This is a genomic window from Streptomyces sp. NPDC002795, assembly GCF_042888725.1.
GTDB lineage: Bacteria > Actinomycetota > Actinomycetes > Streptomycetales > Streptomycetaceae > Streptomyces.
Genome location: NZ_JBIAQB010000016.1, coordinates 69,347 through 169,754, shown reverse-complemented (window position 1 = coordinate 169,754; position 100,408 = coordinate 69,347). Strand labels below are relative to the sequence as shown.

The following is a 100,408-nucleotide window of genomic DNA, read 5'->3' as shown; positions in this document are numbered from 1 at the left end:
GACGTGGCCCCTGGTGTCCAGGTCGTTCGTACAGTGGCGCGCTCCACCTGGACACCAGGGGCCACGCCCGCTCCACTGCGTGTGGGTCGACGGTGGACGGGATGGGAGCTGAGGTTGCGTGGGGTCTTGCTTCGCAGCGCAAGCACCCGGTCCAAAGGTGGACGCCTAGTCGCAGAACCCGCAAAGCTGCGGCGAGTAGCGGCGACGCGCTTCGTTCACTGGGGCGATGCTGCTGGAACATCCGCATGCAGAGAGACACGTGCTTTGAGCGGCGCTGACCCGCGAACCGCATCTATGCTATCGACAACACAGGAACGCACCGATCCTGCCTAGCCATTCTCTAGGGGGCGGCATGTATGTAGAACGAGTGGCCTTGAGGAATATCAAGGGGTTTTCCGAGGCGGAGCTAGATTTCTCAGGTGATGACGGGGGGCACGCAGGATGGTCCGTAATAACGGGTGATAACGGTTCAGGGAAAACCGCCTTCCTGAAGTCTCTTTGCATGGCACTCATTGGCCCCGACGACTCTCGCGTTCTCCTCCCCGATTTGCGCGGATGGGTAACGGAGGGAGAAGAGAATGGCACGATCTCTGTCGAAGTGAAGCCGCATCACGACTTTGATCGGACGGCGAAGGGAGGGTTCCGGGTTCAGAATACATTTTGGGCGGAGATCGAATTCAAGCGAGAGGGTGGAGCGTGGGCGATTTCCTCTGCCGATGTTTATAGGAATAAAAAGAAGGGTGCGTTCAATGGACCCTGGTCCGTTGGAACTCCTGGATGGTTCTCGCTGGGATACGGGCCGTTTCGCCGACTGTACGGCAGCTCGCCTGACGCTCAACGCCTTATGGTGATCCCTGGCCGTGTGCCAAGGTTTGCAACCCTATTCAAGGAAGACGCCACGCTCGGAGAATGCGAGCAATGGGTAAAGCAGCTCAATTATAAGAAGCTCGAACAGCAGGAGTCAGAAAAGGTCGCACTCGATAGCCTCCTTGAAATCCTGAATGATGACTTCTTGCGGCAGGGGGTATCCGTTCGTGGAGTCAACTCCGAAGGTATTTGGCTGACGGACTCGGCAGGTCGGGACATGCCTTTGGCTGACATGAGCGAGGGGTACAGGTCAGCTCTCGCCATGCTAATCGACATCTTCCGGCACATGGTCGATGTTTATGGATCCGTCGATCTGACGGCAAAGAACGATGATGGTTCTTCTTACGTAAACCGTCCTGGCGTCGTGGTCATTGACGAAGTCGACTCTCATCTCCATCCGGCCTGGCAGAGGGAGATTGGCTTCTGGCTTAAGAAGCACTTCCCGCTGGTTCAGTTCATCGTCACTACGCATAGTCCGTTGGTTTGTCAGGCCGCAGACCGTGGTCGTATTTACCACATGTCTCAGCCCGGATCCGGCGAGGTTCCCTTCCGGCTCGACGAGCATGACTTCAAGCGAGTCATCGCAGGCAAACCAGATCAGATCTTGATTTCCCCGGCTTTCGGCATGCCTCATACCCGGTCACCTAAGGCCGTGATGGCAAATCGGCAGCACTCTCGCCTCCGTGCCAAGCAGCTCTCAGGGAAGCTCAGTAAGAATGAGGAGAAAGAGCTGGACCAGCTGTCGCTCTTTGCCGATTAACGGGGGTGGGGGAGAATTGAGAAAGATTGATAGGGGGGAGATTCCTTTGCTGGCACGCCAAGAGCTATACAGGCGTCAGCGGGTGGCAACCTCTCAGCAAAAGGCTAGGGATGAGTGGAGCAGATATCGGCGCTCCGTGAAAAGTAAACCCGTAGTTGAGGCTCTGAGGGCCGCTGTCGGCGTACGCCAAAGGTGCCTTTATTGCTGTGACTCTCGTTCGGCTGATGTTGACCACTTCATTCCAATCGGTGTCGACTTCAGTAAAGCATTTAAGTGGTCCAACTTTATCTGGGTGTGCCCGGAGTGCAACAGGAGAAAGGGTAAGCAATTCCCCCTTGACTCAACGGGGGTGCCCCTCATCATCGATCCCACTCGCATCGATCCATGGGATCATCTAATTCTGGATACGGCTAACGGGCTTTTGGCTCCACGCTTCCTGGACGACGATTTTGACGCCATGGGCGAGGCAACCCTCGACGTTTTGACCTGCATAAATTTCGAGTCGGTCACGGAAGGGCGGAAGCGCGTAATTCGCCGTTACTACGAAGGAGTTGAACGGGTCTTGGAGGGCGGTGGTTCTCCCGGCCGGTTCGCCGCACTCGCGCGCGAAGTGCGAGAAGATGAGTACGGTGTATCAGCTTGGTTTGCGCTCCGAGAAGGGGCTACCGAGGAGCGCTTTCGAGTTCTGAAGGAAAACTTCCCGCATTGCTGGCGTACCTTTGTGAGGCTTGCCCTACAAAGTTAGAAAACTGGGAATTCGCTGGCGACTACGGGGCAGCGTGCAGTTGCGTACGATTCCATTGCGTGGCAATCACGACTCGCGGCCGTGATCAATTGCGCACGTCAGTGGATCACCTGCACAGGTGAGAGGCCTTGCAGGCCAGGTCAGTCAGCACCGCAAGGTGATCGGGGCTACGTCGTAGTGCAGCGGAGTCAGGCGAGGGAGTGGTCGAATCCGTCAGGCCAGTCCAGGGCGAACGGCGGGCCAGGACGTGTCGGCTGCCAGCCCTGGGTGAGGGCCCATGTGATGGCGGCACTCACATCCCGAGGGAGCACAGTGGCGCTCGGCGCCCCGAACCAGTTGCTGGCGTGAGGCTGGTTCGTGGTGACGACGAGGGTCGTGCCCGGTTCGTCTGCGTGCTGCACCGCGTACGTGCACGGCCGGGCGCAGAGGGCCTGGTCGTACGTCGGCCGGCCCCGCAGGCGCCAGCGGTAAGTCGTTCCGTCGACGACGATGCGCCGCGAGCCCTTGCGGTTGAGTGCCACAGCGTCCCCCATGCCCTGTGCTGGCCGTGATGCTAGCTGGTCAGAGCGTGGGGGAGTCGGCTCTCCTGGGCCGTCTCTGGGCCGTCCAAGGCCGCTCAACGGTGACCAACGGCGACCGCCAGTGACAGGTGTCCCACACGACGGCCCCAGGTCACCCCCATTCGTCTGCGACACTGGTAACGCTATGCCTAAGCCCGGAGAACTGACGTTCGTCGCCCCCCGCGGAGCCAAGAAGCCGCCGCGGCACCTTGCTGATCTTTCGCCTGCTGAGCGGAAGGAAGCTGTTGCCGCGATCGGTGAGAAGCCGTTTCGCGCCAAGCAGCTGTCGCAGCACTACTTCGCGCGGTACGCGCACGATCCCGCGGAGTGGACCGACATCCCCGCGGGGTCGCGCGAGAAGCTGCGGGAGGCGTTGCTGCCGGAGCTGATGACCGTCGTGCGGCATCTGTCGACCGACCAGGACACCACGCGCAAGACGCTGTGGAAGCTGTTCGACGGGACGCTCGTCGAGTCCGTGCTGATGCGGTATCCCGACCGCGTGACGATGTGTATCTCGTCGCAGGCGGGCTGTGGCATGAACTGTCCGTTCTGTGCCACCGGGCAGGCCGGGCTCGACCGGAATCTGTCGACCGGTGAGATCGTGCATCAGATCGTTGATGGGATGCGCGCCCTGAGGGACGGGGAGATTCCCGGCGGGCCCGCGCGGCTCAGCAACATCGTGTTCATGGGCATGGGCGAGCCGCTCGCCAACTACAAGCGGGTCATCCAGGCTATCCGCGCGCTCACCGACCCGGAGCCGGACGGGCTCGGGCTCAGCCAGCGCGGGATCACCGTGTCGACGGTCGGGCTCGTGCCCGCCATCAACCGGTTCACCGATGAGGGGCTGAAGTGCCGGCTCGCGATTTCGTTGCACGCTCCTGACGACGAGCTGCGCGACACCCTCGTACCCGTCAACACGCGGTGGAACGTGCGGGAGGTGCTCGACTCCGGGTTCGAGTACGCCGCGAAGTCCGGGCGCCGGCTGTCGATCGAGTACGCGCTCATCCGGGACATCAACGACCAGGCGTGGCGTGGCGACCGGCTCGGGCGGATGCTCAAGGGCAAGCCGGTCCATGTGAATCTGATTCCCCTCAACCCGACGCCCGGGTCGAAGTGGACCGCTTCACGGCCCGAGGACGAGAAGGCCTTCATGGACGCCATCGCCGCGCACGGCGTCCCGGTGACCATCCGGGACACCCGTGGTCAGGAGATCGACGGAGCCTGTGGACAGCTGGCGGCCACCGAGCGGTAGCCTGGCCACTGTAAGTACGACAACTACATCTGCATTTCCGACAGGGGAGCGCCACAGCGCTGAGAGTGCGGCAACCGACGGCAGGCATCGCGTCGACAGGCCGCAGACCCTCTGAACCTTGCCCGGGTCATTCCGGGTAGGAAGTTCGGACGCCACTCAAGCTGTTGCGCCCTGCCCGGAGCCCTGGCCGTATGTGCCGGAAGGCTCCGGGCAGGGCCGCGTCTTCTCCTGGTCACCTCCAGGAGGAATGAAGTAGTGAGTAAGAAGAAGTCGTCCCTCACCGTGTGCGCGGTCGTGGGGCTCGGGCTCGTCACGTTGTCCGCGTGCGGGTCCTCCGGTGGTGGCTCCGGTGCCGCGGGCGGTGACTCCAAGACCGTGACCCTCGTGAGTCACGATTCGTGGGCCGTTTCGAAGGACGTACTGAAGGACTTCGAGAAGAGCTCCGGTTACAAGGTCAGGGTCCTCAAGGACGGGGACGCGGGCGAGGCCGTCAACAAGGCGATCCTGTCCAAGGGCAATCCGCAGGGCGACGTGTTCTTCGGCGTCGACAACACCCTGCTGTCGCGGGCGCTCGACAACGGGATCTTCTCCTCGTACAAGGCCAAGGGGCTTGAGGAGAACGTGAAGAGCGAGTATCGGCTCGACAAGGGGAAGGACCGGGTCACCCCCGTCGACACCGGCTCGCTCTGCGTCAACTACGACAAGGCGTACTTCAAGAAGCACGACCTCGCGCCGCCTGCGTCCTTCGCCGATCTCACCAAGCCGGCCTACAAGAACCTGCTGGTCACGGAGAACGCGTCCACGTCCTCGCCCGGTCTCGGCTTCCTGCTCGGGTCCGCAGCGAAGTACGGCGACGACGGCTGGCAGCCGTACTGGAAGAAGCTGAAGGCCAACGGGCTCAAGGTCGTGGACGGCTGGGATCAGGCGTACAACGAGGAGTTCAGCGGGAGCGCTGGTGGCAAGAAGGCCGGCGGGGAGCGGCCGCTCGTCGTGTCGTACGCGTCCTCGCCGCCCGCCGAGGCCGTGTTCGCCGATCCGCAGCCGAAGACCTCGCCGGTCGGCGTCGCGAAGGGGACCTGCTTCCAGCAGGTCGAGTTCGCGGGGCTGCTCGACGGGGCGAAGAACGAGAAGGGCGGCAAGGCGCTGCTCGACTTCCTGGTCTCCAAGAAGTTCCAGGAGGACATGCCGCTCAACATGTTCGTCGACCCTGTGACGAAGGACGCCACGGCGCCCGCCGACTACACCAAGTACGCGGTGAAGATCGACGATCCCGAGACCATGAGCCCGCGCCGAATCGCGGACAACCGGGACGACTGGGTGAAGTCGTGGACGTCGCTCGTACTGAAGTAGCCCCAACCGTCGGCGGGAAGACGCGTGGGAACGCGGCGCGGCTCGGGCTCATGGCCCTGCCCGTCGTGTTCTTCGGGCTGTTCTTCGCCTACCCGGTCGTCGCGATCGTCGAGCGCGGGCTGCACGCCGACGGCGGCTGGCGGTTCGGGCGGATCCTGGATGTGCTCGGGCAGTCCGACATCCGGCACGTCCTGTGGTTCACGGTGTGGCAGGCGGTCGCGTCCACCGTGCTGACGCTGCTGATCGCGCTGCCGGGCGCGTATGTGTTCGCGCGGTTCGAGTTTCCCGGGAAGCAGGTGCTGCGGGCCGTCGTCACCGTGCCGTTCGTGCTGCCGACCGTCGTCGTGGGCACCGCGTTCCTCGCGCTCGTCGGGAACGGCGGGCTGCTCGACGAGCTGTGGGGCGTGCGGCTGGACACGACGGTGTGGGCGATTCTGCTCGCGCATGTCTTCTTCAATTACGCCGTTGTCGTACGGACCGTTGGTGGGTTGTGGGCGCAGCTCGATCCCCGGCAGGAGGAGGCCGCGCGGATGCTCGGCGCCTCGCGGTTCGCGGCGTGGCGGAAGGTGACGCTGTCGGCGCTCGCGCCTGCCGTCGCCGCGGCGGCGCTCATGGTGTTTCTGTTTACGTTCACGTCTTTCGGCGTCGTGCAGATTCTGGGCGGGCCGGGGTTCTCGACTCTTGAGGTCGAGATCTATCGGCAGACCGCGCAGATCTTCGACCTGTCGACCGCCGCTGTTCTGACCATCGTGCAGTTCCTCGCCGTCGGGCTGATTCTTGGTGTGCACGCGTGGACCGTGCGGCGGCGGGAGAGCGCGCTGCGGCTCGTCGACGCCGCGCACACGACGCGCAGGCCGCGCGGGGCCGGGCAATGGGCTCTCCTCGCGGGCGTGTTGGTGTCCGTCGCCCTGCTGATCGTGCTGCCGCTCGGGGTGCTGGTCGAGCGGTCGCTCGATGCTCCGGGCGGGTACGGGTTCGGGTACTACCGGGCGCTCACGGACGCCGACGGCGGGATCTTCCTCGTACCGCCGATCGACGCGATCTGGAATTCGCTCCAGTACGCGCTCGCCGCCACGGCCATCGCCGTGGTGATCGGCGGGCTCGCCGCCGCGGCGCTCACACGTCGTGCCGGGCGGCTCGTGCGCGGGTTCGACGCGTTGCTGATGCTGCCGCTGGGGGTGTCGGCGGTGACCGTCGGGTTCGGGTTCCTGATCACGCTCGACGAGCCGCCGCTCGATCTGCGCTCCACGTGGATCCTGGTGCCGCTCGCGCAGGCGTTGGTCGGGGTGCCGTTCGTGGTGCGGACGATGCTGCCGGTGCTGCGGGCCGTCGACGGGCGGCTCCGGGAGGCCGCCGCCGTGCTCGGGGCCTCGCCGCTGCAAGCCTGGCGGGAGGTCGACCTGCCGATGGTGCGGCGGGCGCTGCTGGTCGCGGCCGGGTTCGCGTTCGCCGTGTCGCTCGGTGAGTTCGGGGCGACCGTGTTCATCGCGCGGCCCGACAACCCGACGCTGCCGGTCGCCGTGGCCCGTCTGCTCGGGCGGGCCGGCGACCTCAACTACGGGCAGGCGATGGCGCTTTCGACCGTACTGATGGTCGTCTGCGCGGCCTCGCTGCTCGCCCTTGAACGGATTCGGCCCGCCAAGGCCTCGACCGGGGAGTTCTGATGTCGCTGCTGGAGTTGGACGACGCGACCGTACGGTTCGGTGGGCGCGCCGTGCTCGACGACGTGGACCTGGAGATCGCCGAGCACGAGATCGTGTGCGTGCTCGGGCCGAGCGGCAGCGGCAAGTCGACGCTGCTGCGGGCCGTCGCGGGGCTGCAACCCCTGGACGGCGGGCGGGTGTTGCTCGGCGGCGCCGACCAGGCGGGGGTGCCCGCGCACAAGCGGGGCGTCGGCCTGATGTTCCAGGACCACCAGCTGTTCCCGCAGCGCGACGTGGGGCGCAATGTCGCCTTCGGGCTGCGGATGCACGGGGCGGACAAGAGCGAACAGGCGGACCGCGTACGGGAGTTGCTGGGGCTTGTCGGGCTGCCCGGCGCCGAGCGGCGTGCGGTCGGCGCGCTGTCCGGCGGGGAGCAGCAGCGGGTCGCGCTCGCGCGGGCGCTCGCGCCGCGGCCTCGGCTGCTGATGCTGGACGAGCCGCTCGGACAGCTGGACCGAACGCTCCGTGAGCGGCTCGTCGTCGAACTGCGAGAACTGTTCGGCGAGTTGGGGACGACCGTGCTCGCCGTCACGCACGACCAGGGCGAGGCCTTCGCGCTCGCCGACCGGGTCGTGGTGATGCGGGACGGGCGGATCGCCCAGACCGGAACGCCTCTTGAGGTGTGGCGGCATCCGGCGGACGAGTTCGTGGCGCGGTTCCTCGGCTTCGACAACGTGGTGGAGGCGACGGTCACCGGGGCGGTCGCGGACACGCCGTGGGGCAAGGTTCCGGTGCCCGAGGGGTCGGAGCAGGGGGACCGCCGGCTCCTCGTGCGGCCCGCGGGCGTACGCCTCGTCCCCGCCGCCGAAGCCCAGCTGACCTGCACCGTCACCGCGCGTACCTTCCGTGGTACGCACGTCGCGGTGCACCTGCAACCGACGGACGCGCCCCGCCTGGAAGCGGCCTGCGCGCTGCGCGAGGCACCGGAACCGGGGGACGAGGTCGGGGTCGCCTTCGACGCGGCGGACATCGTGGTGCTGGGAGCGGGCGTCGCTCGGGTGGCCGGCTGAGCCGCCGAACGACGCCCGTGCCACGCCTACTTCTGCGCCGAGCCCTTGCGGCGGAGCGCGAAGGTCACGCCGCCGCCCGCGACGACCAGGAGGGCCGCGATGCCGGCGATCACCGGGGTGTTGCTGCTCGCGCCGGTCTCGGCGAGGTCCGAACTGCCCGCGGGCGAAGCCGAGTTGCTCGGCGCCGGGGCCGCCGCGGGGGCGCTCTCGGAGGGCGTCGGCTTCGCGGCCGGGGTCGAGGTGCTGGGCGCGGCGGACGTCGGAGGCGTCGACGGCTTCTCGGTGGCGCACGCCGTGGCCGGAGCGGTGACGCCGTCCTTGATGTCGTCGTCGACGTTGAAGCGGTCGGTCTTCACGTGGACGCGGTACGTCGCGCCCGGCTTCCAGTCCTCCTTGAAGGTGATCGTGGCGCCCTCCTTGGTGCCCTTCACGACCTGGGAGCCGACCTGCTCCTCGGAGCCGCCGGACGTACGGAAGACCGTGACGGTCGCCGGGGTGCCGGAGGCGTCCACGTCGGTGACGGAGATGACGCCCTGCTGGCCTTCGCAGCCGGCCTTGGCGGTGAACTCGCTGATGTCGCACGCCGAGGCGGAGCCTGCGACGCCGAGCGTCAGGGCCGTCGCGGCGGCGGCCACGCCGGCGAAGCGGACCGCTCTGGAGGAGATGCGCTGAGATATGCGGGGGGCTACGGACACAGCTGTCCTTCACGTGTGCTGGGAAGAGGAGGGGTGTGGCGCGGTGCGAACGCACCTCGAAGCTCAACACCCCCACGGTCACCGCTGGTTTATCGGTGACCGTGACGCACGGTCAATACGCGGAGCGCCTCACCGGCCACTCTTGACCCTCGCTTGACCCAACGTGCTAGCCGCGCCGCCCGAGTCGTTCGATCGCCTCGCCCGCCTCCTCGACCGTGTCCACCAGTGCGATCCGGTCCTCCATGGACCGCTCGCGGGCGAGCGCCTGGAGCAGTGGCCAGGTGGGGAGGCGTTCGGTCCAGTGGGTGCGGTCGACCAGGACCATCGGGGTGGGTTCGCCGCGCGACTCGTAGTAGTTGGGCGTCGCGTTGTCGAAGATCTCCTGGACCGTGCCCGCCGCGCCCGGCAGGAAGATCACGCCCGCGTTGGAGCGGGCCAGCAGGCCGTCCTCGCGGGTGGCGTTGGCGAAGTACTTGGCGATGTGCTCGGCGAACGCGTTCGGCGGCTCGTGCCCGTAGAACCAGGTGGGGATGCCCACGGAAGGGCCGCCGCCCGGCCAGCGTTCCCGCACCGCGAAGGCCGCGTCCGCCCAGTCGGTGATCGACGGGGTGAACGACGGTGATTTGGCGAGGAGTTGGAGCGCCTCGTCGAGCATCTGGTCGGCGAACGGCGCCGCGTACGCGCCCAGGTTCGCGGCCTCCATCGCGCCGGGACCGCCGCCCGTCGCCACCGTGAGGCCCGCGCGGGCCAGCGTCCGGCCGAGCCGGGCGGCGCCCGCGTACGCGTCCGTGCCGCGCGCCATCGCGTGACCGCCCATGACGCCCACCACCCGGGCCCCGACGAGGAGTTCGTCGAGCGCGTCGGACACGGAGTCGTCGTGCACGGCGCGCAGCATCGACGCGAACACGTCGCCGTCGGTCTTGGTCCGCTGGAACCATTCGTACGCGCGGGCGTCGGGAGTGGCCGCGTAGCCGCCCTCGCGGGACAGGCCCTCGAAGAGCTCGGCGGGGGCGTAGAGACGGCCGCGGTACGGGTCGAAGGGGAGGCCGGGGACCGGCGGGAAGACCAGCGCGCCGCGCGCCCTGACGTCGGCCGCCGCCTGCGGATCCATGGGGCAGCCGAGGAATATGGCGCCCTCGACCTCGGCGCGGCGCAGGTGCCCGGTGCGGGTGGTCAGGTCGACGGCCTGCACCCGGTGTCCGGCCAGTGTGGCGCGCGCGGCCACCACCTCGTCGAACTCCGCGAGTGTCTCGATCTCGCGGTCCGAGGTGGTGGCAGGCACGGACGGTTCAAAGGAATGCTCTGGAATCGGCACCCGCCCATGCTAAGCACGGGCGGGCACGCGGCCGTTGGCCAGGCCTCTACCGGTCAGCCCTCGACGACCGACGGGTCCATCCACATGACCTCGAAGGTGTGCCCGTCGATGTCGTCGAAGGCCCGCCCGTACATGAAGCCGTGGTCCTGCTTCTCGCCGGTCTCGGTGCCGCCCGCGGCGATCGCCCGGTCCACGAGCTCGTCGACCTTCTCCCGGCTCTCGGCGCTCAGGGCCAGCAACGTCTCGCTGTTCTTCGTGGAGTCGATGATCGTCTTCTTCGTGAACTCCGCGTACTTCGGCTTCGCGAGGAGCATCACCACGATGTGCTCACTGATCACCATGGAGCTGGTGGAGTCGTCCGAGAACTGGGCGTTGCGCTCGTACCCCAGCTCCGTGAAGAACTTGGTGGACGCCGCCACGTCGTTCACGGCCAGGTTCACGAAGATCATCTGCTGGTACTCGCTCATGATGTGTCCGTCGCCTTCTCGCTGAAGTGAAGTGATGTGGTGCGTACGAACATGTAGACGGCCAGTGTCGCCAAAACTCATCGCGCCGTCAGGGGGGCTGCCGAAAGTTCCGCGACGAGCCAGGTCAGCGGCCCGAACACGGCCAGCAGGGCACCGGCCCTGAGCGCCACGGCCCCGCGCAGCGCCGTGGCGGGCGCGCCGATCCGCAGCAGCGCCTCCGTCGTGTGCCGCCGCGCCTGGCGCGCCTCGAAGGACGCGGTCACCAGCGTCGCCACGGCGCAGCCGACGACAAGCACCGCGCCGAGCGTCGCCAGCGGCCCGACACCGGCCGCCGCCCCCTCGCGCTCCCCGTACACCGTGGCCGCCGCGTACGCCCCGGACGCCACCGCGCAGACCACGCCGAGCGGGCGGCCGACGCGCCGCGCCTCCTCCTGGAGCACCCGGCCCGCGAGCAGCCGCACCGCCGAGGGGCGTACGGACTGCAGTGCGCGCCCGCACAGATACGTGAGCCCGGGGCCCGCGAGCGCCAGACCGATCGCGGTCAGCGTCCATCCGGCGAGCACGCCCGTGGGGCTGCCGGTGAGGCCGCCGGGCAGCCGGGAGCCCGCGGCGCCGCGCGCGCTCGCCGCGTACGTCTCCACGGCGAGGCCCGCGGCGAGCATCGCGAAGCCCCACGGCAGCCCGGTCGGAGCGGCCGCCGGTTCCTGCGGTTCCGCGGTGTCCTTGGCCGGGCGCGCGAGCCGCGGGCGCAGGGCGAGGGCGCTCGCCGTGGACGCCGCGAGCGGCACCCAGGTCAGCAGGGTGAGCGTGGCGGCGAGCGGGAGGGGCCGGTCGGCGGCGAGCAGTCCGCGGGCCGCGCCGTCGAACGGGAGGCCCGTCAGGTCGCCCCGCAGATGCAGGAAGAACAGCAGCGCCAGCATCGAGCCGAGCGTGCAGGCGATCGCCGTGGAGATCGCGGCGAGCAGGGTGAGACGGGCCGGGCCGAGGCCCACGGCGGACAGGCCCGAGCGCGGCTGCGTGCCGGGGTCGGAGCGGGCCACGGCGACCGCGAAGTACACGGTCGCGGCGATCGGCAGCGCGCACCAGGCGAGGCGCAACAGTGAGTCGGCCGCGGTCTTGGGGTGTCCGAGCGCGTGGCCGAGCGTGCTCAGGAGCAGAAAGCCGGTGCCGGCCGACGCGGCGGCGACCAGGAGTCTGCGCAACTGGACCAGCGGGTGCGCGCCGCGCGCTAGACGGAGAGCGAGCACGCGGCCCGGCCTTCCGCCTCGGGGGCCTTCTCTGGCAGCGGCACGGTGTGCACGCGGCGCCCGTCGAGCAGTGACTCCGTGCGGTCGGCGAGCGCGCCCACCGCGGAGTCGTGGGTGGCGAGGACGACCGTGATGGCGTGCGAGCGGGCGGCGGCGGTGAGGGTGCGCAGGATGTGGGCGCTGTCGGCGCGGTGCAGGGTCGCGGTCGGCTCGTCGGCGAACACCACGTGCGGGGCGTGCGCGAGGGCGCGGGCGATGGCGACGCGCTGGCGCTCGGCTACGGACAGGGCGTGCGGGCGCTTGCGGGCGAGGCGGCCCACGTCGAGCCGGTCGAGCCACTCGTGGGCGGCGGCCTTGGCGGGGCGGCGGGCGGTGCCGCGCAGCATCAGGGGGAGGGCCGCGTTCTCCCACACGTTCAGCTCGGGCACGAGGACCGGCTCGGGGTCGATCCAGCCGAAGCGGTCGCGGCGCAGCCGTTCGCGTACCAGCGGGCCCATCGTGTGCACGGGGGTGCTGTTGAACCACACCTCGCCCTGCTGCGGCAGGAGTTGACCGGAGAGGCAGCGCAGCAGCGTCGTCTTCCCGCTTCCGCGCGGCCCGGTGACGGCGAGGATCTCGCCCTCGCGGACACCGAGCGAGACACCGGTGAGGGCGGGGGAGCCCTTGTCCGATCCGCTGTGCGAGTAGTGCAGGGCACGCGCCCACAGCACGTCGTTGTCCGGCGGGGCCACCATGACGTACACCTCGGTTCTGATCAGTTGCCTTCCCCACAGGACCCGTCAGGAGGGCCCTACCGGGGGAACGAAGGCGGGGCCGATCGGTCACTGGGCACCGTATGGACGCGCGGGCGCGGGCCGGAGAAGGGCACGGCCCGGTCGCGTCCCATCTCACTCGGATGGGTGCAACCGGGCCGTTGGCCGTACGTAACGGGATCAGATCTTCGACCAGGCCTCCGTCAGGACCTGGCGGACGATGCCCTCGATCTCGTCGAAGGTGGACTGGTCGGAGACCAGCGGCGGGGAGAGCTGGATGACCGGGTCGCCACGGTCGTCGGCGCGGCAGTACAGGCCGTACTCGAAGAGCTTCTTGGAGACGAAGCCGTAGAGCACGCGCTCCGACTCCTCGTCCGTGAAGGTCTCCTTGGTGGCCTTGTCCTTCACGAGCTCGATGCCGTAGAAGAAGCCGTTGCCGCGGACGTCGCCGACGATCGGCAGGTCGTTCAGCTTCTGCAGCGTGTTGAGGAAGTTCGCCTCGTTGTCAAGGACGTGCTGGTTGAGGCCCTCGCGCTCGAAGATGTCCAGGTTCGCCAGGCCGACGGCGGCGGAGACCGGGTGGCCACCGAACGTGTAGCCGTGCAGGAACGTGTTGTCGCCCTTGTAGAACGGCTCGGCGATCCGGTCGGAGACGATGGCCGCACCGATCGGGGAGTAGCCGGACGTCATGCCCTTGGCGCAGGTGATGATGTCCGGGACGTAGCCGAACTTGTCACAGGCGAACATCGTGCCGAGGCGGCCGAAGGCGCAGATGACCTCGTCGGAGACGAGCAGCACGTCGTACTTGTCGCAGATCTCGCGCACGCGCTGGAAGTAGCCGGGCGGCGGCGGGAAGCAGCCACCGGCGTTCTGCACCGGCTCCAGGAAGACGGCCGCGACCGTCTCCGGGCCCTCGAACTGGATCTCCTGCTCGATCTGGTCGGCGGCCCAGCGGCCGAAGGCCTCCGGGTCGTCGCCGTGGATCGGGGCGCGGTAGATGTTCGTGTTCGGCACCTTGTGCGCGCCCGGGACGAGCGGCTCGAAGGGGGCCTTGAGCGCGGGCAGGCCGGTGATGGACAGGGCGCCCTGCGGGGTGCCGTGGTAGGCGACCGCGCGCGAGATGACCTTGTACTTCGTGTGGTTGCCGTTGAGCTTGTGGTACTGCTTCGCCAGCTTCCACGCGGTCTCGACGGCCTCGCCGCCACCGGTGGTGAAGAAGACCTTGTTGAGGTCCCCCGGCGCGTAGTGGGCCAGGCGCTCGGCCAGCTCCACGGCCTTGGGGTGGGCGTACGACCAGATCGGGAAGAACGCCAGCTCGGCCGCCTGCTTGGCGGCGACCTCGGCGAGCTCCTGTCGTCCGTGGCCTGCCTGCACCACGAACAGGCCGGAGAGGCCGTCCAGGTACTTCTGGCCCTTGTCGTCGTAGATGTAGGTGCCCTCGCCACGCACGATGGTGGGAACGGGCGCGTTCTCGTACGACGACATGCGGGTGAAGTGCATCCACAGGTGGTCGTACGCGGTTCGGCTGAGGTCCTTGCTCACGGCTATCGGGTTCCCCACATGTAGGTCTGCTTCTTGAGCTTCAGGTAGACGAAGCTCTCGGTGGAGCGCACGCCGGGGAGGGCCCGGATGCGTCGGTTGATGACCTCCAGAAGGTGGTCGTCGTCCTCGCAGACGATCTCCACCATCAGGTCGAACGAGCCCGCGGTCATCACGACGTACTCGCACTCCGGCATGTCGGTGAGCGCATCCGCCACGGGATTCAGGTCGCCCTCGACGTTGATGCCGACCATCGCCTGCCGTCTGAAGCCCACGGTGAGCGGGTCGGTGACGGCGACGATCTGCATCACGCCCTGATCGAGCAGCTTCTGGACGCGCTGGCGCACGGCCGCCTCGGAGAGGCCGACGGCCTTGCCGATGGCGGCGTACGGACGCCTGCCGTCTTCTTGAAGCTGCTCGATGATGGCGAGGGAGACGGAGTCGAGCGGCGGATTGCTGCCGTTCCTCGAACTCGGTCCCTTGGGGTCTGCGCTGCGACTGGCCACGGCCTCACTCTGCACGAGGACTCATCTGTTTCGCAAGCCCGGATCGATGAAATTCGTTGTCTACGAGGTCTCGCCTCACGAATTCCGTAGTTCAACAGGGGTGGGGGGTGTCGAAAAGGCCCGTCCACGGTCTAGGGTGGGCGTCTCAATCTTTGGACAGCGAACAGTCAGGAGGCCGGCAGTGAGCACCAGTGAGCTGCGTCGTCTGCGTAACTACATCGACGGTGAGTTCAAGGACGCCGCCGACGGACGGACCACCGAGGTGGTCGACCCCGCCACGGGCGAGGCGTACGCGACCGCGCCGCTGTCCGGGCAGGCCGACGTCGACGCCGCGATGGCCGCCGCCGAGGCCGCGTTCCCGGCCTGGCGCGACCTGGTCCCGGGTGAGCGCCAGAAGTACCTCCTGAAGATCGCGGACGCGTTCGAGGAGCGCGCCGAGGAGCTCATCGCCGTCGAGTCGGAGAACTGCGGCAAGCCGCTCGGTCTGACCCGCAGCGAAGAGATCCCGATGATGCTCGACCAGATCCGCTTCTTCGCGGGCGCGGCGCGCATGCTGGAGGGCCGCTCCGGCGGCGAGTACATGGAGGGCCTGACCTCCTTCGTGCGCCGCGAGCCGATCGGCGTCTGCGCGCAGGTCGCGCCGTGGAACTACCCGATGATGATGGGTGTTTGGAAGTTCGCGCCCGCGCTCGCCGCCGGTAACACGGTGGTGCTGAAGCCGTCGGACACGACCCCCGCCTCCACGGTACTGATGGCCGAGATCATCGGCGCGATCGTGCCCAAGGGCGTCTTCAACGTGGTGTGCGGCGACCGCGACACCGGCCGCGCGATGGTCGAGCACAAGACCCCCGCGATGGCCTCCATCACCGGCTCCGTGCGCGCCGGCATGCAGGTCGCCGAGTCCGCCGCCAAGGACCTCAAGCGGGTCCACCTGGAGCTGGGCGGCAAGGCCCCGGTCGTCGTCTTCGACGACGCCGACATCGCGAAGGCCGCCGAGGGCATCGCCGAGGCCGGGTACTTCAACGCGGGCCAGGACTGCACCGCCGCCACCCGCGTCCTCGTCCACGAGTCGGTGCACGACGAGTTCGTCACCGCGCTCGCCAAGATCGCCGCCGAGACGAAGACCGGCGCGGCCGACGACGAGGACGTCCTCTACGGCCCGCTGAACAACGCCAACCAGCTGAAGCAGGTCACCGGCTTCATCGAGCGGCTCCCGGCGCACGCCAAGGTCGAGGCCGGCGGCCACCGGGTCGGCGAGCGGGGCTACTTCTACGCGCCGACCGTCGTCTCGGGCCTCAAGCAGGACGACGAGATCATCCAGAACGAGGTCTTCGGCCCGGTCATCACCGTCCAGTCCTTCACGGACGAGGACCAGGCGGTGTCCTACGCCAACGGCGTCGAGTACGCGCTCGCCTCCTCGGTCTGGACGAAGGACCACGGCCGCGCGATGCGCATGTCCAAGGTCCTCGACTTCGGCTGCGTGTGGATCAACACCCACATCCCGCTCGTCGCCGAGATGCCGCACGGCGGCTTCAAGAAGTCGGGCTACGGCAAGGACCTGTCGGCGTACGGCTTCGACGACTACACGCGCATCAAGCACGTGATGACGTCGCTGGACGCGTGACCCGCGGGTGAACCTCACGTACAGCGAGGTCGGCGCGACCCTGGCGGCGGGTGAACTGCCGCCGGGGTACGCCCACATGGACCGCCGTGTCCGGATCGGCTCGGGGCAGGAGTGCTTCGAGCGGGCCGGCGCGGCGGTCCTCGCGTGGGGCGCGCAGCGCGGGGCCGGGCTCCGGGTGACACCGAGTGACGATGTCCGGGAGGGCGCGGACGTGGAGCTGCGGGCGCTGTTCCTGCGGATTCCCTGCCGGGTGGTACGGGTCGTGCGCGAACCGTCGCGCGTCGGATTCGCCTACGGGACGCTGCCGGGGCATCCGGAGTGCGGCGAGGAGGCGTTCCTCGTCGAGCGGGCGGCGGACGGGGCCGTGTGGTTCCGGATCCGGGCGTTCTCGCGGCCGGGGCGGTGGTACGCGCGGCTCGGAGGGCCGGTCGCGCGGGGTGTGCAGAAGTGGGTGACCGGGCGGTATCTGCGCGCGGTCGTGGAAGCGCTCGCCGCAGCGTAGATCGACAAGGTGTCGGCCCCGGACCGTGGCGCTCGACGCAGCGTCCATTGTGGGGTCAAGTCCCCGGGCGGGAAGCTGAGTTCGTGCGAGCGAACCCGATACCACACCAGGTCACCCGTCGTTCCCTGCTGCGCGCCCTGGGCGGTGGTGCCGCGGCCGCGACGGTCGGCGGCCTCGCCACCGGCTGCGGGGTGCCCGCCGCGTATGTCGCGCCGGGCGATCGGGCAGGCCACGATCTGTCCGCCGGCGAGAAGCGGCTCACCTGGGCCAACTGGCCGCTCTACATCGACGTCGACGACGACAACCCGTCGAAGCGGCCCACCCTCGACGCGTTCGAGAAGCGGACCGGGATCCAGGTCAAGTACACCGAAGAGATCAACGACAACGACGAGTTCTTCGGCAAGATCAGCCCGTCGCTGATGAACCACCAGAAGACCGACCGCGACCTCATCGTCATCTCCGACTGGATGTGCTCGCGCTTCGTACGTCTCGGCTGGGTCCAGGAGATGGACCGGGCCCACCAGCCGAACGTCACCAAGTACCTCGACCCGCTGCTCCGCTCGCCCGCCTTCGACCCGGGCCGCAAGTACACCGTGCCGTGGCAGTCCGGCATCACTGGCATCGCGTACAACAGGCGCAGGCTGGGCCGCGAGATCAAGCACGTGTCGGATCTGTGGGCGGACGACCTCAAGGGGCGCGTCACGCTCCTCTCCGGCCTGGACGAGTCCTTCGCCCTCCTCATGCAGGGCAACGGAGTCGACATCACCAAGTGGAAGGCCGCCGACTTCGACAAGATCTGCGACCAGGTCGAGAAGCTCGTGAAGACGAAGCACATCCGCCGCTTCACCGGCAACGACTACATCAAGGACCTGTCCAGCGGCGACGTCCTCGCCTGCCAGGCGTACAGCGGCGACATCATCCAGCTCCAGGCCGACAACCCCGACATCGAGTTCGTCGTGCCCGAGGAGGGCGCCGAGCTCTGGGCCGAGTCCCTCATGATCCCCAACCTCGCCGAGCACAAGGCCAACGCCGAGCGCCTCATCGACTACTACTACCAGCCGGAGGTCGCGGCGGACCTGGCCGCGTGGGTCAACTACGTCTGCCCGGTGCCCGCGGCGCGCGACGTGCTCGCCTCCTCCAAAGACAAGGAGACCGCCGAGCTCGCCGAGGACCCCCTGATCTTCCCCGACGACCGGATGCGCTCGCGGCTCGCCATCGCCCGCGACATCAGGCCGGCGGAGCGGACCGAGTACTCGAAGCGGTGGAACAGGATCGCGGGATTGTGAGACGCGACGCGCATCACAACGAGGCTTCCAGGGCGGCGAGTTGAGGGCGTCATAGGCTGTGGCCATGACCGCTGATGACCAGTCGTCCGTCGGGGTCGCGGTGACCCTGGGGCTCCTCGCCGCCTGGGCGCTGCACGACACCGAAGAGGTGCTCACCGCTCCGCGCTGGATCCGGAAGAACGTGCCGCGGCTGCGCGAGCGGTGGCCGGGTGTGCCCGAGCGGGTGTGGCGGGGCATGGAGGGTGTCGACGAGCGGGAGTTCACCGCCGCCGTCGGTGTCATGGCCGGGATCGTCGGCGCGGGGGCCGTCGCTGGCTGGGTGAGCGGCGGCCGCAGCGCCACGTACCAGGCGATGCTCAACGGGTTCGGGGCGCACGGGCTGCTGCACATCGGGCAGGCCGTCGCCGTGCGTGGTTACACCCCGGGCGTCGCGACCTCGCCGGTGCTCGTCGTGCCGTTCGCCCTGTGGGCGCGGGGGCGGCTGAAGAAGGCCGGGGTGCTGCGGCCGGGCCGGGCCCGTGACGTCGTCGCCGGGGTCGCCTGGGCGGCCGTGGCGACGGCTGTGTCGCACGGGGTGGCGCATCGGCTGGTCAGGTCGCGTCCCGGGTCGACGCCATGATGATGCGCTGGGCGACGGGGTTCATCTCCTCGCCCTTCGCGTCCGTGGCGTTGACCGAGTAGACGACCGTGCGGGACAGGTCGCGGGCGGCGGCGATTCCGGTGGTGTAGCCGTACCGTGCGCCGGACTTGCCCCAGTACACCTGGCCGCCGATCTCGATCTTCTGAAGACCCGCGCTCATCGTGGCGCCGTCGATGTCGGCCGGGACCGTGAACATCTCGTCGAGCTGCGGGGCGGGCACGAGTCGGCCGCGGAAGAGGGCGGTGAGCAGCCGCTCCAGGTCGGCGGTCGTGGAGATCATGTCGCCCGCCGCCGTCCGGTCGGCCTGGACCCACCGCGTCACGTCGACGAACTCCCCGTCCACGAGCTGGTATCCGCGGTTGTGCGGGCCGTGGATCCGCGGGTCGGTGCCGGGGAAGTATGTGTGCCGCATCCCGGCCGGGCGCAGCACGAGCCGGGTCGCCGCCTCCGCGTAGGAGTCGCCGGTCACCTTCTCCACGAGCAGCCCGAGCAGCGTGTAGTTGATGTTGAGGTACTGCTGCTTCGTGCCCGGTGCGAACGCGGGGCCCTCGGTGAGCGCCGAAGCGGCGACCTGTGTGGGCGTGACGACGTCGAAGCGGTGTGCGTACTGGTCCGCGAACGCGTCGCCCCAGCCGTCACCGGCCGGTATTCCGCTGGTGTGGTTGAGCAACTGCCGTATGGATATGGGGTGTTGGAAGTCGGTGCCGCGGAAGAGCGCGGGGAGGTAGCGCTGCACCGGTGCGTCCAGGTCCACCTGTCCGTCGGCGGCGAGCCGCAGCACCGTGGCCGCCGTCACGACCTTCGTCGTGGAGCCCGCCCGGAACCGTGCGTGTTCCAGGGCCCTCGCACCGCTGCGCAGGTCCCGTACGCCCGCGGACCCGTGCCAGGAACCGCCGGTGCCGCCGACCCGGACGAGGGCGGCGGTGGCGTCGTCGTCCGGCAGGCCCGTGAGTGCCTTGGCCAGCGCATTCGCGTCGGGGGCACCCGGGGTGGGCGCCACCACGGCCCGCGCCGGGGCGGCCGCGGCGAGCGGCGCGGCGACGGCACCGAGCGCGAGGGCAGTGGACAGGGCGAGGGCGAGTCGACGCTTCAAGGGGGCCTCCAGGAGCGGGAGTTGGCCCGGTCGGGCCGACACGGACCATCCTCGGCTCCGGCCGGCCGCGGCAGCTCGTCGCACGGGATGATCTCGACCCCGGCCCGCGCCCCGGCCATCCCCTAGGGGGCCCTCAGGCGTCGACCCGCAGCGACGTCAGGGTGTCGATCCGGTTCGTCGTGATCGAGTCCACGCCGATGTCGAGCAGCCTGCGCATCGAGCGCCTGGTGTCCGGGGTCCACGCCGACAGCAGGTAGCCGTCACGGTGGACGCGGGCCGCCAGGGCCCGGGTCACCAGCGGGAAGCGGTAGTTGAGCCAGCGGGGCGTGAGGGCCGCGAGGACCGCCGGGCGGGGCGGGGCCAGCGACGTCCAGGTGAGCGCGATCTCGGCGGCGGGCGACGCGGCGCGCACCTTGAGCATCGTCTCGGCGCCCGCGCAGTAGTAGACCCGCTCCTCGGCGCCGCAGTCGCGGACGGCGCCGACGACCGTACGTACCGAACGCGCGTCCGCGCCCGGCAGGTCGATCATGACGCGGACGTCACGGCACACCTCCAGGGCGTCCGCGAGCGTGGGCACACCGCCCTCGGTCAGCCCGCGCACCTCGTCGCCGGAGAGCACGGACAGCGGACGCTCGTGCTCCCACAGGCGCTCAAGCGTGGAGTCGTGGAGCAGTACCGGGACTGCGTCCCGCGTCAGTCGTACGTCGATCTCCACCGCGTCCGCGCCCCGTTCCAGCGCGGAGCGCAGGGACGGGAGGGTGTTCTCGCGGACGCGGTAGGGGTCGCCTCGGTGGGCCACGGCAGTCACGGTGCGCATGGCCCCATTGTGGCCTCCCGATCTCAGCTCGTGGCCTTCCAGTTCTCCGTGTACGTGTCGATCTCCGTGACGATGCGCGCCTTGCCCGCCTCGTCGAGGAAGGACTCCCGCACCGCGTTCTTCGCCAGCTCCGCCACGCCCCGCTCGTCGAGGTCGAGGAGGCGGGCCGCCACCGCGTACTCCGTGTTGAGGTCCGTGGAGAACATCGGCGGGTCGTCCGAGTTGATGGTGACCGTCACGCCCGCGTCCACGAACTGCTTGAGCGGGTGCTCTTCGAGGGTGCGGACCGCGCGCGTCGCGATGTTCGACGTCGGGCACACCTCCAGCGGGATGCCGTGCTCGGCGAGGTGGGCGAGCAGCCTCGGGTCCTGGACCGACGACGTGCCGTGGCCGATGCGCTCGGCGCCCAGGTGGTTCAGCGCGTCCCACACCGTCTCGGGACCGGTCGTCTCGCCCGCGTGCGGCACCGAGTGCAGGCCCGCCGCGCGCGCCCGGTCGAAGTACGGCTTGAACTGCGGCCGCGGCACGCCCACTTCGGGCCCGCCGAGCCCGAACGAGACCAGCCCCTCCGGGCGCAGCGCGTCGTCCGTGGCGAGCCGCGCCGTCTCCTCGGCCGACTCCAGACCCGCCTCGCCGGGGATGTCGAAGCACCAGCGCAGCACCGTGCCGAACTCGGACTCCGCCGACTTGCGCGCGTCCTCGATCGCCTCCATGAAGCCGCGGGCGTCGATGCCGCGGCGCGTGGAGGAGAAGGGGGTGAGGGTGAGCTCCGCGTACCGCACGTTCTGCCGGGCCATGTCGCGGGCGATCTCGAACGTGAGGAGGCGGACGTCCTCCGGCGTGCGGATCAGGTCGACCACCGACAGGTACACCTGGATGAAGTGCGCGAAGTCCGTGAACGTGAAGAACTCGGCCAGCGCCTCGGGGTCGGCGGGGACCTTCGAGTCGGGGTGCCGGGCGGCGAGCGCCGAGACGATCCTGGGGGAGGCGGAGCCCACGTGGTGGACGTGCAGTTCCGCCTTCGGCAGGCCGGTGATGAAGGCCGGCAGGCCCTGGCTCTGGCTCTGGCTGTGACTCGGGCTCTGGCTCACGGTTTCCTCCCCAGGAACTTGGGTGATCGGCTGATCGGGGTCCTCGTCATCGTATGCGGGGAGATCCACGGCCCGGCGGGGGTACCTACCATGACCGGATGAGCGAGGACGACCCGTGGCGTACGCCCCCGGCGCCCTCGGCGTACGGGTACGTCAACCCGTACGTGGCGCCGGACGAGCCCGTGCCGCCGCCGCCCGTCGGTCCCGACGGGTCGACGCCGTTCCCGTACGCGGGCTACTGGTACGGCTGCGGCGCGCCGGTCGTCGCGCCCCGCAACGGCCTGGGCGTCGCGGCCCTGGTGCTCGGCATCCTCACCGCCGTCGGCTTCGTGCTGTGGCCGGTCGCGATCGTGACGGGTGGCTCATCTGCGCGGTGGGCGGTTTGCTGTCGGCGGTAGGGGTCGGGATCGCCGTCCTTTTGGGGTGAGCCGCCCTCTTGCCGCCATCAGGGCTGCCACCAGCGATTCCCTGCTGTCGATCTCCATACACGCGACTTTGACACGCACCACTGACAATCCGTCCTGCGTTTTCCAGGCGGACTCGACACCTGGTCGACAGATTCCGTCGCGTAACCAAAAGGCAACAACGGAATCACTTGTTGGCGTGATGCTCCTCTGTCAGGATCGGCACTCAAATCGAGCTGGAGCTACGGCTGGAGCTACGTCGGCCCCCGGGACGGTGCCGACGCAGGAGAAGCGAGAGCGAGCACTCATGCACCACCCCACCTCGGATCACCCCGCCTCGGCCAAGAACGTGGCCGCACTGGCACAGGAACTCTTCGCGGACGGCGCGAACTTCATCGCGGGCCGCCTCGTCAAGGGCACATCCGGCCGCACCCACGCCGTCGTCGACCCGGCCACGGGCGAGGCGGTCCACACGTACGAACTGGCGGGCACCGCCGACGTGGACGCCGCCGTCGCCGCCGCCCGCGCCGCCTTCCCCGGCTGGGCGGGGGCCACCCCCGGCGAGCGGTCCGACGCCATGCACCGGTTCGCGGCCGTGCTCGACGAGAAGGCCGAGGAGTTCGCGCGCCTCGAATCGCTTCAGTGCGGCAAGCCGCTCAAGCTGAGCCGCGAGTTCGACGTGCCCGGATCGGTCGACAACGCCGCCTTCTTCGCCGGCGCCGCCCGGCATCTTCAGGGGCAGTCCGCGGGCGAGTACAGCGCCGACCACACCTCGTACGTACGCCGCGAGCCCATCGGTGTCGTCGGCTCCATCGCGCCGTGGAACTACCCGCTGCAGATGGCCGCCTGGAAGGTTCTTCCGGCGATCGCGGCGGGCAACACGATCGTCCTCAAGCCCGCCGAGCTGACCCCGTTCACCTCGCTCCTCTTCGCGCAGGCCGCCACCGAGGCGGGCCTCCCGGACGGCGTCGTCAACGTCATCAGCGGCGCGGGCCGCGACGCCGGTGAGCACCTCGTCGGTCACCCGGACGTCGCCATGACCTCCTTCACCGGCTCCACGGGCGTCGGCAAGCGGGTCGCCGAGATCGCCACGGCCACCGTGAAGCGGATCCACCTGGAGCTCGGCGGCAAGGCGCCGTTCCTCGTGTTCGACGACGCCGACCTCGACGCCGCCGTGCACGGCGCGGTCGCCGGCGCGCTCATCAACACCGGCCAGGACTGCACCGCCGCCACGCGCGCGTACGTGCAACGCCCGCTCTACGAAGCCTTCGTGGAGCGGACGGCCGCCCTGATGGAGACCGTCAGGCTCGGCGACCCGTTCGCCGCCGACACCGACCTCGGGCCGCTCATCTCGCACGCCCAGCGGGACCGCGTCGCCGCCATCGTCGACCGGGCACGCGGCTACGCGCGCGTGGTGACCGGTGGCGAGGCCCCCGGCGGCGACCTCGCGGACGGCGCCTACTACAGGCCCACCCTCATCGCCGACGCCGCGCAGGACAGCGAGGTCGTGCAGTCCGAGATCTTCGGCCCTGTGCTGGTGGTGCTGCCCTTCGACAGCGACGACGAGGGCATCCGGCTCGCCAACGACACCCCCTACGGGCTCGCCGCCTCCGCCTGGTCCACCAATGTGTTCCGCGCGAACCGTGCCACGCGCGAGATCAAGGCGGGCTGCGTGTGGGTCAACGACCACATCCCGATCCTCAGCGAGATGCCGCACGGCGGCTACAAGGCGTCCGGCTTCGGCAAGGACATGTCCGCGTACTCCTTCGACGAGTACACGCAGATCAAGCACGTCATGTTCGACAACACCGCGGTGGTGCGCAAGGACTGGCACCGCACGATCTTCGGGGACCGATAGTTGTTTTCAGGCCGCTGTGACCGGCGGCCGCCAACCCTCCCGAAAGGGCAACCACGCGCATGGAGCAGTACGAGCCCGACAGCCAGTCCCCGGCCCAACTGGCCGCCATGCACCGCAGCTTCAGGAACGGCAGGGCAGCGATGTCCCGCCGCTCCCTGATGCGGGCCTCCGCGGGCGGCGCCCTCGCCGTCGGCGGACTCGGCGCCCTCAGCGGCTGCGGCATTCCCGCGGCGAGCAAGTCCTCGGGCGGAATCTCGTCCGAGGACCACTCGGCCAAGGAGAAGTCCATCAACTTCTCCAACTGGACCGAGTACATCGACATGAGCGACGACGAGAAGCACCGCCCGTCGCTGGAGGCGTTCACCAAACGCACCGGGATCAAGGTCAAGTACACCGAGGACATCAACGACAACGTCGAGTTCTTCGGGAAGATCAAGCCGCAGCTCGCGGCCGGCCAGGACACCGGCCGCGACATCATCGTGCTGACCGACTGGCTCGCCGCGCGGCTGATCCGCTACGGCTGGGTGCAGAAGCTCGACCCGGCCAACCTGCCGCACGCGTACACCAACCTGGCCACCCAGTTCCGCAACCCGGACTGGGACCCGGGCCGCGCCTACTCCTACCCCTGGCAGGGCATCGCGACGGTCATCGCGTACAACACCAAGGCCACCGGCGGCAAGGAGATCACCTCGGTCTCGCAGCTGCTCGACGACCCGGCGCTCAAGGGCAAGGTCGGCCTGCTCTCCGAAATGCGCGACACGGTCGGCATGACGCTGATCGACATGGGCAAGGACCCGCGCACCTTCAAGGCCGACGACTTCGACGCGGCGATCGCACGCCTCCAGAAGGCCGTCGACAGCAAGCAGGTGCGCCGCTTCACCGGCAACGACTACATATCCGACCTCAGCAAGGGCGACCTCGCGGCCTGCCTCGCCTGGGCAGGGGACGTCGTGCAGCTCCAGGCGGACAACCCGGACGTCAAGTTCGCCATCCCGGACGCCGGTTACATCTCGTCGACCGACAACATGCTGGTCCCCAACAAGGCGCGCCACAAGACGAACGCCGAGAAGCTCATGGACTACTACTACGAGCCGGCGGTCGGCGCGGAGCTGGCGGCGTGGATCAACTACGTATCGCCGCTGGAGACCGGCCTCGTCAAGCCGGAACTCGCCAAGATCGACAAGGACGTCGCGAACGACCCGCTGATCGTCCCCGACAAGGAGATGTCGGCGAAGGCGCACGGGTTCCGCTCCCTGACGGCAAAGGAAGACACGGCGTTCGAGCAGAAGTTCGCCCAGCTCACCGGCGGCTGAACCAGCACCGTCCGGCACCTTCGCACCGCCTCAGCCCTCACCGACTCCTTGGACTCACCATGACGACCCTTACGACGTCGGAGACCGGCGGCGACGTCCGTCTCTCCGGGATCAGCAAGACGTACGACAACGGCTTCACCGCCGTCCAGCCGCTCGACCTCACCGTGCCCCAGGGCTCGTTCTTCGCGCTGCTCGGCGCCTCCGGCTGCGGGAAGACCACGACGCTGCGCATGATCGCGGGCCTTGAGGACCCGACCACGGGAACCGTGCACCTCGGCGACCAGGACGTGACGTCCCTGCCCCCGTACAAGCGCCCGGTGAACACCGTCTTCCAGTCGTACGCGCTCTTCCCGCACCTCGACATCTACGAGAACGTCGCCTTCGGCCTGCGCCGGCGCGGCATCAAGTCCGTGAAGAAGCAGGTCGAGGAGATGCTCGACCTGGTGCAGCTCGGCGAGCACATCCGCAAGAAGCCGCAGCAGCTCTCCGGCGGCCAGCAGCAGCGCGTCGCCGTCGCCCGCGCGCTCATCAACCACCCCAAGGTGCTGCTGCTCGACGAGCCGCTCGGCGCCCTCGACCTCAAGCTGCGCCGCCAGATGCAGCTGGAGCTCAAGCGCATCCAGACCGAGGTCGGCATCACGTTCGTGCACGTCACGCACGACCAGGAGGAGGCCATGACGATGGCCGACACCGTGGCCGTGATGAACCGGGGCTCCGTCGAACAACTCGGCGCCCCCACCGACCTGTACGAGAACCCCGGCTCGACGTTCGTCGCGAACTTCCTCGGCACCTCGAACTTCATCGAGGCCGAGATCGCGGGCCGCTCCGGCGACGACCTCACCCTCAAGGCGGGCGGCGGCAAGCTCGTCCTGCCCACCTCCCGCAACTCCGCGCGCACCACCGAGACCGGTGACAAGCTGCTCCTCGGCGTGCGCCCCGAGAAGATCTCGCTCACGCACGCCGACGACGCGGGCGAGATACCCGGCGGCCGCAACCGCATCACCGGGAAGATCGCCGACTCCAGTTTCATCGGAGTCTCCACCCAGTACGTCATCGACAGCCCGCTGTGCGACTCCTTCGAGGTCTACGCGCAGAACATTGAGCGCGACAGCCGCCTCGCGCCCGGCGCCGAGGTCGTCCTGCACTGGAACCCGGCCCACACCTTCGGACTCGACGCCGCGCAGGACATCGAGGCGGGCGCGGCCAAGGTCTCGGAGGACGCCGCCGCATGAGCACGACACTCTCCGACGCGCCCCCGCCGGCGCCCACGACAACAGAAGCGCCGCGCAAGACCCGCAAGCGCGGCCGCCTCGTCCCGTACTGGCTGCTGCTGCCCGGCATCCTCTGGCTGGTCGTCTTCTTCGCCCTGCCGATGGTCTACCAGGCCTCAACATCCGTACAGCAAGGGTCACTTGAGGACGGCTTCAAGGTCACCTGGCACTTCGCGACGTACTGGGACGCGCTGTCCGAGTACTGGCCGCAGTTCCTGCGCTCCGTCCTGTACGCGGGGCTCGCCACGATCCTGTGCCTGCTGCTCGGCTACCCGCTCGCGTACCTCATCGCGTTCCGCGCGGGCCGCTGGCGCAACTTCATCATGATCCTGGTGATCGCCCCGTTCTTCACCAGCTTCCTGATCCGTACGCTCGCGTGGAAGACGATCCTCGCGGACGGCGGCCCCGTCGTGGGCGCGCTCAACTCGCTGCACGTCCTCGACGTCACGAGCTGGATCGGCATGACCGACGGCAGCCGGATCCTCGCCACACCGCTCGCGGTGGTGTGCGGACTCACGTACAACTTCCTGCCGTTCATGATCCTGCCGCTCTACACCTCGCTGGAACGGATCGACGGCCGGCTGCACGAGGCGGCGGGCGATCTGTACGCGCACCCGTTCACCACCTTCCGCAAGGTGACGTTCCCGCTGTCGATGCCGGGCGTCGTGTCCGGAACGCTGCTGACGTTCATCCCCGCGACCGGCGACTACGTCAACGCCGACCTGCTCGGCTCCACCGACACCCGCATGGTCGGAAACGTCATCCAGACGCAGTTCCTGCGCGTTCTCGACTATCCGACGGCGGCGGCGCTCTCCTTCATCCTCATGGCGGCCATTCTCTTCATGGTCACCTTCTACATCCGTCGTTCCGGGACGGAGGACCTCGTCTGATGCTGTTGCTGACACGCTGGCTGCGAAAGAATCTCGTGGTGATAGCGGGCCTGATCACGCTCGGCTATCTGCTGCTCCCGAACATCGTCGTGACGGTCTTCTCCTTCAACAAACCGAAGGGCCGCTTCAATTACGAGTGGCAGGAATTCTCGACGGACGCCTGGAAGAACCCGTGCGGCGTCGCCGACATGTGCGGATCGCTCTCGCTGAGCCTCCAGATCGCCTTTTGGGCCACGATCGGCGCGACGGCCCTCGGCACGATGATCGCCTTCGCGCTCGTCCGCTACCGGTTCAGGGCGCGCGGCGCCATCAACTCGCTGATCTTCCTGCCGATGGCGATGCCGGAGGTCGTGATGGCGGCCTCGCTGCTCACGCTCTTCCTCAACATGGGCGCCCAGCTGGGCTTCTGGACGATCCTCATCGCCCACATCATGTTCTGCCTCAGCTTCGTGGTGACGGCGGTCAAGGCGCGCGTGATGTCCATGGACCCGCGCCTTGAGCAGGCCGCGCAGGACCTGTACGCGGGCCCCGTGCAGACCTTCCTCCGCGTCACCCTGCCGATCGCCGCGCCGGGTATCGCCGCGGGCGCGCTGCTCGCCTTCGCGCTGTCCTTCGACGATTTCATCATCACCAATTTCAACGCGGGCTCGACCGTCACCTTCCCCATGTTCGTCTGGGGCTCGGCGCAGCGCGGAACGCCCGTTCAGATCAATGTCATCGGTACGGCCATGTTCCTGGTCGCCGTACTGTTTGTGCTGGCCGGAATGACCATCGGCAAGCGCAAGAACAAGGTTGCCTGAGTTACTCGAATTTCTGAGGGAGTTGGAATCATGGCCGCACGCGCCATGAATCGCTGGACGAATTCACTCGCCGACGCCAAGCCGGTCGCCTACTGGCTCGACGACCCCGGCAGGCCCGAGGCCCGCCCGGCCCTGACCGGCGACGAGCACTGCGACCTCCTGGTCGTCGGCGGCGGCTACAGCGGACTGTGGACCGCGCTGCTCGCCAAGGAGCGCGACCCGGGACGTGACGTCGTCCTCGTCGAGGGCCGCGAGATCGGCTGGGCCGCCTCCGGGCGCAACGGGGGATTCTGCGCCGCCTCCCTCACGCACGGCACGGCCAACGGGCTCGCCCGCTGGCCGAACGAGATCAAGAAGCTGGAGGAGCTCGGCGCCGCCAACCTCGACGCCATCGAGGCGGCGGTCGCCCGCTACTCCATCGACTGCGACTTCGAGCGCACCGGCGAGCTGGACGTGGCGACGCAGCCCCACCAGGTCGCCGAACTGCGCGAGTTCCACGCGGAGTTGACCGAGTCCGGTCTCGCCGACGGCATCGAGCTCCTCGACGCGGACCAGACCCGCGAACAGGTGGCGTCGCCCACCTTCCTCGGCTCGATGTACGACCGCCACGGCGTCGCCATGCTGCACCCGGCGAAGCTGGCGTGGGGCCTCAAGCGGGCCTGCCTCGACCTGGGCGTTCGCGTCCACGAGAACACGCCGGCCACGGAGCTTGCCTCGAACGGCGCGGGGGTCGCGGTCCGCACCCCGTACGGCCGGGTCCGCGCCCGGCACGTCGCGCTCGCCACGAACGTCTTCCCGTCCCTGGTCAAGCGCACGCGCGCGTACACCGTCCCGGTGTACGACTACGCGCTGATGACGGAGCCGCTGGGGCCGGACCAGCTGGCGGCGGTCGGCTGGAAGAACCGCCAGGGCCTCGGCGACTCGGCGAACCAGTTCCACTACTTCCGGCTCTCCGCCGACAACCGGATCCTGTGGGGCGGCTACGACGCGATCTACCCGTACGGCGGCCGGGTGCGGGCCGAGCACGACCACCGCCCGGAGACGTACGCGAAGCTCGCCGAGCACTTCTTCACGTGCTTCCCGCAGCTGGAGGGCCTGCGCTTCACGCACGCGTGGGGCGGCGCGATCGACACCTGCACCCGCTTCTCGGCGTTCTTCGGCACGGCGCACGCGGGGCGGGTGGCGTACGCCGCCGGGTACACGGGCCTCGGCGTGGGCGCGACGCGCTTCGGCGCGGACGTGATGCTGGACCTCCTCTCGGGCGAGCGCACGGACCGTACGGAGCTGGAAATGGTGCGCAAGAAGCCGCTCCCGTTCCCGCCGGAGCCGTTCGCGTCCACGGGCATCGCGCTCACCAAGTGGTCCCTCGCACGCGCCGACGAGAACGGCGGCCGCCGCAATCTGTGGCTCAAGGCGATGGACACGGTGGGCCTCGGCTTCGACAGTTAGAAAAACTTCCTACCTCAGGTAACCGAAGTCGCGTAATGCCCGGGCGACTTCCCCCTCTCGTTCGTGACCACCAGCGTCGAAGTGAACGAGGAGGGCCCCGTCATGACTGGCTCGGGGGACAAGGCCGCGGTCGAGTGGCTGGTGTCCGTGGCACCGGATCCGGACGCCTGCCGCTGGGAGTGGGAACGCAATCCGCACGGCGTGGCGCTGCTGCCCGCGGGCGAGCGGTGGGACGTGCTGATCCTGCCGGGCGAGCTGGGCTACCCGACGCTCGACGTGCTGCGCCGGGTGATCGACCGGCCGGGCCCCGTGCTGGCGGACTTCGGCGCCGCCCGCATGGGCTTCTTCGTCCCCGCGGGCACGGCCTCCCGGTGGCTCGGCACGGGGGTGCGCGCGGCGGGGCGCGGCACCTGGATCGTGGTGCCGTACCCCGGCCGCCTCGCGGGCGGAGTGCGCTGGCTGGTACGCCCGGACGGATCGGGCACCCTCACGGACCCGGCCCTCCTGGAACTCGCGATGCACGAGGCGGCGGCTCAGCTGGCCAGAGATACGGGGGAGTAGGAGCGACACAGGCGGGCGGCCGCGCACAGCAGCACGACCGCCAGACACCAGCTGCCGAGCACATCGGCCGGCCAGTGATACCCCTGCCGTACGAGTCCCAGGCCTACGGCCGCGTTCAACAGGACGCAGACGTAGGCCGGTTCACGTCGGCCGTGGACGGCGCGGAGCAGCAGCACGCACAGCCCGTACGCGACCGCCGCCGTCGCCGCGTGGCCCGACGGGTAGAAACCCGTGTCCGGTGCCATGGGCGGCGGCCCGGGGCGGTCGATGAGGGCCTGGAGCGGGGCCACCAGCGTGGGGACCAGGGCCATCGTCACGGCCGCGACGATCACGGCGACCCGCGACCGGATGCGCCAGGTGACGTACGCGAGGGTGCCGGCGAGGACGGGGAGTGCGACCGCCATGTTGCCGAGGTCGGCGAAGAACTCGGCGGGTCCGGAGGGGATCGCGCTGGTCCGGATCGCGTCGCCGAGGCGCTCGTCGTACACGAGGAGGGGGCCGTCGGAGGCGACCTGCCAGGTGAGGGCGGCGAAGAGAAGCGCTGCGAAGAGGATGAGAAAGATGGTCGGCCGGTTCGGAACAGGGGGGGTAGTTCCGAACCGGCCGAACTGGCCGGCGTATCGCGCGCCCCGGGGGGTTTGGGGCGGGCGACCGTCCGACCGGTGAGGAGTTCCGGAGCCGGAAGCTCCGGGTGTGTGCGCGAGGGCACGACCAGGGCGAAGCTGGGGAGGCCTCGACCCGGTACCGCTCGCAGTCACCTGCGAGCGGGGTGTTTCTCTCATCTGCAGAAACCGTACGGCAGGGGCTGAGGGTGCGACAGCCGGTTGGGCAACATCCCATCGGCCTCGCACACCTTCTTCACACGGCCCGACCGTCGTCGCAGGTCACGGAATCGTCGCGGTCCGCGTCGTCACGATCGGGCGGTGTGGCTCCTGTTACCGGAGCGGTGTCCCGGGTGTGCTGGGTGTGCTGTTCAGAGCGCGGCGAACGCGTTCTCGATGATGTCCAGGCCCTCGTTCAGGAGCTCCTGGCCGATGACGAGCGGCGGCAGGAAACGCAGCACGTTGCCGTACGTGCCACAGGTGAGGACGAGCAGGCCCTCGGCGTGGCAGGCCTTGGCGAGCGCGGCGGCGGCCTCCGGGTTCGGCTCCTTCGTCGCCGGGTCCTTGACGAGCTCGACGGCGATCATGCCGCCGCGGCCGCGGATGTCGCCGATGGCCGGGAACTTCTCCTGCATCGCCGACAGGCGCGACTTCATCGTCGTCTCGATCTCCTTCGCCTTGGCGTTGAGGTCGAGCTCCTTCATCGTCTCGATGGCGCCGAGCGCACCGGCGCAGGCCACCGGGTTGCCGCCGTAGGTGCCGCCGAGGCCGCCCGCGTGCGCGGCGTCCATGATCTCGGCCTTGCCGGTCACCGCGGCGAGCGGGAGGCCGCCCGCGATGCCCTTGGCGGTCGTGATCAGGTCCGGGACGATGCCCTCGTCCTCGCACGCGAACCACTGGCCGGTGCGGCAGAAGCCGGACTGGATCTCGTCCGCGACGAAGACGATGCCGTTGTCGGCGGCGAACTGGCGGATCGCCGGGAGGAAGCCCTTGGCCGGCTCGATGAAGCCGCCCTCGCCGAGCACCGGCTCGATGATGATCGCGGCGACGTTGTCCGCGCCGATCTGCTTGGTGATCTGGTCGATCGCCTGGGCGGAGGCCTCGGCGCCCGCGTTCTCCTGGCCGGTCGGCCAGCGGTAGCCGTAGGCCACCGGCACGCGGTAGACCTCGGGCGCGAACGGGCCGAAGCCGTTCTTGTACGGCATGTTCTTCGACGTGAGCGCCATCGTCAGGTTCGTACGGCCGTGGTAGCCGTGGTCGAAGACGACGACCGCCTGGCGCTTGGTGTAGGCGCGGGCGATCTTGACGGCGTTCTCGACGGCCTCGGCGCCCGAGTTGAACAGGGCCGACTTCTTGGCGTGGTCGCCAGGCGTCAGCTCGGCGAGCGCCTCGGCGACCGCTACGTAGCTCTCGTACGGCGTGACCATGAAGCAGGTGTGGGTGAAGTCCTGCAGCTGGGCGGAGGCGCGGCGGACCACGGCCTCGGCGGAGGCGCCGACGGAGGTCACGGCGATGCCGGAGCCGAAGTCGATGAGGCGGTTGCCGTCGACGTCCTCGATGATGCCGCGGTCCACCTTGGCGGTGAACACCGGCAGCGTGGAGCCCACGCCCGCGGCGACGACCGCGGTGCGGCGAGCCTGCAGCTCCTGCGACTTCGGGCCGGGGATGGCGGTGACGACGCGGCGCTCCTGCGGGATGTCGCTCATGCGTGGCTCCTGGTTCTGGAATCCGGTCCCGGTTTCGCCGGGGCTGCTTTCGGGGGGTTTCTCGCAGGTTAGGGGCGGGGGAGCGGGGCGGTCATGCTCCATCAGGGCGGGGTCGGTGGCGCGTGTTGTCCGTCTTGGACAGGTGTACGTGTCGGTGCCGGTGCCGCCCCATGGGCGGACATGGGGCGCGTACGCGGTGAACTCCCCAGGTACGGGCATTAGATTGAGGCGCGATCGACGCACACGGCACGAACGGACCGGCAGGTCAGGGGGCTACGCCATGGACAGCGACAGCGGGATGCGGGAGACGCACGGGGCAGGAGGCGATCGGCGGGCCGCCGCGCCCGTGCCGCGTCCCGCGCGGCCGCCCCGCCCCGTCGCCCCGCCGATGCCCCGGCAGGCGCCGAGCGCGTCCCGCGGTTCGGTGGCCGAGTGGCTCGCCGCGCGTCGCCCCAAGGCGCAGCCGGGGGTGTGGCGGTACGGATTCGTGCCGAGGCCTCCGGAACGGGACACGTCGGCGCTCGGCCGCAGGCTGCTGGTGTGGATGGCGCTGTCGTTCCTGGTCGGCGTCCTGCTGTGGAGCCTGTGGCGGCGCGGCACGCTGCCGTACCAGTGGGCCCCGCTCAAGATCTTCACGCCGGACAGCTGGTGGTGGCCGGGCACGACCTCGCCCCGCGACTCGAAGGCGTACGACGCACTCGTCGTCTACGAAGGCGTGGCCTTCGCTCTGCTCGTCTTCTTGGTGGGGCGTTTCGGGGCCTGGGGGGAGGGCATCCGGCACTTCGTCGTCCGCAGGCCCCAGCCCGCCCGCGCCGTCGTGGCCTCGGTCGCCGCCGTGGGCGTGCTGGTCTTCGTATGGCCGGACGCGCTCGGCCTCTCCTGGCGGCCGCTGCCGATCGCCGACCCGGTCCTCTCCCTCGTCGTCCTCGTCACCGGCGGCTACGGCTTCTTCAAGGTCCCGGTCCTCGCCTACCTCCTGTACGCGCTGATCACGGCGGCGATCCTGTGGCCGTTCGCCCGGATCGGCGGCTGGCTCGACGTCTGGTCCGCGCGCCGCAAGAAGGAGGCGCCGCCCCGTCCCGCCGCACCGCCCGCGCGCGCGGGCTGGGCGCAACTGCGCGAGGCCGGCCAGGGCCAAGCCGCCGACGTGCTCACCGCCGAGGTGGCCGGTGGGCGTATGAACGACGTCGACTGCGCCCGCGTCACCCACGCCTGGCGGCACACCGCCGACCCCGCCGCCTTCGCCAAGACCGTGCTCAAGCAGGGCGCGGGCGCCTGGGCGCACCCCTCGGGGCAGCGCGATCTGCCGGCCCGCGCGGCGGCGCACGACCTGCTCGTCGGACAGGTGCGGATCGGCTCCTACGCGCGCGACGAGCGCAATCCGTACGCGCTGCGGGGCGCCGGCGTGGCCCTCGACCCGAGCCTGCTGGGCACCTCGCTCCTCGCCGTCGGCCCGCCGGGCGCGGGAAAGACGGCGGGAGTCGTACGCCCCGTGGTCGAGTCCCTGGCGCTCCAGGCGCTCACCGGGCAGTGCGCCGTGCTCGCGGTCTGCGCGCAGGGCACCCCGCTCGGCCCCGACGACGCGTACGACGTCGTGGTCAGGCCGGGCGACCGGGCGTCGGTGCACGACCTCGACCTGTACGCGGCCGCCACCGACGCGGACGAGGCCGCGGGCTTCCTCGCCGAGGGCCTGGTCGGCGACCTGGACACGGTGGACACCCGGCGCGCCGCCACCGCGCTCGCCCAGCTCCTCGGCCCCTACCGCGAGGCGCACGGGACGTTCCCCGCGGTGCCGGTGCTGCGCGAACTCCTGGAGGGAGAGCCGGAGGCGTTCGCCGACCTCAAGGGGCGGCTGATGGCGGACTCCGCGATGCGCCGCGAACTCGACGCCCGGCAGCGCCAGTTCGCCGCCGCGAACGACCCGGGCCCGATGCTCGCCGACCGCCTCGCCCTCCTTGACCGCCCGATCTTCTCCGGCTTCTTCGACCCGGCCGCCAGCCGCCCGTTCTCCGTACGGGCCCTCGCGCACCACCCGCTGCGGGTCCGTGTCGACCTGCCCGAACAGGGCCACGAAGAGGCGTCCCGGCTGCTCGCCCGGCTGCTGCTCGCCCAGTTCACCTCCGTCGTACGAGCACAGGGACAGCGGTCCCACTTCGCCTGCCTGGTCCTCGACGACGCGGCACGCACCGTCACCGCCGAGACGGTCCGCGGCATCCAGCGGCTGCGCTCGGCCCACGCCGGAGTGGTGCTCGGCCTGCGCACCATCGGCGAGGTCGCCGAGCCCCTGCAGGGCCCGCTCTACGCGGCCGTCGGCTGCCGTATGGCGTTCTCCGGGGTCACGACGTGGGACGGCAGGCGCTTCGCGGAGGCCTGGGGCACGGAGTGGGTGGAGACCGAGGAGGTCGCGCAGCACGCGGTGTTCGCGCAGCAGCCGCTGACCCGCGCACTGCACAAAGCGCGCCAGATGGTGACCGGGAAGGCCGTCACCACGGACGCCGTCACCGTCCGCAAGGTGGAGCGCGAACGCTGGTCTGCCTCCGACCTGGCGCACGCGGTGCCGCCGGGGCACGCGGTGCTTTCGCTCACCACCGTGCGCGGGGAACACGCTCCGCCGCTGCTCGTGGACCTGCGCGGCTGAAAACCGCGTGAAAGCGCCTGAAGGTTGACTGAGCTTTCAGGGGGTGGGGCCCCAGCGGTACGTACGGTGAGGCAGAATCAACACTGGTCGTTCATACGCACCGGCCAAAAGCTTCACAAGATCCACGTGTACGCCCAGCCCCCGTGTACACCCCGCTCACCCGAAGGCCTGGCCCATGCCGCCCACGCTCGCCTCGCTCGTCCACCACTCGGCGCTCAAGCTCGGCGTGCGCGCGGGCGAGCAGCACCTGGACACCCCGGTCCGCTGGGCGCACGTGAGTGAACTCGCCGATCCCGTCCCGTACTTGGAGGGCGGCGAGCTCCTCCTGATCACCGCGCTCAAGCTGGACGCCGAGGACTCCGACGCCATGCGCCGCTACGTGAAGCGGCTCTCCGAGGCCGGAGTCGTCGGCCTCGGCTTCGCCGTCGGCGTCAACTACGACGACGTCCCCGAGGCCCTGGTGAAGGCGGCCAAGGACGAGGGACTGCCCCTGCTCGCGGTGCCGCCCCGCACGCCGTTCATCGCCATCAGCAAGGCCGTCTCCGCCGCGATCGCCGCCGAGCAGTACAAGGCCGTCACCTCCGGGTTCGCCGCCCAGCGCGAACTCACCAAGCAGGCGCTCGGCAGCGGACCAGAAGGGGTGCTCGCCGTGCTCGCCGCCCAGATCGACGGGTGGGCCGCGCTGTACGACGCGTCCGGCGCCGTCGTCGCCACCGCCCCGGACTGGGCGGGCCGCCGCGCCGCCCGCCTCACCGGCGACGTCGAGCGGCTGCGGGACCGGCCCGCGCCGGCCAGCGCGGTGGTGGAGAGCGGCTCCGACGACCGGGTCGAACTGCACTCCATCGGCACGGGACGGCGGCCCCGCGCGGCGCTCGCGGTGGGCACGGCCGCGACCCTCGGCACGGCCGAGCGCTACGCCCTGCACTCCGCGATCGCCCTGCTGACCCTCACCACCGAACGCTCCCGGGCGCTGTACGAGGCCGAGCAGCGGATCGGCTCGGCCGTCCTGCGGATGCTGCTCGCGGGGGAGCCCGACCACGCGCGGGCCGTCGCGGGCGACCTGTACGGGGCGCTGCTCGACGCGCCGTTCCGGATGGTGATCGCGGACTCCGTGGCTCCGCCGAAGAACGGCACGGCACTGTCGACCCGGAAGCCCTCGAACGGGACGGCGGCGCTGCTGGCCGAGGCGGTGACCGGTTCCGGCGAACAGGGCGCGGGCCCGCTCCCGGTCCTCGCCGACGTCGTGGAGTCCGCCGCGGCGCGCTCGGGCGAGGCGCTGCTCGTCGTCCCCGACGGCGAGCGCCTCGTGCTGCTCGCCGTCGACGGCGGGGCGGCGGCGGAGGCCTGCCTCCAGTACGCGGAGGCGCTGGAGTCGACGCGCGGGGAGGGCTCCTCCGAGGACGAACTGGTCGTCGGTTTCTCGGCGCCTGCCGGGCCGATCGCGGCCGTGTCCGCGTACAAGCAGGCCGAACAGGCGCTCTCCGTCGCCCGCAGACGCGGCCGGATCCTCGTCGAGCACGAGGACGTGGCGGCGGGCTCGGTGCTGCCGTTGTTGGGCGACGACGCGGTCAGGGCGTTCGCGGACGGCCTCCTGCGGGCGCTGCGCGATCATGACGCGACGGGGCGGGGTGACCTGGTGGCCTCGCTGCGGGCGTGGCTCTCCCGGCACGGCCAGTGGGACGCGGCGGCGGCGGACCTGGGCGTCCACCGGCACACACTCCGTTACCGGATGCGCCGGGTGGAGGAAATCCTGGGCCGCTCCCTGGACGACCCGGACGTCCGGATGGAGCTGTGGCTGGCGCTGAAGGCGACGGGGACGTAGCCGGGCGTTGCGCTCCCGGGGCTCTGCCCCGGACCCCGCTGCTCAAGCCCCTGCGGGGCAATCAAGCCCCGCCGGCGATTGAGGCGCGGGGTCCGGGGCGGAGCCCCGAGGCCGTAACGCCGGTGCGGCGCTCCAATTCGGCAAGCTGCCACGCCGGACTAGTACAACCTGGCCAAACCGCGACCTCGCACCCCCGCCCTACCGTGGTCACACGCACCCCACCCACCACGGAGAGGCCGGTACACGCACCCATGACCACCCACGCCTTCTGGCTCGCCGGCCGCCAGGCCACCGGCAACACGACGTTCGACGTCCACAACTCCTACGACGGCCGCCTCGTCGGCACCGTCGCCGAGCCGACCGAGGCCCAGGTGGAGGAGGCCGTCGCCGCCGCCCACGCCGTCGTCGACGAGTTCGCCGCGACCCCCGCCCACGTACGGGCCAAGGCCCTGAACCACGTGGCCGACCGCCTGATCGAGCGCACCGAGGAGATCGCCCAGCTGATCTCCGCGGAGAACGGCAAGCCCATCAAGTGGGCCCGCGGCGAGGTCGGCCGCGCCGTCTCCGTGTTCCGCTTCTCCGCCGAGGAGGCCCGCCGCTGGAACAGCGGTGAGGCCCAGCGCCTCGACACCGACGCGGGCGGCACGGGCCGCATGGCGATCACCCGCCGCGTCCCCAAGGGCGTCGTCCTCGGCATCGCCCCGTTCAACTTCCCGCTGAACCTGAGCGCCCACAAGGTCGCCCCGGCCATCGCGGTGGGCGCGCCCATCATCCTCAAGCCGGCCCCGGCCACCCCGATCTCCTCGCTGATCCTCGGCGAGCTGCTCGCGGAGACCGACCTCCCGGCCGGCTCCTGGTCGGTCCTCACGGTCCCCAACGACCGCATGCCCGCCCTGGTCCAGGACGAGCGCCTCCCGGTCATCTCCTTCACCGGCTCCGGCCCGGTCGGCTACGCGATCATGGACAGCGTGCCGCGCAAGCACTGCACCCTGGAGCTCGGCGGCAACGGCGCGGCCGTCGTCCTCGCCGACTACGCCTCCGAGGCGGACCTGGACTGGGCGGCGAGCCGCATCGCCACCTTCTCCAACTACCAGGGCGGCCAGTCCTGCATCTCGGTGCAGCGCGTCATCGCCGACGCCACCGTCTACGACCGGCTGCTGCCGAAGATCGTCGCGGCCGTCGAGGCGCAGGTCACCGGCGACCCGTCGGACGCCGCCACCGACGTCGGCCCGCTGGTCAGCGAGGACGCCGCGAAGCGCGTCGAATCCTGGGTCGACGAGGCCGTGACCGCGGGCGCCAAGCTCCTCGCGGGCGGCAAGCGCGACGGCGCCACCTACGCGCCGACCGTCCTCGCCGAGGTCCCGGCCGACGTCACGATCTCCTGCGAGGAGGTCTTCGGCCCGGTCCTCACGGTCAAGAAGGTGGACGGCGAGGCCGAGGCCTTCGCCGCCGTCAACGACTCCAAGTACGGCCTCCAGGCGGGCGTGTTCACGCACGACCTCCAGACCGCGTTCCGCGCCCACCGCGCCCTTGAGGTCGGCGGCGTGGTCATCGGCGACGCCCCGTCCTACCGCGCCGACCAGATGCCGTACGGCGGTGCCAAGCAGTCCGGCGTCGGCCGCGAGGGCGTCAAGTTCGCCATGGACGACTACACGTACGAGCGCGTCCTCGTCCTGACGGGCCTCGCCCTGTAGGACGCCCTTGGTGCGTACGTGAAAGTACGTACGTGAAGACCCCGGCGCGGTCACGACGGCCGGAGCCCACTGTGCGGGGGCTCCGGCCGTCGGCGTTCGGGTGCGCGGGGACTGGCCGACATGCCCGTTATCGGGTACATACGATCCAGTAGCACCGGTCGGTAACGAGCCGGGCGGTGGACCCGACGCGCGGCGAGGTGAACCTCATGTCCGCAACATCCCCCACACCCCGGCACCAGGCGAAGGTCTCCGAAAAGGAGGCACGCCAGGTCGCCGAGGCCGCCCGTGAACAGGACTGGCGCAAGCCCAGCTTCGCCAAGGAACTGTTCCTCGGCCGGTTCAGGCTCGACCTCATCCACCCGCACCCGCTGCCCGCCGACGAGGACGCGCAGCGCGGCGAGGAGTTCCTGGCCAAACTGCACGACTTCTGCGAAACGAAGATCGACTCCGCCCGCATCGAGCGCGAGTCGAAGATCCCCGACGAGACGATCAACGGGCTCAAGGAGCTCGGCGCGCTCGGCATGAAGATCGACACCAAGTACGGCGGCCTCGGACTCACGCAGGTCTACTACAACAAGTCGCTCGCCCTCGTCGGTTCGGCCTCGCCCGCCATCGGCGCACTGCTCTCCGCGCACCAGTCCATCGGCGTACCCCAGCCCCTGAAGCAGTTCGGCACACAGGAGCAGAAGGACACGTTCCTGCCGCGCTGCGCCCGCACCGACATCTCGGCCTTCCTGCTCACCGAGCCCGACGTCGGCTCCGACCCGGCCCGGCTCGCCACCACCGCCGTCCCCGAAGGGGACGGTACGTACGTCCTCGACGGCGTGAAGCTGTGGACGACGAACGGAGTCGTCGCCGACCTGCTGGTGGTGATGGCCCGCGTACCGAAGTCCGACGGTCACAAGGGCGGCATCACCGCGTTCGTCGTCGAAGCGGCCGCCGAAGGCATCACCGTCGAGAACCGCAACGCCTTCATGGGCCTGCGCGGCCTCGAGAACGGCGTCACCCGCTTCCACCAGGTCCGCGTCCCCGCGGCGAACAGGATCGGCCCGGAAGGTGCGGGCCTGAAGATCGCCCTCACCACCCTCAACACCGGGCGACTCTCCCTCCCCGCCATGTGCGTCGGCGCGGGCAAGTGGTGCCTCAAGATCGCCCGCGAGTGGTCGGCGGAACGCGAACAGTGGGGCAGGCCGGTCGCGTTCCACGAGGCCGTCGGCTCGAAGATCTCCTTCATCGCGGCGACGACGTTCGCGCTGGAAGCGGTACTGGACCTCTCCTCCCAGATGGCGGACGAGGACCGCAACGACATCCGCATCGAGGCCGCCCTCGCCAAGCTCTACGGCTCCGAGATGTCCTGCCTGATGGCCGACGAACTCGTCCAGATCCGCGGCGGCCGCGGCTTCGAGACGGCCGAATCCCTCGCGGCCCGCGGCGAACGCGCCGTCCCCGCCGAACAGGTCCTGCGCGATCTGCGCATCAACCGCATCTTCGAGGGCTCGACCGAGATCATGCACCTACTGATCGCACGCGAGGCCGTCGACGCCCACCTGTCCGTCGCCGGCGACCTCATCGACCCCGACAAGTCCCTCTCCGACAAGGCGAAGGCGGGCGCCAAGGCAGGCGGCTTCTACGCGAAGTGGCTGCCGAAGCTGGTGGCAGGCCCCGGCCAACTCCCGCGCACCTACGCCGAGTTCGCCCCGAAGGGCCACCCGGACCTCTCCACGCACCTGCGCTACGTAGAACGCTCCGCCCGCAAACTCGCCCGCTCCACCTTCTACGCCATGTCCCGCTGGCAGGGCCGCATGGAGACCAAGCAGGGCTTCCTCGGCCGCATCGTCGACATCGGCGCCGAACTCTTCGCCATGAGCGCGGCCTGCGTACGCGCCGAACTCCTGCGCACCACCGAGCCGCACGGCCGCGAGGCCTACCAGCTCGCCGACGCCTTCTGCCGCCAGTCCAGGATCCGCGTCGACGAACTCTTCGACCGACTGTGGACCAACACCGACGACGTCGACCACAAGGTCGTCAAGGGCGTCATCGGAGGTACGTACACCTGGCTGGAGCAGGGCGTCGTCGACCCCAGCGGCGACGGCCCCTGGATCGCGGACGCGACACCGGGACCGAGCAAACGGGAGAACGTGCACCGCCCGATCCGCTGATCCCGGTCACGCTTGTGCCATCCCGTGTCGGACGCACAGGGAGTTCACGCAAGAATGGGGGGATGAGCGACAGCCCATCCCCCCTCGCGGACCCGCACCTCGTCTTCGACCCGGCCCCCGCCGACGCCCCCAGGGACGTCGTCGTCCTGGGCTCCACGGGCTCCATCGGCACGCAGGCCGTCGACCTCGTCCTGCGCAATCCCGACCGGTTCCGCGTCACCGCGCTCAGCGCCGCCGGCGGCCGCGTCGAACTGCTCGCCGAGCAGGCGCACCGGCTGCGCGTACGCACCGTCGCCGTGGCCCGCGAGGACGCCCTGCCCGCGCTGCGCGAGGCGCTCGCCGCGCGGTACGGGGCGGGGGAGAAGCTCCCCGAGATCCTCGCCGGGCCCGACGCCGCCACCGAGATCGCGGGCCGTGGCGACTGCCACACCGTCCTCAACGGCATCACCGGCTCCATCGGCCTGGCCCCCACGCTCGCCGCGCTCCAGGCGGGCCGCACCCTCGCCCTCGCCAACAAGGAGTCGCTGATCGTCGGCGGCCCGCTGGTGAAGGCGATCGCCAAGCCCGGCCAGATCATCCCGGTCGACTCCGAGCACGCCGCGCTCTTCCAGGCCCTCGCCGGCGGCACCCGCGCCGACGTACGGAAACTGGTCGTGACGGCGTCCGGCGGCCCGTTCCGCGGACGTACGAAGGCGGACCTGGCCAACGTCACCGTCGAGGACGCCCTCGCGCACCCCACCTGGGCGATGGGCCCGGTCATCACCATCAACTCCTCGACCCTGGTCAACAAGGGACTCGAAGTCATCGAGGCACACCTCCTCTACGACATCCCCTTCGACCGCATCGAAGTCGTCGTGCACCCGCAGTCCTACGTGCACTCCATGGTCGAGTTCATCGACGGCTCGACGCTCGCCCAGGCCACCCCGCCCGACATGCGCGGCCCCATCGCGCTCGGCATCGGCTGGCCCGAGCGGATCCCCGACGCCGCGCCCGCCTTCGACTGGACGAAGGCCTCCAGCTGGGAGTTCTTCCCCCTCGACAACGAGGCGTTCCCCGCCGTGGGGCTCGCCCGGCATGTGGGGGAGCTCGCGGGCACGGCCCCGGCGGTGTTCAATGCCGCCAACGAGGAGTGCGTGGACGCGTTCTTGAAGGGCGCCCTGCCGTACAACGGCATCATGGAAACGGTGACGAAGGTCGTGTACGAGCACGGCACACCCGGATCGGGAACTTCTCTCACCGTCGCGGACGTCCTCGAAGCGGAGACCTGGGCACGCGCCCGGGCCCGTGAACTGACCGCAACGGACAAGGCAGCCGCGGAGGCCCGTGCATGACGACCTTGATGATGATCCTCGGCGTAGTCATCTTCGCGGTGGGCCTGCTCTTCTCCATCGCCTGGCACGAGCTGGGCCACCTGTCGACGGCGAAGCTCTTCGGCATCCGCGTGCCCCAGTACATGGTCGGCTTCGGGCCGACCGTCTTCTCGCGGAAGAAGGGCGAGACCGAGTACGGCGTCAAGGCGATCCCGCTCGGCGGCTACATCCGCATGATCGGCATGTTCCCGCCCGGAGCCGACGGCCGGATCGAGTCCCGGTCGACCTCGCCGTTCCGCTCCATGGTGGAGGACGCGCGCGCCGCGGCCTTCGAGGAGCTGAAGCCCGGCGACGAGACCCGGCTCTTCTACACGCGCAAGCCGTGGAAGCGCGTCATCGTCATGTTCGCGGGCCCCTTCATGAACCTGATCCTCGCGATCGGCCTGTTCCTCACGGTCCTGATGGGCTTCGGCGTCACCCAGCAGACGAACGTCGTCTCGTCCGTCTCGCCCTGCGTCATCCAGGCCAGCGCCAACCGCGACAGCTGCAAGGCATCCGACCCGCAGTCCCCGGCGAAGGCGGCAGGACTCCAGCCGAAGGACAAGATCGTCTCCTTCAACGGGGTCGAGACGCACGAGTGGAACGCCCTGTCCGACGAGATCCGCGAGAACGCGGGCAACACGGTCCCGGTCGTCGTCGAGCGCGACGGACAGCAGAAGACGCTGAACGCGAAGATCGCCACGAACCAGGTGCCGAAGAAGGACGCCAGCGGCCAGATCACCGAGGGCTACGTCAACGCGGGCTTCCTCGGCTTCACCGCCGCCACCGGTGTCGTACGGCAGGACTTCGGGTCCTCCGTGACCTGGATGTCCGACCGGGTCGGCGACGCGGTGGACTCCATCGTCGCGCTGCCCGCGAAGGTCCCCGCCCTGTGGGACGCGGCGTTCGGCGACGGCCCGCGCGAGCAGGACTCGCCGATGGGCGTGGTCGGCGCGGCCCGGGTCGGCGGCGAGATCTTCACCCTGGACATCCCGCCGACGCAGCAGCTGGCGATGGCGCTGATGCTGGTCGCGGGCTTCAACCTGTCACTCTTCCTCTTCAACATGCTCCCGCTGCTGCCGCTCGACGGCGGGCACATCGCGGGCGCCCTGTGGGAGGCGCTGCGCAGGAACCTGGCGAAGGTGTTCCGCCGCCCGGACCCGGGCCCGTTCGACGTGGCGAAGCTCATGCCGGTGGCGTACGTGGTGGCCGGAGTCTTCGTCTGTTTCACGATCCTCGTACTGATCGCGGACGTGGTGAACCCGGTGAGAATCTCCTGATCAGACGCAGGACTCGGGCCGGACACGCGCCGGTCGCCCGCTGTTCGGGACTGCCCGGCACCCTGAGTGCCGGGCAGTCCCTCTTTATGAGGGTTTGCGGGGGCGCGATGTGCTCGGGCACGCGCCGGTGCCGTAATCTCGGAAGCCTCTGGACTCGATCCACATCCTTGGGGTTGCACAGCAGATGACTGCGATTTCTCTCGGCCTTCCGTCGGTACCGACCAAGCTGGCCGAACGGCGCAAGAGCCGCCGGATTCAGGTCGGCACCGTGGCGGTCGGCGGAGACGCGCCCGTTTCGGTGCAGTCCATGACCACGACGCGCACGTCCGACATCGGCGCCACGCTCCAGCAGATCGCCGAGCTGACCGCCTCCGGCTGCGAGATCGTGCGTGTGGCCTGCCCCACGCAGGACGACGCGGACGCGCTCTCGACCATCGCGCGCAAGTCGCAGATCCCCGTGATCGCGGACATCCACTTCCAGCCGAAGTACGTCTTCGCGGCCATCGAGGCCGGCTGCGCCGCGGTCCGCGTGAACCCCGGCAACATCAAGCAGTTCGACGACAAGATCAAGGAGATCGCCCAGGCGGCGAACGACCACGGCACCCCGATCCGCATCGGAGTCAATGCCGGGTCGCTGGACGCCCGTCTCCTGAAGAAGTACGGCAAGGCGACCCCCGAGGCGCTCGCCGAGTCGGCCCTCTGGGAGGCGTCCCTCTTCGAGGAGCACGGCTTCCGCGACATCAAGATCTCCGTGAAGCACAACGACCCGGTGGTCATGGTCAACGCGTACCGGCAGCTCGCCGCGCAGTGCGACTACCCGCTGCACCTCGGCGTGACCGAGGCGGGCCCGGCGTTCCAGGGCACGATCAAGTCGGCGGTCGCCTTCGGTGCGCTGCTCTCCGAGGGCATCGGCGACACGATCCGGGTGTCCTTGAGTGCTCCTCCCGTCGAGGAGATCAAGGTCGGCAACCAGATCCTGGAGTCCCTCGGTCTCAAGCCGCGCCGCCTGGAGATCGTCTCCTGCCCGTCCTGCGGCCGCGCCCAGGTCGACGTCTACAAGCTCGCCGAGGAGGTCACCGCCGGCCTCGACGGCATGGAGGTCCCGCTGCGCGTGGCCGTCATGGGCTGCGTCGTGAACGGGCCGGGCGAGGCGCGCGAGGCCGACCTCGGCGTCGCCTCCGGCAACGGCAAGGGCCAGATCTTCGTCAAGGGCGAGGTCATCAAGACGGTGCCCGAGTCGAAGATCGTGGAGACGCTGATCGACGAGGCGATGAAGATCGCCGAGCAGATGGAGAAGGACGGAATCGCCTCCGGCGAGCCGTCCGTGTCGGTGGCCGGCTGACCCCGACCACGCCTCCGGCCCGCCTCGCCCGTCCCGGGTGGGCGGGCCTTTCGCGTGGGCGCAAACCACAGCGGGACCGGCAGCCGCCGACGTAACGGCACATGGCACACCCCCCACGCGGGAGGCGCCCCCTGAAGGGGGCCGAAACTCCGACCCGCCACACCCGCGGAGCGGCAGGTACAGTGCGGAGATCAGTAGCCCATCTGGTGAGGCCCCTCCGCACGTGTTGACTCAGACCACCACTCGGGTGCTCGAACCGAGTGACCTCGACGCCGCGCTCGCCGTCCTCGACCGCGAGCCCGTCGCGAACGCCTTCGTCACGGCCCGCGTCCGGGCCGCGGGCCTCGACCCGTGGCGGCTCGGCGGCGAGATGTGGGGCTGGTACGAGGACGGGATGCTGGAGTCCCTGTGCTACGCGGGCGCCAACCTCGTCCCGATCTGCGCGACCGACCGCGCCATCCGCGGCTTCGCCGACCGCGCCCGGCGGGCAGGACGCCGCTGCTCCTCCATCGTCGGCCCGGCGGAGGCCACCGCCCTCCTGTGGCAGCTCCTCGAACCGGGCTGGGGTCCGGCCCGCGAGATCCGCCCCCAGCAGCCGCTGATGGTGACGGACCGGATGCCCACGGACATCACCCCCGACCCGTACATCCGCCGCGTCCGCAAGGACGAGATGGACACGATCATGCCGGCGTGCGTGGCGATGTTCACCGAGGAGGTCGGCGTCTCCCCGATGGCCGGTGACGGCGGCCTGCTGTACCAGGCGCGGGTGGCCGAACTGGTCGGCTCGGGCCGCTCGTTCGCCCGCCTCGACGAGCACGGCAAGGTCGCCTTCAAGGCGGAGATCGGCGCCGCGACCGATCAGGTCTGCCAGATCCAGGGCGTGTGGGTGGCCCCCGAGTACCGCGGCCTCGGCCTCGCCGCCCCCGGCATGGCGGCGGTCCTGCGCTACGCCCTCGCCGACGTCGCCCCCGTGGTCAGCCTCTACGTCAACGACTTCAACACCCCGGCCCGCGCCGCGTACCGGCGCGTGGGGTTCGAAGAGGTCGGGGCGTTCATGAGCGTGCTGTTCTGAGCGCTGTCGGCCCTGTCCTCAAACTGCCCTAGGCAGCCCCCTCACTGACTGTAGGTGCCTCACGATGTCTGCTCCCGGTTCCGGCATGGCCGCCTGGCAGGAATGGCGTGCCGACCGGCACCGCTCCCTCACCGCCCCCACGGGCAACCTCGCCCTCGTCGAGACCCGCTGGCTGCCGCCCGGCGAGAGTCCCGATCTCGACGCCGCCCGCGCGGGGCAGCCCGGCACCGTCACCGTGACGGCCCTGGAGCGCACCGACATGGTCACCGGCGCCCCCGAGCACGGCCTGCGGTTCTGGGACGCGAACTCCCCGGCGATCCAGGGCTTCGAGGACGTCGACGCCTTCGCGTACGACCCGGCCTGGGTCCTCGACGCCACGTACACGCCCGTGGAGGGCGCCCGCACCGTCGCCTTCGAGCACCTGCGGGACAACGGCGGCACCCGCGAGAAGGTCGTCCCCGGCGACATCGCCCTGACCGTCGACGGCACCGACTACACGCTCTCCGCGTTCGACGACGACGGCACCCTCCTGCTCGTCTTCGGTGACCCCACCAACGGCGACAGCACCTACGGCGCGGGCCGCTTCCTCTTCGTGGAGCACACCGGCGAGGGCCGTGTGCGCCTCGACTTCAACCGGGCCTTCGTGCCCCCGTGCGGCTTCTCCGATCAGTACAACTGTCCGATGCCGCCGCGGCAGAACCGTCTCCACCTGCCCGTAGAGGCAGGCGAGAAGCTCCCGGTCTTCCGCGACGGCGCCGCCGACTCCGCTCACTGATCGATCCCCCCCCCCGCCCCCCTTCACGTAAGTCCCCGTTCCTAGTCACTGATGAGTTGGGCGGGCTGGGGCCGGACCGGTCCGCGCGGGTGGGCGATCGTCTTCCGTACCGGCCCCGGCGTGCGTCGTCGCACACGCCGCCCCGGTCGCCTTGCGGCGGCCCGGGGTCTGCCCCTGCGCCGTGCGCCCAAGCCCTGGCCGCGCCTGCCGATCACGATGGCCGCAGCCTGGCGACCGGACATCTCATGTGTCCTGCTGCTGGTGGGTTTCTGCCAGTGCCTCCGGAACCTCCTGCCGCGGGTCTCGCGGCCGGTGTCGAAGCCGAGGTCCTCGATGACCAGGGCGGTGGCCCCGGACTCCTTCGCGGTACGGATCAGGGTGGTGCAGGCGTGCCGGATCCGCGCGTCGCGCCGGGAGGTCGCCCCGCGGCAGTCGACGTCGATCCGGTGCGGGCGGCTCACCGGATTACCGCGGCTGTGCAGCCGCCAGGCGGCGAGGTGGTCGGCGTCGTGGTCGATGCCCAGCACCCCGCCGGCCAGGGCGGCGGCCATCAGCGCCGCGTCGCCCACGCCCGCGGGCAGGTCGGGGCGGGCCCACCGCCCGAAGCGGTCACACAGCGGTGCGCAGCAGACGCCGCCCGCCCCGGGCCCCGTGCCTCAAGCGCCGGCGAGGCTGGACAACTCAAGCCCCGCCGTCGGACGAGAGCCAGCGGGGTCCGGGGCGGAGCCCCGAGGCCGCAACCGCGGCTGACCGTACTGCGCACCGGCCCACCGGGGTACCCTCCCCGCATGCCGCACCGGAACCGCACGGACGACCGCGCCGTCACCATCGGCCCCCTGGACCTGCGCAGCCGTGTCGACGAGGCGCTCGCCGTGCAGGCATACGCGTTCGGGCTCAGCGACGACGAGATCGCGGTCCGCCGGCAGATCGTGCTGCGGCACATCACGTACCCCGGTGCCCGCGCCCTCGGCGCCACGACCGACACCGGCCGTCTCGTCGGGTTCGTCTACGGGATGCCGAACGACCGCACGCACTGGTGGTCCACCGTCGTCGAGCCGTATCTGCGGGCCCGCGAAGAGGACCACTGGCTCGACGACTCCTTCGTGATCACGGAGCTGCACGTGCACCCCGGCTACCAGAACCGCGGCATCGGCCGCACGCTCATCACGGCGATCACCGACGGCGCCACGCAGCCCGGCTCGATCCTCTCCGCGATCGACTTCGACAGCCCGGCCCGCGGCCTCTACCACTCGCTCGGCTACGAGGACCTGGCCCGCCAGGTGCTGTTCCCGAGCGCCCCGAGGCCGTACGCGGTGATGGGTGCGCCGCTGCCGCTGAGGCGTAATCCGTAACCGATTTCCGGCCTTGCCCGCGGCCCGGCTAACCTCCTGACATCAGCCTTTCGTCGCAGGAGTCAAGAATCATGGCCAAGGTCCAGGTCCAGCGCATGTCCCGATTGATGGTCAAGACACTGCGCGACGACCCGGCGGACGCCGAGGTCCTCAGCCACAAGCTGCTGGTCCGCGCCGGTTTCGTGCGCCGCACCGCCGCCGGTGTCTGGTCCTGGCTGCCGCTCGGCCGGCGGGTCTACGCGAACGTCGAGCGCGTCGTCCGCGAGGAGATGGACGCCATCGGCGGCCAGGAGGTCCTGCTGCCCGCGCTCCTGCCCAAGGAGCCCTACGAGGCGACCGGGCGCTGGGAGGAGTACGGCGCCGAGCTGTTCCGCCTCCAGGACCGCAAGGGCGGCGACTACCTGCTCGGCCCCACCCACGAGGAGATCTTCACCCAGCTGGTCAAGGACCAGTGCACGTCCTACAAGGACCTGCCGGTGATCCTCTACCAGATCCAGACGAAGTACCGCGACGAGGCCCGCCCCCGCGCCGGCATCCTGCGCGGCCGCGAGTTCCAGATGAAGGACTCGTACTCCTTCGACCTGACCGACGAGGGGCTCGCCGAGTCGTACGCCCTGCACCGCGCCGCGTACCAGCGCGTCTTCGAGCGCCTCGGCCTCGACTACCGGATCTGCGCCGCGACCGCGGGCGCCATGGGCGGCTCGAAGTCGGAGGAGTTCCTGGCCCCGGCCGCAGCCGGCGAGGACACCTTCGCGGACTGCCCGCACTGCGAGTACGCGGCGAACACCGAGGCGGTCGGCTTCGCCGTGAAGGCGGTCGACGCGGAGGGCGTGCCCGCGCTCGTCGAGGTCCCCACCCCCGACACCCCGACCATCGAGACGCTCGCCGCGTACATGGAGGTCCCGGCGTCGGCCACGCTCAAGAACCTCCTCGTGAAGGTCGACGGCGAGATCGTCGCCGTCGGCGTCCCCGGCGACCGCGAGGTCGACATGGGCAAGGTCGAGGCGCACTTCGCCCCGGCCGCCGTCGAGCTGGTCACCGGCGAGGACTTCGAGGGCCGCGACGACCTCGTACGTGGCTACGTCGGGCCGCAGGGCCTGGAGAAGGTCACGTACATCGCCGACCCGCGCGTCGCCCCCGGCACGGCGTGGATCACCGGTGCGAACAAGGACGGCGTGCACGCGAAGAACGTCGTCGCGGGCCGTGACTTCGAGGTCTCCGAGTACGTCGACGTGGTCGTCGTCCAGGAAGGCGACCCCTGCCCCAACTGCGGCACCGGCCTCAAGCTGGACCGCGCCATCGAGATCGGCCACATCTTCCAGCTCGGCCGCAAGTACGCCGACGCGTTCCAGCTCGACGTCCTCGGACAGAACGGCAAGCCGGTCCGCGTCACCATGGGCTCGTACGGCATCGGCGTCTCGCGTGCCGTCGCGGCCCTCGCCGAGCAGCACGCCGACGACAAGGGCCTGATCTGGCCGGAGGAGATCGCCCCGGCCGACGTGCACGTGGTCGCCGCGGGCAAGGCCCTCCAGACGGAGCTGGCCCTGGAGGTCTCGGACAAGCTGGCGGCCGCCGGTGTGCGTGTCCTGGTCGACGACCGTCCGGGCATCTCGCCCGGCGTGAAATTCACCGACTCCGAGCTGATCGGTGTCCCGAAGATCCTGGTCGCGGGTCGCCGCAGCGCCGACGGCGTCGTGGAACTGAAGGACCGCCGCACCGGCGAACGCGAGGAACTCACGGTCGCCGAGGCGGTCGCCCGCCTCACAGATTGAGCCCCTGCGGCGATTGAGCAGCGGGGTCCGGGGCAGAGCCCCGCGGCCCCGGCCCCGGCCCACCGGTACCTACCGGTATCGCCCGCCCCGACCGGAGGTCACAGCCACCCCGCGAACTCCAACAAGTTCTCGCCATCCTGGTGCCGCCCCACGCGCAGTGCCCGCGCACCGGATTCCACCGCCCGGAAGAGCGTCCAGCCCCGCAGCCGATCCTGGTCGACCTCCAGGGACTCCGCGAGCTTCTTCACCCGGCGGCGGGTGATGGCCGGGCCCGAAGGCGAGCCGATCAGATCCTCCACCCGGTCGCGGACCAGCCGCGCCAGGTCGAACGCGGTCTCGCCGACGACCGGGTCGGGGCCGACCGCCAGCCACGGCATCCGCTCCCCGGACAGCACCTTGGACTGCCGGAACGTACCGTGCAGCAAACGGAGTTCGGGCGGCGAGGACACCAGCTCGTCCCGCGTCCCGAGCGCCGCGTCGATCAGCGGCGCCACGTCGGGGAACGACTCCACCGTCGCCCGCATCGCGACCGCCTGGCGGCCCGTGCGCTCCGGAACGGTCTCGCAGTTGCGCCCCTCCGGCGGGTCCACCCACAGGCGGCGCAGCGTGCCCGCCGCCTCCAGGAGCGCCTTCGCCTCCGGCAGCGTACGGACGGAGATCTCCGCGTGGAGGCGTTCCAGGAGGAGCGCGCCGTCGTTCACGCCCGGGTCCAGCAGGCGCACCGCGCCGAAGCCGTCCCAGTGCGTCAGCGCCGCACGCTCCGCCTCCGGACGGAACCGTTCGGGCGCCAGCTTCAGGATCGCCGGCGAGCCGTCCGCCCTGCGGACGTGGGCGACCAGGCTGCTGCGGCCCCCGGGCACATGCACCCGCTCCACCGTCACATCGCGCCGCGCCGCCGCCTCGTCGAGCAGCGCGCCGACCCGGTCGAGCCACGCCGACGCCCCGTCGTCACGCACCTCGCCGAGCGCGTTCACAAGACGCGGAGGCGGTTCGAATGCCATGCGCGGGGATGCCATGCGCGGGGTTTTCCTTCCAGATCTGCCTACGTGCTGGGGTCCTCCGGCGGGGACGACGACGCGGACGGCGCCGCGGCCCGTTCGGAGAGCCCAGGGAAGGCTACGCTGCCGCCGCCCCACCGCACGGCACGGACCGCCGCCTCGCGGAGCGCGTCGGCAGCGCTCCGGCGCCGTTCACCGCTCGCCGCCCGTACGAGATCCGAGTAGACGCCCGCGACCCTGCTCTCGATGTCCGCGGCGAGCCGTGCCGCGGCCGACGCGTCGGGTACCGGGAACGGCAGCGCGTACGCCCCCGCGGATTCCTCGGGATTGCCGCCCAAGTCGCGCACCGTGCGCCGCAGTTCGTCACGGTGGGCGCGGTGCGCGTCGTAGGCGTCCCTGGCCCGGCTCCTGCGGTCCTCGCCGATCCGGCCGCCGACCACTCCGTAGCCGTACACCGCCGCGTGCTCGGCGCGCAGCGCCGCCTGCACCGCCGCGAGCAGTTCGTTCTCGCTCATTCCTGTCCGTCCTCCGACAGCAGATACGCGTGCCCTGCCCCGGCCGCCGCCACCGACGCGAGCAGCCGCGCCAGCTCGCCGGGGGCGTCCACGAGCGCGGACATCCGGCGGTCCGAGAGCCGCTGCTCGGCCACCGAGAGCGCCTTGAGGATGTCCTTCTCGGAGGCCGGCGCCGCGGCCGACTTCCTGCCCGGGGGAGCTGCCGCGCCCGACGACCTCTGCTTCCCGCCGAACGCCTTCACATGCCGCTCGACCTCGGCCCGCAGCGGGTTCAGCCGCTCCGCGAGCGCCGGCCGGGCCGACACGGCCCGGTCGTACTGGCCAAGGAGGTCCGCGCTCTCTTGCGCCGCCTGCGACCGCAGCCGCTTCTCCTGTGCGGCGGCGGGCGCCCCGCTGCCACCGTCGGCGCCGTCCTCGGCGTCCGAGCAGCCGGTCAGCAGCGCGGCCCCGGCGAGCGAGACGAGCAGAGTCCTACGACGTGGCCCGGAGCGGGCGAGAGGGAGCATCGGCACGGCAGGCGTCCTCAGGGGGCGAAGAGGCGGGAGGGGAGAGGGCTTTCAGGGAGCGGCTCCTTGATCGGAACTGATCAGGTCTGATCAAGAGGGAGTGGCCGTGATCACCGTACCGCCGCCCTTGCACGGGTGGACGGCAACACCCCCCTGGACCGGATACCCTTTGACCTGACGCGCAAGGAAAGTCAGTAACCACAACAGCACACGCGGCCGAGGAGTCACCCGGATGAGCACCACCCAGAACGAGAGGCTGCGGGAACTACTGGAACCGCTCGTCACCTCACAGGGGCTCGAACTCGAAGAGATCGAAGTGGCCTCGGTCGGACGCAAGCGTGTGCTGCGCGTCGTCGTCGACTCCGACGAGGGCGCCGATCTGGACGTGATCGCCGATGTGAGCCGCGCGCTCTCGGCGAAGCTCGACGAGACCGACGCGATGGGCGCGGGCGAGTACGAACTCGAGGTCGGAACGCCGGGCGCCGAGCGACTCCTCACCGAGCACCGCCACTACGTCCGCGCGACGGACCGCCTCGTGAAGTTCCAGCTGACCTCCGAAGACGGGGAATCCGAGCTGGTCGCGCGCATCATCAAGGTCGACGACGACGGCCTCGACCTGGAAGTACCGGGAGTGAAGGGGCGCAAGCCCACCTCCCGACGGCTCGACTTCACGGACATCGCCAAGGCGCGGGTCCAGGTCGAGTTCAACCGCAAGAACAAGAACGACGACGACAGCGACGACAACGACGTTCAGGAAGAGGAGGCGTAGCCATGGACATCGACATGAGTGCCCTGCGGGGGCTGGTCCGGGAGAAGGAGATCTCCTTCGATCTGCTGGTCGAGGCGATCGAGTCGGCTCTCCTCATCGCCTACCACCGCACCGACGGAAGCTTCCGCCACGCGCGCGTGCGGCTCGACCGCGAGAGCGGCCACGTGACGGTCTGGGCCAAGGAGGACCCGTCGGACCTCGAAGAGGGCCAGGAGCCCCGCGAGTTCGACGACACCCCTGACGACTTCGGCCGGATCGCCGCGAGCACCGCGAAGCAGGTCATCCTGCAGCGGCTGCGCGACGCCCAGGACGACGCGACGCTCGGCGAGTACGCGGGCCGCGAGGGCGACATCGTGATGGGCCAGGTCCAGCAGGGCCGCGACCCGAAGAACGTGCTGGTCGACATCGGCAAGCTGGAGGCCATCCTGCCGGTGCAGGAGCAGGTTCCCGGCGAGGAGTACCCGCACGGCCTGCGGCTGCGCTCGTACGTCGTGCGCGTCGCCAAGGGCGTCCGCGGCCCCTCCGTGACCCTGTCCCGTACGCACCCGAACCTCGTGAAGAAGCTCTTCTCGCTCGAGGTGCCGGAGATCGCCGACGGCAGCGTCGAGATCTGTGCCATCGCGCGCGAGGCGGGACACCGCTCGAAGATCGCCGTGCGCTCCACCCGGAGCGGGCTCAACGCCAAGGGCGCCTGCATCGGCCCGATGGGCGGGCGTGTGCGCAATGTCATGGGCGAGCTCAACGGCGAGAAGATCGACATCGTCGACTGGTCCGAGGACCCGGCCGAGATGGTGGCCAACGCGCTGTCCCCGGCCCGCGTCTCCAAGGTCGAGATCGTGGACCTCGCGGCCCGCTCGGCCCGCGTGACCGTGCCCGATTACCAGCTCTCCCTTGCCATCGGCAAGGAGGGTCAGAACGCCCGGCTCGCGGCCCGGCTCACCGGCTGGCGCATCGACATCCGCCCGGACACCGAGCAGGACGGCTCCTCCGAGGACGCTCCCGAAGGGGAATAAATCCGAGCGCTCAGCGCTTGGATCACGACAGTATGTGACGAGCCGGCCGTTCGATCCTTACCCCAAAGGGGTGGGGTCGGTACGGGGAGGTAGACTTAAGAGTGTCTGGTCGGACGCATGCCCGCGCATGCCCTGAGCGAACCTGCGTGGGATGCCGGGAGCGAGCGGCCAAGAGCGAACTGCTGCGGATCGTGGTGATCGAGGGCCAATGCGTCCCCGATGATCGCGGTACGCTGCCCGGCCGGGGTGCGTACGTGCATCCCGCCCTGGCCTGTCTTGACCTGGCGGTCCGCCGCCGGGCGTTTCAGAGGGCTTATCGGGCCCCTGGACCGTTCGACACGGCGGCCCTGCGCCACCGCGTCGAGCAGGCGACACCGTAAGAAGCGCCGTACGGAACCCCCGTGCGGCCCTGGTACCCCGCGAGTTGGAAGTAGGTCGAGATTGCGATGAGCACTCGATGAGCACGCGATGAGTACGCCCATGAAGTAGCGACGGTCCGGCGTAACCCGGACCTAAAAGGAGCGAAGTGGCTAAGGTCCGGGTATACGAGCTCGCCAAGGAGTTCGGCGTAGAGAGCAAGGTCGTCATGGCCAAGCTCCAAGAACTCGGTGAGTTCGTGCGTTCGGCGTCCTCGACCATCGAGGCGCCGGTAGTACGCAAGTTGACTGACGCCCTGAATCAGGGCACCAACGGCGCGGCCAAGAAGCCCGCCGCCAAGAAGGACGCGCCCGCGAAGCCCGCGGCGCCGCGTCCCACCCCCTCTCCCGCGCAGGCCGCCAAGCCTGCCGCCCCGCGTCCGGGCCCGGCTGCGCCGAAGCCCGCAGCGGAGCCGGTCGTGGAGAAGCCCGCCGCGGAGAAGCCCGCCGCCCCGGCCGCTCCGGCGGCCCCGGGTCCGCGGCCGACGCCCGGCCCCAAGCCGGCGCCGAAGCCCGCTTCCCCGGCGCCCAGCACGCCGGAGTTCCAGGCTCCCGCCGCTTCGCAGGCCCCCGCGGCCCCGAAGCCCGCCGGCCAGGCCGCTCCGCGTCCCGGCGCCCCGAAGCCCGGTGGCCGTCCGGCCCCCGGTCAGGACCGTGGCCAGGCCCAGGGTCAGGGCCAGGGTGGCCAGCGCGGTGACCGTGGCGACCGTCAGGGCGCCCCGCGTCCTGGTGGCCAGGGCCAGCGTCCCGGTGGCGCGCGTCCCTCGGGTCCGCGTCCGGGCAACAACCCCTTCACCTCTGGTGGCTCCACCGGCATGGCGCGCCCGCAGGCGCCCCGTCCGGGCGGCGCACCGCGTCCCGGCGGCCAGGGTGCCCCGGGCGGTCCGCGCCCGCAGGGCGGCGGCCAGGGTGCCCCCCGTCCGCAGGGCCAGGGCGGCAACCGTCCGAGCCCGGGCAACATGCCCCGTCCGCAGGCCGGCGGCGCCGGTGCGGCCGGTCCGCGTCCCGGTGGTGGCGGTAACCGTCCGAACCCCGGCATGATGCCGCAGCGTCCGGCCGCGGGCAGCCCGCGTCCCGGTGGTGGCCCCGGCGGTGGCCGTGGTCCCGGTGGCGGCGGCGGTCGTCCCGGTGGTGGCGGCGGCGGTCGTCCCGGCTTCGCCGGTCGTCCGGCCGGTCCCGGTGGCGGTGGCGGTTTCGCCGGTCGTCCCGGTGGCGGTGGCGGTTTCGCCGGTCGTCCCGGTGGTGGCGGCGGTTTCGCCGGTCGTCCCGGTGGCGGTCGTCCGGGTGGTCCCGGTGCCCGTGGTGGCACGCAGGGCGCCTTCGGTCGTCCCGGCGGTCCGGCGCGTCGCGGTCGCAAGTCGAAGCGGCAGAGGCGCCAGGAGTACGAGGCCATGCAGGCCCCGTCGGTCGGCGGCGTGATGCTGCCTCGCGGCAACGGCGCCACGGTGCGTCTGTCGCGCGGTGCTTCGCTCACCGACTTCGCGGAGAAGATCAACGCCAACCCGGCGTCGCTCGTCGCGGTCATGCTGAACCTCGGCGAGATGGTCACGGCCACGCAGTCCGTCACCGACGAGACGCTGCAGCTTCTCGGCGACGAGATGAACTACGCGGTCGAGATCGTCTCCCCCGAGGAGGAGGACCGCGAGCTGCTCGGGTCCTTCGACATCGAGTTCGGCGAGGACGAGGGCGGCGAAGAGGCCCTCATGGCGCGTCCGCCGGTCGTGACCGTCATGGGTCACGTCGACCACGGTAAGACGCGACTGCTCGACGCGATCCGCAAGACCAACGTCATCGCGGGCGAGGCCGGCGGCATCACCCAGCACATCGGTGCCTACCAGGTCGCGACCGAGGTCAATGGCGAGGACCGCGCCATCACCTTCATCGACACCCCGGGCCACGAGGCGTTCACCGCCATGCGTGCCCGTGGTGCGAAGTCGACCGACATCGCGATCCTCGTGGTCGCGGCGAACGACGGCGTCATGCCGCAGACGATCGAGGCGCTCAACCACGCCAAGGCCGCTGAGGTCCCGATCGTCGTCGCGGTCAACAAGATCGACGTCGAGGGTGCCGACCCGACCAAGGTGCGCGGTCAGCTGACCGAGTACGGCCTCGTGGCCGAGGAGTACGGCGGCGAGACCATGTTCGTCGACATCTCCGCCAAGCAGGGCGAGAACATCGACTCCCTGCTCGAGGCCGTGGTCCTGACCGCGGACGCCTCGCTCGACCTGCGGGCCAACCCCGAGCAGGACGCGCAGGGTATTGCGATCGAGGCCCACCTCGACAAGGGCCGCGGTGCCGTCGCGACCGTCCTCGTCCAGCGAGGCACGCTCCGTGTCGGCGACACGCTGGTCGCGGGCGACGCCTACGGCCGTGTCCGTGCGCTCCTCGACGACAAGGGCGAGAACGTGCAGGAGGCCGGTCCCGCGACTCCGGTCCTCGTGCTCGGTCTCACCAACGTCCCGGGTGCGGGCGACAACTTCCTGGTGGTCGACGAGGACCGTACGGCCCGTCAGATCGCCGAGAAGCGTGCCGCCCGTGAGCGGAACGCGGCCTTCGCCAAGCGCGTGCGCCGTGTCTCCCTGGAGGACCTGGACAAGGTGCTCAAGGCCGGCGAGGTCCAGCAGCTCAACCTCATCATCAAGGGTGACGCTTCTGGTTCCGTCGAGGCTCTCGAGTCCTCCCTGCTCCAGCTGGACGTCGGCGAAGAGGTCGACATCCGCGTCCTGCACCGCGGCGTCGGTGCGGTCACGGAGTCGGACATCGACCTGGCCATGGGCTCGGACGCCATCGTCATCGGCTTCAACGTCCGTGCGGCCGGTCGTGCCGCGCAGATGGCCGAGCGCGAGGGTGTCGACGTCCGGTACTACTCGGTGATCTACCAGGCCATCGAGGAGATCGAGGCGGCCCTCAAGGGCATGCTCAAGCCGGAGTACGAAGAGGTCGAGCTCGGCACGGCGGAGATCCGCGAGGTCTTCAAGTCGTCCAAGCTGGGCAACATCGCGGGTGTTCTCATCCGCTCCGGCGAGGTCAAGCGCAACACGAAGGCGCGACTCCTGCGCGACAACAAGGTCATCGCGGAGAGCCTCAACATCGTGGGCCTGCGTCGCTTCAAGGACGACGTCACCGAGATCCGCGAAGGGTTCGAGGGCGGTATCAACCTCGGCAACTTCAACGACATCAAGATCGACGACGTCATCGCGACGTACGAGATGCGCGAGAAGCCGCGCGTCTGAGCTTGATACGCGACTGGGGCCGGTCGACGGGACTAAATCCCGTCGATCGGCCCCGGCCGTTGCGTGTACCGTTCCCGTATCGGTGGCCGGAAGCGGTCGCCCATACGACCCCGGACCGGCGGGACATCCGGACACACATGTATGTGGGGACTCTGTCCTTCGACCTGCTCCTCGGCGACGTCCACTCGCTGAAGGAGAAACGCTCCCTCGTCCGTCCCATCGTGGCCGAGCTGCACCGCAAGTACGCGGTGAGCGTCGCGGAGACGGGCAACCAGAATCTCCATCGCAGGGCCGAGATCGGGCTCGCGGTGGTTTCCGGGGACACCGGCCACCTGATCGACGTACTGGACCGCTGTGAGCGGCTCGTCGCCGGGCGGCCCGAGGTGGAACTGCTCTCGGTTCGACGCAGGATCCACAGTGGCGACGACTGACGCAGACTGAAGCAACAAGCAAGTAAGCACTTAAAAGGAGACGGACCAGTGGCCGACAACGCGCGCGCCAAGAGGCTGGCGGACCTCATTCGAGAGGTGGTGGCCCAGAAGCTGCAGCGTGGGATCAAGGACCCGCGGGTCGGCTCCCACATCACCATCACCGACACCCGTGTGACGGGCGACCTCCGGGAAGCGACCGTCTTCTACACGGTGTACGGGGGCGACGAGGAGCGGGCCGAGGCGGCCGCCGGTCTGGAGAGCGCCAAGGGCGTCCTGCGCTCGGCGGTCGGCCAGGCGGCCGGTGTGAAGTTCACGCCGACCCTGACCTTCGTCGCGGACGCCCTGCCGGAGAACGCCCGGACCATCGAGGACCTCCTCGACCGGGCCCGGCAGTCCGACGAGAAGGTGCGCGAGGTATCCGCCGGCGCCGACTTCGCCGGCGGGGCGGACCCGTACAGGAAGCCGGAGGACGACGACGCCGACGACGCCCCTGAGAAGGACGGCGAAGCCTGAGCATGTCCGACCGCACCCCTCCGCCCGACGGGCTTGTCATCGTCGACAAGCCGTCGGGCTTCACTTCGCACGACGTCGTGGCCAAGATGCGCGGGATCGCCAAGACCCGCAAGGTCGGCCACGCGGGCACCCTCGACCCGATGGCGACGGGGGTGCTCGTGCTCGGCGTCGAGCGCGCCACGAAGCTCCTCGGCCATCTCGCGCTGACCGAGAAGGAGTACCTGGGCACGATCAGGCTCGGGCAGAACACCCTCACGGACGACGCGGAGGGGGAGCTCATCTCGTCCACCGACGCGTCCGGGGTCGGGCGCGAGGCCATCGACGCGGGCATCGCCAAGCTGAGCGGCGACATCATGCAGGTGCCGTCGAAGGTCAGCGCCATCAAGATCAACGGTGTCCGCAGCTACAAGCGGGCCCGCGAGGGCGAGGAGTTCGAGATCCCGGCGCGCCCGGTCAAGATCTCGTCCTTCGCCGTGTACGACGTCCGGGACGCGGTCGCGGAGGACGGCACGCCGGTCCTCGACCTGGTCGTGTCCGTCGTCTGCTCGTCCGGTACGTACATCAGGGCGCTCGCCCGTGACCTGGGCGCCGGGCTCGGTGTCGGCGGGCATCTGACGGCACTTCGGCGCACGCGCGTCGGCCCGTACAAGCTCGACTCGGCGCGCACCCTGGACCAGCTCCAGGAGTCGCTGACCGTGATGCCGGTGGCCGATGCGGCCGCCGCCGCGTTCCCGCGCTGGGACGTCGACGGGCGCCGCGGGAAGCTGCTGCTCAACGGCGTACGCCTGGAGGTGCCCGAGGAGTACGCGGGCGCGGGTCCCGTCGCCGTGTTCGGGCCCGACGGGCAGTTCCTCGCTCTGGTCGAGGAGTCCAAGGGGAAGGCGAAGAGCCTGGCCGTGTTCGGCTGAGGCCCTGGCGCCATGGATTTCGGTGGAGCGGCGGGTTCCGGTCTCTGGGTGGCCGCCGCTCCACGCCCCCCTCTCAAGGGTCTGTCCAGCGAGCCCGTTGACTTCACCCGTTCGGGCGGGCGCTCGGAGTGAACAGGGGGAGCGCAAGGGGGCGCGTTCGTCTCTGACGCTGTCCTGCTGATCACCGCGCGCCTACCGTCGAGGCACGGGGCGTGGGCGGAGAACGGCGGGAGGGTCGCGTCATGGTGGACCCGCCGCTGGTACGGATCACCGATCTGGCCGGGCGGCCGCGCGGTGCGGGCTTCGCGGCGGACGACCGGGGGACGGTCGTCACCGGCCACGAGGTGGTGAGCGGGCTCGGGCGCCTGCTGGTGCACGGGCCGGGCGGTGCGAGCTGTGTGGTGGAGCCCGGGTCGATCGTCGAACTGCCCGAAGCGAACCTGGCGTTGCTGCGCACGGAGGGGCTCGGCGCGGTGCCGCTGCCGGTGGCCGCCTCGGGGCCGCCGCCGGCCGGGGCGTATGTCCGGATCCCCGCGGGCGGATGGCGCGAGGCGCGCGTCCTGGGGCGCTCGCCGGTCGCGTATGTGGCCGGGGGCCGCAGTCACCTGTTGGACGGGGTCCTGGAGCTGGCCGTCGGCACGGACGGGGCGGACGCGCTGCGCGTCGGCGGTGGGGCCGCGGGCGGTCCTGTGCTCGACGCCGGTTCGGGGGCGGTGGTCGCGGTGCTCGGTACGGCGCTGCGGGCCGGGCACCGGGCGGCCGGGTTCGCGATGCCGCTGCGGGCGGCGGTGGCCGCGGGCGGGCGGGGGCCGCTCGCCGCATTGCTCGCGCGCAATGCCGCGGCCGTGCCCGCGTACGGGGACGATCTGAATCTCGGTGGCGTGTTGCAGCTGGCCGGGATCTCGGTGGGCAGCGACGGGCCGGGGAGCGAGGGGCCCGATCCGGTCGAACGGCCCGACCTGGTGCGGGAGTTGGACGCCTTTACGTCGGGTGCGGATGGCGAGGCGCGGGTGCTGGCCCTCGTCGGGGAACCGGGGAGCGGGCGGACCACGGAACTCGCCGCGTTCGCCGAGCGGCGGGCCAAGGGGGATGCCGCCGCGCCCACGGTGTGGCTGCGGGGCGCGGACCTGAGCGAGGACGACGCGTCGGTGGCGCAGGCCGTGGGGCGGGCGCTCGCGCGGGCGGGCCGGATCGTGGCGGCGTCGCGGGAGGAGGCGCCCGCGAGGGACGTGGGGGACATCTCCGCCGAGCGGATCGCCGAGGTCGCCCGGGAGACCGGGCGGCCGCTCGTGCTGCTGCTCGACGGGCCCGAGGAGATGCCGCCCGTGCTCGCGCACCGCCTGAGTGCCTGGTCGCGGGGGACCGAGCGGTGGCTCGCGGCGTGCGGAGTGCGGTTGGTGGTGGCGTGCCGTGCCGAGTTCTGGGAGCAGGCGGGCGCGCTGTTCGGCGGGGACGTGCTGTACGGGCCGGCGGCCGTGGGGCCGTCGGCGCTGCCTCCGTGCGTATGGATCGGGGACCTTGCCGGGGAGGCGGCGCGGCGGGCGCGGGAGCGGCTCGGTGTGCCGGAGGGGGCGCTCGCGGAGCGGGAGGCCGGGCATCCGCTGTCGTTGCGGTTGCTGAGCGAGGTGCGGGCGGCGCTGCCCGGAGGCGTGTCCGGGTGTCCCGGCAGGGACGAGATCTTCGGGGCGTATCTGGACCTGATGTGCCTGCGCGTGGCGGTCCGGCTGGCCGCGCCTTCGGGGGTACGGGGGAGTGGGGTGCGCAGGCTGGCGGCGCGGGTGGCCGGGCAGGTGCATGAGGCCGCGCGGCGCAGTCTTGGGCCGGGGCAGGGGGAGTTGGACCGGGAGTCGTTCGAGGAGCTGTTTCCGTGGGGGGCGCGGGACGGGGTGTCCGGGTGGGCGTCGGCGGTGCTGACGGAGGGGGTGCTGGTGCCCGCGGGGGGTGGGTTCCGGTTCGCGCACGAGGAGGTCGCGGACTGGATCCAGGGGATGCATCTTGATGTGGACGGGGCGTTGGAGGCGCTGGTGTTCCGGCGGCAGGGGGACGGTTTCCCTGTTCCGCGGCATCGGGCGGGGCCCGTGGTGCGGGCGCTCCTCTTCCTGGAACGGGTGGGATGCGTCGAACTGGAGGCGCGCTTGCGGGAGTTGCTGCCGTGGGCTTTGCCGGGGCCGGGGCCTGACGCGGGTGCAGGCTGCACCGGTGGCCGCCTTGCCCACCCCGCCGCCCAAGGCGGCAGATTGCCCAAGGCTCGGTGGGCGAATCAAGCCTCTCCGGCGTTTGAGGAGCGGGGTCCGGGGCGGAGCCCCGAGGCGGGGGAGGCGGAAGCGCAGTGGTGGGGGGTGGAGTTGGTGAGGGAGGTATTGGTGCGGGTGCCGGACGCGGGGGCGTACCCCGAGGTGCTCGAGACGCTCGCGGAGCGAGGTGGCTTCGGCGGGGAGTTCTGGATGCGGATCGCCGTGGCCGACGACACCCGCTTCGAGCTGCTGCGGCGGGCCGTGGTGCATGACGCGGGCGAGGCCGGTGGCCGGTGTCTGGATGTCGTCGCGGAGGCGCTCGCCGCCGAGCCGCGGCGCGTGCAGCGCAGGCTGACGCGATGGTTCGACGACGAGCGGGCGCTGCCCGCCCTGCCCGATGCCACCGTCGCCGATGCCGCTCAGGCGCTGCTCCACACCCACCGCCACCGTGACCTCGACGATCTGATCGAGGCCCTCGTCGAGTGCGCTCATCCGCGCGCCGACGAGCTGCTGGCCACCTTGGCCGATGAGGAGCCGTCCGCCTTGTGCCGGGCCGTCGACCGATGGGCCCACGACGAGCGGCCCGAGCGGCGCGGCGCCGCCGCCGCGTACGCCGTGCGGGTCGCGCCGCGGGTCGAGGACGCGGCCGACCGGGAGTCGCTGCGGTATGCCGCCTTCGCGCTGCTGGAGCGGCCCTCCGACCGGGCGCTGCACGGCGCCGCGCTCGCCCTCCTCGTACGGGACCCGGATTCCCGGCCGGCCTACCTGGCGCGGGCGCTTGAGCGGTTCGCGGCGGGCGACGCGCAGTTGCCCGCCGACGCGCTCGTCCCGGCCGTGGCCACCCACCCGGAGCCCGTGTTCGCGGCGTTCCAGGCACGGCTGCGGGAGCCCGGGCCCGGCCTCGGTGACATCCTGCGGACCCTCGCCGAGCTGACCGGACCCGCTCACACCCGGCGCGCCGCCGCGCTCGTGAGGGAGCTCGCGGAGGACTGGCCGGACGCTGCGGCCGGGCACGTGGCGACGTTCGTCGACCGGTGTCTGGAGCACGGGGACGGTGCGCGGGCCGTGATGTACCCGCTGGTCGTGGGTCTTGTGTCGGAGCGGCCCCCGGTCGTGCGGAGCGCCCTGGCACGGGTGCTCGCCGCGCCCGGCACGACCGCGTCGCGCGCACTGCGGGCCGAGCTGCTCGACGTACTGCTGGAAGAGGAGCGGGACCCCGTCGTGCTCGGCGCGCTGCTGTGCGCCGCCGCGCGGGACGCGGCGCGGCGCGGGCAGGCCAGGACGCGGGACCTGGTGCACCGGACGGGCATGCTGCTGGTGCGTACGCCGGAAGGGGCATCCCGCTTCGACCGGCTGCTCGTGGAGCTCGCGCGGTCCGTGCCCGGCTTCGCGGGCCTGGTGGCCGGGTGGCTGGCGGGGGCGCCCCGCGAGTGGGCGGCGCTCGTCGGGCCGAGCTCCCGGCGCATGATCGAGAACGTGGCCGTGGTGCGGGTACCCGCATAGCGTCGCGGGCCCGCCCGATGCGAAGCGCGGGCGGGCGGCATGGCACTCTTAGACCTGCGTATCCGGTAGAGAGACGCAACGGTCTAGACGGTCGGACTCAGGTTTGCGAGGGGCAATCACCGTGCAGCGCTGGCGTGGCTTGGAGGACATCCCCCAGGACTGGGGGCGCAGCGTCGTCACCATCGGGTCCTACGACGGGGTGCATCGCGGGCACCAGCTGATCATCGGGCGGGCCGTGGAGCGGGCGCGTGAGCTCGGCATCCCGGCCGTCGTCGTCACCTTCGACCCGCACCCCAGCGAGGTCGTGCGCCCTGGCTCGCACCCGCCGCTGCTCGCCCCGCACCACCGGCGCGCCGAACTGATGGCCGAGCTCGGCGTGGACGCGGTGCTGATCCTGCCGTTCACCACCGAGTTCTCGAAGCTGTCGCCCGCCGAATTCGTGGCGAAGGTGCTCGTCGACAAGCTGCACGCGCGCGTGGTCGTCGAGGGCCCCAACTTCCGCTTCGGGCACAAGGCCGCGGGCAATGTCGACTTCCTGGCCGAGCAGGGACAGACGTACGACTTCGCGGTCGAGGTCGTGGACCTGTACGTCAGCGGGTCGGCGGGGGACGGTCAGCCGTTCTCCTCCACGCTGACCCGGCGGCTCGTCGCCGAGGGCGATGTGCTGGGCGCCGCCGAGATCCTCGGCCGTCCGCACCGCGTCGAGGGCGTCGTCGTGCGCGGCGCGCAGCGCGGGCGCGAGCTCGGCTTCCCGACCGCCAACGTGGAGACGCTCCCGCACACCGCGATCCCGGCCGACGGGGTCTACGCGGGTTGGCTGTACGTGAACGACGAGGCGATGCCCGCGGCGATCTCCGTCGGCACGAACCCGCAGTTCGACGGGACGGAGCGCACGGTCGAGGCCTACGCCATCGACCGCGTCGGCCTCGATCTTTACGGCCTGCATGTGGCCGTGGAGTTCGTGGCGTTCGTGCGCGGGATGGCCAAGTTCGAGTCGCTCGACGAACTCGTCGCCGCGATCGCGGACGACGTGAAGCAGGCGCGTGAGCTCATCGAGGCGTCCAAGGCCTGAACCGCCCTGGGGTGACCCAGGTCACATTCTGGTCTGTCACATCGGGGCGGGGCGCTCCGTCGTAGTGGTGTCACCACTTATGACGGAGTGCGAAGGAGCCCCTCATGGAACCGCGACTCGACCTCTTCACCAACCCGGTCATCGGCAAGATGCTCAAGCACGTCATCGCGGCGGGCAGGGCCGCCGAGGGCTCGGGCGTACCGACGCCCACGCTGAACCTGGTCATGATCCGCGCCAGCCAGATCAACGGCTGCTCGGGCTGTCTGGACATGCACGTCAAGGACGCCGCCGCGGCCGGTGAGACGGCGGTCCGGCTCGCCCTCGTCGCCGCCTGGCGCGAGGCCAAGGTCTTCACCGAGCCCGAGAAGGCCGCCCTGGAACTGACCGAGGCGGGCACCCGCATCGCGGACAGCGCCGGGGTGTCCGACGAGGTGTGGGAGAAGGCCGCCAAGCACTACGACGAGGCGCAGCTCGGTGCGCTGGTCGGCTGCATCGCCATGATCAACACGTTCAACCGGTTCAACGTGATGACCCAGCAGCCGGCGGGCGACTACGTGCCCGGCATGTACAACTGAGCCGTCTTCGGACACACGCGTGAAGGCCCGGCTCCGGGGGGGGAGCCGGGCCTTCATCGTTCCCGGGCCGTGCTACTCGGCCGCGGCCCTCGCCGTCGCCCAATGGCACGCCACCTGTGACGTGGCGGCCCCCGTCAGCACCGGAAGGTCCACCGTCCGGCACGCGTCGGCGACCCCCGTCTCGTCCGCCCGGCCGTCCGCCAGGACCTGGCAGCGGGCGTGGAAGCGGCAGCCGCCGGGGATCCGGGACGGGTCCGGGGGCTCACCCGTGAGGACCACCGGTTCGCCCGGCGCCTCCGGGAGCACCGACAACAGGGCCTGGGTGTACGGGTGTTGGGGAGAAGTCAGCACGTCCTCCACCCTGCCCGTCTCCACGATGCGGCCCAGGTACATCACCGCCACCCGGTCCGCGATGTTCCACGCGAGGCCGAGGTCGTGGGTGACGACGAGCGCGGACAGGCCCAGCTCGTCCCGCAGACGCAGCAACAGGGCGAGGATCTCGCCCCGTACGGACGCGTCCAGGGACGCCACCGGCTCGTCCGCGACGATCAGCTCCGGGTCGAGGACCAGCGCGCCCGCGATGACCACGCGCTGGCGCTGGCCGCCCGACAGCTCGTGCGGATAGCGCAGGAAGAAGCGCTCCGGAGGACGAAGTCCCGCGCGGGACAGGGCATTCGTGACCGCCTCCCCTTCGTCGCCCGCGTAGCCGTGGATGCGCAGGCCCTCGGCGACCGCGTCGTACACCGTGTGCCGGGGGTTCAGGGAGCCGCTCGGGTCCTGGAGGACCAACTGGACGCGCTTGCGGTACGACTTGAGCGCCTTCGAGGCGTAGGCCAGCGGCTTGCCCGCGAACGTGACCCGGCCCTTCGTCGGCTTCTCCAGGCCGAGCAGGGTGCGCGCCAGGCTCGTCTTGCCGCAGCCGGACTCGCCGACGAGCGCCACGATCTCGCCCGGCGCGATGTCCAGATCGACGCCGTCCACGGCCCGCGCCTCGGCGGCTCCGCGCCGGCCGGGGAACGTGACGTGCAGCTGGTCGGCGTTGAGCAGCGTTTCTGTCATGCCGTGGTGCTCCTTGCTTCGACTGCCGTCGCGGCGACCTCGTCGGATCCCACGTGGACGCACGCCGCCCGCCGCTCGGGGCCCGCGATCCGCAGTACCTGGTCCTCGCTCGCGCACACGTCGAGCGCCACCGGGCAGCGCGGGTGGAACGTGCAGCCGGACGGCAGCGCCGACGGGTCCGGCGGGTCGCCGGGCAGGCCGCGCGGCGCGAACCGGGAGGCCGGGTCGCCGATCGTCGGGAATGCCGCCGACAGCGCCTTCGCGTACGGGTGCACCGCACCCTCGTAGACCTGGAGGGCCGGGCCCTCCTCGACGACGCGGCCCGCGTACATCACCGCGAGCCGGTCGCAGGTGTCGGAGAGGACCGCCAGGTCGTGGCTGATCATGATGAGGCCGAGGTTCTCCTCCGCCACCAACTGCTCGATCAGGCGCAGGATCTGGGCCTGGATCATGACGTCGAGGGCCGTCGTCGGCTCGTCGGCGATGATCAGGTCCGGCTCGCAGGCGAGCGCCATCGCGATCATCACGCGCTGGCGCTGGCCGCCCGAGAGCTCGTGCGGGTAGGCGTTCGCGCGGGCGGCCGGGAGACCTACGTGTTCGAGGAGTTCACCGACCTTGATCTTCGCGCCCTCCTGCGTCGCCTTCTTGTGCAGGAGGAGGGGTTCGGCGATCTGGTCACCGATGCGGTGCACCGCGTTGAGCGAGTGCATCGCGCCCTGGAAGACGATCGAGGCGCCCGCCCAGCGGACGGCCCGCACCCGTCCCCACTTCATGGTGAGGATGTCCTCGCCGTTCAGCAGGATCTCGCCGGTGACCTTGGCGTCCTTGGGGAGCAGACGCAGGAGCGCGAGCGCCAGTGTGGACTTTCCGCAGCCGGACTCGCCCGCGATGCCGAGCTTCTGGCCCGCCTCCACGGACAGGTTCACGCCGCGGACGGCCCGCGCCCCGCCGGCGTAAGTCACTTCCAGATTCCGTACCTCAAGCAGTGTCCGAGACTGAGTCATGAGCGCACCCCCAGCTTCGGGTTGAGGACGGATTCGACCGCGCGGCCGCACAGGGTGAAGGAGAGCGCGACGATGGCGATGGCGATGCCGGGCGGGGCCAGGTACCACCAGTCGCCGGCGCTGACCGCGCCCGCCTCGCGCGCGTCCTGGAGCATGCCGCCCCAGGACGTGACCGTCGGGTCGGACAGGCCGAGGAACGCGAGGGTCGCCTCGGTCAGGATCGCCGAGGAGATGATCATCGTGGTCTGGGCGAGGACCAGCGGCATCACGTTCGGCAGCACGTGCCGGGTCATGACGTGACCGTGGCTGCCGCCGAGCGCACGCGCCCGCTCGATGTACGGGCGTGCCTCGACCGAGAGGGTCTGGGCGCGCACCAGGCGCGCGGTCGTCGGCCAGGTCGTCACGCCGATCGCGATGATCACGGTCCACATCGAGCGGTCCATGACGGTCGCCAGCGCGATGGCCAGGACCAGCGTCGGCATGACGAGGAACCAGTCGGTGACGCGCATCAGGACCGTCGAGTACCAGCCGCGGAAGTGGCCCGCGATGATGCCGATGACGGTGCCGATCGCCACGCACAGGAACGCCGCGAGCAGCCCCACGGTGAGCGAGACGCGCGCCCCGTACACCACGAGGGCGAGCACGCTGCGGCCGAACTGGTCGGTCCCCAGCGGGAATTCACCGCTCGGCCCCTCCAGCGGGCCACCGGGTGCGTCGGTCACGCTCTGCGCGTCCGAGCCGACCAGGGCCGGCGCGAAGATCGCGATCAGGGCGATCAGGATCAGCAGGCCGAGGCCCCACAGGCCGCTGCGGTGCGCGCGGTAGGACCGCCAGAAGCGGGCCAGGGACTGGCGCTTGCGGGCGCGCGCGAGGGAGCGCGCGCTGGGCACCTTCGGTGTCTTCGTGGGCGCGGTCCCGGTTTCGGTGTCGGTCGTCGTCATCGGCCCACCCTCGGGTCGAGCAGCGGATAGAGGATGTCGGCGAGGGTGTTCGCGAGGATCACCGCGGTGGCGAAGACGAAGAACAGGCCCTGGACGAGCGGGAGATCGGGCACGAACAGGGCCGAGTAGAACAGGCCGCCGAGGCCCGGCCAGGAGAAGACCGTCTCGACGAGGATCTGCCCGGCGACGACGTGCCCGAGGTTCACGAACATCAGCGTGAACGTCGGCAGCATCGCGTTCGGCACCGCGTGCTTGCGGCGCACCAGGTCGTCCTTGAGCCCCTTGGCGCGCGCGGTCGTCAGATAGTCGCTGCCCATCTCGTCCAGCAGCGAGGAGCGCATGACGAGGAGCGTCTGCGCGTAGCCGACCGCGACCAGGGTGATCACCGGGAGGATCAGATGGTGCGCGACATCGAGGATGTACGCGAACCCGGTCTCGCCGCCCGATTCGAGGCCGCCCGTCGGGAACATGCCGGGGATCGGCCCGATGCCGACGGCGAACACGATGATGAGGAGCAGGCCCAGCCAGAACGACGGTACGGAGTACAGGGTCAGCGCGAAGGCCGTGTTGAAGCGGTCGCTCCTCGACCCGTTGCGCCAGGCCGTACGCGTGCCGAGCCAGATGCCGAGCGCCGAGTACAGGACGTACGCGGTGCCCGTGAGCAGCAGCGTCGCCGGGAGCGCGTCGAGGATCTTGTCCATGACCGGGGTGTGGAACTGGTACGAGATCCCGAAGTCACCGGAGAGCGCGTCCCCGATGTACGACGTGAACTGCTTCCACATCGGCTGGTCGAGGCCGTACTGATGGCGCAGGTTCTCGAGCTGCTCTGTGGAGACCTTGCGGCCGCCGGTCATCTGCTTGACCGGGTCGGACGGGATGAGCCGGAACAGGAAGAAGCTGGTCACGAGGACGGCGAAGAGCGAGACGATCGCGCCGCCGATCTTCGCGGCCGCGTACTGGACGTACGCCTTGGTGTTGCGGGCCCGGGGGCCGCGGGCGGCCGGCGGCGCCCCGGCCGAAGCCGGGTCGCCGTCCGTACCGCCCGCGGGCTGCACGAGCGCCGGAGTGCTGTCAGCTGTCATGGTTCACATGTCTTCTTACTCGCGTAGCTGTGCGTCGCCTACTCGCGGTCGTCCGCCGTCGTGCGCCGCCGCCGTGCGAAGAGCACTCCGCCGCCGATGACGACGAGCGCCGCGACCACGATGCCGATCACGATGCCGGTGGAGCTGGACGAACCGCTGTCCTCGCTGTCGGACGCGGACGCGGGTTCGGCCGACCACCAGCTCCAATACCCGTCCTGGCCGTAGATGTTGCCGGCCGCGGTGGGCATCGTCTGGACCGACTTGATCTGGTCGGTGCGGTAGGCCTCGACCGCGTTCGGGTACGCCATGACGTTCATGTAGCCGGAGTCGTAGAGCCAGGACTCCATCTTCTTCACGGTGTCCGCGCGCTTGGCCGGGTCGTACTCGGCGAGCTGCTGGTTGTAGAGCTTGTCGTAGGTCTTGTCGCAGATGCCGTTGTCGGTCTGCGCGACCTCCTTCGGCTTGCTCGGCAGAGCGGCGCAGGTGTGGATGCCCAGGACGAAGTCCGGGTCCGGGTTCACCGACCAGCCGTCGAAGGCGAGGTCGTACTCACCGGCGTACCAGGGCACGGAGACGTCGTCGACGCAGTTGAGCTTGAGGCCGATGCCGATCTCGCCCCACCACTCCTTGAGGTACTTGCCGACCGCCTTGTCGTTTGGGTCGGTGGCGTGGCACAGCATGCGCAGGTTGATCGGCTTGCCGTCCTTGCCGACGCGCTTGCCGGCCTTCATCTTGTAGCCCGCGTCGTCGAGCATCTTGCCCGCGGCCTGCGGGTCGTAGCCCAGCCGCTGGTCGTCCGAAGGCTGCCAGTAGTAGTCCTGGAAGCGCGGCGGGATGTAGCCCTGGCCGCGCACGGCGTGGCCCTGGAAGACCTTGTCGACGATCGCCTTGGTGTCGACGGACTTGAAGAGGGCCTGGCGGAAGTCCTGGTCGAGCAGCGCCGGGTTGCCGTCACCGAACTTCTTGCCGCTCTTGGTCTTCCAGCCGGGGTTCACCGCGATCGCGTAGAAGCGGCGGCCGGGCCCTTCGTTGACCTTGATGTTGTCCTCGCCCTTGAGGGACGCCGCTTGGGCGGGCGTCAGGGCGGGGGAGCCGGCAACGAAGGAGACCTCGCCCTTGCGCAGGGCGGCGACCGCGGCGTCCTGGTCCTTGTACGTCTTGAAGACGATGTTGTCGAACTGCGGCGTCTTCGTCTTGCGCCAGAACTCCGGGTTGCGCTTCAGCTTCACGGACTGGTCGGTCTTGTAGCCGGTGACGACGTACGGACCGTTCCCGACGATCGGGAAGTCCTTGTCGTTGTTGAACTTCGAGTAGTCCTTGACGTCCTTCCAGATGTGCTCGGGCACGATCGGGATGTCGAGGGACGTCATCGTCGCCTGGGGCTTCTTCAGCTCGACGACGAGCTTGGTGTCGCTGGGCGCCGTGACCTTCTTGAAGTTGCCGACGAACGAGCCGTTGGCGGTCGCCGCGGCGTCGTCCGACATCATCTTGTTGAAGGTGAAGGCGGCGTCGTGGGCGGTGGCCTTCTGGCCGTCGGACCACTTCGAGTTGGAGCGGATGGTGTACGTCCACGTCAGCTTGTCGGCCGAGGGCTTCCACTCGGTGGCGAAACCCGGGACGACGTGGTTGTCCTTCGGGTCGTAATTGGTCAGGTACTCGTACATCAGACGGTGGATGCTCGTACTGACCAGGCGGGTCGCCAGGAACGGGCTCAGCGAGTCGACGCTCTGCGCGACGGCGACGGTGAGGGTCTTCTTCTTGCCGCTGTCGGCCTTGGCCGCGGCGTTGCCGCTCGCCTTCGCCTCGGCCTGCTGCGGCGCCGGGTTGAGCGGCGTGGCGAGACCTGCCGTCAGCGTGAACGCCGCGGCGCCGGACGCGAGGAGTATCCGCACTCCGCGCCGTGGTGGGCGGGCCCTTCTGTGGTCCATGTCTTGCTGAGCTGGTGTGTCCATCGGCGGTGACCTCGCGCATCGCTCGCACAGCTGGGCTGGATCTGAGTTTTCAGGTCGATTGAAGTGTTGGTTTATCAGCGGCAGTTGAGGAACGTCAACGGTGGGTGAACCCCATGTGGCCTGCGGAAATAACGAGTTGACCTGCATTTCACGCACATTGGTCGAGACCTCTGATGCTGTGCAGGCCAGGGGATGGCACCCGTATGGGTGCAGGATGGGCGAAAGGCCCGCACCGGTGTTCGACGGGTGCGGGCCCTTGGCTTGTACGTATTTACCTATGCACCTATGCACCTATGTACGTGTGCGCGTGGGGGCTACTGCTGCGGTGGTGGTGGCAGCTGGGTGCGGCTGAAGCCCTCGGCGACCATCGCGGAGAGGTCGAAGTACGCCTCCCGCACCTTGGGGCGCATCATGTCGAGGTCGACCTCGGCGCCCGCCGCCAGGTGCTCGTCGAAGGGGATGACGATTACGCCGCGGCAACGGGTCCTGAAGTGGCCGACAATGTCGTCCACTTTGATCATCTTGCCGGTGTCGCGGACGCCGGAGATGACGGTGAGGGAGCGCCGGACGAGTTCGGTGTAACCGTGCGCGGACAGCCAGTCGAGGGTGGTGCTGGCGCTGCTCGCGCCGTCGACGGACGGTGTTGAGATGATGATCAACTGGTCGGCGAGGTCCAGGACTCCGCGCATCGCGGAGTACAGCAGGCCCGTCCCGGAGTCGGTCAGGACGATCGGGTAGTGCCGGCCGAGTACGTCGATCGCGCGGCGGTAGTCCTCGTCGTCGAACGTCGACGAGACCTCCGGTTCCACGTCGTTGGCGATGATCTCCAGGCCGGAGGGGGTCTGGGAGGTGTACTGCCGGATGTCGGTGTACGAGTGCAGGTGCGGGATGTTCTGCACCAGGTCGCGGATGGTGGCGCCGGTCTCGCGGCGGACCCGTCGGCCGAGGGTGCCGGCGTCCGGGTTGGCGTCGATGGCGAGGATCTTGTCCTGGCGTTCGGAGGCGAGCGTCGAGCCGAGGGCCGTCGTGGTGGTCGTCTTGCCGACGCCGCCCTTGAGGCTGATCACGGCGATCCGGTAGCAGGACGAGACCGGGGTGCGGATGAGGTTCAGCTTCCGCTGACGCTCCTCCTCTTCCTTCTTCCCCCCGAACTTGAACCGTCCGCCATTGGCGCTGGGCGCTTTGCTCCGCTGCTTCTGCCGCTTGCTGTTGACCAGCCGATCCGCCGACAGTTCGACGGCGGCGGTGTAGCCGAGGGGGGCGTTGGTGTCTTGGGGGTGTGGGTGGTGCGGCTGGTTGGTCGGTGCGGGGTGCTGCCAGGCGGTGCCGGGGGCGGGGTAGCCGTGTGGGGGGTGGGCTTGGGCTTGGGCCTGCGGCTGGGCGGGTGGGTGTGGTTGGGCGGGGTGGGGCGAGGTGTAGGCGGCTGGGGGTGTGGGGGTGGTGGGCGGTTGGCCCTGGGGGGATGGTGCCGGTTGGGCTGGGGGCGGGGGGAAGCCGTTGCCGGGGTGTGGGGTGGAGGACGGTTGGCCCTGGGGTGGCGGGGCTGGTTGGGCTGCGGGCGGGGGGAAGCCGTAACCGGGGTGCGGGGTGGAGGGGGTGGGTGCGAGTGGGCCCGGGTGGTTCTGGGGCGGTGCTGCGGGTTGAGCGGCGGGCGACGGGTAGCCGTAGGCGGGCTGTGGGGTGGGTGTGGGTGCGGGTGCGGGTGCGGGTGTGGCGGGGTGGCTCGGGGTTGGGTGTGTTGGGGGTTGTGGTTGGTCCGGCCGGGGGGATCCGTAACTGGCGTGTGTCGTGGGGGTGTTGGGTGGCGGGCCTTGGGGTGGCGGGGCCGGTTGGGCTGAAGGCTGGGGGTAGCCGTAACCGGGCTGTGGTGTGGGTGTGGCGGCGTGGGGCTGTGGTTGGCCTGGGAGGGGGTATCCGTAACTGGCGGGTGGCGTGGGGGTGTTGGGCAGTTGGCTCTGGGGTTGCGGCGCCGGTTGGGCTGAGGGGTGGGTGAAGTTGGTGTTGGGTGCCGGCGTGGGCTGGGGGAAGCCGTAGGCGGGTGCGGCGAGTGGCTGGTGGCCCGGGGGCGGAGGCTGCGGGGGCCCGTAACCCGCCTGTGGGGTGGGTCGGCTGTGGGGCGGTGGTTGCGGAGGGCCGTATTCGTCTTGCGGTGGCACGGGTCGGCCCTCGGCCGGTGGTGCCGACTGGGCGGGTGGCTGCGGGAAGCCGTATGCGGCCTGGGGCTGTGCGGGCGGGGTGTTCGGGGCTGCCAGGGGCGGTTGAACGGGCGCCGGGTCGGTCCACTGCGGGGCCGCGGCCGGCGCGGCGGGCTGGAACGACGGCGGCAGCGGCGGAACCCCGCCGGCCGGAGGGGGCGGGGGAGCCCAGCCCGCCGGAGCGGGGGGTGCGTTGCCGGGGGCCGGGGCGCCCGCAGGGTTGCTGGGAGTTGGGGGCGCTGGGGCTGTCGGTGCAGCTTGTGGTGCCGCGGGGGCGGGGGTGGGTGCCGGGAGTTGTGCCGCGGTCTGAGTGGGAGCGGGAGCTGCTGGTGCCGTGGGGGCAGGGGGCGCCGGGGCGTATGCGGCGGGATCGGGGGTGGGTGCCGGGGTGTCAGCACTGGGGCCGGGGTTGGGTGCCGGGAGTTGTGCCGCGGTCTGGGCGAGAGCAGGGGCTGTTGGTGCCGTGGGGGCAGGGGGTGCCGGGGCGTCAGCACTGGGGCCGGGGTTGGGTGCCGTTGGCCCCGCCGCGGTCTGGGCGAGAGCAGCCGCTGGCGGGGCGTATGCGGTGGGATCGGCAGCAGGTGCCGCTGGCGTCGCCGTGGTCGCGGTGGGATCGGGAGCAGGTGCCGCTGGCGTCGCCGTGGTCGCGGTGGGATCGGGAGCAGGTGCCGTCGGCCTCGCCGCGGGCTCGGTAGGAGTGGTGGCCGGCGGAGGCGTCTGGGGTGCCGCGGGAGCAGTCGGCGGGGGATCCGCGGCGGAACCGTGGGCGGGCACCGCGCCGGTCTCCTCGGTGGCCGGTGCCGCGAGGGGGAAGCCGGCATCGGTCGGCTTCGCGCGGGCGCCCTCCGTATCGATGTCGACGTGCACCCGGTGGGCGTCGACCCACGCGCGCGCCCGGTCCTCCGGGGACGTGGGCGGCTCCCCGAGCGCCGCGAGCTCCTCGAAGTTCCGCTTCAGCGAGGGCGCGGAGAAGCGCAGGGTGGTCCCACTCTCCAGATCCCCGGTGTCCGGCCCCCGGCCCTCGCCGACAGGCGCTCCCGCCGCACCGACTGGATCGGCCGGAGTCGCCGTAGGCGCCTCGCTCCTCGAACTCGCCCGCTCGTACCAGGGCGGAGGCGCGTAGTCGATCGTGAACTCGCCCGTCCGTTCGGCATTGGGCCCCGCGCCTGACGGCTCACCGGCGGGTGACCCGCCGCCCCCGCGGACATCGTCCCGATCGCTGCTCACAATGCCTCCTGGTGTGGTCGAGCACCGGCGTGCCTCCCCCCGCCCCCCTGGACGTACGCGCGGGAACACAGGACACGTCCCGTCCCAGACTAATCACCGAAACCGCCCGCACGGCAGGCCCGCCCACACCCCGTCGACTAGACTCGCCGCGCCGTGGCTGGGGAGGCCGTGGCTCGGACGGCGGCGGCGGGGAGGACGTGGCGTGCGGAACCGGATCAGGGGCGGCGCCCCGCCCGCGTGCGCGGCGCACCCAGACCGGCCCGCTCCGCACCCCAACTGACCACCGCTCCGCACCGACCACGGCGAGAACCCACCTCATGCCTACCGCGCTCACCCACGACGACCCCGTACACCTCGGCCCGTTCCGCCTCGTCGGACGCCTCGGCAGCGGCGGGATGGGGACGGTGTACGTGGCCCGGTCCGCCGGCGGGCGAACCGTCGCGGTGAAGACGATGCACGCCGGGCTCGCCGCAGACCAGGCCGCACGGACCCGGTTCCGGCTGGAGATCGACGCCGCACGGGTCATCGGCGGACAGTTCGGCGCGAAGGTCGTGGACGCGGACCCGCTGGCCGAGACGCCGTGGCTGGCCACCGAATACGTACTCGGGCCGCCGCTCGACGAGGCCGTCGAGGCCGGCGGGCCGATGCCCGAGACGACCGTACGCGCGCTGGGAGCCGCCCTGTGCGGGGCACTTGGGCAGCTGCATCGCAGCGACGTCGTGCACCGCGACCTCAAGCCGTCCAACATCCTCGTCACGGCGTACGGCCCGAAGGTCATCGACTTCGGCATCGCGCGGGCCATCGGCGACGACCGCCTGACCCGCGTCGGCTCCGCCGTGGGCACCCCCGCGTTCATGTCGCCGGAGCAGGCCACCGGCCAGGAACACGGCCCCGCCGGAGACGTGTTCGCGCTCGCGGGAGTGCTGGTGTTCGCGGCGCGCGGCAGCGGACCGTTCGGGAACGGCCAGGCCGCCGACCTGCTGTACCGGGTGCGGTACGGCGAGCCGGATCTGACCGGGGTGCCCGCAGGTCTCGTCCCCGTACTGTCGCGCTGCCTCGACAAGGACCCGGCGCGGCGACCCACCACGCACGAACTGGCAGCCCAACTGCACGCAGGGGCAGGGGAGTTCGCCGACCACCTGTCCGGTGCGCTGCTCGGTGACATCGGCCGCCGGGCCACCGACGTATGGCAGATCGCCCCGCAGCGGCTGGCCGCCCCCCTGACCCACACGCTCCCGCCGACCACCGCCGTGGACGCCACCGGGAGCGGCCCCGTGTCGCGGCGCCGCTTCCTCGCCGCGGGTGGCGTCCTCGGCGTCGGCGCGGTCGCGGCCGGCGGCGCCTTGTGGTGGACCGGCCGCTCCTCGGAGGAGGAGAAGGCGGCGGACCCCAAGGCCCCCGGCACCCGCAACCGGCGCGAGCTCGAACCCCTCTGGAAGGACGACGGCTACTACGAGACCAGCGTCGTCGACGGCGGAAAGTCGATGATCCCGGCCTTCGTCGACGGGGTGGCTGTCACCATGCGCGGGTACGCCCGCGGCCTCGACGTGTCCGACGGCGCGAAGAAGTGGGACGAGCACATCGGCAGCGCATGGCAGTGGGCCGCCGCGGACGGCAAGCTCTACCACCTGTCCTACAACGTGTACCAGGATGACCGGGCCGGAGCCCCCGTCACCCTCGAAACGATCGCCCCGAGCACCGGCAAGAAGGTCAAGACACTCGCCCGCCTCGCCGACACCACCGACCACCTGGAGGGGAACCAACTCCTCTGCGTCGCCGACGACATCGCCTACGTAGCGGTGGGCAAGGGCAAGGGCGACGACATCGGCTACACGGCCGCGCAGAAGTGGACACTGCGCGCCGTGAACTGCGCGACCGGCAAGACCCTGTGGTCGCGGCCGCTGCCCAAGCGGGACGAGCTCGACCAGTCCATGCACATCCTCGCCGCGAAGGTGGCCGGCGGGCGCCTGGTGACGTACCAGCAGATGAAGGAGGACGAACCCCACATCGTCGTACGGGACCTGAAGACCGGCGGCATCCTGTGGAACATCCCGTACCTCGTCGACGACGTCGACACCCTGTGGGCCGGGATCGCGGCCGACGACACGCACCTCTACATCGGCGGCACCCGGCTCCGTGCGGTGCGCCTGAAGGACGGCAAGGCGCGGTGGCAGACGCCCGAAGGCCGCCCGTTCGGGCCGCCGACGCTGGACGGCGGTGTCGTGTACTCCGTGGGTGAGGGCGTCGGGCTCGCCGCGTACAAGGCGAGCAGTGGCGCACGGCTGTGGGTGGAGAAGGACGGCACCGCCGACGAACAGTCCAGGTCGTGGCGGCCGCTCATCGGGAAGCAGTGCGCGTACTACCGCAACGGTGCGCAGTTGCGCGGCGTCGACCTCACGAGCCACGAGGTCGCGTGGACGTACAAGACGGACGGCGACCGCTTCTACGCGAACCCGAAGCGCACGCGCATCCTCTCCCTGAGCGACAACGCGAAGCTGGCCGCGTACCCCATGAAGTGACACCGACTGAAGTGACACCGCCCCCACGTTCCTCGGCTGACTTCACGACCGCCTCCCCGGCAGAAGGCCCCACATGAAACCCCTCGGCATCGGCGACCCCCTCCGCCTCGGTCCCTACCGCGTCCTCGGCGTGCTCGGCGAAGGCGGCATGGGCAAGGTGTACGTCGGCCAGGACGGCGCCGGGACGCTCGCCGCGGTCAAGGTGCTCAAGCCCGAACTCGCCCACGACACGAACCTTGCCCAGCGGTTCGTGCGCGAGGCGCAGGCCGCACAGGCCGTACGCAGCAAGGGAGTTGCCAACGTCCTCGGCGCGTGGACCGAGGGCGGCCGCCCGTGGATGGCCACCGAATTCCTGGCGGGCCTCACCCTCGACCAGGCCGTCGAGGCGCACGGACCGCTGCCCGAGCCCGCCCTGCGCGCCCTCGCCGCCTCCCTCGCGCACACCCTCGCCGACATCCACGCAGTGGGTTTCATCCACCGCGACCTCAAGCCGCCGAACATCGTGCTGACGTCGACGGGCCCGCGCATCATCGACTTCGGCATCGCCCGCCCCGAGCACGGACTGACCCTCACCACGACGGGGGAGGTGCCGGTCACCCCTGGATACGGGGCCCCCGAGCAGGTGCTCGGCCGCCGCGTCACACCGGCCGCCGACATCTTCTCGCTGGGCGCGGTCCTCGTGTACGCGGCGAACGGCCGGCGCGCGTTCGACGGCGGACACGTGGCGGCCGTGCAGTACGAAGTGGTACACGGCGAGCCCCAACTCCAGGGAATCAGCCCGGAGTTGCTGGCGCTGATCGCGCCCTGCCTCGCCAAGGACCCCACCCACCGCCCCACTCCCGCCCAGATCGCCGAGGCGATGCGGCCGCCCAAGGGCGCGGAGAAGACCTGGCGGCGCGGCTCCATCGCCGCCGCGATCACCGAGCGCGAGACCGGGGCCCGGCACCTGGCGACCACCATCGTGGGCGGAGCGCAGCCGCAGCGGCCCCCCATGTCGCGCAGACGCCTGCTGACGACGCTCGCCGTCGGCGGCACCGTCGCCGCGGCGGGCGGCGGCACGGCGGCGTGGTGGTACGGCTCCCGGCCCGACAGCGCCCTGTTCGACATCCCGGCCGCGGTCAAGACCCCCGTACAGCCACTGAAGTCCAAGCCCGTCGACGCCTACTCGGAGAACGGCGGGTCCATGAAGCTGTGGACCGTCTCCACCGCCGACGCCACCTCGCCCGAACTGCTGCCCGTGCGCGACGTGTTGGTCTTCGCGCTCGGCTCCGGCGGCATCGCGGCGTACGGCGTCAAGAACGGCACGCGCCGCTGGGCCGCCGAGGGCCTCCGGGCCAGGTCCGGCTACGTATCGCTGGCCGACCGGCTCGTCGTCGGCGCGGACGAACAGGGCACGCTGCACACCTTCGTGCCGTCCACCGGAGCCGCGAAGTGGACCTGCGCGCGGGCCGAGGCGGAGACGCTGCTCGCCGCCGGCCCCGACGCGGTCTACATGATCACGAAGGACGACCGGCTGCGCTGCGTCAACAGCGAGGACGCAGAGGTGCGGTGGACGGTCACCGTGCCCGCGAAGTTCCGCAAGAAGCTGCACGGCCCGGCAGCCGTCGGCGGGGGAGTCCTCGTCGTCCCGTCCACCGACGGCACGGTGCTCGCGGTGCGGACCAGCGACGGCCGCACGGCATGGCAGCAGTCCGAGGAGTCCGAGTCGGTCGTCCGCCCCGCCATCGACGGCGGCATGGTCTACCTCAACGGCAAGACGCTGGAGGCCTACCGGCTCCGCGACGGAAACCGGGAGTGGAGCACGTTTCCGCTCGGCGGCACCGACTCCGTGTACAGCAAGTGGGGACCGCCCGAGGCACGGGGAAACCGGGTGTACGCCAACGCCGTCAACGTCACCCGATGCCACAACCGGGCCGACGGCAACCAGGAGTGGTTCGCGGTCGGCCCGACCACGACCAGCCGCGTGCTGACGCAGGGCACCAGCGTCTGGTCCGTCGACGACGGCCGCGGAATCGGCGAACTCCAGTTGAAGGGCATCCCGCAGAAGGACGGCAAGGACGCCTGGTCCACGAGGTACCCCCGCCCCCACTACTCCCAGCTCGCCGCCGCGGGCAACCGCGTCTTCCTGCTGCTGGACAGCGCCGTACACGCGCTGAGCGTCTTCTGAGGCCGAAGGGACCGACGACACATGCAGAGCGCCGCGCAGCAGGTGGGCCCCTACCTCCTGCTCACCTCCATCGACCACTCCATCGAGCAGGCCCGTCCGGTTCCCGCCGTCCGCGGCATCGCCCGCACCCCCGACGGCGACCGCACGGTCCTCCTCAGCACCCCCGCCCCCGGCGTCGACCCGAACCGCTTCATGGCCGAAGCGGACGCCGCGCGCTACCTGTTGGGCAGTTGGACGCTGCCGACCGTCGAACTGGCGCCGCCCGGTGGAGCACCCTGGCACGCGCGCCCGTACGTCCCCGTGCTGCCCCTGCCGACCGCGCTCGCACTCCACGGTGGCCCGCTGCCGGAACACACCGTCCGCGCCCTCGGTGTCGCGCTCGCCGAGACGCTGTCCGTCATCCACGGCCAGAACCTCGTCCACGCGGGCGTCTCCCCGGCGGCCGTCCTGCTCTCCTTCGACGGCCCGCGCCTCGACTGCTTCGGCGCGGCACGGGCGGCGGCCCCCGCGACCGTCGACGTCACGGCCCTCGCACCGGAGCAGACGGCGGGCGGACAGCCGCGCCCGCTCGGCGACGTGTACGCACTGGGCGCGACCCTCGCGTACGCCGCGACGGGCCACACGGTGCCCGAGCGCGAGGAACTCCCGGCGTCGCTCCGGTCACTGGTGAGCCGATGCCTGTCACGGGATCCGGTGCAGAGACCGCAACTTGCGGACGTGGTGGGGGAGTTGAGCACCGGCCACGCTTCGCGTCCCGCCGGATTCGGCTCGACCGACCACGCCTCGGCGCTCCTCACACCCGGCTGGCTCCCCGCCCGCCTCGTCGCCGCGCTGGCCCACCAGGCGGCGTCGGTCCTTGACGCGGAGGTGCCGGTGCCGCCGCCGACCACGATGACGGCGCCGGGTGCGTACGGGTAACTAGGCCTCCGCGCCACCATTGCGCGGAGTCGCCTCCAGGTCGAACTCCCCGTCCCGGGCGCCGAGTACGAACGCCGTCCACTCCGCCTCGGTGTACCGCAGCACCGTCTCCGGCTCCAGAGACGAACGCATCGCCACGGCGCCGTCCGGCAACTTGGCGATCTCGACGCGCTCCTCGTCCTGCTCGGTGCCGGGAGCGCTCTCCCATGTGACGCCGGAGATGTCGAGCGCGTACAACTCGTTCTTCTCGCGCTCCTTGCGGGCCTCGATCTCCTCCGGCGTCTCGCCTGTGGTCTCCACGCCGCATCAGCCCTTTCCATAGTCCTGCGGTAACCACCGTCATCGTAATGAAAGTTGACCGGCGACCACGGTGAGCCGGTGAAACGGGACTCTTTGGTGGAGGAAGCGGCCCGATGGACACACGGTTCCCGCGTGTCCGGGAGGATGTCCTGACGCATCAGCACGGGAGGACTCCAGCAGTGAGCAGCAACCATCCGGGCCCGTACGCCGGCGGCCCCCAACAACCGGGGCCCTACGGCGCGCAGCCGGGACCGTACGGATACCCGGGCCCACCGGCTCCGCCGTACGGGCAGCCGGGGCAACAGCCGGGTCCGTATGGGCAACCGGGTCAGCCGGGGCAGCCGCAGTACGGCGGGTACGGCTTCCCGCAGCAGCAGGGTGGCTACCCGCCGCCGCCCCGCCGTGGCGGTCTGGGGAAGACCTTGGTGTTTGTCGCGTGCGGGGCAGCGTTCATGACGTTGGTCGGCTTCGGTCTGTTCTGGATCCGCGACGCACAGGGCCCGGACGACGACGGCCCGCACAAGCTGACCGCGCCGTCGACGATGTCGTTCGCCACGTATTACCGAGCGGGCGACGCTGCGGATCCCGACCTCGGGCTCGGGACGGAAGACCCCAAGGAGTTGGCGAGCTACGACATCAAGAACCCCAAGGAAATCGCCGCCAGCTACTCGGAAGAGCTCCTCGACAACGTCGACAACTCTGACCCGGAGCAGGCTCAGGACACGTTGCAGCGCGCAAAGAACGCCGAGCAGTTCACGGTGTCGGGTGCCTACGGTGAGTTCGGCAACCCCAAGCTGGCCTTGGGCCACTACTTCGGCCTCGTGAGGGACAAGCTCGACGAAGCCGCGGAAAAGTCCCCCGGCCATGTCGTCACGACACTGAACGTGGAAGAGGAGGCGGAGGCGGACTCGCTCGACGGCGCGGAGATGGAGTGCGCGGACCTCAGGGTGGACAGCTTCGACAACGACGACGCGGACCGCGAGACGACGGTGTGCGGTTGGGCCGACTACTCGACGGTCGCGTTGGTCACTCCGTACGACGGGACTCTCGGCCTGTCGACCGAGGAGGCGGCGGACCTCACGGGGAAGATCCGCAGCGAAATGCGCGTCGCGCGCTAGCGCGTTGGGCCTGGGGAGGCCCAGAGGGGCGGGTGCTCCACTGGGCCTCCCCGTGCTGTGCTGCGCGTCAGGAGCCGAAGAGATCCCCGGCATCGGACACATGGACCGCCTGCTCCGCCCAGACGGTCAACTGGTCGGCATCGGTGCAGGCGAGGACGCGTTCGCGTACGACGTCGGGCACGGTGAGGCCTCGCCATTCGAGGATACGGAGGGTCATCTCGGCGCGATCTTGCAGGCGGCCTTGCTCACGGCCTTCCACTCGGCCTGCTTCACGTACTTGCTCCGCGACAGGGTGCCGGAAGAAGTAACTCACGTCCGCCATCAGGTCCCTCCAGATCTTTCTGGCCCGGTCATCGGCCAGGCCTGTGTCCACGAACTGCGCGAACACCGCCGCGCTCTCACTGTCGATGATGCTCAGGGCCGCCGCGAGCGGTTCCAGTATCGCAGTAGCGCCGATACCCCGGCCATGAACAATCGCCGAGAACGCCGCCAGCGACGGGTCCTCCAGAGCCCGCTTCTCGTCGGTGATCCTCGGGACGTTGTCCGGCCCGAGCACGAGCGGCCGCACCATCAGCGACGGCCACTCCTTCAGCCCGAGCCGAATCGGCCGTGCCGCCCAACGGGCCGTGGGCCGGCTCTGCGTCAGCACGATCAGGACCGGCTCGATGCCGTACTTCGCGTACAGATACGCCAAGTAGTACGCCCAGCTTCCCGGTTTGGCGTCGTCGCGCTTGCCCTGGGACTCGTACGCGAAGAGGTAGTTGCCCTCGTCGGTGTCGACGCGCATGAGGGTGTCGACGCGTCTGTCGACCGGGGTTACCTCAGTGAGGGCGGTGTTGAGGACGGCGATGTCGCGGGCCTCGGGAAACGGCACGTGGAACAGGCGCTGGAAGTTGCGCACCATCATGGCCGTTTCCTTGCGGAAGAAGTGGTGCATGGTTTCGTGCGGCGAGCCGACCACGATCCCCCCCTTCATGGTTCCGATTGCTCAACGAGCGGGGGCGCGTCGAGGTCGCGCCGCCGTGGTGACGTCAGTGAGGGAGGTCGATCCAGGCCAGTGTTCGGGAGGGCGGGGTGTGGGTGTGGATGCGGGTGTGGGTGTCCAGGACGCCCCAGGTGCCGCCCCAGTCGTCGATGGCCGCGGAGAGCAGCCAGAGGCCTCGCCTGCTGCGGGGTGTTGCTGGTTGGGCACTGTGGGCGAGGAGCCTCAACCCCTTTTCGTATTGGGCGAGTTCGATATGGATGGCAGTGCCGGGGGCGGTGCGTGCCGCGCAGGCGGAGAGTTCGGTGACCGCGAGGCATGCCACCGGAGCGAACCGGTCCAGGCCGTGTCGGTGCAGCGCCGCCGTTACCGCGCTGCGGGCGATGCCGGCCGACGCGGTGGTGGCGGGGAGGGTGACGGTGAGTGCGAGCGGGTGGCGCTTCGCCGGAGTGGCGGCGGGCGGCTGGTGCACGACGGTGGGCATGGCCGACTCCTTTGTGTGGGGCGGGATTACGGGTCAAGTCGCTACGTGTGCGGCACTCACGGGCGCGGGCAGTGGCCTGCCTCCCCGGGCGCCGGGCCGCCCCTCCCGGGGAGGAGGTCGCGGGCAGCGCGGCGCGGTGCGCTTCAACTCGCTTGCGTGAGCGGTGCGTTACTGAATGTAGCGCAGGTTGGGTCTACGTGTAGAACCTTTCGGGATGGACCTCTGAATCCCGTGCGAGGCAGACTGTCCCGGTCACCATCCAAGGAGGGGCAGATGCCACCGAGGCGTAATCCGACCTGGCGCCAACGTCGGGTCGGGTCCGAGCTGCACAAGATGCGGATGAGCGCGGAGCTCGGCACCGAGCAGGCCGCCGTGCTGATCGGTTCGCCGCGCAATTACGTCGCGAACCTCGAATCGGGGCGCACCGGAGTGAGCGCGGCGCGCGTGCGCGCCATCGCGTCGAGCTACGGCGGCATCGACGACGCCTGGAGCAATGGCCTGGCGGCCCTCACCGCGGAGCGAGGTGAGGGGTGGTGGGAGCGTGACCGTGGAACTGTCCCGGACGGATTCCTCGACATCGCGGAGATGGAGTGGTTCGCCTGCGGGCTGCGGGTCGCACTTTCGGTGCACCTGCCGGGTCTGCTTCAGACCGAGGAGCATGCACGAGCGCTGTTCGGTGCCGTGTTCCCACCGCTCTCCGAAGAGGCCAGGGAAGCCCGCATCGCTCACCGGTTGGGGCGGAGCCAAGTGCTCGACCGTCCGGATCCGCCTCTCCTGGAAATGGTCATACACGAGGCCGCGCTGCGCATGGAGTTCGGTGGACGGCTCGTCGCCAAGCGGCAGTTGACGCGCATCCTGGACGTCAGCGAGCGCGACAAGGTGCAGATCCGGGTCATCCCCTTCGCGGTCGGCGCCTTCCCCGGTGCAGGACAGTCCGTCACCTACGCGAAGGGTGCTGCCCCTCAGCTCGACACCGCGCTCCTGGACAGCACCCACGGGCCGGAATTCATGAGTTCCGACGCACAGTTGCGCAAGTACGCCTTGCAGATCGACGCGATGGTGGAGGTCGCCCTGCCGCATGTGGCGTCACGCGATTTCATTCACAAGATCGTCAATGAACTGTAGGAGCGTGCATGCCTGACATCACCTGGGACGAACCCTTCTGCGGCGAGGCCGCGAACTGCTTCCGACTCGGCATAGACACCGACGGCAACGCCTACGTCGCCGTCAATGGCGCGGAGGACCACTACATCACGGACAGCCGTGACGCTCTGCGCCGCATGATCCTCGACATAAAGGGGGGAAAGGCCGACCACCTTCTCTGAGCTGGTGGGTAGGAGGTACGGGACTGTGACGCCGAACTTCGACGGGTTCGTGCTCGTGCGTCACAGTCCGTTACGCGTGTGGAGCGCACGCGTGAGGCCCGCGACCGGGCGATGGTCACGGGCCTCACGTCACGCTCGATACGGTGCGCCTACTGGCGCGGCGGGCCCCACTGCGGGGGCTGTTGCTGGCCGTAAGGGCCGGGCTGCTGGGGCTGGGGCGGGTAGCCGCCCTGCTGGTAGGCGTGCGGCGGCATGCCCCCGGGGGCACCGGGGCCGCCGGGTCCGCCCGGGCCGCCGCGGTTGTTCTTGTTGCGGGAGACGATGACGATCACGATGACCACCACGATGATGACGAGCGCGGCGATGCCGATGCCGACGTAGAGCATCATGTTGGAGCTGTCGTCCTCCGACGAGTCGGAGGCGTTGTCGGTGGCGGGGGAGGCGGACGCACCGGCCTTGTCACCCGAAGCCTTCGGGAGCTTGGACAGGTCCCAGGGGCCGTCCGCGCTGCCCTTCGGGATGTTCGCGGTGAGAGCCTTGAGCGGGCTCAGGTCACCGTGGCCGTGGTACGCGTCCGGGAGCTTCGACTTGTCGACGCCCTTGGCGATGTATGTCGACTTGATGACACGGTTGACCAACTGGCCCGGGGTGTAGTCCGGGTACTTCTGCTTCAGGAGGGCGAAGGTGCCGGAGGCGATGGCGGCGGACATCGACGTGCCATCGCCGGTGACGTAGTCGCCGTCGATGAACTTGCCGCTGTCGTCCTCGTAGCCGCCTTGGCTCGTGGCGACGATGATGTCCTTGGCAGGCGCGGTGAACATGAGTTGCTTGGAGTAGTTCTCGTCTTCCCAGGGGGTTCCGTTCTGCACGGAACCACCGACTTGGGTGACGCCGGGGACGGATCCGAGGCCGCGCTTCTCCTCGATGCCTTCGTTGCCGGACGACTGGACAATCACAACGTTGTGGGCCAAGGCGTAGGCAACGGCCTCCTTCACCGTTTCATCTACGTACCCCTGCTCGATGGAAACACTGATGACATCGGCCCCCTGGCCGACGGCATAGCGGATTGCCTCGTCCCATTCGCAGGCCATTTTGTGGTCTCCTGCGGTGAGGCCACGGCCTTCGTCAGCGAAGATGTCAACGGGCAGGATCTTTGCGTCAGGAGCAAGCCCCAACACGCCTTCGCTGCTACCGGATCCGTGCCCGTGGCCCGCGATCAGCGAGGCCATGCCCGAGCCGTGGTCGTCGAGCTTTTCTTCGTTGGCAGGCTTGTCGTCCGAACAGCGTTTGCCGGAAAGCACATTGCCCGTGAGGTCGGGGTGAGTGCTGTCCACTCCGTCGTCGAGGACTGCGACGGTGACGCCCTTGCCCGTGGCGACCTTATGGACGGCGTCGCTGTCGAACGCCTTGTTCTGCCACTGGCTGTCTCGGGTCGCGTCCGCCGATGCGGCCGATGCGGTGCCGAGCACCAGGGCTCCCACCATGGCCGCGCCGCCGATCGCGCGTAGCGTCCTGTGCGCGAAGCGCATGCTCTGACACCTTTCGTGGTGAATTCCATGCTGATGTGCGTGGGGCCCACGACCGGAATGGCCGTGGGCCCCACGAACGGTATCTGGTTACTCGATGACGGGCGGGTTGGCCTTGCGGTCCTTGGGTGTCCAGGTCTCCTTGTCCTCGGTGAGGTAGTCAGGGAGACGGCTGCTGTTGCCACCCTCGCCGCGCTGCCTTCCAGCGCCGCGTCCGCCGGCGGCTCCGGCGGGGCCGAAGCCGCCGCGGCCGTTCTGGCCCGTGCCGCCGGTGCCACCCGCGCCGGTGCCACGGTTGCGAAGCCCCGTACCGCCAGGGGTGAATGCCCCGCCGGTCTTGCCCGCGGCGCCGCCGACCGCGCCGCCCTTCAGCCTGGCCCCCGCGCCGGTCTTGCCTGCGAGGCCCTTGCCGGCTGCACCGCCGCCGGCGCCCATACCGCCGCCCATGCCGCCCATGCCGCGACCGGCAGCACCTGTGCCGCGACCGGCGCCGGCGCCACCGCCGCTCATGCCGCGACCCGCTGCTCCACGCCCGGCCGCGCCGCCGCCCGCCCCACGGGCAAGGCCCGCCGCGCCGCCGGCCATACCACCGGCGAGACCGCCGGCCATGCCGCCACCGATGCCGCCGCCCGCGCCGACTCCTGCGCCGCCGCCGACTCCGCCACCTGCACCGAGTCCGCCGCCCGCTCCGATTCCGGAACCAGCGCCCCCGCCGAGGCCAGGTCCTGCGCTGTCCAGGCCCGTACCGATCTGAGACGCATCCGGAATGCCGCCTCCAGGAGCGGTCGGCGGCTTCAGCCCGTTCGCGTCGAAGCCGGGGATGCCCTGGCCCACTCCGCCGCCTCCGCCGATACCGGCACCGCCAGGAATGTTCGGGTTGGCGCCGCCGGAGCCTGGAACATCCACATTACCTGGGCCACCACCGGTGTCCGGGGTGTGTGGCTTGAAGCTGGTGTCGGTGCCGACATCGCTGTCCAACTGCTTGGACGTCGATGTGTAAGACGCCGCCAACCCCTCCAGATGGATGGCGGCCTGCAGCGACGCCTCCCGCTTGGCGCCCATGCTGTCGCTCCACGTGGAGATGACCTGCTTGGTGTCCATGCCGCTTGCGATGTCCGCGTCGATGCTGCCTTGGGCGGCCTCGGCGGCCTTCATGTGCTGCCACTGGGAGACTGCCGCACTGGCGCCGAAGGTGGATGGGGCAGCCAACACCTGGGCGACATCCGCGGCGCTCATGGTATTGAAGTAGTCACCGACGGAGTCGCACGCCTCGTCCCACCAGCTGACGTCCATGTCTTCGATCGCGGTCTTGGCCTGGTCAAGCCTGTCCGCGGAGTCGAACATGGCATCCGACGTGACCTTCGCGGAGTTGCCGCCCTTCGAGATCTCCTGGCTGATCTTTCCGGCCTCCTCCGCGAACTTGCCGGCGGAGCCCCCCTTCCAGCTCTCGAGGACCTTCTTCACGGCCTTGTTGAACTGCTCCAGGAGACCGCCGTCCCCGTCCGGGCCGACAAGCTCGTCGTGGACTTCCTTCCAGGCCTGCGAAACCTCCCTGAGGAGCCCAGGGTTGGTGTTGGCCACCATGGCCTTCAGGCTGTCGAGATCCTTCGTGTTGAACGGGGTGTCGAAGCCCCTGCCCGAGGCGCCCTCACCCCGGCCGCCCGTTGGCGCGCTTGCCACCATCTCCCTGTCCCCCTTCAGGCGTTGCGGCTGGCGACGTCCGAGCCGCCGCCTCCTGTTTCCTTGACCGAGTTGTCGGCCTCAGCGTCCTGGTACTGGCCGTGAGCCTTGCGCGTCTTCTGGCCGAACTTGTCGATCAGCTTCTCGATCTTGGCGATCATGTCGTCTTCGATGCGGGCCTTCATCGAGTCGTGCGCGTTGGCCAGCGTCCGCGCCTCGTCGAAGTCACCCAGCGCGTCCTTCGGGACGTACGTCGAGTGCGCCGCCTTACGCTTCGGCCCACCCATGTCCTTCAGGACCTGGTTCAGTTCCTTGACCACCTGGTCAAGGGCGTCGAGATCGACCTCGTACCCGTCAGCCATCGCAGGCCGCCTTCCCCGTTTTCTTCTGTAACTCTGAAGTTCTGTTGTGCCGCGTGCAGTTGGACGCGCAGCGATTACCTCAAGAATCGCCTGAGACGTGCCGAACTCACAAGTTCAACACAGGTTCCCTCACAGAACGTCCTCGCCCCGCCGCCGCAACCAGTCCCGCCGCGCCATCGCCCCCGCCGCGATCACCGCGAGGCCCAGGCCGCCGCCGATCACCAGGTACGTCCCGTAGCGGGAGTTGCGCTCCGCCGGGGTCTCGCCCAGGGTCAGCTTCGCGGCGGTGATCTTCTCGCCGGCGCCGGGGCCCGCGCCCACCGCGCCCTGCAGGTCCTCGTTGGTGATCTGCTGGGTCGGCGGGGTCTCGTCCTTGATGGCGGCTACCGGGTCGATGACGCCCCAGCCGATGTTCTGGTCGCGGTACGCGTGCGAGCGGGACGCGGTGTCCTCGAGGTGCCAGATGATCTGCTCGGGTTCCCACTCGGGATGCTTCTGCTTGAGGAGGGCGGCGACCCCGGCCGCGTACGGGGCGGCGAACGACGTTCCCTGGTCGACGCATTGGCCGCCCTGGGGGACGGTCGAGACCATGTCGACGCCGGGGGCCGCGATGTCCACGTGCTCGTTCGGCGTGGAGAACGGGGCGCGTTCGTTGTTGCGGTCGGAGGCCGCGACGGACAGGACGTTGGGGTTCTTCAGGGCCGCAGGGTAGGTGTCGGAGGCCTTGCCGGACGCGCCGCTGTTGCCGGCCGAGGCGACGATGAGGGCGCCCTTGGACTCGGCGTTGTTCACCGCGGCCTGCAAGGGGCCGAGCTTGGAAACGTTCGCCGTCGTGCCCTGCGAGATGTTGATGATCTTGGCGCCGGCCGAGACGGCGGCGTTGATGGCGTCAATCATGGTCGCCAGGTTGCCGCCCTCCTCCGCCGTGCTCGTCTGGAGGGGCAGGATCTTGGCCTCGGGGGCCAGGCCGTGGAAGCCCGAGCCGGCGATCGGGGAGGCCGCGATGATGCCGGCCACCTTCGTGCCGTGGCCGACGCCGTCGGTCGTGGCCTTGGAGCCCTTCGCGAACGACTTGCCGCCGAGGACCTTCCCCGCCAGCTGCGCGTTCTTCGTGTCGACGCCCGTGTCGATGACGGCCACGGTCACGCCGTCACCCTTGAGGGACTTGCCCTCCCACAGCTGCTCGGGGATGACGCGCTGCAGCGACCACGGCGTGCCCTTGATGACATTGCCGCCGAACTGGCAGTCCGTGGACGCCAGTTGGGTGTCGTCGTCGGCGACCGCGGGGGTCGCGGTCAGACAGGCGAGTGCGGCCGTCGCCGCGAGCGCCGCCGCCGTGCGGCGCGCGACAGCAGTAGATGCCACGGTGGGTGCCACGGTCTCTGTTCCCCCTAGGAGTTCTGCGTTACGAGTTCGGCGTCAGGAGTTCTGCGTCTGCTCGGCGGCCTTGGTCGTCAGGTCGGGGCCGGACGGCAGGAGCTTGGACCACTGGGCGGGCACCGATACCTTGCTCGTCTTCTCGTAGCCGAGGCGGATCTGCGCCCTGCCGACCTCTTCCTTGTCCGAGCCCGACGAGTCCTTGCCGGAGTCGTTGTTGACAGGGAGGTAGTAGCGCAGGCCCGTGTCGGTGACCAGGTAGTTGAAGCCGCTGGCGGACTTGCCCTCTTCCTCCTGGTAGAGCAGGCCGCTGCCCGGGCTCACGTAGGAGGACGCGCTCGACGCGACCGAGGTGATGGGCAGGGAGGAGCCGGCCCAGGTGCTCAGGTTGGTCGCCTTGCCGCCGTTGTACACGGAGCAGGAGGTGTCGTTCGAGCCGCCGTTGGCGAGCGAGACTGCCTGGGTGGGCCAGGTGCTGGCGCCCTGCATGGACGCGCCCCTGTCCACCGAGAGCTCGGGCTCCTGGATGATCTTCGGGGTGGAGTTGCTGAGCGTCTCCCGGAGCAGCTTCGCCTGGAAGTCGGAGACGGGGACGACCTGGTCCTGCTCGACCAGGTAGTGGTCGCCGCCATTGGTCTTCAGGAGCGTGCCGGTGGTGCGGTACTTGGACGGAACGCCGCTCGCGCTGGACGTTTGGCCGTCGCCCGGCACGTAGGGCAGCTTGATCGGCTGGGGGCTCTGGGTGAGCGTGGCCAGCCAGTCGTCGGTGACGGTGCGCGGCTGGGCACTGTTGCCGAACAGGGTGCGGACGAGCGAGTCGAGGTTGCCGCCCTGGCCGCCCGCGAGCTTGTACGCCACGCCGCGGCTGCTCACCAGGTACGGCGTCCTGGCCTCGTCCTGGACGTACAGGGCCTTGCCGGAGTCCAGCTTGCCGGAGCCCTTCGCCGAGACCTTCTTCGCGTCGTCCTTGTCGAGTACGAACACGGTCTGCTGCGTGGACGTGGACATCGCGTCGGCGCCGCCGATCGCCTGCTGGCACAGCGCCCATGCCTTGGCCGTGCCCGCGTCCTTGGTGTTCGGCATTCGGTCGGGGGCGTACGGAATTCCGACCATCGAACCCTGGGCGATATTCGATTCGTCGAGGAACTTCTCCTTGACGGTCTTCACGGAACCCTCACCGCTGTTTTTCGGGTTCAACAGAAGCTTTGCGGACGCCAGGTTGAGGACCGGATGCAGAACGGGCTTCTCCTTGCCGTTCTTGTCCTTCTTATCCGAATTGAGCACCACGTACCGCGTCGCCGACGGATCCGTGACGATGATTCCGGCCTCGGGTGTGTCCCAACCCTTGGGCGCCACAGGGCTGATCATGCCGCAGGCGCCGAAGCCCGCCAGTACCACCACGGCCATGACGATCCCGGGGACCGCGTGCTTCAGCGGCCGCGGGGCGCTGTCCACCGATCCATTGGGGAGTGGTTTGAGAAAAGCGGCAACGGTCCGCTTGCGTGCGAAATTGTAGGCATTCAGCTCATCACGACGTGATGCCATCGTTACGTTTTCTCCCCGTCCTCGCTGGACCGTGCTGGACTATTGCTGCGGGTCCACTTCTCGACCACCCCCGGCGCATGCGCCGCACGGGCCTCTACTATGCCGTGTGGTGATCGGGCCGTAGCGTACGGGTACGGTTTTTCCACGCGCCAGCCGACGTTGGGTCCCGATGGCCCGGGGCGGTCCGATTCCGACCGATTCAACCCAGCCGGCCATCACGAGTCATCACAGCAGCGAGCGAAGGAGCAGGGCGGGGGATGTCCAGCGCCAGCAGGACCCGACAGCGTGGCAATCAGGGTCGACCGACCCCGAACGGGCGCCGCGGAGGGGGCCGTTCCGGCGGCCGCCCCACCGGCAGGCCCGCCGGGCAGGGCGGACGTGGCGGGCGCGGTAGCCGTACCGCGCAGGCCGCTCCGCCGCCGCAGCAGCAGGCCGCAGGTCCGGTGAGACCGAAGCTGCCTCGCAAGATCGGCAGCTTCGGACCGATCAGCACGCACCACTTGGTCATCATCGAGATCGCGCTGGCGCTCGTCGTGGCGGCCGCCGCGATCAAGGCGGTGCTGATTCTGCCCGCCGCCGTCATCGGCGGGCTGCTCGTCTTCCTTCAGCTCGGCCGGCGCCGCCGCCACCCGCTTCCCGAGTGGATGGCGATCGGCCGCGCCCTCAAGCGCCGCCGCCGCGCCTTCAGCGGGCCGCCGCCCGCCGACATCGACAGCGGCTTCGCGCCGCTCCTCGAAGCGGACCCGAGCCTGCGTACGTGCGAGTACGAGGCCCGGGACCGGCGCCTCGTCGGCTTCGTGGGTGACGGCTCGTTCCTGACGGCACTCGTTCAGGTGGACTCCGCGCCCGGCCCGCTGCGCCCGCAGGGCGACGCGCGGCCGCTGCCCGTCGAGCTGCTCGCCGACGCCCTTGACGTCGAGGACATCCACCTCGAATCGGTGCAGTTGGTGCAGTACACCCAGCCCGCCCCCGCCCCGCACCTCCCGCCGCAGGCCCTCGCCGCCCAGGCGTACGCCGCCCTTCAGGCGCAGGCCGGCACCCCGGCGGTCCGGATGACGTGGGTGGCGCTCAAGCTCGACCCCGAGCTGTGCCCGGAGGCCGTGGAGGCACGCGGCGGCGACCTGCGCGGCGCCCAGCGCGCCCTGCTGCGCGCCGCCGACCAGCTGATCAGCCGGCTCAACGGACAGGGCTTCGTCGCCGAGGTCCTCGACGAGAACGCCGTCCTCTCCGCGCTCTCCGTCGCGACCTGCGTCAACCCCCGCGCCAACCTCAACGCCCAGTCGCAGCAGGGCCGTTCGGGTCCGCGTACCGAGGAGAGCGTGCGCGCCTGGCGGTGCGACGACCGATGGCACGCCTCGTACTGGATCGGTACGTGGCCGCAGCTCGGCCGCGGTGGCACGCCGCTCGGCGCGCTCGCGTCCGGCCTGTCCACGACCCGTACGCTCGCGACGACGTTCAGCATCGCCCTCGCTCGCGCGGGCCGCGAGGACGTCGCGGTGAGCGGGCACGTGCGCCTCTCGGCGCGCAGCGAGAACGAACTCGGTCAGGCCAAGCGCGAACTCGAGCGCGCCGCCTCCGGCCTCAAGGCCGGCCTCGTCCGTCTCGACCGGGAACAGCTGCCCGGCCTCCTCGCCACCCTTCCCCTCGGAGGCACGCGCTGATGAGCACCCCCGGTACCCCCGACCCCCGCGAGCAGATGACCCCCGAGCAGCACGCAGAGCAGGAGCGCCGCGCCGCGGAGGCGGCGGAGCGGCGCAGGCAGTGGGAGGCGCAGCAGGCCGCCGAGCAGCAGGGCGGTTACGGCTACCCGCAGCAGCCCACCCCCGAGCACGCGGAGCAGCAACGGGCCGCGGAGGCGGCGGAGCGGCGCAGGCAGTGGGAGGCGCAACAGGCTGCCGCCCAGCAGCAGGAGGGTTACGGCTACCCGCAGCAGCAGCAGCAGCAGCAGCAACAGCCCACGCCCGAGGCAGGTGGCTACGGCTACCCGCAGCAGCAGCAGCAACAGCAGCCGACGCCCGAGGCAGGTGGCTACGGCTACCCGCAGCAGCAGCAACAGCAGCCGACGCCCGAGGCAGGTGGCTACGGCTACCCGCAGCAGCAGCAACAGCAGCCGACGCCCGAGGCGGGCGGCTACGGCTACCCGCAGCAGCAGCAACAGCCCACGCCCGAGCAGGTGGCGCACCAGCAGGCCGCGCAACAGCAAGCTGCCCAGCAGCAGGCTGCCGCGGAACACGCCGCGCAGCAGCAGGTCGCCTCCCAGCAGCAGGCCGCCGCGGCCCAGCACGCCGAAGAGCAGCGGCAGTTGCGCGCCCGCTACCAGGAGGAGCAGCGCCGCGCGGAGGAGGCCGAGGCACGCCGCCGTGAGTGGGAGGACCAGCAGCGCCAGCAGCAGATGGCGCAGCAGCAGCAACTCGCCGCCCAGCAGCAGGTGGCCGCCCAGCAGCAGTACGCGCCGCAGCACCCGGACCAGCAGCCGCAGGACCCGTCCCAGGGCGTCGTCGGCGGCATCGCCCAGGTACCGCAGCAGGCCGCACCCGCGGCCACTGGCGCCACCATGACGTACGCGCCCGCCCCTGAGGTCGGCTCGGGCCGGCCCACGCACCGGGCGCTCCCCGACGACCCCGCGCACGAGGACGACTTCGCGGAGTTCGAGGAGGAGTTCACCAGCCCCGGCTACGGGCTGCGCGGCCCGCGCCGCCGTCGGCACGTCATGTCGAAGAAGTCGCTCGGCTCGCTCGGCGTGAGCGTCGGTGACGACGGTGTCGTCATCGGCGTCGACCCGCAGGGCAGCCCCGCCGTCCTCGACGTGCTGCGGCCGAGGCCCCGCGAGATCGTCGTCGTCGGCTCGATGTGGACCGCGCAGATCATCGCGCTGCGCACCGCGGCCATCGGAGCCCGGATCGCCGTCGAGTCCGTGCGGCCCGCCGCGTGGGCGCCGATGGCGCAGGCCGCGGGCGGCGGACTGCAGTGCGTCTCGGTGTACGAGCCGCGCCAGATGGCCGCGCAGGGCGCGTCCGTGGCGAGCCCGGTCCTCGTCGTACGGGACCTGGGCGCGCAGCCCGGACGTTCCCAGATCGCGCCGACGCCCTGGCAGTCGACGCTCACCGTCGTACCGTTCCTCGGCCCGCGCGCGCCGCGACTGCTCGCCCGCGCCGACGTCATCGGGCTGCAGAACCTCTCCCCGCAGGAGGCCGAGGCCATCGGCCGGGTGCTGCGTCTTCCCGAGCAGCTCACCCAGACGCTGCCGACGCTCAGCGACGCGACGATGCTGTGGATCGCGGGCGACAAGCGTCAGTTCGTGATGGTGCAGCCGACGGAACCGGAGACCGGGCTGCTCGGCGGCCCGCGCCGGATGGACTGACGCCCGTCGGACTCCGGCGTGCGGTGGGTGGTCCCGAAGAGGTGTGGGGTGGCCCCGTAAAGAGCGGGTACGTGACGTGTACCGACGGGTACGTGACACGTACCGCCTTTACGGAGGCCGCCCCGAACCGTTTACGCTGTCCGGACGAACGGCTGAGACGCAAGTGACGCGGGGCCGCCGCGACGGTCGGGGGCGACGACGCGCGAACCCCACCAGGCCCCGCCGGAACCGGTCGTTCAGGTGCACAGCAGAGACCAGGAGGCACAGTGACCAGTGACCGGGACCAGCGGAACCCGGACCCCGGCGACGGTTCGATCGAGACGGAGCTGACGGGAGAGTTCCGGCTCGATTTCGACGCGCCGTCCTGGTACGCGCAGCCAAGCGAATCGAGTGCGACGCCGCCGTCCGGCACGCCCGCGACCCCCTCGTCCGGCACGGCAGGGGGCGCGACTCCGCCGCCGCCCGCGCCGGGTCCCCCGTCCGAGGGGTCCGCGCCGCCGCCGGCCGCTCCTGGGTTCCCGACCTTCGGGGGTACGGGTGCGGGGGAGGCGGCTCCGGCCGCGCCCGCCGCGCCGCCTGCGGCTCCTCCCGCCGCTGCCGCCGAACCTGCCGCGTCGAGCCGCCGGGCCGGGGCCGTCGATCCCACGGGTGACCTGTGGGGGGACGACGATGACGATGACGACGACGCCGCCGATGACGCGGCGGAATCCGGGACGGCGACGTCCGAGACCGGGACGTCCGGGGCCGCGACGTCGGGGGCCGGGGCCGAGGTGAACCAGGCGGCAGCTCCGGCCGGTTCGGCCGCGCCCGCGCCTGTGCCTGCTCCTGCTCCCGCTCCTGGTCAGCCGGCTCCGGTTCGAGTGGCGCCGCAGCCGCCTGCCGCTGGTGGTTACGGGTATCCGCAGCCCGCGCCGCAGCAGCAGCCTGCACCTGGTCAGCCGGCTCCGGCTCCGGTGGCGCCGCAGCCGCCCACTGCCGGTGGTTACGGCTACCCGCAGCCCGCGCCGCAGCAGCCCGCTCCCGCGGCGCCGCAGCCGCCCGCCCCTGGTTATGGCTATCCGCAGCCGCCGGCCCCGGGTTACGGCTACCCGCCGCAGCAGCAACCGGGTCAGCCGCAGCCCCCGGCGCAGCCGCAACCCCAGCCTCAGGCGCAGCCCGCTCCCGGCCAGCCGGGGCAGCCGATGCCTCCTCAGCAGCCGGGCCCGTACGGGCAGCCCGCCGCCCCGCAGCAGCCGGGTCCCTACGGGCAGCCCGCGCAGCAGCAGCAGCCCGCTCCCGGTCAGCCGGCCCCTGGGGCGCCGCAGCCGCCCGCCCCTGGTTATGGCTATCCGCAGCCGCCGGCGCCGGGTTACGGCTACCCGCCGCAGCAGCAGCCGGGTCAGCCGCAGCCCGCTCCCGGTCAGGACCCGGGACAGGCGGCGCCGCCCGCGCCGCAGGCCCCGTACGGCCAGCCGCCTCAGCAGGGCCAGCCGCCCCAGCAGGGGCACCCGGCTCCTGGTCAGCAGGCCGCTCCCGGGGCCCCCGCCCCGAACGCGTACCCGCAGCCGGCCGTCGACCCGCGCGCGGGCTGGGACCCGGGTGCGGGCCAGCAGCGTTCGGCGCCGGGCGCACCGCTCGGGTACAACGCGCAGGTGGAGCTGAGCTCCGACCGCCTTCTGCGCAACCAGCCCAAGCGCAAGAACAACAACAAGGGCCCCAGCAAGTTCAAGTTGGGCGCCAAGGCGGCAGAGGCCGAGCGGCAGCGCAAGCTCCAGATGATGCGCACGCCGGTCATGTCCTGCTACCGAATCGCCGTGATCAGCCTCAAGGGCGGCGTCGGCAAGACGACCACGACGATGTCGATCGGCGCGACCCTCGCCTCGGAACGCCAGGACAAGATCCTCGCGATCGACGCCAACCCGGACGCCGGCACGCTCGGCCGACGGGTCCGCCGTGAGACCGGCGCGACCATCCGCGACCTGGTGCAGAACATCCCGCACCTGCACTCGTACATGGACATCCGCCGGTTCACCTCGCAGGCGCCGTCCGGCCTGGAGATCATCGCCAACGACGTGGACCCGGCCGTGTCGACGTCCTTCAACGACGCCGACTACCGCTCCGCGCTCGACGTACTGGGCAAGCAGTACCCGATCATCCTCACGGACTCGGGTACCGGTCTTCTCTACTCCGCGATGCGCGGAGTCCTGGACCTGGCCGACCAGTTGATCGTCATCTCGACCCCGTCGGTGGACGGCGCGAGCAGCGCGAGCACGACGCTCGACTGGCTGTCGGCGCACGGGTACGCGGACCTCGTCCAGCGTTCCCTCACGGTCATCTCCGGTGTGCGCGAGACCGGCAAGATGATCAAGGTGGACGACATCGTCAGCCACTTCGAGACGCGCTGTCGCGGCGTGGTCGTCGTCCCGTTCGACGAGCACCTGGCGGCGGGCGCCGAGGTCGACCTCGACATGATGCGCCCGAAGACGCGTGAGGCGTACTTCGAGATCGCGGCGCTGATCGCCGAGGACTTCACGCAGCGCGCCGAGGCCCAGATGCAGGCGGGCGGCATGTACGGCGGCCAGCAGCCGGGCATGCCCCCGGCAGGCTTCCCGCCGCAGCAGCAGGGCTACGGGCAGCAGCCGCCTGCGGCCCCGCAGCCGGGCCAGCAGGGTTACGGCTACCCGCAACAGCAGCAGCCGCGCCAGGCTCCCCAGCCGCCGCAGCAGCCGGGTGGCGGCGGTCTGCCGTCGGGCTGGACGCAGCAGCAGCCGCCGCAGTAGGCGACAGCAGTACGCGTACGAGGGAGGGGGCCACGTCCGACACGGACGCGGCCCCCTCCTTCGTACCTTCGTACCTTCGTACCTTCGTACGCGATACGCGTGTTAGGCGCTCACTGCTGGAAGGTCTTCCGCAGATGCTGGTCCAGCCACGCCGTCCACGCCGGCACGTCGATGTTGTCGTACGGGAAGGCGAACGGCCCGTACCTGCCGGTGACCAGGTCGAGCGAGTCATGACGGGCGAAGAAGATCGACTCCAACTGCCCGCCGGGCCGCCGGTACTCCGGCGGGAACCACATCTCGATCTCCTGCCAGAAACCGACCTGCGAGTTGCGGCCGCCCGTCGGCGTCCCCTTCTTCACCTCGGCCTCGTCGAAACGGAAACCGAGGTTGGCGTACGCCTGCAGCAACGCGTCCTGTGCGGGCAGCGCGTGCACCTGGACCTCGTCGAAGTCACCGCGGTCCACGGCGTTGTCGACGGTCAGCTCCGTACGGACCGCGACCCGCGCCCCCTTGAGCGGCCGCCCACCCAGGAAGTGCGTCAACGGGGTCTCCCACGGCACGTCGAAAGAGACCTGCCCGTCCTTCGTCTCCCCGGCCTTCAGCTCGAACTTCTCGCCGAGCACGAGGGACTTGACGACACCCGGGTTGCTCCACAGGGTCTCGGTCTCCTCCAGGTCCTCGAACCGGGTCACGATCTCGATCCGGACCCGCTCGACCTCGATGTCCACGGAGCCGCCCTGCAGCCGCACATTGCAGTGCAGCTGATCCCCGGGCCGTACGGCGCTCGCACTGAGCGTGGTCTCGACCTCGGGCGCACCGACACCGAGCGAACTGAGGAACTTCCGAAAAGCCACGAATCCCACTCCCCGGGCCGCCGGCTCCTCCACCCGGACCATCCAGGCACCCGCCCCGACCCGCCGGGGAACCCTAACGTGGGACGGTGCTCAGAGTGTTCGTCCTTCTTCAGGTCGAATAGACGACGATCGACGCGATGAGCCCTACCAGGGAGACGAGGAAGCCCCAGCCCGACAGTGCGTCCCTCATCGGGGCGGTGATGGAATACCACTTGTCGGGAGAGGGTTCGTTCGTTTCCTTCGTACGCTGGAAGCCGTTCGGCAATCCGCGCAGTACGAGCGAGAACGCGCCTAGGTAGAAGAAGGCCAGGCAGAACGACCAGGCGGATTCCGTCCAGTTCAGGACCGTGTACGAGGCGCCGGAACCGGAGACCGTGACTTTCTCCCCGCTTGCGTAGGCGAAACGGGGCTTGACGACGGCGTCGTCCACCGCGTCCTGCCCGGAGTCGGACCGGTACCGCCCCACGCACGTGTGGCCCTGGGAGCCGCGCTGGTAGCAGTCCGTCACCGTCAGGGTTCCGGTCGCGCCGGTGGCCCCGGATCGCTCCACGCCTTGGACGAAGTACATCGCGGCCATGAGGAGGGCCACGACGGCGATGACCGCGGCGGTGATGCGTCCCGCCCAGGCGGGCTCTTGGGTGCGCGTCGCTTTTTGAAGTTCAGGCATATCGGATGCTCCAGCGCAGAGGGGCCCGCAGACCGGGAACGGGGCAATTCACATCGCGATGACAGAGGCGATGAATCCGACGACTCCGATGCTCGTGAAGACGATGACCGCGACGCGGCTCGGGGTTCCCAATACGTCGTTCCAGGCTTCCTTGACCTTCGGGCCGCCACGCCGCGGCCAGTCCGCGACCAAGCAGAAGATTCCAGCGCCGAGGAAGATGGCTCCGCCGCTGACCATGCCCGCCGATTGCGCCGCGCGCTTGGTGTTGTCCAGCTCGTAGTCACCCGTGATGGCATGCCCGATGAAGCTGGAGTCGAAGTGCTGGGCGGCGAGTTCGAGGTTCGACACGTCGGAGCCGAGCAGCCGCGCGACGTACGCGTCGCCGTCCTTGCTCGGCGCGTCGCCGCTGCCGATGGTGACTTGTGCGTCGTCGTCCACGTAGGAGCGGTCGTCGGAACGGAACGACCCCGTGCAGGTCGCGCGGACACTGGATGGGCCGCGCGACGAGCTGGTGTGGGCCCTGGTCTGTTCGCACTTCTGCACAGCGAAAGTGCCATGCGTTCCCAAATGGCCCCAGGAGGAAAAGGCCTGGAATCCGTACACGAGGGCCATTCCCACGAAGGCCACGATGAATACGAATCCGAGCCCATTGCGCTGGCCAATGGGCGTCTTCTGCCGTGCCTTCGGGGGACTGGTCATGAAAGTGGGTGCCCTTCGTGGGGTAAGGGGAACGGCGGCAAAGGTCTGGCAAAACTGTGTGTAGTGCGCGTGCGGGCTGTGGGGGATCCATGGCGCCTGGGGGTGTCCGCTGAGACCGCCGACTAATGTACGGTACGCAGCTCAACTGTGGTCGCGTGGTGCAGCGGATGACCGTGCAGGCGATCAAATCAACAACCAGGGGATGTGTGACATGGGGGGCTCCGGCTACGGCGTTCAGGCGGACGTGCTCAAGGAGCAGGGAGGCGCCTTCGGTCGCATTGCCGCCGACTTCGCCAAGCAGTCGAAGCAGTTCGACGACGATCTCAAGGCGCTCGAAGGCGGTTGGGGCGAGGACGACGTCATCGGTGTCACCGTCGCCCTCGACATGTACAAGGCGGCAAGCGGCGGAATTCTCGATTCGCTCGAACATCTTGGTGATGGACTGAAGGGCATCGGCGAGAAGCTCACGTCCAACGCCAACCTGTACGAGCAGGCGGAACAAGGCAATAAGGACGCTCTCCGGCAGATCGGCCAGTAACCGCCAAGCGGACGCAATGCGGCCGGGTCTCGGGCCAGTTCGGCCGTCCGCGCATCGAACGAAATCTTCACCGGAGGGTCATAACTCGTGGCGATCATGCTGCCCACCGAGGTCGACTGGGTTCTCGACCTGTTGGACTTCAAGTGGCCGAACATCGACGAGGACAAACTGCACGAGGCCGCGGAGCTGTGGCGCGGATTCGGTCAGGCCGCGGCCGAGTACGCGTCGCAGGGGGAAAGCGCGGCGCGCGCCGTCGCGGACGCCCATGTCGGTGAGGCGGCCGAGGCGTTCGCCCGCGAGTGGAAGAAGTTCGATGGCGGCGACGGTTATCTGGCCGACCTGGCGACGTCGGCCGATCTCCTGGCGGTCACGCTGGACATCTGTGGGTACGCCGTACTCGCTCTGAAGATGTACGTGATCGCTCAACTCATCTTCATCGCCATTCAGTTCGCTATCGCTCAGGCCTCGGCACCGGTCACCCTGGGGGCCTCCGAAGCCGTGCTCGCCGCCGAGGTGGCGACCACCCGGATGATGCTGCAGCGGGCCGCGACCGAAGCTGCGCAGAAGATCATGGATGCGGTCGTCAACGCTCTCAAGGAGCGGGCGATCAAGAAGATCCAGGACATCGCCAAGGAGATCGCGACCGATGTCGCCTCCAAGGTGGGTCAGGAAGTGTTGAGCCAGAGCATCAAGGGCTCGTTCGGTGCGCAGCAGGGCATCGACTTCCAGGGCCTCGGAGTCGCGGCCGGTAACGGTGCCATCGGCAAGGTCTTCGGGGAGTTCGAGGAGAGCGACGACGGCAAGGGGTACGACTTCAAGGCGAAGGCCGGAGGGAAGGTCGTCGCCGGCGGTATCGCGGCGGCCGGCGGTGACGCCGGCGGTCTGCGCGCGATGGAGCAGGGCGCCGGCGAGCTGTTCAACAACTTCACCGAAAAGCGCTCCACGGCGGGAAGCGGCGGCGAGACCACCGGGGACGGGGCACCCAGCGGCGGCGACTCGCCCAGCGGCAACGGCACGTCGGGCGGCAACGAGTCACCGGGCGGGAACGCCACCCCGAGCGGCGGCGACTCGCCCAGCGGCAACGGCACGTCGGGCGGCAACGAGTCACCGGGCGGGAACGCCACCCCGAGCGGCGGCGACTCGCCCAGCGG

General features: G+C 70.3%; 83 protein-coding genes, 4 pseudogenes and 1 riboswitch. Of the genes and pseudogenes, 52 read left to right on the top strand and 35 right to left on the bottom strand.

Features of this window, described 5'->3' with window-relative positions; all coding sequences use genetic code 11:
• Positions 1-352: 352 nt before the first annotated feature.
• The 3 genes and pseudogenes from ACFYWS_RS36645 (at position 353) to ACFYWS_RS36635 (ending at position 2,372) form a co-directional block, all read left to right on the top strand.
• The gene (locus ACFYWS_RS36645) at positions 353-1,627 is read left to right on the top strand and encodes an AAA family ATPase (protein WP_389283699.1); all 1,275 of its coding nucleotides are present in this window, start codon (positions 353-355) and stop codon (positions 1,625-1,627) included.
• A pseudogene (locus ACFYWS_RS36640) lies at positions 1,584-1,943 on the top strand (HNH endonuclease); the annotation flags it as partial. The gene ACFYWS_RS36645 and the pseudogene ACFYWS_RS36640, both read left to right, overlap by 44 nt.
• 33 nt (positions 1,944-1,976) lie before the next feature.
• A complete protein-coding gene (locus ACFYWS_RS36635) occupies positions 1,977-2,372 on the top strand; it encodes a hypothetical protein (RefSeq protein ID WP_389283709.1) in 396 nt (131 codons plus the stop codon).
• 188 nt (positions 2,373-2,560) lie between these two features.
• Here the strand turns inward: ACFYWS_RS36635 and ACFYWS_RS36630 are convergent, their stop codons facing one another.
• Entirely contained in the window at positions 2,561-2,893 is a 333-nt protein-coding gene (locus tag ACFYWS_RS36630; protein WP_389283698.1) for a hypothetical protein, read from the bottom strand.
• Between the two features lie 184 nt (positions 2,894-3,077).
• On the opposite strand from ACFYWS_RS36630, the gene rlmN reads away from it, so the two are divergent.
• From rlmN to ACFYWS_RS36610, 4 genes are all read left to right on the top strand, one after another.
• A complete protein-coding gene (gene rlmN, locus ACFYWS_RS36625) occupies positions 3,078-4,184 on the top strand; it encodes a 23S rRNA (adenine(2503)-C(2))-methyltransferase RlmN (protein WP_389283697.1) in 1,107 nt (368 codons plus the stop codon).
• Positions 4,185-4,216: 32 nt separating this feature from the next.
• Positions 4,217-4,345, top strand: a riboswitch (TPP riboswitch).
• Positions 4,346-4,439: 94 nt separating this feature from the next.
• On the top strand, positions 4,440-5,534 hold the full coding sequence (locus ACFYWS_RS36620) for a thiamine ABC transporter substrate binding subunit (protein WP_389283696.1): 1,095 nt from the start codon (positions 4,440-4,442) through the stop codon (positions 5,532-5,534).
• Positions 5,510-7,198: an ABC transporter permease gene (locus ACFYWS_RS36615; RefSeq protein WP_389283694.1), complete on the top strand. Its 1,689-nt coding sequence runs from the start codon at positions 5,510-5,512 to the stop codon at positions 7,196-7,198. The genes ACFYWS_RS36620 and ACFYWS_RS36615 overlap by 25 nt, the downstream gene beginning before the upstream one ends.
• On the top strand, positions 7,198-8,247 hold the full coding sequence (locus tag ACFYWS_RS36610; RefSeq protein ID WP_389283692.1) for an ABC transporter ATP-binding protein: 1,050 nt from the start codon (positions 7,198-7,200) through the stop codon (positions 8,245-8,247). The genes ACFYWS_RS36615 and ACFYWS_RS36610 overlap by 1 nt, the downstream gene beginning before the upstream one ends.
• Positions 8,248-8,273: 26 nt before the next feature.
• Here ACFYWS_RS36610 and ACFYWS_RS36605 read toward each other — a convergent pair whose 3' ends face one another.
• The 7 genes from ACFYWS_RS36605 to ACFYWS_RS36575 form a co-directional block, all read right to left on the bottom strand.
• Positions 8,274-8,942, bottom strand: a complete 669-nt coding sequence (locus ACFYWS_RS36605) for an LAETG motif-containing sortase-dependent surface protein (RefSeq protein WP_389283690.1) — start codon at positions 8,940-8,942, stop codon at positions 8,274-8,276.
• Positions 8,943-9,108: 166 nt separating this feature from the next.
• Positions 9,109-10,224 (bottom strand): LOG family protein, encoded by a 1,116-nt coding sequence (locus ACFYWS_RS36600; RefSeq protein ID WP_389283688.1) that lies wholly within the window; start codon positions 10,222-10,224, stop codon positions 9,109-9,111.
• 86 nt (positions 10,225-10,310) lie between these two features.
• Positions 10,311-10,724 carry a VOC family protein gene (locus tag ACFYWS_RS36595; protein WP_389283686.1) on the bottom strand — a complete coding sequence of 138 codons (414 nt, stop codon included), beginning with the start codon at positions 10,722-10,724 and terminating at the stop codon, positions 10,311-10,313.
• A 77-nt stretch (positions 10,725-10,801) separates the two neighbouring features.
• Entirely contained in the window at positions 10,802-11,971 is a 1,170-nt protein-coding gene (locus ACFYWS_RS36590) for a hypothetical protein (RefSeq protein WP_389283684.1), read from the bottom strand.
• The gene (locus ACFYWS_RS36585) at positions 11,953-12,705 is read right to left on the bottom strand and encodes an ABC transporter ATP-binding protein (RefSeq protein WP_389283682.1); all 753 of its coding nucleotides are present in this window, start codon (positions 12,703-12,705) and stop codon (positions 11,953-11,955) included. The genes ACFYWS_RS36590 and ACFYWS_RS36585 overlap by 19 nt, the downstream gene beginning before the upstream one ends.
• 198 nt (positions 12,706-12,903) lie before the next feature.
• Entirely contained in the window at positions 12,904-14,283 is a 1,380-nt protein-coding gene (locus tag ACFYWS_RS36580) for an aspartate aminotransferase family protein (protein ID WP_389283681.1), read from the bottom strand.
• The gene (locus ACFYWS_RS36575) at positions 14,268-14,783 is read right to left on the bottom strand and encodes an Lrp/AsnC family transcriptional regulator (RefSeq protein WP_389283679.1); all 516 of its coding nucleotides are present in this window, start codon (positions 14,781-14,783) and stop codon (positions 14,268-14,270) included. Before ACFYWS_RS36575 ends, ACFYWS_RS36580 begins: the two co-directional genes overlap by 16 nt.
• Before the next feature lie 166 nt (positions 14,784-14,949).
• Here ACFYWS_RS36575 and ACFYWS_RS36570 point away from each other — a divergent pair, with 166 nt between their 5' ends.
• The 4 genes from ACFYWS_RS36570 to ACFYWS_RS36555 all read left to right on the top strand — a co-directional run bounded on the left by ACFYWS_RS36570 (position 14,950) and on the right by ACFYWS_RS36555 (position 18,799).
• On the top strand, positions 14,950-16,392 hold the full coding sequence (locus tag ACFYWS_RS36570) for a gamma-aminobutyraldehyde dehydrogenase (RefSeq protein WP_389283677.1): 1,443 nt from the start codon (positions 14,950-14,952) through the stop codon (positions 16,390-16,392).
• A gap of 7 nt (positions 16,393-16,399) precedes the next feature.
• Positions 16,400-16,894, top strand: a complete 495-nt coding sequence (locus ACFYWS_RS36565) for a DUF1990 family protein (protein ID WP_389283676.1) — start codon at positions 16,400-16,402, stop codon at positions 16,892-16,894.
• Positions 16,895-16,977: 83 nt separating this feature from the next.
• Positions 16,978-18,180, top strand: a complete 1,203-nt coding sequence (locus ACFYWS_RS36560; protein WP_389283674.1) for a spermidine/putrescine ABC transporter substrate-binding protein — start codon at positions 16,978-16,980, stop codon at positions 18,178-18,180.
• 64 nt (positions 18,181-18,244) lie between these two features.
• Positions 18,245-18,799 (top strand): HXXEE domain-containing protein, encoded by a 555-nt coding sequence (locus ACFYWS_RS36555; RefSeq protein WP_389283672.1) that lies wholly within the window; start codon positions 18,245-18,247, stop codon positions 18,797-18,799.
• Here ACFYWS_RS36555 and ACFYWS_RS36550 read toward each other — a convergent pair.
• The 3 genes from ACFYWS_RS36550 to ACFYWS_RS36540 form a co-directional block, all read right to left on the bottom strand.
• Positions 18,771-19,955: a serine hydrolase domain-containing protein gene (locus ACFYWS_RS36550; protein WP_389283670.1), complete on the bottom strand. Its 1,185-nt coding sequence runs from the start codon at positions 19,953-19,955 to the stop codon at positions 18,771-18,773. The two genes, ACFYWS_RS36555 and ACFYWS_RS36550, sit on opposite strands and share 29 nt — an antisense overlap.
• A gap of 91 nt (positions 19,956-20,046) precedes the next feature.
• Entirely contained in the window at positions 20,047-20,730 is a 684-nt protein-coding gene (locus tag ACFYWS_RS36545) for a glycerophosphodiester phosphodiesterase (protein WP_389283669.1), read from the bottom strand.
• Between the two features lie 23 nt (positions 20,731-20,753).
• Positions 20,754-21,821 (bottom strand): adenosine deaminase, encoded by a 1,068-nt coding sequence (locus ACFYWS_RS36540; protein WP_389283667.1) that lies wholly within the window; start codon positions 21,819-21,821, stop codon positions 20,754-20,756.
• A gap of 98 nt (positions 21,822-21,919) precedes the next feature.
• Here ACFYWS_RS36540 and ACFYWS_RS36535 point away from each other — a divergent pair, with 98 nt between their 5' ends.
• The 8 genes from ACFYWS_RS36535 (at position 21,920) to ACFYWS_RS36500 (ending at position 30,367) form a co-directional block, all read left to right on the top strand.
• Positions 21,920-22,219, top strand: coding sequence for a hypothetical protein (locus ACFYWS_RS36535; protein ID WP_389283666.1), 300 nt, complete (start codon positions 21,920-21,922; stop codon positions 22,217-22,219).
• A 313-nt stretch (positions 22,220-22,532) separates the two neighbouring features.
• Entirely contained in the window at positions 22,533-24,083 is a 1,551-nt protein-coding gene (locus ACFYWS_RS36530; protein WP_389283665.1) for a gamma-aminobutyraldehyde dehydrogenase, read from the top strand.
• A 59-nt stretch (positions 24,084-24,142) separates the two neighbouring features.
• Positions 24,143-25,396: a spermidine/putrescine ABC transporter substrate-binding protein gene (locus ACFYWS_RS36525; protein WP_389283664.1), complete on the top strand. Its 1,254-nt coding sequence runs from the start codon at positions 24,143-24,145 to the stop codon at positions 25,394-25,396.
• 59 nt (positions 25,397-25,455) lie between these two features.
• On the top strand, positions 25,456-26,628 hold the full coding sequence (locus ACFYWS_RS36520) for an ABC transporter ATP-binding protein (RefSeq protein ID WP_389283662.1): 1,173 nt from the start codon (positions 25,456-25,458) through the stop codon (positions 26,626-26,628).
• Positions 26,625-27,557 (top strand): ABC transporter permease, encoded by a 933-nt coding sequence (locus ACFYWS_RS36515; protein ID WP_389283660.1) that lies wholly within the window; start codon positions 26,625-26,627, stop codon positions 27,555-27,557. The genes ACFYWS_RS36520 and ACFYWS_RS36515 overlap by 4 nt, the downstream gene beginning before the upstream one ends.
• Entirely contained in the window at positions 27,557-28,357 is an 801-nt protein-coding gene (locus ACFYWS_RS36510) for an ABC transporter permease (protein ID WP_389283659.1), read from the top strand. The genes ACFYWS_RS36515 and ACFYWS_RS36510 overlap by 1 nt, the downstream gene beginning before the upstream one ends.
• 30 nt (positions 28,358-28,387) lie before the next feature.
• Complete coding sequence (locus ACFYWS_RS36505) at positions 28,388-29,806, top strand: NAD(P)/FAD-dependent oxidoreductase (RefSeq protein WP_389283657.1); 1,419 nt, start codon at positions 28,388-28,390, stop codon at positions 29,804-29,806.
• A gap of 102 nt (positions 29,807-29,908) precedes the next feature.
• Positions 29,909-30,367, top strand: coding sequence for a hypothetical protein (locus ACFYWS_RS36500; protein WP_389283656.1), 459 nt, complete (start codon positions 29,909-29,911; stop codon positions 30,365-30,367).
• On the opposite strand, the gene ACFYWS_RS36495 is transcribed toward ACFYWS_RS36500, so the two are convergent.
• Together ACFYWS_RS36495 and gabT are read right to left on the bottom strand one after the other, a co-directional pair.
• The gene (locus tag ACFYWS_RS36495) at positions 30,340-30,855 is read right to left on the bottom strand and encodes a phosphatase PAP2 family protein (protein WP_389283655.1); all 516 of its coding nucleotides are present in this window, start codon (positions 30,853-30,855) and stop codon (positions 30,340-30,342) included. The two genes, ACFYWS_RS36500 and ACFYWS_RS36495, sit on opposite strands and share 28 nt — an antisense overlap.
• Before the next feature lie 485 nt (positions 30,856-31,340).
• Complete coding sequence (gene gabT / locus ACFYWS_RS36490; protein WP_389283654.1) at positions 31,341-32,675, bottom strand: 4-aminobutyrate--2-oxoglutarate transaminase; 1,335 nt, start codon at positions 32,673-32,675, stop codon at positions 31,341-31,343.
• Between the two features lie 280 nt (positions 32,676-32,955).
• Between gabT and ACFYWS_RS36485 the strand changes: the two genes are divergently transcribed.
• From ACFYWS_RS36485 to ACFYWS_RS36445, 9 genes are all read left to right on the top strand, one after another.
• Positions 32,956-35,313, top strand: a complete 2,358-nt coding sequence (locus ACFYWS_RS36485) for an ATP/GTP-binding protein (RefSeq protein WP_389283652.1) — start codon at positions 32,956-32,958, stop codon at positions 35,311-35,313.
• Between the two features lie 175 nt (positions 35,314-35,488).
• On the top strand, positions 35,489-37,135 hold the full coding sequence (locus tag ACFYWS_RS36480; RefSeq protein WP_389283650.1) for a PucR family transcriptional regulator: 1,647 nt from the start codon (positions 35,489-35,491) through the stop codon (positions 37,133-37,135).
• A gap of 251 nt (positions 37,136-37,386) precedes the next feature.
• Entirely contained in the window at positions 37,387-38,829 is a 1,443-nt protein-coding gene (locus ACFYWS_RS36475; protein ID WP_389283648.1) for an aldehyde dehydrogenase family protein, read from the top strand.
• 206 nt (positions 38,830-39,035) lie between these two features.
• Positions 39,036-40,988, top strand: coding sequence for an acyl-CoA dehydrogenase family protein (locus tag ACFYWS_RS36470; RefSeq protein WP_389283646.1), 1,953 nt, complete (start codon positions 39,036-39,038; stop codon positions 40,986-40,988).
• 62 nt (positions 40,989-41,050) lie between these two features.
• Positions 41,051-42,319, top strand: coding sequence for a 1-deoxy-D-xylulose-5-phosphate reductoisomerase (gene dxr, locus ACFYWS_RS36465; RefSeq protein WP_389283645.1), 1,269 nt, complete (start codon positions 41,051-41,053; stop codon positions 42,317-42,319).
• A complete protein-coding gene (locus ACFYWS_RS36460) occupies positions 42,316-43,617 on the top strand; it encodes a M50 family metallopeptidase (protein ID WP_389283643.1) in 1,302 nt (433 codons plus the stop codon). Before dxr ends, ACFYWS_RS36460 begins: the two co-directional genes overlap by 4 nt.
• Positions 43,618-43,801: 184 nt before the next feature.
• Positions 43,802-44,959, top strand: a complete 1,158-nt coding sequence (gene ispG, locus ACFYWS_RS36455; protein WP_389283642.1) for a flavodoxin-dependent (E)-4-hydroxy-3-methylbut-2-enyl-diphosphate synthase — start codon at positions 43,802-43,804, stop codon at positions 44,957-44,959.
• Between the two features lie 223 nt (positions 44,960-45,182).
• A complete protein-coding gene (locus ACFYWS_RS36450) occupies positions 45,183-46,031 on the top strand; it encodes a GNAT family N-acetyltransferase (RefSeq protein ID WP_389283640.1) in 849 nt (282 codons plus the stop codon).
• A gap of 64 nt (positions 46,032-46,095) precedes the next feature.
• Positions 46,096-46,806, top strand: coding sequence for a DUF1684 domain-containing protein (locus ACFYWS_RS36445; protein ID WP_389283638.1), 711 nt, complete (start codon positions 46,096-46,098; stop codon positions 46,804-46,806).
• Between the two features lie 41 nt (positions 46,807-46,847).
• On the opposite strand, the gene ACFYWS_RS36440 is transcribed toward ACFYWS_RS36445, so the two are convergent.
• Positions 46,848-47,357 carry a hypothetical protein gene (locus ACFYWS_RS36440; protein WP_389283636.1) on the bottom strand — a complete coding sequence of 170 codons (510 nt, stop codon included), beginning with the start codon at positions 47,355-47,357 and terminating at the stop codon, positions 46,848-46,850.
• A gap of 237 nt (positions 47,358-47,594) precedes the next feature.
• On the opposite strand from ACFYWS_RS36440, the gene ACFYWS_RS36435 reads away from it, so the two are divergent.
• Positions 47,595-48,158: a GNAT family N-acetyltransferase gene (locus ACFYWS_RS36435; protein ID WP_389283634.1), complete on the top strand. Its 564-nt coding sequence runs from the start codon at positions 47,595-47,597 to the stop codon at positions 48,156-48,158.
• A gap of 71 nt (positions 48,159-48,229) precedes the next feature.
• Positions 48,230-49,930 (top strand): proline--tRNA ligase, encoded by a 1,701-nt coding sequence (locus ACFYWS_RS36430; protein ID WP_389283632.1) that lies wholly within the window; start codon positions 48,230-48,232, stop codon positions 49,928-49,930.
• A gap of 98 nt (positions 49,931-50,028) precedes the next feature.
• Here ACFYWS_RS36430 and ACFYWS_RS36425 read toward each other — a convergent pair whose 3' ends face one another.
• Genes ACFYWS_RS36425 through ACFYWS_RS36415 form a run of 3 tightly spaced genes read right to left on the bottom strand, consistent with a single transcriptional unit; the run spans position 50,029 to position 51,949 of the window.
• The gene (locus ACFYWS_RS36425) at positions 50,029-50,931 is read right to left on the bottom strand and encodes an aminoglycoside phosphotransferase family protein (RefSeq protein WP_389283705.1); all 903 of its coding nucleotides are present in this window, start codon (positions 50,929-50,931) and stop codon (positions 50,029-50,031) included.
• A 41-nt stretch (positions 50,932-50,972) separates the two neighbouring features.
• On the bottom strand, positions 50,973-51,443 hold the full coding sequence (locus ACFYWS_RS36420; RefSeq protein ID WP_389283630.1) for a ferritin-like domain-containing protein: 471 nt from the start codon (positions 51,441-51,443) through the stop codon (positions 50,973-50,975).
• Positions 51,440-51,949 carry a hypothetical protein gene (locus ACFYWS_RS36415; protein WP_389283704.1) on the bottom strand — a complete coding sequence of 170 codons (510 nt, stop codon included), beginning with the start codon at positions 51,947-51,949 and terminating at the stop codon, positions 51,440-51,442. The genes ACFYWS_RS36420 and ACFYWS_RS36415 overlap by 4 nt, the downstream gene beginning before the upstream one ends.
• Before the next feature lie 232 nt (positions 51,950-52,181).
• Between ACFYWS_RS36415 and rimP the strand changes: the two genes are divergently transcribed.
• From rimP to ACFYWS_RS36365, 10 genes are all read left to right on the top strand, one after another.
• On the top strand, positions 52,182-52,718 hold the full coding sequence (rimP, locus tag ACFYWS_RS36410; RefSeq protein WP_389283628.1) for a ribosome maturation factor RimP: 537 nt from the start codon (positions 52,182-52,184) through the stop codon (positions 52,716-52,718).
• A gap of 2 nt (positions 52,719-52,720) precedes the next feature.
• Positions 52,721-53,731 carry a transcription termination factor NusA gene (nusA, locus tag ACFYWS_RS36405; RefSeq protein WP_389283626.1) on the top strand — a complete coding sequence of 337 codons (1,011 nt, stop codon included), beginning with the start codon at positions 52,721-52,723 and terminating at the stop codon, positions 53,729-53,731.
• Between the two features lie 101 nt (positions 53,732-53,832).
• Positions 53,833-54,111, top strand: a complete 279-nt coding sequence (locus ACFYWS_RS36400) for a YlxR family protein (RefSeq protein ID WP_266714798.1) — start codon at positions 53,833-53,835, stop codon at positions 54,109-54,111.
• Between the two features lie 146 nt (positions 54,112-54,257).
• Positions 54,258-57,380 (top strand): translation initiation factor IF-2, encoded by a 3,123-nt coding sequence (gene infB, locus ACFYWS_RS36395; protein WP_389283624.1) that lies wholly within the window; start codon positions 54,258-54,260, stop codon positions 57,378-57,380.
• Positions 57,381-57,517: 137 nt separating this feature from the next.
• A complete protein-coding gene (locus ACFYWS_RS36390; protein WP_389283622.1) occupies positions 57,518-57,811 on the top strand; it encodes a DUF503 domain-containing protein in 294 nt (97 codons plus the stop codon).
• Between the two features lie 48 nt (positions 57,812-57,859).
• A complete protein-coding gene (gene rbfA, locus ACFYWS_RS36385) occupies positions 57,860-58,324 on the top strand; it encodes a 30S ribosome-binding factor RbfA (protein ID WP_389283621.1) in 465 nt (154 codons plus the stop codon).
• A gap of 2 nt (positions 58,325-58,326) precedes the next feature.
• The gene (gene truB / locus ACFYWS_RS36380) at positions 58,327-59,232 is read left to right on the top strand and encodes a tRNA pseudouridine(55) synthase TruB (protein WP_389283619.1); all 906 of its coding nucleotides are present in this window, start codon (positions 58,327-58,329) and stop codon (positions 59,230-59,232) included.
• 242 nt (positions 59,233-59,474) lie between these two features.
• Positions 59,475-62,969, top strand: a complete 3,495-nt coding sequence (locus ACFYWS_RS36375; RefSeq protein ID WP_389283617.1) for a serine protease — start codon at positions 59,475-59,477, stop codon at positions 62,967-62,969.
• Between the two features lie 121 nt (positions 62,970-63,090).
• Complete coding sequence (locus tag ACFYWS_RS36370) at positions 63,091-64,041, top strand: bifunctional riboflavin kinase/FAD synthetase (protein WP_389283616.1); 951 nt, start codon at positions 63,091-63,093, stop codon at positions 64,039-64,041.
• A gap of 104 nt (positions 64,042-64,145) precedes the next feature.
• Positions 64,146-64,616: a carboxymuconolactone decarboxylase family protein gene (locus ACFYWS_RS36365; RefSeq protein ID WP_389283614.1), complete on the top strand. Its 471-nt coding sequence runs from the start codon at positions 64,146-64,148 to the stop codon at positions 64,614-64,616.
• A gap of 72 nt (positions 64,617-64,688) precedes the next feature.
• Here the strand turns inward: ACFYWS_RS36365 and ACFYWS_RS36360 are convergent, their stop codons facing one another.
• From ACFYWS_RS36360 to ACFYWS_RS36335, 6 genes and pseudogenes are all read right to left on the bottom strand, one after another.
• Complete coding sequence (locus ACFYWS_RS36360; protein ID WP_389283612.1) at positions 64,689-65,675, bottom strand: oligopeptide/dipeptide ABC transporter ATP-binding protein; 987 nt, start codon at positions 65,673-65,675, stop codon at positions 64,689-64,691.
• The gene (locus ACFYWS_RS36355; protein WP_389283611.1) at positions 65,672-66,679 is read right to left on the bottom strand and encodes an ABC transporter ATP-binding protein; all 1,008 of its coding nucleotides are present in this window, start codon (positions 66,677-66,679) and stop codon (positions 65,672-65,674) included. The genes ACFYWS_RS36360 and ACFYWS_RS36355 overlap by 4 nt, the downstream gene beginning before the upstream one ends.
• Positions 66,676-67,620, bottom strand: coding sequence for an ABC transporter permease (locus ACFYWS_RS36350; RefSeq protein ID WP_389283610.1), 945 nt, complete (start codon positions 67,618-67,620; stop codon positions 66,676-66,678). Before ACFYWS_RS36350 ends, ACFYWS_RS36355 begins: the two co-directional genes overlap by 4 nt.
• Entirely contained in the window at positions 67,617-68,702 is a 1,086-nt protein-coding gene (locus ACFYWS_RS36345) for an ABC transporter permease (RefSeq protein WP_389283608.1), read from the bottom strand. The genes ACFYWS_RS36350 and ACFYWS_RS36345 overlap by 4 nt, the downstream gene beginning before the upstream one ends.
• A gap of 38 nt (positions 68,703-68,740) precedes the next feature.
• The gene (locus tag ACFYWS_RS36340) at positions 68,741-70,630 is read right to left on the bottom strand and encodes an ABC transporter substrate-binding protein (RefSeq protein ID WP_389283607.1); all 1,890 of its coding nucleotides are present in this window, start codon (positions 70,628-70,630) and stop codon (positions 68,741-68,743) included.
• Positions 70,631-70,992: 362 nt separating this feature from the next.
• Positions 70,993-72,405: pseudogene (locus ACFYWS_RS36335) on the bottom strand (MinD/ParA family protein); the annotation flags it as partial.
• 1,084 nt (positions 72,406-73,489) lie between these two features.
• Between ACFYWS_RS36335 and ACFYWS_RS36330 the strand changes: the two are divergent.
• A complete protein-coding gene (locus ACFYWS_RS36330) occupies positions 73,490-73,972 on the top strand; it encodes a hypothetical protein (RefSeq protein ID WP_389283707.1) in 483 nt (160 codons plus the stop codon).
• A gap of 26 nt (positions 73,973-73,998) precedes the next feature.
• On the opposite strand, the pseudogene ACFYWS_RS36325 reads toward ACFYWS_RS36330, so the two are convergent.
• Positions 73,999-74,076: pseudogene (locus tag ACFYWS_RS36325) on the bottom strand (hypothetical protein); the annotation flags it as partial.
• Between the two features lie 317 nt (positions 74,077-74,393).
• Here ACFYWS_RS36325 and ACFYWS_RS36320 point away from each other — a divergent pair.
• The 3 genes from ACFYWS_RS36320 to ACFYWS_RS36310 all read left to right on the top strand — a co-directional run bounded on the left by ACFYWS_RS36320 (position 74,394) and on the right by ACFYWS_RS36310 (position 79,680).
• On the top strand, positions 74,394-76,595 hold the full coding sequence (locus ACFYWS_RS36320) for a protein kinase (protein WP_389283605.1): 2,202 nt from the start codon (positions 74,394-74,396) through the stop codon (positions 76,593-76,595).
• 73 nt (positions 76,596-76,668) lie between these two features.
• The gene (locus tag ACFYWS_RS36315) at positions 76,669-78,762 is read left to right on the top strand and encodes a protein kinase (RefSeq protein WP_389283604.1); all 2,094 of its coding nucleotides are present in this window, start codon (positions 76,669-76,671) and stop codon (positions 78,760-78,762) included.
• 21 nt (positions 78,763-78,783) lie between these two features.
• Positions 78,784-79,680 carry a serine/threonine protein kinase gene (locus ACFYWS_RS36310; protein ID WP_389283602.1) on the top strand — a complete coding sequence of 299 codons (897 nt, stop codon included), beginning with the start codon at positions 78,784-78,786 and terminating at the stop codon, positions 79,678-79,680.
• Here ACFYWS_RS36310 and ACFYWS_RS36305 read toward each other — a convergent pair whose 3' ends face one another.
• Positions 79,681-79,980 carry a DUF397 domain-containing protein gene (locus ACFYWS_RS36305; protein ID WP_389283600.1) on the bottom strand — a complete coding sequence of 100 codons (300 nt, stop codon included), beginning with the start codon at positions 79,978-79,980 and terminating at the stop codon, positions 79,681-79,683.
• A 452-nt stretch (positions 79,981-80,432) separates the two neighbouring features.
• On the opposite strand from ACFYWS_RS36305, the gene ACFYWS_RS36300 reads away from it, so the two are divergent.
• Positions 80,433-81,098, top strand: a complete 666-nt coding sequence (locus ACFYWS_RS36300; protein WP_389283598.1) for a hypothetical protein — start codon at positions 80,433-80,435, stop codon at positions 81,096-81,098.
• Positions 81,099-81,165: 67 nt separating this feature from the next.
• Here the strand turns inward: ACFYWS_RS36300 and ACFYWS_RS36295 are convergent, their stop codons facing one another.
• Entirely contained in the window at positions 81,166-82,059 is an 894-nt protein-coding gene (locus tag ACFYWS_RS36295) for a hypothetical protein (RefSeq protein WP_389283702.1), read from the bottom strand.
• A gap of 70 nt (positions 82,060-82,129) precedes the next feature.
• Entirely contained in the window at positions 82,130-82,564 is a 435-nt protein-coding gene (locus tag ACFYWS_RS36290) for a hypothetical protein (RefSeq protein WP_389283596.1), read from the bottom strand.
• Between the two features lie 339 nt (positions 82,565-82,903).
• Between ACFYWS_RS36290 and ACFYWS_RS36285 the strand changes: the two genes are divergently transcribed.
• Both ACFYWS_RS36285 and ACFYWS_RS36280 read left to right on the top strand, forming a co-directional pair.
• Positions 82,904-83,689 (top strand): helix-turn-helix transcriptional regulator, encoded by a 786-nt coding sequence (locus tag ACFYWS_RS36285; protein WP_326014418.1) that lies wholly within the window; start codon positions 82,904-82,906, stop codon positions 83,687-83,689.
• A gap of 8 nt (positions 83,690-83,697) precedes the next feature.
• Complete coding sequence (locus ACFYWS_RS36280) at positions 83,698-83,889, top strand: hypothetical protein (RefSeq protein ID WP_389283594.1); 192 nt, start codon at positions 83,698-83,700, stop codon at positions 83,887-83,889.
• Between the two features lie 149 nt (positions 83,890-84,038).
• Here ACFYWS_RS36280 and ACFYWS_RS36275 read toward each other — a convergent pair whose 3' ends face one another.
• From ACFYWS_RS36275 to eccB, 5 genes are all read right to left on the bottom strand, one after another.
• Positions 84,039-85,418 carry a S8 family serine peptidase gene (locus ACFYWS_RS36275; protein ID WP_389283592.1) on the bottom strand — a complete coding sequence of 460 codons (1,380 nt, stop codon included), beginning with the start codon at positions 85,416-85,418 and terminating at the stop codon, positions 84,039-84,041.
• An 87-nt stretch (positions 85,419-85,505) separates the two neighbouring features.
• Complete coding sequence (locus ACFYWS_RS36270; protein WP_389283590.1) at positions 85,506-87,095, bottom strand: WXG100 family type VII secretion target; 1,590 nt, start codon at positions 87,093-87,095, stop codon at positions 85,506-85,508.
• Positions 87,096-87,112: 17 nt separating this feature from the next.
• A complete protein-coding gene (locus tag ACFYWS_RS36265; RefSeq protein ID WP_389283588.1) occupies positions 87,113-87,457 on the bottom strand; it encodes a hypothetical protein in 345 nt (114 codons plus the stop codon).
• Positions 87,458-87,586: 129 nt separating this feature from the next.
• Positions 87,587-88,822 (bottom strand): type VII secretion-associated serine protease mycosin, encoded by a 1,236-nt coding sequence (gene mycP / locus ACFYWS_RS36260; protein WP_389283586.1) that lies wholly within the window; start codon positions 88,820-88,822, stop codon positions 87,587-87,589.
• A gap of 54 nt (positions 88,823-88,876) precedes the next feature.
• Positions 88,877-90,379, bottom strand: a complete 1,503-nt coding sequence (eccB, locus tag ACFYWS_RS36255; RefSeq protein ID WP_389283584.1) for a type VII secretion protein EccB — start codon at positions 90,377-90,379, stop codon at positions 88,877-88,879.
• Between the two features lie 443 nt (positions 90,380-90,822).
• On the opposite strand from eccB, the gene eccE reads away from it, so the two are divergent.
• From eccE to ACFYWS_RS36240, 3 genes are all read left to right on the top strand, one after another.
• Positions 90,823-92,040, top strand: a complete 1,218-nt coding sequence (gene eccE / locus ACFYWS_RS36250) for a type VII secretion protein EccE (protein WP_389283582.1) — start codon at positions 90,823-90,825, stop codon at positions 92,038-92,040.
• Positions 92,040-93,740: a hypothetical protein gene (locus ACFYWS_RS36245; RefSeq protein WP_389283580.1), complete on the top strand. Its 1,701-nt coding sequence runs from the start codon at positions 92,040-92,042 to the stop codon at positions 93,738-93,740. The genes eccE and ACFYWS_RS36245 overlap by 1 nt, the downstream gene beginning before the upstream one ends.
• A gap of 266 nt (positions 93,741-94,006) precedes the next feature.
• The gene (locus tag ACFYWS_RS36240) at positions 94,007-96,499 is read left to right on the top strand and encodes an AAA family ATPase (RefSeq protein WP_389283579.1); all 2,493 of its coding nucleotides are present in this window, start codon (positions 94,007-94,009) and stop codon (positions 96,497-96,499) included.
• A 110-nt stretch (positions 96,500-96,609) separates the two neighbouring features.
• Here the strand turns inward: ACFYWS_RS36240 and ACFYWS_RS36235 are convergent, their stop codons facing one another.
• The 3 genes from ACFYWS_RS36235 to ACFYWS_RS36225 form a co-directional block, all read right to left on the bottom strand.
• Positions 96,610-97,353, bottom strand: a complete 744-nt coding sequence (locus ACFYWS_RS36235; RefSeq protein ID WP_389283577.1) for a sporulation protein — start codon at positions 97,351-97,353, stop codon at positions 96,610-96,612.
• A 109-nt stretch (positions 97,354-97,462) separates the two neighbouring features.
• Positions 97,463-98,020: a hypothetical protein gene (locus tag ACFYWS_RS36230; protein ID WP_389283576.1), complete on the bottom strand. Its 558-nt coding sequence runs from the start codon at positions 98,018-98,020 to the stop codon at positions 97,463-97,465.
• Positions 98,021-98,068: 48 nt separating this feature from the next.
• Positions 98,069-98,458: a hypothetical protein gene (locus ACFYWS_RS36225; RefSeq protein ID WP_389283575.1), complete on the bottom strand. Its 390-nt coding sequence runs from the start codon at positions 98,456-98,458 to the stop codon at positions 98,069-98,071.
• 472 nt (positions 98,459-98,930) lie between these two features.
• On the opposite strand from ACFYWS_RS36225, the gene ACFYWS_RS36220 reads away from it, so the two are divergent.
• On the top strand, positions 98,931-99,257 hold the full coding sequence (locus tag ACFYWS_RS36220) for a WXG100 family type VII secretion target (protein ID WP_389283573.1): 327 nt from the start codon (positions 98,931-98,933) through the stop codon (positions 99,255-99,257).
• Between the two features lie 87 nt (positions 99,258-99,344).
• A pseudogene (locus tag ACFYWS_RS36215) lies at positions 99,345-100,408 on the top strand (hypothetical protein); the annotation flags it as partial.

Excerpts from the sequence above, each read along its gene's own strand:
- ACFYWS_RS36430 (WP_389283632.1), top strand. The coding sequence starts at position 48,230 with ATGGCCAAGGTCCAGGTCCAGCGCATGTCCCGATTGATGGTCAAGACA.
- ACFYWS_RS36445 (WP_389283638.1), top strand. The coding sequence starts at position 46,096 with ATGTCTGCTCCCGGTTCCGGCATGGCCGCCTGGCAGGAATGGCGTGCC.
- ACFYWS_RS36375 (WP_389283617.1), top strand. The coding sequence starts at position 59,475 with ATGGTGGACCCGCCGCTGGTACGGATCACCGATCTGGCCGGGCGGCCG.
- ACFYWS_RS36520 (WP_389283662.1), top strand. The coding sequence starts at position 25,456 with ATGACGACCCTTACGACGTCGGAGACCGGCGGCGACGTCCGTCTCTCC.
- ACFYWS_RS36475 (WP_389283648.1), top strand. The coding sequence starts at position 37,387 with ATGACCACCCACGCCTTCTGGCTCGCCGGCCGCCAGGCCACCGGCAAC.
- ACFYWS_RS36300 (WP_389283598.1), top strand. The coding sequence starts at position 80,433 with ATGACGTTGGTCGGCTTCGGTCTGTTCTGGATCCGCGACGCACAGGGC.
- ACFYWS_RS36220 (WP_389283573.1), top strand. The coding sequence starts at position 98,931 with ATGGGGGGCTCCGGCTACGGCGTTCAGGCGGACGTGCTCAAGGAGCAG.
- ACFYWS_RS36315 (WP_389283604.1), top strand. The coding sequence starts at position 76,669 with ATGAAACCCCTCGGCATCGGCGACCCCCTCCGCCTCGGTCCCTACCGC.
- nusA (WP_389283626.1), top strand. The coding sequence starts at position 52,721 with ATGGACATCGACATGAGTGCCCTGCGGGGGCTGGTCCGGGAGAAGGAG.
- ACFYWS_RS36415 (WP_389283704.1), bottom strand. The coding sequence starts at position 51,949 with ATGCTCCCTCTCGCCCGCTCCGGGCCACGTCGTAGGACTCTGCTCGTC.
- rimP (WP_389283628.1), top strand. The coding sequence starts at position 52,182 with ATGAGCACCACCCAGAACGAGAGGCTGCGGGAACTACTGGAACCGCTC.
- ACFYWS_RS36535 (WP_389283666.1), top strand. The coding sequence starts at position 21,920 with ATGAGCGAGGACGACCCGTGGCGTACGCCCCCGGCGCCCTCGGCGTAC.
- ACFYWS_RS36245 (WP_389283580.1), top strand. The coding sequence starts at position 92,040 with ATGAGCACCCCCGGTACCCCCGACCCCCGCGAGCAGATGACCCCCGAG.
- ACFYWS_RS36365 (WP_389283614.1), top strand. The coding sequence starts at position 64,146 with ATGGAACCGCGACTCGACCTCTTCACCAACCCGGTCATCGGCAAGATG.
- ACFYWS_RS36645 (WP_389283699.1), top strand. The coding sequence starts at position 353 with ATGTATGTAGAACGAGTGGCCTTGAGGAATATCAAGGGGTTTTCCGAG.
- ACFYWS_RS36420 (WP_389283630.1), bottom strand. The coding sequence starts at position 51,443 with ATGAGCGAGAACGAACTGCTCGCGGCGGTGCAGGCGGCGCTGCGCGCC.
- ACFYWS_RS36480 (WP_389283650.1), top strand. The coding sequence starts at position 35,489 with ATGCCGCCCACGCTCGCCTCGCTCGTCCACCACTCGGCGCTCAAGCTC.
- ACFYWS_RS36505 (WP_389283657.1), top strand. The coding sequence starts at position 28,388 with ATGGCCGCACGCGCCATGAATCGCTGGACGAATTCACTCGCCGACGCC.
- ACFYWS_RS36310 (WP_389283602.1), top strand. The coding sequence starts at position 78,784 with ATGCAGAGCGCCGCGCAGCAGGTGGGCCCCTACCTCCTGCTCACCTCC.
- ACFYWS_RS36555 (WP_389283672.1), top strand. The coding sequence starts at position 18,245 with ATGACCGCTGATGACCAGTCGTCCGTCGGGGTCGCGGTGACCCTGGGG.
- ACFYWS_RS36360 (WP_389283612.1), bottom strand. The coding sequence starts at position 65,675 with ATGACAGAAACGCTGCTCAACGCCGACCAGCTGCACGTCACGTTCCCC.
- ACFYWS_RS36585 (WP_389283682.1), bottom strand. The coding sequence starts at position 12,705 with ATGGTGGCCCCGCCGGACAACGACGTGCTGTGGGCGCGTGCCCTGCAC.
- ACFYWS_RS36290 (WP_389283596.1), bottom strand. The coding sequence starts at position 82,564 with ATGCCCACCGTCGTGCACCAGCCGCCCGCCGCCACTCCGGCGAAGCGC.
- ACFYWS_RS36460 (WP_389283643.1), top strand. The coding sequence starts at position 42,316 with ATGACGACCTTGATGATGATCCTCGGCGTAGTCATCTTCGCGGTGGGC.
- ACFYWS_RS36595 (WP_389283686.1), bottom strand. The coding sequence starts at position 10,724 with ATGAGCGAGTACCAGCAGATGATCTTCGTGAACCTGGCCGTGAACGAC.
- ACFYWS_RS36345 (WP_389283608.1), bottom strand. The coding sequence starts at position 68,702 with ATGACAGCTGACAGCACTCCGGCGCTCGTGCAGCCCGCGGGCGGTACG.
- ACFYWS_RS36340 (WP_389283607.1), bottom strand. The coding sequence starts at position 70,630 with ATGGACCACAGAAGGGCCCGCCCACCACGGCGCGGAGTGCGGATACTC.
- ACFYWS_RS36280 (WP_389283594.1), top strand. The coding sequence starts at position 83,698 with ATGCCTGACATCACCTGGGACGAACCCTTCTGCGGCGAGGCCGCGAAC.
- ACFYWS_RS36530 (WP_389283665.1), top strand. The coding sequence starts at position 22,533 with ATGCACCACCCCACCTCGGATCACCCCGCCTCGGCCAAGAACGTGGCC.
- ACFYWS_RS36275 (WP_389283592.1), bottom strand. The coding sequence starts at position 85,418 with ATGCGCTTCGCGCACAGGACGCTACGCGCGATCGGCGGCGCGGCCATG.
- ACFYWS_RS36265 (WP_389283588.1), bottom strand. The coding sequence starts at position 87,457 with ATGGCTGACGGGTACGAGGTCGATCTCGACGCCCTTGACCAGGTGGTC.
- ACFYWS_RS36350 (WP_389283610.1), bottom strand. The coding sequence starts at position 67,620 with ATGACGACGACCGACACCGAAACCGGGACCGCGCCCACGAAGACACCG.
- ACFYWS_RS36515 (WP_389283660.1), top strand. The coding sequence starts at position 26,625 with ATGAGCACGACACTCTCCGACGCGCCCCCGCCGGCGCCCACGACAACA.
- ACFYWS_RS36320 (WP_389283605.1), top strand. The coding sequence starts at position 74,394 with ATGCCTACCGCGCTCACCCACGACGACCCCGTACACCTCGGCCCGTTC.
- ACFYWS_RS36500 (WP_389283656.1), top strand. The coding sequence starts at position 29,909 with ATGACTGGCTCGGGGGACAAGGCCGCGGTCGAGTGGCTGGTGTCCGTG.
- ACFYWS_RS36440 (WP_389283636.1), bottom strand. The coding sequence starts at position 47,357 with ATGGCCGCCGCCCTGGCCGGCGGGGTGCTGGGCATCGACCACGACGCC.
- ACFYWS_RS36355 (WP_389283611.1), bottom strand. The coding sequence starts at position 66,679 with ATGACTCAGTCTCGGACACTGCTTGAGGTACGGAATCTGGAAGTGACT.
- ACFYWS_RS36510 (WP_389283659.1), top strand. The coding sequence starts at position 27,557 with ATGCTGTTGCTGACACGCTGGCTGCGAAAGAATCTCGTGGTGATAGCG.
- ispG (WP_389283642.1), top strand. The coding sequence starts at position 43,802 with ATGACTGCGATTTCTCTCGGCCTTCCGTCGGTACCGACCAAGCTGGCC.
- ACFYWS_RS36525 (WP_389283664.1), top strand. The coding sequence starts at position 24,143 with ATGGAGCAGTACGAGCCCGACAGCCAGTCCCCGGCCCAACTGGCCGCC.
- gabT (WP_389283654.1), bottom strand. The coding sequence starts at position 32,675 with ATGAGCGACATCCCGCAGGAGCGCCGCGTCGTCACCGCCATCCCCGGC.
- ACFYWS_RS36390 (WP_389283622.1), top strand. The coding sequence starts at position 57,518 with ATGTATGTGGGGACTCTGTCCTTCGACCTGCTCCTCGGCGACGTCCAC.
- ACFYWS_RS36435 (WP_389283634.1), top strand. The coding sequence starts at position 47,595 with ATGCCGCACCGGAACCGCACGGACGACCGCGCCGTCACCATCGGCCCC.
- ACFYWS_RS36485 (WP_389283652.1), top strand. The coding sequence starts at position 32,956 with ATGGACAGCGACAGCGGGATGCGGGAGACGCACGGGGCAGGAGGCGAT.
- truB (WP_389283619.1), top strand. The coding sequence starts at position 58,327 with ATGTCCGACCGCACCCCTCCGCCCGACGGGCTTGTCATCGTCGACAAG.
- ACFYWS_RS36425 (WP_389283705.1), bottom strand. The coding sequence starts at position 50,931 with ATGGCATTCGAACCGCCTCCGCGTCTTGTGAACGCGCTCGGCGAGGTG.
- ACFYWS_RS36230 (WP_389283576.1), bottom strand. The coding sequence starts at position 98,020 with ATGCCTGAACTTCAAAAAGCGACGCGCACCCAAGAGCCCGCCTGGGCG.
- dxr (WP_389283645.1), top strand. The coding sequence starts at position 41,051 with ATGAGCGACAGCCCATCCCCCCTCGCGGACCCGCACCTCGTCTTCGAC.
- ACFYWS_RS36470 (WP_389283646.1), top strand. The coding sequence starts at position 39,036 with ATGTCCGCAACATCCCCCACACCCCGGCACCAGGCGAAGGTCTCCGAA.
- ACFYWS_RS36285 (WP_326014418.1), top strand. The coding sequence starts at position 82,904 with ATGAGCGCGGAGCTCGGCACCGAGCAGGCCGCCGTGCTGATCGGTTCG.
- eccB (WP_389283584.1), bottom strand. The coding sequence starts at position 90,379 with ATGGCATCACGTCGTGATGAGCTGAATGCCTACAATTTCGCACGCAAG.
- ACFYWS_RS36545 (WP_389283669.1), bottom strand. The coding sequence starts at position 20,730 with ATGCGCACCGTGACTGCCGTGGCCCACCGAGGCGACCCCTACCGCGTC.
- ACFYWS_RS36610 (WP_389283692.1), top strand. The coding sequence starts at position 7,198 with ATGTCGCTGCTGGAGTTGGACGACGCGACCGTACGGTTCGGTGGGCGC.
- rlmN (WP_389283697.1), top strand. The coding sequence starts at position 3,078 with ATGCCTAAGCCCGGAGAACTGACGTTCGTCGCCCCCCGCGGAGCCAAG.